Raw genomic sequence first — 115,343 nt, 5'->3', positions numbered from 1 at the left:
TTCTAATATCGTCTTGCCTGCATTAGCACCAAAACTAAATAATCTATATAATATCGATCTGCAATTTTTATTTTATCAATATTTCCAAACAGGACTTGTTTGCCTCATTCTCATTTTTGGAGGAGCACGTTTATTAATGGGAAAGAAAGAAAAAAATAAATAAATTATTACGAAATTTCAAGAAACGCTTGCTTTGTTTGATTCCGATTCTAAAAAGAAAAAAAGAACTAGAGGAACGTATTTTCATAAAGTAAACTTCCATCAGTGGGGGTTTTCCTTATCCCCCACTGATGGTTAGTTGCACTTATCGGACCTTTACGGGCAGTTATCCCCCGCCTATCTTCCTCGATTTCTCGGAATCTTGAGGCGGGGGTTTTACTGCCCGTTAAGAGTGGGATAAATGGCAAGCGTTTCGTTCTAACTAATAATTATCTAAATTTTAACATATTATAAAAGTTTTAATATAATATAATATAATACAGCTAAAGGAGGCAAAAAATGAGAACATGGCGTGTTGGTACTTTTTCAATGGGGCTGTCACTTCTTTTTCTTGGTATCTTTCTATTGTTATCGCAATTTTTAAATTGGGAATTGACTACTGTATTAAAAGTCTGGTGGCCATTCATTTTGGTTGTACTTGGAATCGAAATACTTCTATATTTGTTTACAGCTAAACAAGAGAAGCCATATTTGAATTTCGACTTATTCAGCATTATTATAGTCGGTTTAATCGGAACAGCTGGGATAGCAATGGTATTTCTGCAATCTACTGGCTTGATTACTGCTTTGGAAGAGGAATTTACAAAAGAAGAAATAACAATGGAATTGCCATCATTTGATTATAAATTAAAGAATGAGATAAAGAGAATTGTGGTGGATACGGAAGGGCAGAGAAGTCCTATTGCGATTGAGGGAACCAATGAAAATAAGATCTCCTTATTTGGTACATATCGTACAGTTAGTACAGATAATAAAGTAATATTAAAAAAACCGAAAGATTATGTCCTAGTAAATGAAAAAGGTGATACGGTTTATATCAATCTAAAAGATTTGCCAATTCGTTCAAGCGGGTTTTCATCTTCTTATTCTACCATCCAATCAACCATTCTAATTCCTACAGATGTAAAAGTTGAAATTATAGGCGAAAATGATGATTTATCCATTAATCCCCGAAATCTGCAAACGGATTGGAGTATATCGAATGCATCTTCCCTTGATTTAACCCTAGCAGATACAGACAATGTTCAAGTAATTGTCAAAAACACAGAAATTTTAGATGGTGAAAACGTTATTTGGAAGAATACCAATACAGTTAAGGAAGATTCAGATGAACTGGATGCCATAACAGAAGCAAGCTATGTAAAAGGCAAACAGAATGCTGTCATCAACATAGTTAACAGTGGGAGTTTAAACCTAATAAACCAATAAAATAGAGAAAGTTGGGCATCCAAAAAGTGATGCCCCCTTTCTTTGTCCAAAACAGCAGTGCAGCGCCTCTAAAGTGATTTAATCAAACGTTTGTTTAAAATTTTTGACAGGAAAAGTTCCTCCTAAATAGGCGGAAAAAATGGCTTGAAGGTGGTTTTTTTAGATGGACAGAAAAAATATGTTCTTTTTTATTTTCACAGTAAAGAGCCTTATTAAAAGAATAACCTTCATCTTCAAGCATTTGAGAGTATTTTCTAACGGTGACTGGTTCTATTGAAAGTCGCTTTGCAACATCTTTACTGGAATATGTTTTTATATCGTTTTTCAAATCTATTACCTCGTTAAAAAACATTTGATATGAATCTTAGAAATGCCTTTTTTAATCTTTAATTAACGGGTTCAATAAAAAAATAGGGAGGAAATGTAATGAGAGTTAATCCAAAAGAATTTTTTATTGAAAATTTCAGTTATATTGTAAGGTCTGTACTAGAAAAGGATGCGAAAAACTTGTCTAAAATAAGATTGCAGATAGATGGTGAAACAGAAAATTTAGATAGAGAAAAGGGCGAGGCATACATAGATGAATCAGATTTTAAACAAATAATAAGGGATGATACAGAAAGTAGTAGTAACTTATTTTTAGTTGTTGAAGTTAATAAGAGAATTGTAGGTTTTTCCAGATGTGAAGGGAACAAATTAAAAAGATTTTCTCATAAAGTAGAATTTGGTGTCTGTGTCTTAAAAGAATATTGGGGATATGGAATAGGAAAAAACCTTCTAAAAGAATCTATTCATTGGGCTGACTTAAATGGAATTAAAAAAGTAAATTTGAGTGTTCTCGAAACTAATGACAAAGCTATAAAGCTATATGAAAAATATGGGTTTGAAGTAGAAGGTATTTTAAAAAAGGACAAAGTTCTATCTGACGGGAATTACTATAACACCATTTTAATGGGAAGGTTTAATGAAAAGGGTTAGAGGACAAGGCTATAGTACTCGTAAAAGAAGTGCTGTCATATTTGGCGATTGTCAACCGAAAGCGGACCGAAGGGAGCATTAAGGAATTGACAACCTCTCTATGCCAATACCCTTTTGCATTCAAACAAACACGGTTGAGAAAAGAAAGAAAAGGGAATAATGGAGAAGAAAATAAATGTTTATTATGTTTATCCCACGCTTAACGGGCTGTAAGACCCCCACCTCGGGGATGCCGAGAAATCGAGGAAGATAGGTGGGGGATGACAGCCCGTAAAGGTCCGATAAGTGCAACTAACCACCCATCAGTGGGGATGAGGAAAAACCCTCACTGATGGAAGTTTACTTTTTAAAAAGAAGCATCACTGATTGCTTCTAAATATTGCCTAAAGATATAAGTATCGTATATGATGTAAATTGGTAGTATGGATCGAAATCTTGAAAAATAGGATGATGGATATGAAACGGGCTAGAATTATATATAATCCTACTTCAGGTCGTGAAGCTTTTAAGAAGCATTTAGCAGAAGTGTTAAAGAAATTAGAGAACGCAGGATATGAAACATCCTGTCATGCAACAACCGGACCTGAAGATGCTACAAAGGCTGCAAAGATCGCAGTAAAGAGGCGTTATGATCTAGTGGTTGCAGCTGGTGGAGATGGCACCATTAACGAAGTAGTAAACGGATTGGCAGAACAAAAATACCGACCAAAACTAGGAATTATTCCCGTAGGCACTACAAATGATTTTGCAAGAGCTTTACATATTCCAAGAGATATAGAAGCTGCTGCAGATATTATAGCAAAAGGCGATACCATTCCAATGGATATTGGCAGAATTAACGGCAAATATTTTATTAACATTGCTGGCGGCGGTCATTTAACAGAGTTGACATATGAAGTGCCAAGCAAACTAAAAACAATGTTGGGACAACTTGCCTATTATTTAAAAGGTATTGAAATGCTCCCTTTTTTAAAGGCGACAAATGTTAAGATAGAATACGATGGAAAACTGTTTGAAGGGGAAGTTATGCTCTTTTTAGTCGGGTTAACCAACTCTGTCGGCGGATTTGAGAAACTGGCTCCTGGTGCTTCTATTAATGATGGGCTGTTTTCCCTGCTTATCTTAAAAAAAGCAAATCTGGCAGATTTTATCCGTATTGCTACACTTGCTATCCGCGGAGAGCATGTTAATGATCCGAACGTTATTTATGCAAATGCCAATCATATAAAAATTACATCCAATGAAACGGTGCAATTAAATCTTGATGGCGAATTAGGAGGAATGCTTCCGGCAGAATTTGTTAATTTATATCGCCACTTTGAAGTGTTTGTTCCAATTGATCAGATTCGGGATGAAGATAATCCGGAAAAGATTACAATGATCGAGAAATAAACCCCTAGAATGAGCTGTAAGAAAAAATAGCTCATTCTTTTATAGTTAAAAGACAAGCCCCGGCTGTACATTCAACAAGCTCCTTCATAAAATACTTCCTAAAATAGAAGCCTTTTTAATAGAATTTATGTTACAATTTTCTTCGTTGTCTCTTATTATGGAAACCAATATGTAAAGGAAGAAGCATATGAGTCGAACATTACCTGTTCAAAAGAACGATATTATAGATATAATTTTTGAAGATTTAACGCATGATGGCTCCGGCGTGGCAAAGGTGGATGGCTATCCTTTGTTTATACCCAATGGGCTGCCAGGAGAAAAAGCTACAGTAAAAGTGGTGAAAACAAATAAAAATTATGGATTTGGCCGTTTGCTGGAACTGCAGAAAAAAAGTCCATACAGAGTAGAAGCGCCATGTCCTATTTATAAAGAATGCGGAGGCTGCCAGCTTCAGCATTTAAACTATGAAGGGCAGTTGCAAATCAAACATAAACAGGTGCAGGATGTATTAACGAGAATTGGCAAAATTAATACGACTGTACATCCAACGCTCGGAATGAAAGAACCTTGGCGCTACCGAAATAAGGTTCAGGTTCCTATTGGCGAGCAGGAAGACGGCCTGATCGGAGGTTTTTACCAACAGCGCTCCCATCAAATTATCAATATGGAAGAATGTCTTATTCAACAAGAAGAGAATGATTATGTAATTAAAAAAGTAAAAGAAATATGCAATAAATATGGTGTGAGTGCATACGATGAAGGCCGGCATAAAGGCGATTTGCGTCATATTATGGCAAGGCGCGGTTTAGTGACGGGAGAAATGATGGTTGTATTGATAACCCGAACAAATGAGCTTGTGAATAAAAATAAAATAGTGGATGAAATAGCAAAAAGCATCCCTGGATTAAAATCAATTATCCACAATGTGAATAACAAAAAAACGAATGTTATTATGGGCGATACAACAAAAGTGCTTTGGGGAGAAGAAACGATTACAGATTATATAGGCGACGTGAAATTTGCCATATCAGCTCGCTCTTTTTATCAAGTAAACCCAGAGCAGACAAAGGTTCTTTATGAAAAAGCGCTTGAGTATGCAGGATTACAAGGAGAAGAAAGCGTTATTGATGCTTATTGCGGCATTGGAACCATTTCTCTTTTCCTTGCCAAAAAAGCGAAAAAAGTATTTGGCGTCGAAATTGTTCCACAAGCAATAGACGATGCCCACAGAAATGCCAAACTAAATAATATCCACAATGTGGATTTTGCCGTTGGAGAAGCAGAAGTAGTTATTCCCAATTGGTATAAAGAAGGAAATGAAGCGGATGTATTAGTAGTAGATCCACCTCGGAAGGGCTGCGACGAAGCGTTGCTGCAGACAATTATAGAAATGAGACCGAAAAAAGTAGTGTATGTATCCTGTAACCCAGCGACATTAGCAAGAGATTTGCGTGTTTTGGAAGACGGAGGCTACAAAACACTTGAAGTGCAGCCTGTGGATATGTTTCCTCAGACGATGCATGTGGAGTGTGTGGCTCAATTAAAGTTGATTTAATCAGGTGAAAAATGAGAGCTAACTAATAAAGGCAGCATCATTTCTCGATATAGAGAGATGATGCTGCCTGTTTAATTCAAGAGAACCTTTTTGTATTTTCAAAATATAGGGGTTTCTTCCTATTAGGTCAATATGAGTATTTTTTACGTATTGATCTAATTGTACTTTCGTAACTCTTCTCTATTTTTGTAGATTTTTAGGGGAATAAACACCTGTAGCCTATTCAGGTTTTCATAAGATAAATTTAATTAATTAACCACTCTCTCCAAATCCTTCGTTTTTAAAGGCGGAACTCTTCCATATGTCCCGATTCTCCATAACCATTCAAGCGGACCAAATTGGTATTGAGATAGCCACCATTTACTGAAAAAGATTTGCAGCGTATAAAAAGCAAAACAATAAATAGCGGATTGCCATAGCGTAATTTCAGCCGTATTATCAAATAAAAGAGCGAATAAGGTTGTAGTTACAACGGTTTGACCTAAATAATTCGTTAAAGCCATTCGACCTACGTATCCAACAGGAGACAAGAACGCTTGCCATCTTTCTTTTTCAAGCAATAATAATAATGTAGCCACATAAAAGATCGATAATGTTTTCCCGCTTGTTATAACATAAACATAGCTTTCCATCGAGTTATAGCTTGTTGGAGTAGATTGGACAAAAAGCATGATCCAGCTTGGGATGGTTAAAAGGAACGCGATTATCTGAATTGTGCGGATGTTTTTTCTTAACTCACGCACACGCTGGATAAGTTCTATTTTTCCTACAAACAATCCTAGTAAAAATAAGCCTGAAATTTCTGGGAAAAGAACAATATTAGAAGGAACATGGTACTTCAAAAAAAAGAGTATTCTATTATATGCATGCTCAGACCAGCCATCAAATTGATTAAAGGCTGGAACGATGAAGCTGACGGATTCGGTTGTCTCTATGAATGAACCTAATATAGCAAGTAGCTCAGTTAGCATCAACAGCACAATGGACCAAATCAAAATCGTTTTGGGATTCCGTTTATAAAAAAGAAGCAGCCAAAATCCTGTAAAGGCATATGTATTCAAAATATCCCCATCCAAAAAAAGACAATATGTATGAAAGCAATTAAAAGTAAAAGGACTTTGAAAACTCTTTTCTAAATAGTTCTTAATGGAAGTGATATTTTAAATGGAAGCGTTCATTTTATCTTCGAGTCTCAGTAGCGTTATGGTCTGGGAAAGGCATTGTAGATTTAGAGATATATAGTATTTTAAGAGGAGATTATGGTAAATAAATAAGAAAAAAGTTTGTCTTTCATATGAAAATATGGTGGACTTACAGCATTCCTGCTAATAGATTCTTAACAAGAAAGTAAATTTGTTATTGAATCCTATGTTTTATCATGCTAGTATAAATGAAAATGAAATATTCCTTTAATTACGGTACAGAGAGACCGAAAAGGACCGCTGGATAATTTTGTTGTTTTTTATCTTAGTATACTTATGTCCTTTTGTCCTCTAAGACAAAAGGATTTTTTATTTTGTGCAAAAGAGAAGCGCTAATGGTTGGAGAAGTGATGGAAGTGGGAGTAAGGTTTTACTATATTCTTTAAGTTTTTCGCTTCTTTTAAACAAATTTATATTAAAGCTCTTTTAAATGAAGTCCAGTGAGGCTTGAAAAGAGAATGGGATATTTTATTATTATTCATGATATATCTTCATTCCTTCACAAGGTAAAGAGAATTTAGTACAGGAAGAATATACTGGAGGGTGGAAAAACGTGAATTATCGTAATAAAACAGTTACGGCATCAGTTGCAGGTTTAACATTAGAGGGCATGGATATTATGTTTATCTCTTTTGCCATGTCTATGATTATTGCAGAATTTAAGATTGATTTAACTACAGGTGGACTTATTTCTTCTATTACCAATATCGGTATGCTTATAGGCGGCGTTATTTTCGGTATCTTAGCTGATAAATTTGGGAGAGTGCGAGTTTTTACGTATACGATTATTTTGTTTGCAATCGGTACTGCATTAACGGGTATTGCAACAAATGTGGAACAAGTGTATTTATACAGATTTATAGCAGGTCTTGGTGCTGGTGGAGAGTATGGCATTGGAATGGCTCTTGTTGCAGAAGCATGGCCAAAGGACAAACAGGGGAGAGCCTCTTCTTATGTAAGCGTTGGTGCACAATATGGCGTTATACTTGCAGCACTTCTTAGTGCAGTCATTTTACCTTCATTGGGCTGGAGAGCGTTGTTTTTCGTAGGAGTGCTTCCTGTTATTTTTGCCTTTATTGTACGAAAAAATTTGGAAGAGTCACCACAATGGATTGCAAGCCAGCAGGAAAAAAATGCTGGTAAAAAACAATCGAAAGAAAAAGGGAAATTACTGCAGCTGTTTCATTCACCAAGAGTAGCCTTTACAACAATTGCATTGGCGCTCATGGCAACTGTTCAAATAGCCGGCTATAACGGTTTGATGATTTGGCTGCCTTCGATGCTTCAAAAATCACAAGGATTGTCTGTTTCTGGTTCTGCTTTATGGACAATCAGTACGGCAGTTGGAATGATTGTCGGAATGCTGACATTTGGCCGATTTATGGATAGGTTTGGGGCAAAGAGTGCCTACGGAATTTTCCTGCTTGCCTCTGCAGCAGCTGTGTTTTTATATTCCTATGCGGAAGGCAGTGCAGGTGTTTTAATTGGCGGTGCCATAGTCGGATTCTTTTCAAATGGTATGTTTGCTGGATATGGAGCATTAATAAGCAGCTATTATCCTGTTCAAATTCGAAGCACTGCTACAAATACTATTTTTAATTTTGGAAGGGCATTAGGCGGACTGTCGCCAATTCTTGTCGGATATATTTTGCAAAGCTATGATATGACTGTAGCAATGACTTATCTGGCACTTTTATATTGTTTGTCCTTTATCGTTATGCTTAGTCTAAAGGCTAAACAGTCCAATACTTCCGTAGAAAAAATTGCTTAGTCCACATTATTAAATAAGAATAATGTAAATTAAAAATAAAGGGAATCCAATATATCGTGATATTCGATGCAATGGATTCCCTTTATTCAATAGAAAGCTCGGTTTAATAGAGAGATTCGAAAGTGAATGTATAAATGTAAAAGGAAGGCTTCATGCGCTTTCTATTAAAAGTGATGAAAATGGATCCTCATCTGGCGTTTTAATTCATAGGGCTATGATAATGGATGATGCTATCTACAATTTCTAGCAAGTTGGTTTTCTGTATTAAAAGAAACTGGTAGAGGGCCTCGCTATCTTCTTTACTCAAATTCCACTCTTTAGGGATGGTTTGGATAACTTCGTAGATCGACTCGTTTGGCAAATCTACAATTTTTGCTATAAACGATGTAAGCTCATTAGGATCGAGAAGAGAAAATGCCCAGATATAAAATGGCCAATGGAAGTTGTATTCTGGCTTCTCGGTAAGCGTTTGAGCAGACCATTTGTATCGACCTGGAAAACATCTTCCATGATCAATCATATGGACATAGTAGCTGCTGTCACTTAAAGGTTCCAAAATTACATTCATTGTACCCCGATCCGTGTTATTGACCCATTGGTCGAATACAGTTATTCCTGCAAGCATATCTCGGTTTTGTATGTCTGCCCTAGTGGGAAGGTTTTGTGTTACATCCTCGAATACCAAACAGTTTTCAATAAAAACACAGCCATATTGGTATCCAGAAGAATAGTTGAATTTTTTGGAGTGTAATTCAGGAGTCTTTTTTATAAATTCTTGCGGTATATATACAAGTTCAAAGGGGATAACAGGAAGGGAAAGGAGCTCGGCTAATTTGCCGATCACATATTCATTGACCACTTCTTTTCCTCTATCTTTATTCGTACCGTTCCACTTTACGACATATTTTTTACCATCGCTGAAAAGGATAACATGAGCTGTTCCGCCTCTTAATGCTTGTACATATTTAACAGGATACAAATCCTGTTTCTCAAAGTCTACACTATTTTTCATATAACATTTATCTCCTTTACATGTGTTTGTCTTCATTATTCCTTGCTTTTTTCCTTTTTTATAATATAGATCACTAATGTATTAATCGATGACACGATGTAAGTGAATTTTGTATTCTTAAAAATGTTATGGCAGGGTATTCTATTTATCTGAACGGGATTTAAGTGAACATTTGAATGGAAGGAAGTATGGCTAATTCAACGACTACAGGTTCACATACTCTATTCTTTGTTTCTTCTTATGTCGGTTAGTTTTAATTAACGACATATATTTTACCAGAGCTAAAAGAATGGATAGCACCTAATAATCTTTCAACAATTGCTCTAATTTAACTTGATAGTTTGATTGTGCAATGAATTTCATGTTAATTTTTTTTGTTATTTTGTTCAATTAAGCCGTATAATTTTTGTTGTTCCATGATTTGCTTATTTAAATCGAATTTCTCATCAATAACCTGTCTTGCAAGCTGCGTATAATTTTTCCATAAAGATGGATGATCTAAGAAGTATTTTATCCCTTCTGCCAATTTTTTTTCATCTTTTTCCGGAGCTAGGAATCCTGTTTTTTTGTGCTCAATTAATTCCGGAATTCCTGCGTGAAAGGTGGAAATGACTGGTAAACCGCTTGCCATTGCTTCTTTTAATGAATTAGGAATGCCTTCTACATCGCCATCAGCCCCAGTTTCACTGGCAAGGCAAAAGAGATGAGCATCTCTTAACTCTTTCGAAATTTGCTTTGAATCCATTGCTCCTCTAAGAAAAACATGATTTTTTAATTGAAGTTTATCAATGAAATTTCTTATCTTTTCTTCATCTTTGCCTGCCCCAATAATATGAAGTGTAGTTCGCGGGTAATCAGCATGGATTTTTTGAAAAGCCTTCAAAAGTGTAGGAAATCCTTTTTTCTCAACAAGTCTGGCTACCGACAAGATTCTGATTTCCCCTTCCAAAGGGAGGGAACGTTCCATATATGGGTATAAATTTAAGTCCAGACCGCCATATAACACATGTATTTTGTCTTCAGGAAATCCTAATTTCTTCAATTCTTCAGCAAGAAAATGGCAAACCGCAAAATAACCAGATCCTTGTTTTACTAATGATGAATATCGCTTGCTATTTTCTTGGTATCTCTTTTCTGTTTGAGCAGAAGAATCGCGGCCTCGAAAATGGACAATCAAAGGAATATCATATTTTACAGCTGTGGGTAAAATATCGAGGGAATGCTTCCCTTGATGTGCATGAATCGCCACCACATTTTGCTCCTTAAAGAATGCTGATAAATCTTTCATTTCACTCAAATTATAATAATGTTTATACTGAAATAAATCATTGTTGCTATTTGGGAAAAATCCTATTATAATAGCCCGATACTTATTCAATCTATAGGTTTGGTTGTACATGAATCCTTGATTTATTTTAAAAGGTTCTCTAATATAAAAAGCAATTGTTTTCACTACTTTCAATCCCTTCTTCCCTCTAAAATCAAATTTTCAATAAAACTTTCTAATATTTTGCGATCTCGATAACTTAAATCTTTTGGAAAAATGGACCATTTAAAAAATTGAACCCTTTGCGTTTCGATATTATCAGGTTTTAAATCCCCACTGAGTATGTCATTTGTTACGTAAGCAATGGTAACAGGGTAGTATTCATCACCATTAGGGAGCTTCGTAAAATATTCATCACCTGAAAAAACGCCAATTAATTGAAGGCTGCCGATGTTTATTCCTGTTTCCTCCAATACCTCACGTCTTCCGGCCTCTTCTGCAGATTCTCCCATTTCTATAAAGCCGCCTGGCAATTTCCACATATTATCTGATTGTACCATCAGAAATCGGTGGTGCTGATCGATAACCAAAACGACGACTCCAGTAAGAATTAAAGGTCTAGTTCCGACGATCTCCCGTAATTTTTCAATGTATCCCATCTTATGACTCCTTTCGTGATAAAATGCCTCCTACTATTAAATTATTAAATGTAAATTATTTGTAAATTCTTCATTAATATTAGATTCAAACGGAAGTAGATTTGAAACGGACAAAGACATATATTTATACAATTTATTGAAAGAAGTTCTTTTCGTCTTAGGTTAAGAAACAGGGGAATACCCGTTTTTCTGTATAAAGATATTAATCTAGAGCAGTTAATCGAATATTTCATATTATAGAAATGGGGATTCTAAAAAGAAAAAGGTGATAGATTAGATGAATGATTTTACATTAATTAACGTTCAAAGAATAGAGAAGAACGGTAAAAAAGAACTTCTTATTGACAATCCGACCAAATTGAAACCAATTGGGGAAGGAAGCCAAGGTGCAGTTTTTCAGATTAGTGAAGATCGGTGCGTAAAAATTTATGTGAATCCAAATGCAGCAGAAAAAGAAGGGAGTGCACTAGAAGCAGCGAAGGATCTTGATATTGTTCCAAAGGTTTACGAGGTTGGCTCAAACTATGTCATTATGGAGTATTTAAAAGGCACCAATTTAAAAGATTATTTAAAGAAGGCAAAAAATATACCTGAATCGTTTACAGAACAAATCATAAGAATACGAAAGGAACTAAAGCGTGTTGGATTTATTAGGATTAAGACTTCAATTGGACATTTTATTGTTACAGAAGGAAATGTGCTGAAAGCGATTGATCATTCAGATGGCCTCACGATGAATGATCCGTATAATCCGAAGATGTTTCTTGATCTGAAAAAATTGGGTTTATTGGACAAATTCTTAGAACAAGCAAAAAAAATCGATCCAGAATCATATGAAGATTGGCAGAAAAATATTAATTTTAAGATGTTATAAAGAAAGAAGTGCATTCTTTCATTCATTTGAACCGATAAAAACTGGTTTTGGACAAGCGAGTATAACGGATTACAACAGAAATAATGAAAGGGATTGATTGCTATTACAATATTAATGGTGATAAAGAAAAGAGGGACAAAGTTAGATGACTTTCTCTAAAACAATATTAATTACGGGATGCGCAGGGTTTATTGGATTTCACTTATCAAACCGATTGCTACTAGATAATTACAATATTATTGGAATAGATAACATAAATAGTTATTATGATGTTGATTTAAAGCATGCTAGATTAAATTTATTAAAAAAGCATAAAAATTTCTCTTTTGTATTATCTTCCATTGAAGACAAAGAAGAGCTGGAAAAAATCTTCTCTCAAAATGATATAGACATTGTTATTAATTTAGCTGCGCAAGCAGGGGTTCGCTACAGTTTAGAAAATCCATATGCCTATATCCAATCAAATGTTATTGGCTTTATGAATATATTGGAATGTAGTCATCTTCATCAAATTGAGCACCTAATATACGCTTCATCAAGTTCTGTATACGGTGCTAATAAGAAAATACCATTTTCGACAAGTGATAATGTGGATTATCCGGTAAGTTTGTATGCAGCAACAAAAAAAGTGAATGAATTAATGGCCCACACATATAGTCACTTATACGATTTGCCAACTACAGGATTACGTTTCTTTACCGTATACGGTCCTTGGGGCAGACCGGATATGTCCTATTTTAAATTTACAAAGGCAATTATGAATGGGGAGAAAATTCAAGTATTTAATTCTGGCAATATGAAGAGAGATTTTACCTATATAGATGATATTGTGGAAGGAATTGTTCGTATACTTGAAAAAAAACCAGAACGAATCCAATTACCTTCTATTTCAAGCAATGCCCCATATAAGATTTACAATATTGGAAATAACAAACCGGTAGAACTTATGCAATTTATTTCTGTTATAGAAGAGAAAATAGGGGGAAAAGCGCTTAAAGAATTTCTCCCAATGCAGCCAGGTGATGTTCCCATCACATATGCAGATGTTCAGGATTTAGAAGAAGATATAGGATTTAAACCGAAAACTACCATTAATGAAGGAATTGGAAAATTCGTGGATTGGTATAAAGAGTTTTATGATTTAGATCGTGATGAAGAAAAAAACTGATTCAATTGTATAATAAGTTTTTTCAGATACAGATAATACCCGATTATGCAATTCCCCTTTTATTTTGAAAAATAATCTTCAATAGGCATTTTTCTTGCTAGCACCTCATTGTTAATAATCATTTTTCCATTATCGACAATCTTTTTCTAACTAAAAAAAGCGCAAGCGCCCTTGCTCATCGACGGAAAAAGCTGAGTTCCACAGGATGTGGATCACACAAACGAAGACATAAGGATGTGGCGTTCTTAATTTGTGTACCTTAAGTGAGATAAAGGAAACACAAAGAGCGCAAGCGTCGATGTTGACTACGCAAGCGAGCTGAGGGAAGCGTTGAAGTCGATAGGGCGCTGGAGCTAGACACTAGTCTAACTTCAAAAATTTTATACTTTCTTATCTTTCAAAAAAAAATCCAGCTTAACGCTGGATATGGGGAATGCTATATTTTCAAGGGGGAACTTGAAAAAGTTATTTGCTTACCATATGAATATCATACCCAATAATTATGACTAAACTATGACAAAATAAACACAAATTCTTTAAAACTTTATTTATGTTTTATGAATTCGATGTTTTTTGTTTAGTAGTCCCCCAAAAAGAAACCTTTTTGGGGGATACATAAAGGACTTGCTAGTTGTGTTTGAAATGTTATTTTTTTAATTTAGCCCAAGTTTTATCAAGAGCTTCCATTACTTCATCTTTTGATTTTTGGCCGCCGACATATGCCTGGATGCTTGCACCAAATTCTTGTCCAGCGCCATCAGGATATTTCATAAACTGCCAAGAATACGTTTTTCCATTTTTTGAGTATTCTTGAATAGCAGCACCTAAAGGACCAATATCTTCAGCACTTGCTTCAATTGTTTTATATGCTGGAATATATTTGAAGTCTTTTACTAATGCTGTTTTGCCAATGTCAGAAGTAACCATCCAATTTAAGAAATCCAACGCTGCTTTTTTGTCTGCAGCAGGTGCTCCTTTGTGAACAACCCAGTTTGTTGGTACATCAACCATTAATTTATCAGCTTTTGCTTTATCATCATTAAGCAGCATTGGGATATAGCCGACTTCCATGTTAGGAGAGATCTTATCTAACATAGGCTGAATCCAGTTGCCTTGTTGAATCATTGCTGCTTCACCGCTTGCAAACAATGTAACCTGTGTGTTGTAGTCTGTTGTTAAAGGATTCTTATTGCCGTATTTCAATGTTAAATCTAATAATTTAAAATAATCATTAAAATATTCATTTCCTGCAATTTTAGATTTTCCTTCATTTAATCCTTGTATAAAGGAAGGATCTGCATTATCCTGGTAGGCAAATGGAACATTTAAACCATGGTTCGCTAATACCCACCATTCAGCATAACCGTTGGAGAATGGGGTAATGCCCGCTGCTTTTAGTTTTTTTGCTGCAGCTTCTAATTCAGTGAAAGTAGTTGGCAGTTCTGTAATGCCAGCTTTTTCAAATAATGCTTTATTGTAGGCATAACCATAGCCTTCTAAATTGACAGGCTGGCCGTACAGTTTTCCATCCACTGTCATTGGTTTTAGAGCGCTTTCGTATGCATCTTTTACCCAAGGCTGATCTGATAAATCTTCTAGTTTATCCAACCAAGTTAACGCCTCTTGATAGCCTCCGTTGCCGAAAATATCCGGTGCTTGATTTGATGCAAATTTCGCTTTTAATGCGGCTGCACCATCTGCCCCGCCACCAACTGTTTCAATATTAAACGTAACGTCAGGATGCTCTTTTGTGTAGCTGTCTGTTAAAGATTTCAATTGATCGGCAATTTCCACTTTTCCGTTAAAGATATCTACTACTACTTTACCATCTTTACTGCCGCTGTTGTTTTTATTTCCTGATGTTTCATCTGAGCAAGCGCTTGCAAAAATTAGTGAAGCAGTTAGTACACCTGTTAGTAGAGAATATTTTTTAAGCTTTAAGAAACTCATTTGTTTCCCCTCCTGGTTTTAGGAAAAATTTTATATGTGGATCTCAGAGACCAAGCAAAATGAGCGTATGGCCTCTGAGTTTGATCCCGTTCGTATTATTTGATAGAACCGCTTGTGATTCCTTTAATAATATGTCTTTGCATCGTAAAGAAGAAGATTAATAAAGGAATAATTCCAATCATTAATGCGGCAAGTGCTAAATCCCATTGTTTTGTATACTGTCCAAAGAAAAAGAATGTTGCAAGCGGGATGGTTCTTAGTTCTGGATTTTGCAGGACAAGTGATGGCAATAGAAAATCATTCCATATCCATAAACTATTTAAAATAACAATTGTAACCGTAATTGGTTTTAATAAAGGGAAAACAATTCTCCAAAAAACGCCAAATCGTGAACAGCCATCAATGATAGCTGCTTCTTCCAGCTCCACAGGAATGCCTTTAATAAAGCCATGGTATAAGAAGATGGTCATTCCAGAACCAAATCCTAGGTACATAAAGACAAGTCCCCAAAGGCTGTTTAGCAAATGCAAGCTTCCAGCTGTTTTAATAAGAGGAATCATAATGGATTGAAACGGAATAATCATCGCTGCAACAAATGTCATAAAAATTACATTGCTGATTTTCTTTTTTGTTCGAACAAGCATATATGCTGCCATCGAACAAAAGACGACAAGAACAAGATTGCTTGCAATGGTTATAATAAGTGAATTCGAAAACACTTTTAGAAAATCTAGTTTTTCAAATGCATTTATATAATTTTCAAATTTTAAAACGCTTGGCAACGCAGAAGTATGTGTTAATATTTCTGCAAAAGGCTTCAACGAGTTGGATATGACATAATAAAATGGTACTAAAAATACAAGACCAAGCAAGACAGCGAATATTTCAAGTATAAATGTTTTGCCCTTATATTTATGTCCCATTAGGATTCAACCTCCCTCTTCTTCGAAATGGTTACTTGAATAATGGTAATGGCAGCAACCACAATAAAGAAGATTAGTGCTTTTGCTTCTCCGATGCCATAACGATTGTTTACAAAAGCTTCTGTATAAATATTAAGCGCTAACATTTCTGTGGACTTAAAGGGACCACCATTTGTAAGAGAAAGGTTGGCATCGAATATTTTAAAAGAAGAAGCAGTTGTTAAGAATAAACAGATGGTGACAGCTGGTGCAACAAGCGGCATCGTAATATGACGAAGTATCTGCCATCTGTTTGCTCCATCAATTTTTGCTGCTTCAATCAATTCTTGCGGTACGTTTTGTAATGCAGCGATATAAATAATCATAATATAACCGGCACCTTGCCAAACACTGACAATGACAATTCCCCAAAAAGCAGTCTTAGCATCACCTAACCATGCAAGTTGAAAAAGGGGAATGCCAGTTAATTCACCAATGGAAACAAAACCTTTAACAAAAATAAATTGCCAGATAAAACCTAATAACAAACCGCCCAGCAAGTTAGGCATAAAGAAAACGGTGCGAAGTATATTCCTTGTTTTTAACATTTGAGTTACCAATAATGCTAAGGAAAAACCTAATAAGTTGGTAAAAAGAATAGCAATAACTGTGTATTTTGTCGTTAACAGAAAGGATTGTTGAAATTGTTTATCATCTGTAAACAAGTAGATGAAATTATCTAAGCCCACCCATTTAATTTGCCCTGTAATTCCATTCCAGTCAGTAAAAGAATAAAAAATGCCTGAGAAAAAAGGAATAAGAACAACGACCATAAATGCCAAGAACACAGGTCCAACAAATAAGGTAAATAAACCAGCGTCCTTCCATTTCATTTTTTTATTAAAGGAAAGGGTTGTATTCTTCTTTCTTATTTTGTTGGTTATAAAGGCCGAACTTTCTACTTTCTCTAAGTTATTTTGATTATTCATTAACGCCACCTCCTATATATGTACTATAATAAATTGTGAATTGAATTGAAACCGTTTACATTGACAAGTAGGGTGGAAAATATTGAACAATCTGATAACAAAAAATAATATTTTAAAAGAAATGGGGGCCGAAATTGCGTGATTAAATGAAATAAACTTGTTATTAAAGCTCTATGTTTTGTTGTTTCTCCAAACAGAGGAGGCGGTAGAATCGCTCCGTTTCACCGTGAAAAATCTGCAGGCTATTCTTTTCACTCTCGTGGATTATAAAGGGAAACTGCTTCTTGCTGCATCCATGTTATACTGAGAAAAAGCAGAAAATGCGTATATTTTTCGCTGTTTAGGCTAGTTTAATGGAAGTTGATAAGGGTAAGAGGCAGCATGACTTAGAAAGGAAGGGACATTGGATGAAGTGGGGGATTCGAAAGAAACTTATCATATTTTTAATGTTGGCAGCGGTTCTGCCATTTGGTGCAGGAATCATAATCACTTATTATGAAACCACCAATTCCATTAATAAACGTTTTGTTTCTTCAAGTCATGATTCAATAGAAAAAGGAGAAGAAGAGCTTCGTAGTTATTTAGAAGATGTAGCGCAGATAGCAACGGTTCTTTATCGATATTCTCCATTTATGATGGTCTTAAAAAGTGGAATCTCAGACAACCTAAGCTCCAATCAAGCGGAGGTTACGAGAGCTCTTGCTTATTTATTTAATTCGAGGCAAGAGATAGAACAGATGCATTTGTATATAGATAAAGGCAGAAACTCTTATACGAATTATCATTCCCGAATAAGTGGACGAGGAGAATATAAGGATATATTTTCCCATCCATATTATGCCCTGTTTAAGCAAGGAAATAAAGATTATTCTATCATAGAGCCGCCTCATGAAATTTATAGCTATAATAATTTATCCGTTATTCCAGAATCAGAGAAAAAGATGGTTATCAGCTTTCATAATATTCTAAGAGAAATTCCATCAGAAAAATTTCTGGGGTTTTTATCCATTGATGTTAATTTATCGAAAATTAAAGATATTGCGGATCGATTGTATACAGATAAAGAAGAGGATTTTTATATAATGAATGAAAATAATGTGGTTATCTATTCCTCTGATAAAAGCGACATAGGCAAACAGAATAAAAACCAATGGTTTCAACAAATACAAAAGAAGAAGACTTCTAAAAAAAGCATGGATTGGGAAGATAAAGAGTTTTCCGGCGTCATCGTGTTTGAGGATTTTTATATTCAAGATAAGAAATGGTATATAGCAAAACGAATTCCATATAATGTTCTTTATCAAAGTGCACGTGAAACAGTAATTACAAATTGCTTAATTGGATTAGTTTCACTTGCCATCGTTTTAATAACTACCTTCTTTATTTCTATAAAAATAACCGCTCCAATTAAAGTGCTGATAGCAAATATGAAAAAGGTGGAAAAAGGAATATTTCAGGCAGATTTTGATTCATTGGGAAATGATGAGATTGGCATGCTGGGAAAACATTTTAAAAAAATGATCACTACAATCAATACATTAATTGAAAGAGAATATAAATTAGATATTGAAAACAAAGCTTCACAGCTTCGTGTTCTGCGCTCCCAAATTAATCCGCATTTTTTATATAATGCTTTGCAGTCCATTGGTACTTTGGCATTAAAAGCGAAGGAAGCGCAAGTGTATGCTTTATTAATGGCTTTATCCAACATTATGAGGTACAGCATGAATATGCGGGAGGATTTCGTGCCGTTTTTATTAGAGGTGAAACATGTTAAATCGTATTTAGTATTGCAAAAGCAGCGTTTTGAGGAGCAGGTTGAATTTCATATTCATGTAACGAAAGAAGCAGAAACAATACAAGTACCTAAAATGATCTTGCAGCCAATCGTAGAAAACAGTTTTAAACACGGGTTTATTCATCAGGACAAAAAGTTCCTTATTAAAATAGAAGCATGGGTAGAAGAAAATGATATTGTTTGTTCGATCACAGATAATGGAATCGGAGTAGAGGAACAACAGCTGAAGCGAATTGAGGAAATATTTTCGAAGAAGGAAAACAACAGAGGAGCCGCAGGGAGAGAATCGATTGGATTAAAAAACATTTATGACCGTCTGCAGATCTATTATAACAATAAGGCCAGAATGGAAGTTAAAAGCAAGTTAAATGCAGGCTTTTCCGTGTTGATTTATATTCCAAAGAGCTTACAAAGTGGGGTGAAGTATTTATGAAAGCTTTGATTATTGATGATGAAAAACATGTTCGTGAAGCAATTAAGCTGCTGGCTGATTGGGAACAGAATGGAATAGATCAAATATATGAAGCGAGTAATGGAGAAGAAGCAATCCATTATATAAAAAAATACAAACCAGAGATCATTTTCTCGGATATGAAAATGCCAAAAGTAGATGGCACCCAATTATTAAAATGGATTAAGGAAAATCAATCCAGCAGCAAGACGATTGTTGTAACAGGCTACGATGATTATCATTATATGCGTAAAGCGATCCATTTTGGAAGTGCAGATTATTTATTAAAGCCAATAGATCCAGAGATACTCAATCATGCATTAGAAAATGTGGTGCAAGAATGGATAAAAGAAGAGTCAGATAGAAAGCAGAAGATGAGCAATTACCAATTAATAAATCAAATGAAACCGATATATCGTGACAGAGTGCTTACCCAATTTTTGAATAGCAATGTGATAAAAGAAGATTTAGAAAATGAATTGGGAATCCCTTTAGCAGAAAATTATACGATTGCGTTAGTCCAAATTAACGGAAAAATATTGCAAGCTTTTCGAAATGACCGTGATTTAACGTATTTTTCTATTCTAAATGTAATAAATGAGCTGCTAACAAATAGGAATTTGGGAATTGCTTTTCGTTATTTATCCAATAAAGGGGAAATAGTCATTATCTATTGGGCAGACAGGGAAATGATTATTCAATCTCTGACACAAATTTACGATACATTATATCAGTTTCTTGAAGTTTCCTGCTCCATTTGCTCAGGGAATCCAGTAAAGGACAGCAGTATGTTAAGTAAGTCGTATGAAGAGGCAAAACAAATACTTTTAGGCAGTAATCTATTAGAAAAAAAGAAAATAAGGGTATATTGCAAAAAAGAAACGGATGTGCCAAGTTTAAAAAGCTTAATGGCTTATTCGGCTGATATAAAATTAGCCGTGCAATCTGGGGACCGGAAGCTGGTGTCAGAATTGGTGGAACAAATAATAAAGGATTATACAAGTGAACAGTACTTGTCCATACAACAGCTGAACCAATTGGAAAATGAATATTTGGTAATCAGCCAAAGATGGTACAAAGATTATCAAATCCCCCAAAAAACGTATACAGATATGGAACAAAGAATGGCATTATTTTTAAATAAAGATGGTACTTTTAATATAGAGGCATATAAGCAGAAAATAATGCGGGAAATGATGGTTTTTATTAAGCGAATTGCCGAAAAGAAAAAGACGAATATAATGAGTGAAATTGAAAAATATTTATTGGGGAATTTTCATCGTGATGTGAAGCTTCAGGAATTATCCGAGCATTTTTATATAAGCAGAGAGTATATTTCCCGTAAATTTAAACAGGAATTTCAAGTGAATATTAGTGATTATTTAGTAAATGTGCGAATAGAAAAAGCAAAAAATTTATTAAAAAACAGCAAGTTGAAAATTTATGATATTGCGAAGATGGTTGGCTACCAAGATGATAAATATTTTCGAAAAGTGTTTAAAAAAACAGCGGGGCTTACACCTAATGAATATCGGGATCACTTAAAAGAGATGCAAAAGTAAAAAAATGGAGGGATCATAGATGGATGACAAGTATTATGAGGGTTTGCTTCATATCCAGACACAAGAGGAACAAAGGGGCTTTAATAAATCTTTTCAGTACCATCGATATGAACCGACACCTTATCACTATTTAACCAGGCTTTTTGATCAATATGAAATAAAGAAGAATGATCGAATTGTAGACTTCGGATGTGGGAAAGGGAGGCTGAATTTTTTCCTTCACTACTTTTTTCAAGCAACGGTTATTGGTGTGGAATTTAATGTAGTTTTTTATTACGAAGCATTAAAAAATAGGGATAGCTATTGTAAAAAGAGGAAAAGCGGCAAAGAGAAAATCCATTTTCATCTTTGTAAAGCAGAGGACTATGCTATACATCCATTAGATAGTCACTTCTACTTTTTTAATCCTTTTTCTTTTCCGATTTTTGTAAAAGTAATCAATAATATCTTACACTCAATCGATGAAAACAAGCGACGTATAGAAGTAATTTTATATTATGCATCTACCGATTATCAGTATTATTTAGACAATCATGCTTCATTTAGAAAAAAAGCTGTCTATTTACTTGAGGAGCATCCACAAGATGAATATGAGAAATTTCTTATTTATGAAACAATCTAATTCTATGAAACGTTTAATCTGTTATCTCTACAAGTGTATATAATTGATGAAAATGTCTAATAAAATAATTGTGCTCCTTTTCATTAGGGGGTATATTCAAACTATAGGTAAAAATACTTAGTATGTTCATCCTAAATAACCAATTAATCGAGTTATACAAGATAAAAATACTACGTTTTCCGCCTGAGTATTTAAAAAGGAGAATGTAAATGTTTTCATTTCCAGATGTCAATCAAGTAATTTTTTTGGAAGGACACTACTCCATCCCAATTGTAATTTTATCCCTCCTCATTGCCTGCTTAGCCTCTTTTACTGCCTTATCTATGCATGAGCGAATGAAATCGAACAGCTTTTTCCCTCGTTATGTTTGGCTTACACTTGCTTCACTTTGCATGGGGTTCGGAATTTGGTCCATGCATTTTATTGGCATGTGTGCTTATATGCTTCCAATTAAAATGGAATATAATAAACTATTAACTATGCTGTCTGTGCTGCCGGCAATGATTGCTTCTTTTCTTGCATTCTATACTTCTAGTTTGCCCAAACAGTCTATGAAAACATATAGTATATCCGGGATTATGATGGGACTCGGCATTTCTTCAATGCATTATATCGGGATGAAAGCAATGATGATGGATGCAGAGTATGTGTATCATTTTGGTTATTTTATTTTATCCATTTTCATTGCCATTACGGTGTCTTTTGCATCTTTGTATATTTTTGGCAGGCTGCATGTCTATATGGTGAATTTTTTCTATAAATGCATGGCAGCAATATTAATGGGAAGTGCAATTGCCAGTATGCATTATACAGGAATGCATGCAGTCAAATATTATATTGCATCAACAGTAAATATAGACGAAAAGCATTTTCATCAAATGAACATGACTTTTTTTAGTACAGTAGTTGCAGCAGGAATAATAATGATGTTAATATCCGCTATTATTTCAAGTATTATGGATCGATATGTTGATTATCGATTGAATTATTTTGATGCGTTAACAAAGCTTCCAAATAGAAGGCAATTTGAAAAAACATTAAAAATAAACAGCTTTTCAAAAAGACTGGCAATTCTTCATCTTCATGAAATGGAAAAATGGAACAGTATGTATGGCTACTCTTTTGGCGATAAAGTAATCCAATATATTTCTTTATTATGTGAAAGATTAAAACCGATTGGCGTTGAGTTATATCGAATAGAAGGCAACCGAATTGTCTTTATTGGAAATAAGGAGTCATGGAAAGAACTACTTGTTGAATTAAGGAATATATCAACCATTCTTTCCAATCCAATCGCAATAAATGAGCAATTAGTAATAGTAAAGACTGCTATAGCGATCTCGGAATTCTGTGAAAAAAATAATGGCAAAACGATGTATGATCAGGCACTAGCCGTTCTATCTCACCCATCCACGGTGTATGAACATACTATTATTGCTTTTGATCCTGCCGTTCATTTTCAATCAGTGGAGTATCAAGTACTGCAAGATATAGATGCTGCAATGGCTGAAAATGATCTCTATATTGTTTATCAACCAAAAATTGCTGTTTGCAATGAGAAAATGGTCGGAGTTGAAGCTTTGTTAAGATGGAATCATCCTATTTACGGATTTTTGTCCCCGGGAATTTTTATCCCAGAACTAGAGAAAAATGGGAAAATGATGGACGTAACAGATTGGGTAGTTAATGAGGTCTGTAAACAAATAATTGCTTGGAAAGAAGCAGGAATGGAGATGCAGGTTTCAGTCAATATCCCAGGACCATATGTCACTTCCTCAAGATTGCTTTCTGTTTTGAAACAAAGTATCCAATATTACGGGATAAAGCCTGAATTATTAGAGCTGGAGATGACAGAAACAAGTGCTGTCTCTAATATAGAAGGAGCAATTCAATCTGTAGAAAAATTTAGAAGTTGTGGTTTTTCTGTGGCATTAGATGATTTCGGAACAGGTGTATCTTCCTTGTCTTACTTGAAAAGACTGCCTGTAACAACTTTAAAAATTGACAAGTCATTTGTAGATGGTGTTCCTGAATCCCAAAAAGATTCGGAGATAATGAAAGCAATAATTTCATTGGGACATTCCCTTGAATTAAATATAGTAATTGAAGGAGTAGAAAGCAAAGAACAGGTGGACTTTTTAACTTCTATCAGCGGCTGTGAAATGATTCAGGGATATTATTATGCAAAGCCAATGAAAGCGGAAGATTTAGAAGGATGGGTAAGATGCAAAGAAGTAGAAATGCAAAACGTCTAATGATAATAGACGTCATCTTAATCATAGGAGCTTCTTTGCAGATTGATAGCATTTAAATTTAGAGGTGTAAAGCCTTTATGTGAAGTACGGTGAGTATCCGAGGAAGAAAAGAAGAAAGGAAGCGTTTGGTCGACAGCCTGGTACTTATTTTTTTCCGGCTACGACAAATGATTTGTAAAAAATATAAAGAAACATAAGAACCACATCTGTTAAAAATAAACTATTAAGAAGCATATTCATTTGAATTCCTCCTATAGAAGGTGATTTTTTAATAACATGCAGTGTTTAAGCCATGGAATCTTTTCCTTTGATACAATTACAGTATAATGAAGCTGTATAAAGACAGGATTAATATAATATGAAGATATTGTAATGAAATGTTATATAGAAAGTAAACAAAGCTGAAAGAAAGGTGTAAAAGAATGTATCTTACCATTAAAGAAGCAGCGGAGTTATTATCCACTTCAGAAATGCAAGTGAAAAATCTTATTTTAGAGAATCGTATACGAGCGGTTCATGATGGAGAGCAATATTTGTTGAATAAAGAACAATTCAATACACATTTTGAACAAATGGAAAAATATAAGAAATATGTTGAGGAAATATTAAGTGAGCCTATTCCAGAAGATAAAGATATAAAAGATGAGGACTAGTCTATATTATTTAGAATGTAAACACCAACGTGTTTTCTGTTTTTAAGAGAAAAGAAAGTATAAGTTTTTTGAAGTCAGATAGCTGTCTAGCTCCAGCGCCTATTGCCTATCGAACTTCAGGTCATCTCCCTACGATAAGTCAACATCGATTCGCTAACGCTCATCGTGTTTCCTTTATCTCAGTCGAAGCCCTTCCAGTTCGTACGGCAATGAGCAAGGGCGCTTGCGCTTTTCTTATTTAGCAGAGTAAAACGCTGCCAAAAAGAGGTGGCGCATCCAAAATGTGTCTCTCTTTTTGGCATTTTTTAATCTATAGGCAGGATTATTTAACGTTCAGCCATTCTTGAGACCATTTTTCTATTTCTTTCATGAGAGGTTCAAGGGAACGTCCTTTTTCCGTTAACGAATATTCAATTCTAACCGGAGTTTCAGGAAACACTTCTCTAGATACAATTCCATGTTGTTCTAGATCTTTTAATCTTTCAGAAAGAAGTCTACCGCTGATACCGATAGATGATTCAATGGAACAAAAGCGCTGGGAGCCATTTAATAGTTGATAAATAATTAAACCAGTCCAACGCTGACTCAATATCCCCATAGCTTTTTCGAACTTTGGGCAAATTATAGATGGGTTCATCTGCATCACTCCTTCCTTATAGTATACAATAATTATTATTTTAAGTAAAAACATAATTATTTATAACTTTGTTACTTTACAAACATTAATTATAAAAATATAATTACTTACATAAAGTAAGTTATAACAGGAGGGATAGAGGATGAGATTTCATTCAAGTCCAAATATATATACAAGCAGTGTCGTATTAAAAGTAAAAAACTTAGAGCAATCTATTTTATTTTATAAAACAATGATCGGCTTTAAAATAAAGGAAAAATCGGATGATAAGGCTGTTTTAACGGCAGATGGAAAAAGTCCATTAGTATATTTGGAGCAGCTTCACAATGCTGAGCCGAAAAAGGCTCGAACGGCAGGATTATATCATTTTGCTTTATTAGTACCGACAAGGGAGGATTTAGGCATGATGCTGAAGCATTTATTACAAAGCGGATATCCCATACAAGGAGCATCTGATCATAATGTAAATGAAGCTATTTATTTGGCAGATCCAGATGGAAATGGCATCGAAATTTATCGGGATCTCTCACCGGAAAAATGGGAGTGGAACAATAACTTTGTAAAAATGGATACGCTTCCTTTGGATGCAGAAGGGGTGCTGGAAGCTGGAAACACAAAACAGTGGGATGGTTTGCCAGCAGAAACGATTCTCGGACATATACATCTTCATGTAGCTGAGTTAGAACAAACGGTGCGCTTTTATGTGGAAGGATTAGGGTTTAAGGTTGTTCAAAAATATGGAGAGCAAGCATATTTTATTTCAACAGGAAACTATCATCATCATTTAGGCTTAAATATTTGGAATGGCATTGGTGCATCAAAACCAAAAGAAAACAGCACAGGCTTGAAATATTTTGAGTTGAAGGTGCCAAGTCTGGAGGTTCTTCATCAAATAGAAACTAAATTAAAAGAAATGAATGTGGCCTATCAACTGTTGGATCATATTCTTTATACAGAAGATCCATCTGGAAATGCTATAAGAATGACCATTTAATGTAAAAAGACAACCACTTTTTTACTCTAGCAGCTGACAAACGCTTGATTTCTTCGTTGTTCGCTTTATTCGGATGTTCATTATTGGATAACAGTGGATGAACAACTAAGTACGAATGAAAGGAAAATCTACTACCAAACGCCACGGCCTTATGTCTTCGCCGATTGACTTGCATCCTTCAAGTCTCGATCAGCCTGTGGTTTGTGCAAATACTTCTTTGTCTACACTCTGTTTTTTTTACTATATTTTGGATGCTATGATTTGCGCATTCCTACTTTTATTATTAGAATTCTATATAGTGGATATAGTAATAAGCTTAAATAAGGATAAGCTATATGGATTAAAGAGGGTGAAAAGTGTTGCAAAGAAATAAGGAATTATATCATTTTTTTATTCGTAATGCTAAAAGGCTTACAGAAGAATGGTATGCTAATCTGGATAAAAGCGGTTCAAGAGGCGTGTATTCTTCTGAAGACCCGGAAGCAATTGAAATATTAAAATCTCAAAATAATGCCTTTCATTTATATTTAGCCAAAGTGTTTGTAGAAGAGGAGTCCAAGTTTTATGATGATTTTCAACGTTGGATTTTAGAGATAGCTTCAGATGAAAATCATTTAAATACACCTATACATTATATTATTCAAGAATTTATTCAAGTCAGGGAGCAATATTTTACGTTGGTAGAAAAGTTTGCAAATGAATATTCAGCTGGCATTGATAGAGTGAATTTATGGAACCGCATTATCGTCCGTGTATTTGATGCCATTATTTTAAGATTCACGGAAGAGTATCATCATTTTTCACAAAGGCAATTGGCTGCTCAACAAGAAATGATAAATGAATTGAGCTCACCCGTTATCTTATTAAGTAAAAATAGGGCGCTTTTGCCCTTGGTTGGTGATATTGATACCGTACGTGCTGCTGCTATTTTAGAAAATACTATTAAGCAGTGTGCAGAGAAAAAAATCTCCCAATTGTTTATTGATTTATCAGGTGTCATTATCATTGATACAATGGTCGCACATCAAATTTTTCAGTTAATAAATGGCTTAAGCTTAATAGGGGTTCAGACAACACTTTCAGGAATTCGGCCAGAAATAGCAGCAACGGCTATTCAGCTAGGATTATCATTTAATGATATTTCAGTTGCTTCCACTCTTTCAAAAGCAATAGCAGCAGATATAGAATTTCTCGATTCGAGAAACTAATTTCAGAAATATCAGGCTGATGCAAAATGATTGTTTATTTCAAGGAATGAAGCCTTGGAAGGAGCTAAAGCTAGTGTTTGAGTAATGAAAGAGGATGTTTAAATGGCATCCTCTTTCTGTCGTTCTTCTCTTTTCCCAAGGTTCTTCCGCAAGCTTATTAATGAGTTAGAACTGTTTCTAAAGCTGTTGCTACGGCTTCTTTTGCGTGCAGATACGTAGTGTTGAATAATGGAATATCTGTATCTTTTTCTGTTATTAATAATGGGATTTCTGTGCAACCTAATATGATTCCTTCTGCTCCTTGAGCAATTAGCTTATTAATAATGTCTTTGTATTTTTCTTTCGAATCGGAGTGAAACTTTCCTTTACACAATTCATTAAAGATAACATCATGAACAATTTGTCTATCTTTTTCTTCAGGGATAACAGTAGATATTCCGTTTTTGGATAAAATATCCTTATAAAAATCATGCTCCATCGTAAATTTAGTCCCTAATAGTCCAACCTTTTTAAGTCCTTTGCCATTTATGCTTTTTGCTGTTGCTTCCGCTATATGGATTAAAGGTACAGAAAGAGCTTCTTGAACCTCTGGAGCCATTTTATGCATTGTATTTGTGCAAATTAATACTAAGTCAGCCCCACTGTTTTCTAATGTTTTTGCAGCATTAACCATTAGTTCGGTAGCTTTTTCCCAATTCCCGCTCTTTTGCAAGGCAACAATTTCTTCAAAGTCAAAGGAGTACATTTGACATTTTGCAGAATGCAGCCCACCTAGTTTTTCTTTTATTAATGTATTGATAAGACGATAATAATCTACTGTTGATTCCCAGCTAAGTCCACCAATTAATCCGATTGTCTTCATCTTAAAATCCCCGCTTTCGTTCTATTTTTCAAAAGCATAACATGTTACACTGGTATATAATAGAACCACTAATTATATGATTTGATGGTACCAGATGAAATATGGAGGGGGTGAAAACGATGATTTTTACAACAGTAGACCGTACTAGTTCGAAGTCTTTAACTCAACAAGTTTATGAACAAATCCGCAAAGGAATTTTAGATAAAAAATTGCTGGAAGGGCAGAAATTATTTTCTACAAGAGAGTTAGCTTCAACAATCGGTGTATCACGGAATGTCGTATTAGAAGCCTACGAACGACTTATATCAGAAGGCTATTTGGAAGTTAAACCAAAATCTGGTACATTTGTTGCAAAAGGAACTTCCCTATCGAAGATTTCTGATTATCCTTATGAAAAAGATAAAAAAGAAACAAAAAAACTGGAGAATGCAGTAATCGATTTTAAAGGCGGCAATCCAGCTATAGATCATTTTCCAAGAAAAAAATGGGGGCAGCTGACAAAAGAAGTCTGCAGTGAATCGCAGCAGCATATTTTTGGCTATAGTGATTCATGCGGCATAGAAGAATTAAGGAATGTATTGGCTGTTTACTTGCAAAGAGCTAGAGGCGTGCAATGCCAGCCAGATCAGATCATTATAACTTCTGGTGCAACACAAGGATTAAGACTTATTACAGAGCTGCTTATTTCAGATCGTCAACAAGACTATATTGCGGTAGAAGATCCAGTAACAGATGAAATGAGAAATATATTTTCTTATGCTAATGCAAAAATACATCCAGTTTCGGTGGATGAAAATGGGATTATTCCCGAATTATTGCCTAAAGAAAGACCAAGCTTTGTATTCGTTATTCCTTCTCATCAGTTTCCTTTAGGCGGGATTTTGTCCATTCAAAGAAGGCTGCAGCTTATTGAGTATGCAAGAAAGATGGATTGTTATATAGTAGAGGATGATTATGATAGTGAGTTTACATATGAGGGAGCTCCTGTACCATCCATGCAAGGAATTGAGCAGGAACATGTATTATATGTTGGAACGTTTAGTAAGATATTGTCCCCAGCCTTAAGAATAGGATATGTTGTTTTGCCGCCGCATTTAGTAGAAGATTTTCAGCAGTTAAAATGGTTTACAGATCGACATACCTCTTCTATTGAGCAATTTGTATTAGCTCGCTTTATAGAGGATGGACACTTTGACAGGCATATTCGCAAAATGAAAAAAATATATCAAGAAAGAAGAGAAGTGTTAGTAAACAGCATTCTTCTGGCCTTTAAAAAAGCAAAGATAATTGGTAAAGCGGCTGGCATGCATTTAGTTGTAGAAATACCGAATGTTGATTTTACAAAAGAAATATGCGATAAAATAACATCATTTGGAGTTCGAATCTATCCTGTAGAGCAATATAGTATGAAAAAAGGGGAGCATAAAGATAAAATTGTAATGGGCTATGGAGGATTAACTGCAGAACAAATAAAAAAAGGCGTGAAATTATTAAAGAAAGCTTTAAATCAAATATAAATCTTCAGTCCTGTCAACAAACTCTCTCTTTTTTAGTTATTCGCCTTACTCGAGTGCTTATTAAGCTTCAAGCACCTCTTAAAAATTATGCCTTGAAATATAAAGTGAACCTTCCATCAGTGGGGGGTTTCTTCATCCCACACTGATGGAAAGCTTGCGGTCCACAGGAAGTGGAGACCTTAGTTTAGGTACTTCCCTCGGACCTTTACGGGCAAGTTTCCCCCAGCTAGCTTCCTTGATTTCTCAGCATCTTGAAATGGGGTCTTACTGCCCGTTAAGAGTGGGGGAAATATTTTCGATCATCCGATTTGTCTCTGTAGTTGAAAAAGATACGCAACGGAAATATGGTGAAGGCTGCTTTCCTGTATATTTAGCGTAATCCAATCTCTTTTTAATGTATTTTTTAAGATTAACGGTCATTATTAGGATCAATATAGTAAGAGAAATTGAAATAAGGGGTATAACGAAATATGAATAAGACAAGAAAGAACAAACATCTAAAAAAAATATATATAGCAATTATTGGAGTACTGATAATATTAGTATTTATTCCAACTCCTTATTATTTAAATCAGCCGGGATCTATTGAACCTTTGGCAGAAAAAGTAACTGTTGAAGATGGACATAAGACGGAAAAAGGCAGCTTGAATTTAACAACAATATATTCCATTAAAGCGAGCAATCCATATATTTGGCTTTATGGTTTAGTGGCACCCCATACGGAAGTAATGAAAGAGGAGGAAGTAAGAGGGGATCTTACAGATGAAGAATATAATGCATTGCTTCTTCATATGATGGATTCTTCCAAGCAAAGTGCCATTATTTCAAGTTTTCATGAAGCAAATAAAAAAGTGGATTTTGATTATAATGGCATATTTGTTTCTGGAGTACTTCCAAATTCAAAAGCTAAATCGATAATAAGTGTTGGCGATATTATACATCAAGTGGATGGAAAATCTTTCAATGAAGCAGAACAGCTTATTGCCTATTTAAAAGGAAAAAAAGCAGGAGAAAAAGTAAAGGTTCAGTATACGCATAATAAAAAAACAAAAACAGCTTCAGTTGAGACAATTGTTGTAAAGAAAAGCACTGGCCAGGTAGGCATAGGGATTGCACCAGAAGATAACATGTCCATTCAGCCTTCTTTAGATGTAAACATTAATAGTGCCAATATTGGCGGCCCATCTGCAGGGTTGATGTTTTCATTAGAAATATATAACCAAATAATAGAAGGAGATTTAACAAAAGGCTACAAAGTAGCCGGCACTGGAACAATGGATGCAAAAGGGAATGTTGGCCAAATTGGCGGAATTCGACATAAAATCGTTGCAGCACATAAAGCGGGTGTTGATATATTCTTTTATCCAGAAGATATAAATAAAGAGGATACAAATGAAAAAGAAATCAAAGATGAAGTGAAAAAAGAAGGATATGACATTAAAATAGTTCCTGTTCGGACATTAAGAGAAGCAATCGACTATTTAAATGCTCTGCCTAAAAAATAAAATAAACGGAAAAAGGGAAGTGAGAGTTTTCCAACAGTTTGAGTCGTAAAGCATCTTTACAGCTCAGAGTGTAGACAAAGTGTTAAAAGCACAAACTGCAGGCTGAGTCGTAATGGTATCTTTACGGCTTTTTTTGCGCAGTTAAACAACAATGGGGGGCATAAGTTTAAAATTACAGAAACAGGGAACAGTATAAATATCACTTACCAAGTACGTAAAGTATTATCATTTTTATGATAATACGAGGGAGGTTCACATGAACGAGTTTTTAAATGGTATTTTTAGTTTGTTTTACAGTTTTTTTGCAGTTCCGCTCTTGTTAATTTTTATTATCATTGCTATTTTTGCAGTTAACGAAATAAGAAAAAGACGCAGAAAAAACAGAGAAGAGTGGCACGGGGAATCGCCAGTAGAAAAAATAGAAAAAACCGATAAGAAGGAATAAAGAATCACAGTATTAACTGTTGGTTCTTTTTTTATGGAATTTCCTGTTAGATATCCTGACAAAAATACAGACGAAAACCGGAAAGATGGTAGAACGATAATAAGTGATATTTATGATGGAAGTTTACTTTATAGCATTCACTTTTTTAGTAATCTCATTTAATAGAGCTGGCCTAGGGTGACGGTAATAAACTAGGGTTAAACATTATTATGTGAGAAAACATGACGAAAAAAATCAACCGATCGCATTCGTAAAGGATTTATTTCTAAACAATATCTGGATGAGTTTTAGGAAATAATTGATAAAAAGAGAGGTGGGTTTAAAGTAAATGAATATTTTTTGTATGTAAATATTTAGGTTGATAATATAACCCATAAAAAACTAAAATTCAATTTGAATATATTTTATTCTGTTTTTATTCGAAATGAAGTTTATTTATTATAAATAAATACATTTTATTATATGAAAAACACTATTAATAACTTAATATTATTGGAAAGAAAATTGAAAATAATAAAATAATTAAAAAAGGAGAGAAGTTTATTACCACTGATTTTTCTTTGATCAATTCATGGGAAATAATGAAACTAGCAAATAAATGAGTAAATTTTATTGAAAATCGAGTCAGAAAACTTAACATTTATGTTTTAACGGGAGGAAAAATGTGTGAATTTTTTTCGAAAAAAGTCGATTAATTTATTATTGTCTCAAGCAAATAACAAAGGATCTCATTTAAAAAAAGATTTAGGTGCCTTTGATTTAACAATGCTTGGGATAGGAGCGATTATTGGAACAGGTATATTTGTGTTAACTGGAGTTGCTGCTTCTTTACATGCAGGACCCGCACTTGTTGTTTCTTTTGTATTATCTGGTCTTGCCTGCTTATTCGCAGCCCTTTGCTATTCTGAATTTGCTTCGATAGTACCTACATCTGGAAGTGCTTATACTTATAGCTATGCTACATTTGGCGAGTTGATTGCATGGATATTAGGTTGGGATCTTATCTTAGAATATGGATTGGCTTCTTCAGCTGTTGCAAGTGGATGGTCTGGTTATTTTCAAGGGCTTCTTTCAGGTTTTGGAATACATCTGCCAACAGCCTTAACGAGTGCATACAATCCTGAAAAAGGAACGTATATTGATTTGCCAGCTATTTTAATCGTTTTTCTTATTACCACGCTTCTCATAAGCGGTGTAAAAAAATCGTCTCGATTTAATGCCATTATGGTTCTTGTAAAGGTTAGCGTTATTCTTTTATTTATTTTTGTAGGTTTTAATTATGTCAAACCAGAAAATTGGACACCGTTTATGCCGTTTGGTTTTTCTGGAGTTGCGGTTGGCGCTGCTACAGTATTTTTTGCTTATTTAGGATTCGATGCTGTTGCTACAGCGGCTGAAGAAGTAAAGAATCCTCAGCGCAATATGCCAATTGGAATTATTGCTTCTCTTGCTGTTTGTACCGTTCTTTATATCATTGTCAGCTCGATTCTTACTGGAATTGTCCCATATACAGAATTAAATGTTAAAAACCCTGCTGCATTTGCCCTGCAATATATTCATCAAGATTGGGCTGCTGGATTTATCTCTCTCGGTGCGATTGTAGGGATCACAACAGTATTGCTTGTCATGCTGTATGCTCAAACAAGGTTGTTTTATTCAATGAGTCGTGATGGGCTATTACCCAAGGTTTTATCAAAAGTAAACACAAAAACGAAAACACCTATTTCCAATACACTTATTACAGGTGCTATTGTAGCTGTTTTTGCAGGGTGTGTTCCATTGAATAAATTAGCTGAGCTTGCAAATATTGGAACATTATTCGCCTTTATTGTTGTATCCATTGGAATTCTTGTATTAAGAAAAACACAGCCAGAATTAAAAAGACCATTTAAAGTACCGTTTGTACCAGTAGTTCCAATCTTATCGGTTCTATTTTGCGGCTTTTTAATTATTCAGCTTCCAGGTTATACATGGATAAGTTTTTGTATTTGGCTGGTAATTGGGCTAATCGTTTACTTTGTATATGGAAGAAAAAATAGTGAATTAGGGAAAGCAGAAAAGAAAAAGGAAGTAGCTTAACTGCTCCATAGGAAAAGCTATGAACAAATGACACAATCACGTCTAGATGAAGTATTAGATAAAGGGATTATTCGCGTCGGAACTATGGGAGACTATAAACCTTTTACTTAAATGAATCCGTCAACCAAACAATTTGAAGGATTTAATATAGACGCTGCAAATCTTTTGGCAAAAGACTTAGGGGCTAAAGTAGAATTTGTACAAACTTCTTGGCCGACCTTAATTAAGGACCTGCAGGATGATAAATTTGATATTGCTATGGGCGGGATTACAAGAAATTTTGAAAGACAGAAAGTTAGTAATTTGAGCCCAGCATATTTTACAGATGGAAAAATCCCCTTAATCCGAGATGAAGATAAAGATCGTTTTAAAAGTCTTAAAGACATTAATCAGTCTTCTGTACGAATTGGCGTAAATCCAGATGAAAATCTACTTCGTCAAAAGGTTTATCAAATGATTGCTGGATATGCAGAAGATGGTGCGGTCTGATCATTTAACGGAATATTTTGTATTTACTCAAATTCTGGGAACTTCTGCCCTAGCTTCCCAACCTAGTTTATCTCGTTTTTTTAAACGATTTGATGTCGAATCGATCGAACAATTAGGACATGTTAATCAGGAACTACTCGATAAAGTTCATTCGTTTAGAGAATCTAAAGCACTCATCTTTGATTTGGATTCCATACATGCCGATACTTATGGATGCCAAGAATCTTCGGCGTACAATGCTCATTATGGAACGGTTGGTTTTCATCCGTTAGTTGCCTTTGATGGACTAACAGGCGATTTTCAGAAAGCCAAATTACGTCCTGGAAATGTGTATACATCTAACGGAGTGGTTGAATTCATTCAACCACTTATCGAACATTACAATGAGATATTCCCTGAGACATCCCATTTTCTTCGTGGAGATAGTGGTTTTGCGGTCCCTGTTTTGTACGATTTGTGCGAAAAAGAATCGATTTATTACGTCATCCGTTTAAAATCAAACGCTACTCTACAAGGAATTGCTGAAGAATATCATCCATCTTCTACGCCTTCCGATTTGACAAAAGCAGAATGTTATTACGAAGAAACGATTTATCAAGCGAAATCATGGTCTAAGCCGCGAAAAGTGATTATTCAATCGACATGTCCTGCAGGGGAACTCTTCTTTATTTATTCCTTTTTTATCACTAATTTAGGGGATGCTTTTTCTCCTAAAGATATCGTTCTTTCTTATCAAAAAAGAGGAACGATGGAGAACTATATCAAGGAAGCTAAAAATGGATTCAGAATAGATAAAATGAACAGCCACTCCTTCCAAGTAAATGAAGTAAAAATGATGGTAAGTCTTTGAGCTTATAACTTAACGAATTGGCTGCGTACACTCTGTTTTCCAAAATAGAAACAAAAAATGCAGATAGATACGATTCGAACTCGAATCATTAAGGTGGCAAGTAAATTGGTGAAATCTGGACGATCCTTGTATTTCAAACTATCGTCTAGTTTTGTGTATCAAGCATTCTTTTGGAGCGTTCTTCAAAAGGTTCAACAATTAAAGATCTAAAGGCTGTTTTTAAAAAGATTGTTGTTTGAAAATAACGATAAATAAGAAGAACGGAGCAGACTGAATACACGAAGACTCCTGTGGGATTAGTGAGACAGGTGAGACCCCACAGGAGCTTGCGACGAGGAGGCTCACCGCTCGCCCCACGGAAAGCGAAGTGTATTCAGGCTGCGGTTAAATTAACAACAATCTTTAAAAAGAGAGTCTATAAAAAGTATCCAAAACGATCTTTTCCTATTTCAAAAAAAGGAAGTAGACCAAGGGAGAAGTCTGCCCAAAAACAGCTAGAAAAAGGAAAGTTTTATCTTCGGTTATCACTTTCTAGTTAAAGAGATCTTTTACGTTTAAAATTTTAAGAAATCGCAAAGAATTTTTGATGACTTTCTTCACTTTGAAACAGGTATGAATAATTCGGGTTGGAGTATATTTTTATTTTATATATGAAAACGGTAGTTTGGAGCAGACGCACTTTTATTCTGAAGGCATGGCGCCAGCATTAGCTGCAAAATTGGCTGAAACACTACGAGTTGAGAGAGAGCAAATTATTGTTGGGAATAGATCCGACGAAATTATTCGATTATTAACGATAACCTATATTGAGGTAAAGGAAGAAGTCTATAGCAAACTTTCAATATATGCCATCTTAGGATGTTCATTCCTAGTCTTTTGCATCGTATTTCAAAAGTTGATTTCAGACTGTTGACCTATATGAAACAGGCAAAAAGTATAGAGAACGGGTACATGGGCACTAGAGGAACACCTCTAAATTAAAGTACGCTAATTGAAAGGTGAAAGCTTCGTTTTCTTATTTTATAAAATCAGAAAGTATAAGTTTTTGGAAGTCTGAGAAGTGTCTAGCGCAAGCCCCCTATCGACTTCAACGCTTCCCTCACCTCGTCTATGATAAGTCAACATCGAATCGCTTGCGCTCTTCGTGTTTCCTTTATCTCACTGTAAGGTACACAATCTAAAACCGCCACGTCCTTATGTCTTCGATTGTGTGATCCACATCCTGTGGAACTCACCTTATTCTGTCGATGAGCAAGGGCGCTTGCGCCTTTCTTAGGAGATAGATAGTTTTTCCCATGAAATGAAGATGACTTTCTAACACTTAGTTTAGAATTATATTCTTGATGAGAAGTAAATAAACTGTAACAAAAATGAACTATTCCCGCAATAAAGAAGGAAATCACATTTGCTACAATGAAATTACATAAAAGGCTTAAAATTTGGATAAAAAAATGCACATGGCTCGCTAATGGCATATTCGTAAATAGCAAGAAATCAGAATCCGTTATTTTCCTTGTATAAAATGCATATAATCTCATTGATTGAAGGAAATAAAAATTCTAATAGAATAACAGGGGGAAGTTATGACTTTAGAAAAAAAGTTAATTGATAAAAAATATTACGAGGGATACATAAAGGATCGGACGGAACTTCCTATTGAAGTGCTGGGAAAATTATATATAACAGAACAAAGCAAAAATATACCGGATTTAACTTCTATTCGTTTTGCACAAGGCGAGCTTTATTTTCAGTATCAAGATTATGAAACAGCGATCTTTAAATGGGAAAATATCAACAATGAATTAGAGCCTTGGGCAAAGAAAAACCTGGCGGATGCATATATGGCCCTAGGAGAGTTATCGACTGCTGAAAGCATCTATAAAGCAATTGTTTCTGATTCTGATTTGTTGAACGTCGAGATTTCTTTACAATTATTTGCCCTCTATATAGAAAAAAGCAACCATGAAATGGCGCTTGAAACGATTAAACAGCTCATTTTAATACATCCTGACTATAATAATATGACAATGCTTGCACGGTCTTATTTCGAGGAACAAGCGTATTGGAATTATGCGATAGAGCTAGCTGTTAAGGAAGGGATAAGAACGGAGTCATTAAAATGGTATGACGCTTTAATCAAGTATGCAGATTTAGGAGTAACCGCCAAATATGAACCTGCATATTTTTTATCTAGTCTAAATAATGTACAGAAGCTGGATCAGCAAAAATGTGAACAGCTGGCAATTTCATTATGCAAAAACTATAAAAAGACGAATCACTATTTAACATGGCTAAAAGAATTTAATCAATTATTATCTAAATTTCCGTCGGATTCAGTGAGAATGTGGAGCGAACTTCCATCTGAATTAGGAAAAACCTATTTAGAATTAATTAGCGGAGCGTATCCTCTCAAAGATATTGAAGAAATTGCACCGCTTGTTTTGAGCAACTTCTTTATGATGGCAGAAGATGAACAAGGGATTATTGCAGCCTCCTATATACTGGCATGGAATGATATGTTTCCATTTACTATTGATAGCAATTATGTAGAAAAAGCAGAAAAAATGATTAATGAAACAGCTGGAACAAACGTAGATTTTGAACAATTTATAGAGTTGTTTAAAGAAATATTAAATTGGGCAGATAATCATGATATTCGCTTAGATAAGAAATTTGCTAAAAAATTTATGGAATATATTCCATCTGAGGCTGTTCATCTTTTAATTATTGGCTCCTCTGGAAATGGTGTGAATGATTACATTAATGAACTGATTGGCGAAACAATTTTATCAGAGGAAACAACAAGTCTGGTCACCATTAAAGACAATGATTATTTAGAAATTAAGGAAGTTACAGATGATAATGATGATACGATTGATAATTTATCCAATTTTTACGATGAATTACTGACATCAAATAATCATGCTCAAGAGGTAAGAGTATATGAGTTAAATACACCATCATCCTATTTGCATGATAATAATTGGGCCGTGTCCACCGCGCCTTTTTATCAAAATGATTCTTATGCAGAATATGTACTGTTAGCAGATAGTCTAGTCTATGTAATGAATGATAGATCGTTGTTTCAATATAATGAATATGAAAAATTATTAGAATGGCAGGAGAAGGTTCCACATCTTACCATTCAATTTTTAATTTATGTGGAAGAAGTGGAGAATGAAAAGGTTGCAACAAAAAGATTGCAAAAGGCCACTTCTACTATTCAGCATTATTTTCCAGCAAGCAAAATCTTCATTTATTCAAAACAGGAAGATAGAAACTATCAATTGACTAAAATCAGCAGCTATTACCAAAGGCATTTTGCAGAAAGAGGAATGGTGGAAGAACGAACAGCAAAAAGTATTTCTATTATTCAAGACCTCATTACAAATTTGCTTGATAAGCGTGTAGAAATGGAAGATAGTTTAAGAGCTACACTGACTATGTACGAAGAAATTGTTAGTAAATTGACTGGTGCAAGCAATCAATTAACGGATATGGAATTAGAAAAAGCAAAGACCATTTCAGCAGAATTTATGAAAGTGAAGGAAAACGTAACACAGCAAATGATGGAAGAGATACCTAAAATGCTGAAATCGTGCAAAGATATGGTGAAAGAAGACAGCGATTTTGGAAATATTCATGTTGTATTAAATGATGAGATGAATAAGCGGATTAACCAATATGTACAGCATACACTATTGCCGAGTCTTCATAATCAAATTACAGTATGGATTGAACGGTCAGAACAAGAGCTTAGAAGCAGTCAAAGTTATATGCAGGAGCTTTGTGAGGGTTTTAATGTACTTTATGAAAACAATCAAGTGGAACTTTCCTGCGATTTCTCTGTTCTTGATGATTGGAAAAGAGACGCCCGCAGGATGACAAGCGGCATTACGATTGATCATTTAAACATATTATTGCGTTTAAAGCCGTCACAGGTTTTATTAAAAAGTGCAGGTAAGCTTTTCGGAAGTATTCCGCAAAATAAAAAAATACTCTATGCAAAATATCAAAAATTGCTTGAAACAGAAGATTTTTCTGAAGTTGCATCTACTGTGGTGCAGACATTTACTGTTCCATTCGACTTTTTTGAAAAAGGGATTGATAGAGATGTCAGCATGTTCTTTAAAAACCCTCAAAATGTACTGAAACAAACAATTGGAGAAAAAGTAGAAGAAATAAAAGAATATAAGAGCTTATTGGAAAAACTGAAAAACAATCCAGAGATGTTCCATGATCCATTAAGACTTTTTGAACTTCAATTATTGCAGTATGATTGGTTAACCAATACACCCAAACTAGCAACTGCAGGAGTTTTTCAAGAAGAAAAGTAAGAAAAAGGCAGCCCTTATATCGGGCTGCTTTCACTATTTTAAGAAGGTTTACAGCTTAAATGAGCTTTTTAATGAAACAATGCGGTTAAATACAGGTTTTTCAGAAGTTGTATACTTTGGTTCTACACTGAAGTATCCATGTCTGAAAAATTGAAACTTGTCGTATGCTTGTACATCTTTCATATTTGGCTCAATAAATCCTTGTACAATCTCTAGAGAATGTTGGTTTACATAATCTAAAAATGTTTTGCCTTCTTCTTCCTCTTCTGTTTCATCATCTAAAATAAGCGGTTCATATAGACGGAACTCCACAGGGATAGCTTGTGTAGCTTCTACCCAATGAAGGGTTCCTTTTACTTTTCTACCTGTAAAGCCTGTTCCGCTTTTCGTTTCAATATCGTAAGTACAATGCAATTCAATCACATTGCCATCTTCATCTTTAATGACTTCATCACATTTAATAAAATACGCATGTTTTAAGCGAACTTCATTACCTGGAAATAATCGGAAATACTTTTTTGGAGGATTTTCCATAAAATCTTCTTGTTCGATATAGATTTCTCGAGAAAATGGTATTTGTCTTGTTCCCATTTCAGGATTTTCGGGATTAATTTCTGCATCAAGCATTTCCACTTGTCCTTCAGGATAGTTGGTAATTACAACTTTTAATGGATTCAAAACACCCATTGTTCTTGGCGCCTTTAATTTTAAATCTTCACGAACAAAGTGATCCAGCATCGCAGAATCAACCGCGCCAGAGCCTTTAGAAATACCTAGCTCTTTGCAAAAAGCTTGTATGGCTTCTGGTGTTACGCCTTTTCTTCTTAAGCCGGAAATAGTAGGCATTCGTGGGTCGTCCCATCCATCTACATACTTTTCATCGACTAATTGTTTTAATTTACGTTTACTCATAACCGTATTTGTAATGTTTAATCGGCCGAACTCAATTTGCTGTGGTGTGCTTTCCATTTCACATTCTTGAATAACCCAATCATATAGTGGACGTTGATCTTCGAATTCTGTTGTACAAAGAGAATGTGTAACTCCTTCAATAGCATCCTCTAATGGATGAGCAAAAGCGTACATCGGGTAAATACACCATTTATCACCTGTATTATGGTGGCTTGCATGTGAAATGCGATAAATAACTGGATCACGCAAATTTATATTTGGCGAAGCCATATCGATTTTAGCACGAAGCACTTTTTCGCCATTTTCAAATTCACCATTACGCATTGCTTTAAAAAGCTGAAGGTTTTCTTCCACATTTCTTGTCCGGTAAGGACTCTCTTTTCCAGGTTCAGTTAAAGTTCCCCGGTACTCGCGAATTTCATCGGCAGATAAATCATCTACATAAGCAAGTCCTTTTTCAATTAGCAATATTGCGCGATTGTACATTTCATCAAAATAATCTGAAGCAAAAAGCAAATTTTCCCACTTGTAGCCAAGCCACTCAACATCTTTTTTTATGGCGTTAACATATTCAATATCCTCTTTTAATGGATTGGTATCATCAAAGCGAAGATTTGTTTTCCCGTTAAACTCATCTGCTAATCCAAAATTGATAAAGATTGATTTTGCATGTCCGATATGTAAATAGCCATTTGGTTCTGGTGGGAATCGCGTAATCACAGAACGATGTTTCCCTGTTTCTAAATCTTCTTTAATAATATTCTTTATAAAATTGGAATTGTTTTCCACTTATATAGCCACCTTTCGTTATATATGGAGTTTTTAGTAAGTAATCAAGAATAAAATCCTTTTTTTTGAAGCAAATCTGCAAGTTGATGATGGAGAAATAAAAAAGTTCTTCTATATGATTATATCAATAATATAACCAAAATTTTATTATAAACTTCAAAGAAAGGAAACGAAAGTAGAATAAATTATCAGGCTGTCGACAAACGCTCGATTTTGTTCGTTATTCGTCTTGCTCATTACTAGGCAAAAGAGGATGAACGACTAAGTACTCAACCATGGAAAATCGCATATGCCACGGGTTTATGTCTTCGCCGATTTTCTCGCATCCTGCGAGCCTGCGTCAACGACGATTGACTTACATCCTTCAAGTCTAGATCAGCCTTGTAAGGTTTGGAAAATGCTACTTTGTCTACCCTGAAAAGTGTGGTGTTCTTGTGAGGTCTCACCTATCTCGCTAATCCCACAGGAGTCTTCGTGTATTCAGGCTGCTCTCCCTGCTTCAACTAAAACAATAAACTTAAAAAAACTGCTTCTTTTCATGTGCCTTGGTGCAAATTTTATTAGCATGGATGTCTACCCTCTGACTCATTCTCTTTATTTTTCTTTTGTTAATTTTGGCTGAATTTTAATAAAATTCTAAATTTAACTCAAAATGGGAAAGGATATTGCAAAAATCTGTCGAATAATTTGGATTATAAAGGCAGGTGCTGTTAATTGATTAATAAATATGAGATGAAAAAAAATTACTTTGATGAAATGTTTGAAAATTCAGAAAAACCACATAACCATTATAAGACGTTATGGAGCAACATGTCTTCTTTGGATGATGAGTCTATTAAGAGAAGGCATATGCTTGCCGAACAGGATTTTATGCGTCAAGGTATAACATTTACCGTTTATGATAATGAAGAAGGAACGGAAAGAACCATGCCGTTTGATCCCTTGCCCCGTATTATTTCTCAAAAGGAATGGCAAGTAATTGAAAAAGGTTTGCAGCAAAGAATCAAAGCGTTAAATTGTTTTCTCGAGGATATTTATACAGATCAGAATATTTTAAAGGATAAAATTGTTCCCCGCGAGTTGATCGTAACATCTCCACATTTTTATCATCAAGTCTACGGAGTGAAAGTGCCGAAAAAAAATCATATTTTTATTGCAGGCATCGATTTAATCCGTGATGAAAAAGGAAATTACCTTGTGCTGGAAGATAATATCCGGAATCCATCCGGGCTATCATATGTCTTTCAAAACCGGTATATTATGCGGAAGCTTTTCCCTGAATTATTCAAAGAATACGAATTGCAGTCATTGGATAATTGTTTATATGAAATGCTTGAAGCGTTAAAATATATTGCCCCGAAAAATATTGAAAAACCGACGATTGTTTTATTAACACCCGGCATGTATAATTCGGCCTATTATGATCACAGCTTTTTAGCAAGGCAAATGGGAATTGAGCTGGTGGAAAGCAGGGACTTGGTTGTTCAAGAACGGGTAGTATATATGAAAACAACTAGAGGATTGCAGCAAGTAGATGTTATTTATCGTCGAATAGATGATGATTATTTGGATCCATTAGAATTCAAGGAAGACTCGTTGATAGGAGTGCCAGGATTATTGGATGCGTACCGTGCAGGAAATGTCTCTATCGCTAACGCTATTGGCAATGGGGTTGCAGATGATAAAGCTACATATGCTTATGTTCCCGATATGATTCGCTACTATTTAAATGAAGAGCCCATTTTATCGAATGTGAAAACATATATTTTGTCTAAAAAAGAAGATTATGAGTATGCATTAAATCATTTAGATGAGCTTGTTATTAAAGAAAGAAACTCATCTGGCGGCTATAATATGCTAATCGGTCCTCATGCAACCGAAGAGCAGAAAAGCATTTTTCGAGCAAAAATAATCAACAATCCAGAAAACTTTATTGCACAGCCAACTATCTCGCTTTCTACCTTGCCAACTCATACTGCAGAGGGAATTCAAAGCAGACATGTCGATCTTCGTGCATTTGTTTTATTGAATGAAAAACCGCACATTATTCCAGGAGGATTAACGAGGGTTGCCTTAAAGAAAGGTTCGCTAGTAGTGAATTCATCCCAAGGCGGCGGAAGTAAAGATACATGGGTATTAGGCAATAGCACAGATAGCAAGGAGGCAGAATAAAATGTTAAGTCGTGTGGCAGACTCACTTTATTGGATAGCGCAGAATATGGAACGGGCAGATAGTGTGGCTAAATTATTATCTGCAAGGCTCGTAAGTATTTTAGAAAATCAAGATCCTTTGCTGGGAACAGAGAGTGATTGGAAAGAGGTAATTGAAATTGCAAGCGATAAGGAGGAGTTTAGAAAAATTTATGATTCTTATAATCGTGAATCTGTTATTCAATACCTTGCGTTTTCTAAACAAAACAGCAATTCCATTTTATCTTGTATAAAAGTTGCAAGAGAAAATGCTAAGATGGTAAGGGAGATTCTGCCCATTGAATTGTGGGAAGTAATCAATGATCTTTACTTAGAGATAAAAGAAGTTAGTTTTTTTGAAACAAATAATGAGGATTTGAACCGGTTCCTGCAAAGTATTCATGAAAAATATTTTTTATTTCAAGGGATAATTTCAGGTTTCATGTCTCGAAGAGAAGGATATTTATTTTTAGTATTCGGGAAATATTTGGAGGTTATTCGAAAGCTGGCAAGAACACTGGATGTATATTATCATAAAAAAAGAACAGAACGGTTTGAAAAGGAAGATATTCAATATCATTACTGGAGTTCCGTTTTAAGCAGTTTAAGCGGTTATCATTCGTATATCCAAAAATATCAGGCATCAATGGATCCGGTAAAGATAGTGAATTATCTGCTATTCGATGATTCGCAGCCGCGTTCTGCAAGCTACGGAGTTCAGCAGCTGGTAAATGCCTTTCAAGTACTGGAAAAGCAGCAAATAAATGATTATGCACAAAAGCTTTATGGTAAATTAGAAGAGCTTCATCAAGAATTACGCTATGATTCCGTGAAAAACCTGCCAGTTTCCCTTCATGAATACTGTCAAAAGCTACAGTCTCTTTGTGATTCGGTTGGAATTGCGATAATGGAGACATATTATTTAGGAGAGATGAGTCCAACATGAAATACGAAGTGCTTCAACGATCACATTATAAATATAGATTGCCAGTGAAGCAAAGCATTAATCAATGTATTTTTAAACCATTATCCACTACAAATCAGAAATTATTACAATATGAATTGAGGATTAAACCACACACATCCTACTATAATCATAATGATTATTGGGGAAATGAAGTCAGCAGCTTTTACCTATGGGAACCGCATGATGAATTATTGGTAGAATCTCGATCTGTATTGGAAATTGATTATCAAAAGCCAAAGGTTTTTATAAATGAACACATAAAAAATCAAATGAACTTGCCTTCCTTTCAAGCGGAGTTTGCAGAATTTCTTATGCCTACATCGTATACTATGCTGAAAAAAGAGATGCTGCAATCCATTACAGATACGCTTGGAGGAAGGGATTTGGACGTATATACCTTTTTGCATAGACTAAATGAATACATCTATACAAATTTTGCCTATGTGCCAGGAGCAACTCATGTAAAAACAGTTGCACATGAAGCTTTTGAGAAACTTTCAGGGGTTTGCCAAGACTTTTCTCATGTTATGTTAGGCATATGCAGAGATGCTGGTATTCCAGCACGTTATGTGAGCGGCTATATTTATGGTGGCGAAGATGCAGCAATGCGTGGGGATTCTCAAACACACGCATGGGTGGAAGTGTATATTCCAGAGCATGGATGGATTGGCTTTGACCCAACCAACAACATGATGGCATTAAATCAGCATATTTGTGTTGCTACAGGAAGGGATTATGCAGATATTACGCCATTAAAAGGGGTGTATATTGGCAGTGGTGCACAAGAGCTGAACGTATCGATAAGTGTAAGCAAGGTAAAAGATGACGATAAAGTTTATTGTTGAACAAAGAGCATTCCTGCTTGGATACTTTTAGAGGGCAGACAAAGTATTCTTTGTACAAACTACAGGCTGATCGAAAACGTTTGTATTTCGAGGCGTGAAGCCTTAGGAGGAGCGCAGTTACCGTGGTTGGGTAATGAGCATCCGAGTAAGGCGAACAACGAAGAAATCGAGCGTTTGTCGACAGCTTGAGAGCATTCCTGCTTTGACAAGGGATGCTCTTTTTCCATTAAAATAACAATCGAATGATTGCCATACAACCAACACCAGTTAATACAGTAGTCAGCAAGCTTTTTGTTTTAATTGCAATGATAAAGGCAGGAATTGCAGCAGCTAATACGGTCCAATTCAAATGGAGGCCGTCTTTATTGTCTATTAAGAAACTTTGTACAATTAATCCTGTGAAGATGCAGACAGGTATATAAGAAAGCCATTTTTCCACTGGTGCTGGGATGGAAAAATTACGAACCAGCAAAAAAGGGAAGACTCTCGGTATAATGGTTACAAGTGTACAGCCTAATAAAAGAAGAAGAAATTCATTTGTTATGCTCATTTATCTGTCATCACTCCTATAGAAGCTACAATGATAGTAGACAGGATTACAGCAAGACTGCTGGCAACAAAAGAAGAAAGAACAAGCATGCAAATGACCATCATCAGCATAAGGAATAAGTAATGCTTTAGTTTAGAAGGTGTAATGGTTTGCAACTGCAGAATAAGCAAGGCGATAAACATGCTGGTTAAAGCAAAATCAAATCCTAATATTTGCGGATCAGGAATCCATCCCCCTAAATAAGCACCCACAGTACAGGAAATAATCCAAACGATATATGCGGTCAAATTAAGTCCATTCATCCATCGGTCGCTTATAGGATGTTTTTTTGCCAGCTTGATGATAGCAACCCCAAAGGATTCATCTGTTACCAAGCTTCCTATCCCAAGATTTTTCCATAAAGAATAGGATGTAAACTTTGGAGCTAATACGGAGCTAAGCAATAAATGCCTTAGATTCACGATAAAGGTTGTTAGAATAATAGCGCTAATTGGGCTGGATGCGGCAATCATTGCACATATAATAAATTGTGAAGAACCAGCATATACAAATGTTGACAGTAAAAACACTTGGAAAATGGATAAACCACCTGATAGGCCAACAATGCCCATAGCAATACCAATGCTAATATAGCCTAATAAGGTTGGAATACAGTCTTTAACTCCCTCCAAAAAGGTAGGAGAAGATGTTTCTTGTTCTGGAAAAGCTTTATAAGTATCCACCATTTTACTCCTTTTTTTTGTATGATATATTATTCATATGTATGATATAATGAACATTATATAAAGGGATAGCAAATTAATCAACCATTATTTTAAGGAGATTACGATGCAGTCGATTACAAATATTATTGGAAAAAACTTAGAGGATTTACGTAAAAAAAGAGGGTTTAGTTTAGACAAAGTGGCAGAATTAACAGGTGTAAGCAAAGGAATGCTTGCACAAATTGAAAAAGGAAAGTCAAATCCAACGGTCTCCACTCTTTGGAAAATAGCAATGGGTCTCCAAGTTTCTTTTTCTTATTTTATGGCAGAATCAGCTACAACAATTAAAAAAGTAAGTATTAGCGATTTGGATCCATTTGAAGATGACAGCAGTCATTATCGAATCTTTTCCTTATTCCCTTTCCATCCTGGAAAAAAATTTGAGATCTATACGATACAGCTGGATGGAAATTCGCATCATATTTCTGAAAAACATGCAGGGGAAGAATATATTTTAGTAGGGGAGGGAGAAATCAGTTTAGAGATCGGAGAAAAGAACTATCGGCTAGCAACTGGAGATGGATTACAGTTTACACCAAATCAAACACATATGTATAAAAATGTACAGAATGAAACAGCAACTTTGTTTGTTGTCATCTATTACTCTGAATAAAGCACCTTACTTGGTTGGACATTTATTAACCGATTAAATAAAAAGAACCATTCTCTTTTATAGCGCTGGAATGATTCTTTCGGTGTTTTTTTTCTATTTGTGCTAATCGCTCTTGTTTTGTTTTCGTTCTTTTCGTAACAGGGTGGATGGATCCCCAGCTTCCTCGGCGAATAGTTGTGTCAAACCCATGTTCCCGCATATATTTTTCTCTTTTCTTTTTCGCTTGAGATTTTGCCATGTATTCAACTTCCTTTCGTATTTAAGATTAGTTGCATTAGATGGAGACATTCAGCATTTTGTATTCCTCGTAAAGACAATATGCTGATCTATTTATTTTACAGGATGGAAGGTATGCATTTCTACCATTATTAACAGGAAAGAATGGTAATTATTAAATTATTTAAAAAAAGGCTGCCAAGTATGCAGAGGCTAGGAATAGAGCAGTGGGATAAATTTGAGGAGAGCCTGGAAAAACATTAGGAAATATGAAAATATGAAGTAATAACGAGTTGCAAACTGAAAATGAAAAAGCAGCACTTTATTTTTTGAAGAACGCTGCTTTTTTAGTTTAACTGAGGCGCCAAGCAACAAAAAAGATCTCAAACCGGCTCTTGCGCTTTTCTTTTTGTCTAGCTCCAACGCCTATTGCCTATCGTACTTCACGACTTCTCCCTACGATAAGTCAAAGTTCTTCCAGTCCGTACGGCAATATACAAGACGCTTCTGCTTTTCTTTTTAAGCGGATTGTTGTCTTGTATATTTAGGGTGACGATGCATCATAGTGACTAGGAGTGAGCCGCTAATTAATAATAAAACACTAGTGGATATGAACACTGCAGAGAAGCCAAAGTTTCCGGCAATTAGTCCACCTAGCGCAGGACCGATCACATTTCCCAAGAAACGCAAACTCGTTTCGTATCCGAGTACCTCTCCTTGCATGGCAATCGGAGCCTCCTGGCGGATATAGGCTATTCTAACTGGAATAATGCCTCCTATTGAAATACCAAGGATAAAGCGGATAATGAGAAGCTGCCAGAAATGGTGAACAAAGCCGCCGGGTAAATAAATGATTCCTGCAATGAATAAAAGCAGAACAAGAATTTTTATATAGCCTGTTCGATCGCTGATTTCTCCCCATTTTTTGGCCATTAATAAGTTTCCTAAGCCTGCTGCAGAAAATGCGATGCCAGAGTAAAATGCTATATTATCAGGTCCATGAAGATCACTGACATAAAGAGAGAGGATCGGCTGAATGCTGAAATGAGCGATTTGCACTAATGCTGAAATGAACAGTACCGTAACAAAAATTGGATTTTTCAAAATATAGGATAACACTTCTTTGCTCGAATAATGAGTTTTTGATCCTTTGGCAACAGGCAGAATAAATTCTTTTGTTGCCAAAACTAATAGCACGGAGATAAAGATCGAAATGGAAGTAAATCGGAAGGTAGTGGAGAACCCTACCATATCAGCAAGTACCCCTCCGAGCATTGGACCAATTAAGGAACCTGTAATACTGCCTGTCTGCAAGGTGCCAAGAACCTGTCCAGCAATTTTTTTAGGAGTTTGAGTAGAAATAAATGCTTGTGACATAGGAATAAACCCTGTGAAGAAACCGGTGAAAAAACGAAGAATGAATATCTGCCATACAGATGTTGCGAAACTCATTAAAAAGATAGATGTACCTAAACCTAGTCCTAGTGTAAGCAGGATTTTTTTCCTTCCATATTTGTCACCAATTTTCCCCCAAAATGGTGAAAATAAAAAAGCAGATACAAATGTAATGGAAAAGCATAATCCTGACCAATGCTGTACATAATTTTTGGGGAAGTTTCCAAATGTTTCAATATATAACGATAGAAAAGGCAAAACCATTGTCATACTTCCGCTGATAAAAAAGTTTGCGAACCACATAATAATTAAATTCCGTTTTGAATAACGTTGATCATCCAACTATAAACACTTCTTTCTAAAAACAATTTCGTTTCTCTAAATATTATATTATCGCAAAACTGTATTTTTTTAAAGAACTTTTCTTTCCATTTTTGCTTGCATGTTTTATCAGAAATGAAGTCTATTATGTAAAAAATAACTTCTTGTCCTTTTGGAAAAAACATTTGTTTTCTACAGAAGGAAAAGTTCTTGATTCTTTTCCTAGAAAAAGTAATAATAAGAAAGAGCTAAAGAAAAAGAGTTATAAAGTTACAGCAGATACTAATTGAGTAATAGGAGTTGTAGAAATGAAGGTTGTAAAGTTTGGCGGAAGTTCATTGGCAACAGGGAAACAGTTAGAGAAAGTATTGGATATTGTCCAAAATGACAAGAAGCGGAGAATTGTCGTCGTTTCCGCTCCTGGAAAAAGATACGATGATGACATGAAAGTGACAGATCTATTAATTGCTTGTGGTGAAAAAATGATAGCTGATGAAGACGCAGTGGAAACGATTAATATAATTTTGGAAAGATATGCAAATATTGCAAAAGAATTGGATCTTTCCAATGAAATAATAACAACAATTAAAAAAGACTTATTAGAAGTTCTTCATGCAGATAAATCGGATGTACCTTCGTATATGGAAGCAGTGAAAGCATGTGGGGAAGATAATAATGCCAAGCTTGTTGCCCATTTCTTTAATCAAAGAGGGGTAAAAGCGCAATATATTAATCCAAAAGATGCCGGGCTGATTGTGAGTGATGATCCTGGCAATGCTCAAGTTCTTCCTGAATCCTATGACCGTCTGTATGCTTTAAGAGAATACGATTCTATTATTGTTTTCCCAGGCTTCTTTGGATACAGCGAAAAAGGAAATGTGGTGACCTTTTCAAGAAGTGGATCAGATATTACAGGTGCCATTTTGGCAAATGGAGTTAAAGCTGAACTTTACGAGAACTTTACAGATGTAGATGCAGTATTCTCTGTAAATCCTACCATTGTTTCTAATCCAAAAGGGATAAAAGAATTAACATATCGTGAAATGAGAGAATTATCTTATGCAGGTTTTTCTGTTTTTCATGCAGAAGCTTTAATACCAGCATATCGTGCAGGCATCCCAGTTAATGTAAAGAATACTAATAATCCGACCGTTCCTGGCACAAGAATAGTGGCAACAAGAAATAATACAAATGGGCCGGTTGTCGGGATTGCGAATGATAAAGGATTTTGCTCTATTTATATAAGCAAATATTTAATGAATAGAGAAGTTGGATTCGGACGTAGAATATTATCTATTTTAGAAGATTTTCATATTTCATATGAGCATATGCCTTCCGGAATAGATGATTTAACGATAATATTAAGACAAAGTCAACTTGCTGGGAAAAATGAAGATGAAATTATCCAACGCATTAAAGAAGAGCTTCAAGTAGAACAAATTGTCGTGGAGCATAATTTAGCACTTATTATGGTAGTGGGAGAAGGAATGCGTCATAATGTGGGCACAACTGCAAGAGCTGCTAAGGCATTAGCAGAGACGGGGGTAAACATTGAAATGATCAATCAAGGATCATCAGAAGTGAGCATGATGTTTGGAGTTAAGGAACCAATGGCAAAAAGTGCAGTAAAAGCACTATATAAAGAATTTTTTGAATAATAGCTGTGAAATTAAAAGGAGTTTGTTATGCAGATTAAAGCAATCGTTTTAGATATGGATGGAACAATGCTTAATGAAGAAAGCAAGGTAAGCAGCCAGTTAAGCGATTATCTGACTGCATTAAGAAGCACAGGAATGAAAGTTTTTATCGCTACAGGAAGAACTATTTTGGAAGTGAAGGATACGATGCCGGAAGGGTTGTTTGAAGTAGACGGCATTGTTACTTCAAATGGGATGTCTGCATTTGCAAGGGACAAACAATTGTTTCAGCATTCTTTAGATCCTTCTCTTGTTGAACTATTAATTCGAGAAGCCAAAGAACGAGAATTATATTATGAAATACATCCCGCTGTAGGAGAACGGTATGTGCTGCTTGATGATAAAGAAATGATTTTGGAAGCCATTAAAGGAGATCGCCCGCCTTCTGTTGAAGAAATGGAGTGGCGTTCGAGAAAGGCTGCAGTAGAGCAGCATATCGAGTGGAAGGAAAAGCTCAATTCAAATAATATTACTAAAATTTACTTTTTTCATAAACAGAAAAAAAATATGGATGCTTGGATTGAATATTTAAAAGAAATAAAGCGGGAAACAGGGTTTACGTATGCTTCCTCTACAGAGCACAATGTAGAGACAACCGCTGAGAATATAAACAAAGCCACGGGTGTTCAATATTTTTTAGATCAATATTCCTTGGATTTTAAGGAAGTGCTTGCAGTTGGCGATGGAGAAAATGATTTGCCGCTGCTAAAACGGGTGGGATATGCTGTTGCCATGGAAAATGCTCCAGATACAGTAAAAGCACATGTGGATGAAATAACGGAATACTCCTATAAAGAAGCGGGACTTTGCCGTTATTTATCCAAACAATTTAAAATATAACCTTAAAAACGACTTAGGACCAATAGTTATTAGAGTGTAAAAAATTCAAAGCACATTTACAATCTGCTAAACTATTGGACTGAACATAAAAGGAATAATGCAACCTTTATTCAATCATTAAAATGCCCCATGAAGGGTGGCATTTATCTACGAGGGACTATTCTAATGGAATAGTCCTATTGTATTTTTGTTCACTAAACAATTCCTTCTATTTTTTATAGAGGAAAAATTCCTATATTATGAAATGTTTTGAAAATATTCAAAAAAGTTTTCTTGTATAAAATTCGACATAAAGCTATAATAAATTCAGTATAAAAGCGGAATTAAACCTAGAAAATGAGTGGGAAAAAGACGATATTGTTTTTTTGATTACATATTTTAGAAAATTTCCTATAGTTTGAATATATAGTTTTTTCTATATTAATATAAAAAGATTAGGGGGACTAATTAATGAAAAAGAAAGGGACGTTATTTGCTCTTTTAATGACATTCGTTTTAATTTTAGCAGCTTGTGGGACAAGCAAAGATGAAGGATCAAATGGAAGTGATGGGAAAAAGAAACTTAGAGTAGTAACAGATGCAGCGTATGCTCCATTTGAATACATGGATAAAAATAAGATTGTAGGATTTGATGTAGAAATCTTTGAAGCAGTGGCAAAAGAAGCAAAGTATGATTATGAAATTGTTAATGCAGGATGGGATCCATTATTTGCAGAGCTTCAAAATAAAACAGCAGATGTTGGGTTATCAGCGATTACCATTAATGATGACCGCAAAAAAACATATGATTTCTCTGTTCCATATTTTAAAAGCACCAACAAAATTTTAGCGCCAAAAAATACAGATATTAAAAGCGCGCAAGATTTAAAAGGAAAAAGAGTGGCAGTACAAACAAGCACTACAGGTGCTGAAGCAGTGGATGCCCTTTTAGGAGCTAACAGCAAACAAGTAAAGAAATTTGAAAACAACAACCTTGCTATTCTTCAAATGAAAAGTGGCGGGGCAGATGCAGTAGTTGCAGATAATGCTGTAATTGAGGCTTATGCTAAAAATAATCCAAAAGATAACTTTATCGTTATTGAAGATAAAGAAGGATTTGAATCGGAATATTATGGATTAATGTTCCCGAAAGATAGCAAGCTAGTTGGAGATTTTGATAAAGCATTTAATGCGATATTGGATAATGGAACATACGCAGAAATTTATAAAAAATGGTTTGGGACAGATCCGGACATCGAAAATTTAAAAGCACAGCAATAGATGGCTGCAGCTTAAAAAGGGTACTCAAAAAAGAGGCATAACCCCACAATAACAAGCTAGGAAGGACTTGTTTAAACAAATCCTAGTTTTCGTCGGTGGGATTCCCCTTATGAGTACCTTTTTTTACATAAACGAGAATTTGTCTATACCGATGAAATTTCATTATTTATACATATGCATGATTGACACTAAAAGGTATTATAATTTTGAAATAAGAAGTAAGAAAACTTTTTAAATTTAGTTAAGTGTCTAGCTCCAGCGCCAATTGCCTAACGTACTTCAGGACTTTTCCCTACGATAAGTCAACATCGATTCGCTCCCGCTCATCGTGTTTCCTTTATCACGTATTAACGGGCAGTAAGAAAGTACTTGGAGAAATGGAGGGTGGATGAAAAACTGCCCGTAAAAACCTGATCGGCTTAACTAGCCATCAGGGGGAAGAACATCCCGATGGAAGGTTCGCCTTATCTCAGTCAAAGTCCTTCCAGTCCGTACGGCAATGAGCAAGGCGCTTGTGCTTTTCTTATTGGAGGAGGTAAAATATGGACTTTAATTTTACAATAATAGGGGAATATGCGGGCCTATTTTGGGAAGGTACGCTATTAACCATTGGTTTATCATTAATTTCTATTGCGATTGGGACGATTTTTGGTCTTTTAATTGGCTTAGGAAAAATGACAAAAAATAAACTAGTGGCATTACCATTTCAATGCTATATTGCATTTTTTCGAGGTACTCCTCTTTTCGTACAGATATTGATCATTCATTTTGGTTTAGTACCAATGCTAACTGGTGAAACAAATGGTATATTGGCTGCTATTATTGCATTGTCGTTAAATGCAGCTGCTTATATTGCGGAGATTTTTCGTGCAGGAATTCAGTCCATTGATAAAGGGCAAATGGAGGCAGCAAGATCGCTTGGCATGACACATGTACAAGCAATGAGATACATTATTCTTCCACAATCAGTAAAAAGAATGATTCCTCCCCTCGGGAATGAATTTGTTGTGTTGATAAAGGATTCTTCCCTTGCTTCCGTTATTGCAACACCTGAACTGATGTATTATGGAAGAATTATGATGGGACAGTATAACCGAGTTTGGGAGCCGTATTTAACGGTTGCTCTTATTTACCTTGTATTAACCTTAACATTAAGCTTCTTCTTAAATCGTTTGGAAAGAAGGTTGAAAACAGAATGATTATTGTTGATAAATTAAAAAAATCCTTTGGAACAAATGAAGTATTAAAAGATATCAATGTGAAGATTGATCCTCAAGAAGTAGTGGTGATTATTGGACCATCTGGATCAGGAAAATCTACTTTTTTAAGATGCTTAAATTTATTAGAAACAGTCACATCTGGGCAAATTAGCATTCAAGGAAAATATCTTACCGATAAAGGGACAGATATTAATAAAGTCCGTCGTGAAGTGGGGATGGTTTTTCAACAATTTAATTTGTTCCCGCATAAAACAGTATTACAAAATATTATTATTTCTCCAATGAAAGTAAAAAAGGTAGAAGCAGAAGCAGCAAAAAAGAAGGCTTTGGCATTATTAAAAAAAGTAGGATTAGAAGATAAGGCAAACGTTTATCCCGATTCGCTGTCAGGGGGACAGAAACAGCGTGTTGCAATAGCGAGGGCTTTAGCAATGGAACCAAAAATCATGTTGTTTGATGAACCGACCTCTGCACTTGATCCGGAAATGGTCGGAGAAGTACTGGAAGTCATGAAAGATCTGGCAAAAGAGGGGATGACCATGGTTGTCGTAACACACGAAATGGGATTCGCAAGAGAAGTAGGAGATAGAGTAATATTCATGGATGGAGGATATATAGTAGAAGAAAATATTCCATCCGAATTATTTTCTAATCCTAAAGAGGAACGAACAAAATCCTTTTTAAGCAAAGTATTATAATAAACGGATAAAAAGGCAAAGTGATTATAAGTCGCATTGTCTTTTTTTTGTTAAGAAAAGATAAAATTTTTAGTCTATAAAAAAAAAATTGTTGTTTTTTGTAAGATGTTATTACAAATCAAAAATGTATGGCTATTAATGAAAGCGTAATCAAGTCGATTAGATAAATAAAATTCATCATAGTGAATTTTTTATCGGTTTTTATCATTAAATCTGTTTATGATGATGATAAAAATAACTTAGTATACTATTGCATAAATTGGCGTTACTTTATAATAAATAGTTTAAATTATTTGATAAATCAGAAATTTAAACATTAAATCTACTTAATTACTTTTTAATAGAAACAGCTTCTTCCCATTCAGAAAAACATACATATAATTTATGAATGTAGTAGATAAGTGAATTATTTGTATGTTTTTCCCGCATTTTGAGAATTTTATATGGAATTTATCCCACTCTTAACGGGCAGTAAGACCCCCACTTTAAGATGCCGAGAAACCGAGGAAGCAAGGTGGGGATAACTGCCCGTAAAGGTCCGATAAGTTCAACTAACCATCAGTGGGGGATGAAGAAAACCCCCACTGATGGAAAGGTTCACTTTATTAAAAAGGTACAGGAGGGATAGCATGTTAGATAATTGGCATGAAGAATTAGAAGGAATGCATGAACAAATGGTTGAGTGGAGAAGGCATATGCATCAATATCCTGAACTGTCTTTTCAAGAAGTAGAAACACCTAAAATGATTGCAGATATATTGGAGAGTTATGGAATAGAGGTTAAAAGAAATGTAGGAGGAAGAGGTGTAGTTGGAAAAATATATGGAAGCAAGCCTGGGAAAACTATTGCGCTTCGGGCTGATTTTGATGCATTGCCAATACAAGATGAAAAGAATGTAGCGTATAAATCGAAAATTCCTGGTGTGATGCATGCATGTGGACATGATGGCCATACAGCTACATTATTAGCTGTTGCAAAAGTTTTACAAGATCAAAAAGATCAAATAGCAGGCACTATTGTATTATTGCATCAACACGCTGAGGAGTTGTCTCCAGGTGGAGCAAAGGCAATGATTGAAGATAATTGTTTAGAAGGCGTAGATGTTGTGTTTGGATCACATTTATCTTCTTTAAACGAGTTGGGAAAATATTTTTATACTCCTGGCTATTCGCAGGCAGCTGCAGATGCATTTGAGATTACCGTTAAAGGAAAGGGAGGGCATGGTTCTGCTCCACATGAAACGGTGGATGCCATTGCGGTTGGCACGGCATTAGTTAATCAGCTTCAATATATTGCAAGCAGAAGAGTAGATCCGCTGAACCCAGTTGTTTTGTCAGTTGGCTCCTTTCATGCGGGCAATGCTAAGAATGTAATAGCCGATTCAGCTACTTTAAAAGGCACGGTAAGAACTTTAGATGAATCATTACGTGTGTTTATGGAAGATGAAATTAAATTAATGGCAAAGCAAATCTGCCAAAGCATGCAGGCTGAATGCGAGATTGATTATATTAAAGGATATCCTGCTGTATATAATCATGCAGAGGAAATAAAAGTTTTCGAAGAGGTAGTAACCGATACATTAGCGAAAGAGAAGCTTGTTCCGTCTTCCCCAATTATGGGGGCAGAAGATTTCTCTTACTATTTGTTGGAAAAACCAGGCATGTTTTTTCATACAGGAGCAAAAGTTGCCGGCACAGCTTATCCTCATCACCATCCAATGTTTGATTTTGATGAAAAAGCAATGATTGAAGCAGGAAAAGCATTTTTGAGTATTGTGCATTATTACGCAGCATTAAAAGTAGAGAAAGATGTCGCAGAAACAGTTCGCTAAAGAAACAGTTTAAGCTGAATGCTAACTCTATTGATAACAATTTGAGGATAAAAATTAGATAGGAGTGCTGCTGCAATGATAAATAAAATGTTTGAACAGGTGGAAGCTATGTATGATCAGATGGTGGAATGGAGAAGACATCTTCATGAAAATCCTGAGCTATCCTTTCAAGAATTTAATACAAGTAAAATGATTGGAGATATTTTAGAAGGATACGGAATAGAAGTGAAAAGGAATGTAGGCGGAAATGGAGTGGTTGGAAAAATATACGGAAGCAAGCCTGGAAAAACCATTGCATTAAGAGCTGATTTTGACGCACTTCCAATACAAGATGAAAAAGAGGTGGAATATAAATCAAAAGTACTTGGTGTGATGCATGCATGTGGACATGATGGACATACAGCTACATTGCTTGCCGTTGCAAAAGTGTTGAACGATAACAGAGACAGTCTTGCAGGCAATATTGTGCTTCTCCATCAACACGCAGAAGAGCTTCCTCCGGGAGGGGCGATAGCAATGATTGAAGATGGCTGTTTAGAAGGAGTGGACGTAGTATATGGTGCACATCTAGCATCTCGAAGTCCTCTTGGAGAAATTCTTTATGGAGTTGGACCGACATCTGCTGCAAGCGATAGCTTTGAATTGAAAATTCAAGGAAAAGGGGGACATGGGGCATCGCCGCATCAAACCGTTGATGCGATTGCAATTGGAGCACAAATTGCGAATCAATTAAAGCATATTGTAAGCAGGATGGTAAATCCGCAAAAACCTGCTGTTCTTTCCATCGGTTCTTTCCATGCAGGAAATGCAGGCAATGTGATTGCAGATACAGCTGAATTAACAGGCACGGTTCGAACATTTGACGAAGATGTTCGTGAGTTAATAGAAAAAGAGATGGAGGAACTTGTAAGCGGTGTGTGTACTGCATTTCATGCCACCTATACATTTAAATATTCAAAGGGGTATCCTTCTACTATAAATACGGAAACGGAAACAAATATTCTTGTAGAAACGGTTAAAACAACAATGCCTGAAGCCAAATTAGTAGAAGTTCTAAAACCTGGAATGGGCGGGGAAGATTTTGCTTATTATTTGCAAAATAGACCTGGTTGTTTCTTTTCAGTTGGTGCTAGAAATGAAGAAATTGATGCAGTTTATCCACATCATCATCCTAAATTTACTTTTGATGAAAAAGCAATGCTTTATACTGCCAAGGTGTTTTTAAGTCTTGTCTATCAGTATACACATTCGAATAGGAAAGAAGGGTTAGTAGAATCGGCCATGTGATGGAAAGAGACCTATTTAGGAGGGAGAAGAAATGGGACATAATACGCTGGAAGTAGAAAATCTGCAAACTGCTTTTAAAACAGATAAGGGAGAGGTTATTTCTGTTGAAGAAGTTTCTTTCCGCCTAAAACCAGGCGAAACTATCGGCATTGTTGGTGAATCAGGTTGTGGAAAGAGCGTTACATCTCTATCGATTATGCGCTTGCTAGGCAAACATGGCTATATTAAAAAAGGGTCAGTGCTGTTAAACGGCAAAGATTTAACAAAGATAGCAGAAGCAGAGATGAGGCATATTCGTGGAAATGAAATATCCATGATCTTTCAGGAGCCGATGACTTCTTTGAATCCTGTTTTTACTATTGGAAATCAGATGGTGGAATTAATTCGTCTACATATGGATTATAAAGCAAAAGAAGCAAAAAGCTATGCGATCGAAATGCTGAAGAAAGTCGGGATTCCTAGAGCAGAAGTAATTATTGATGAGTATCCTCATGCCCTTTCAGGAGGCATGAGACAGAGGGTGATGATTGCGATGGCCCTTTCGTGCAAACCCAAATTATTAATTGCAGACGAGCCGACAACTGCACTTGATGTAACGATTCAAGCGCAAATACTAGAATTGATGAAAAGCTTAAAAAAGGAGTCCAATACTTCTATTATGATGATTACACATGATTTAGGAGTTATTGCAGAAATGGCGGATAAAGTGATTGTTATGTATGCAGGTCAAGTAGTAGAAGAAGCTGATGTTTTTACACTGTTTGATGAACCAAAGCATCCATATACAAAAGGGCTGATAGACTCCATTCCCCATTTAGAATATGAAGGGCACCAGCGATTATATTCTATTCCTGGATCTGTGCCGACATTACAGCAAATGCCAAAAGGGTGTCGTTTTCATTCGAGATGTCCGTTTGTAATGGAAAAGTGTGTGACAGAAAAACCTCCGCATTTCAAAATCGATAATAAAGAAGACCATAAAGCAAGGTGCTGGCTTTACGAAGGAAATCTTGATGCTGCCGAATGGAGCAATGGAAGAGAGGTAAATGTATGAGCATAGAAACATTGCCTAAAAAAGACAGAGTAATCGAAAAACAAATCGAACCTCTTGTTGAAATTCAAAACTTAAAAAAATATTATCCTATTAAAAAAGGTATTCTTTCTAAAACAGTTGGACATGTAAAAGCAGTAGACGGATTGAATTTTTCTATCTATCCAGGGGAAACCATCTCATTAGTTGGAGAATCAGGGTGCGGCAAATCAACAACAGGAAGAGCAATAGTGAAGCTGGATCCTCCAACGGATGGAAGGGTTTTATTCGAAGGACAAGATTTGGCGACTATTCAACAAGGAGATCTAAGGAAGATTAGAACTCAAATGCAAATTATTTTCCAGGATCCCTACTCATCCCTTAATCCTCGCAAAAGAATAGGAGACTTGTTAGCGGAGCCATTATTAGCACATAAATTGGCTTCTAAAGAAGAAGTGAATAAAAAAGTAGATAAAATGCTGGAAATAGTTGGTCTGACGAAGTTTCATAAAAGCAGATATCCGCACGAATTTTCAGGCGGGCAAAGACAAAGGGTTGGCATTGCTCGTGCGCTTATGTTAAATCCAAAATTAATTGTATGTGATGAACCAGTGTCCGCATTAGATGTCTCCATACAGGCACAGGTATTAAATCTATTAAAAGATCTGCAAAAAGAATTTAATTTAACGTACTTATTCATCGCGCATGGATTAGGTGCTGTTAAGTACATAAGCGATCGGATTGCCGTCATGTATTTAGGGAAAATTGTCGAGTTGGGAAAAACCGAAGAAATCTTTAAAAACCCAAAGCATCCCTATACACAGGTTCTATTAAGCGCCTATCCAATTCCAAATCCGCATATGCGTAATCGAGAAAGAATCGTAGTGGAGGGAGATGTTCCTAGTCCAGCCAATCCTCCTAAAGGCTGCAGGTTTCATACAAGATGTCCAATTGTCCAGGCAATATGCAAAGAAAGGGAACCGCTGCTTGAAGGAAAGGAACATTCTGCAGCTTGCCATTTTCCACTTTCATAATAGGCAAAATTTAAGGAGGGAGCTATCTTGTTTCAATATATTATCCGAAGAATTCTCATTGCGATACCCGTATTATTCGGGGTTACCATCTTTAATTTTTTTATCATTAATTTAGCGCCGGGAAATCCAGTTGATATGTATTTAAATCCAGATGCAACGGAAGCCGATATACAAGCAAAAAAAGAAGCACTTGGATTAAATGATCCCATTTATATTCAATATATTCGGTGGTTAAACAACATCCTTCATGGAGATTTTGGATTTTCCTATACTACTTATGAGCCAGTGCTTCATTTAGTAATAAGTCGGATTGTGCCAACCTTATTACTGATGGGAACAGCCTTGTTAATTGCTTATATCATTGCGATTCCAGTCGGCATCTTAAGCGCTACAAAACAATATTCATGGATCGACTATTTAACAACAACATTTTCCTTCTTAGGTGTATCTATTCCAAGCTTCTTTTTAGGATTAGGAGGAATTTATGTATTTGCATTAGTATGGAAGGTTCTGCCGACTGGTGGAATGTTTACTTTAGGCAGCGAAGGCAGCTTTGCAGATACGTTAATTCATTTAATTCTTCCAGCTGTAATACTTGGAACGTCGATTGCAGGAAGCACAGTTCGGTATGTAAGGAGCAGCATGCTGGAAGTGCTTGGGCAGGATTATCTTCGAACGGCAAGGGCAAAAGGATTAAAAGAATTTATTGTCACAAATAAACATGCTTTAAAAAATGCACTCATTCCTATTATTACTATTATTGGAATGGAAATCCCTGTATTAATTGGCGGGGCTGTAGTCACAGAACAAATTTTTCAGTGGCCGGGATTAGGGCAGTTGACCATTCAATCCATCAGTTCAAGGGATTACCCTACTTTAATGGCCATTAACTTTTTAGCAGCCTTTGCGGTATTATTTTCGAATTTGTTAACAGATGTTTTATATTCTGTTGTGGATCCACGTATTAAATATAGCTAGGAAGGAGGATGAAAATGAGTATACCGAATATGAAAATGGATACAAATATTTCAATTAATCGTAAAGTGGCAATCTCAGAGAAAGAGCAGCTAGGCTTAGAAGAAAGTTATCTGAAATTAATTACAAGGCGCTTTTTAAAACATAAATTGGCAGTAGTTGGTCTGGTGATATTTACACTGATTGCGTTAATTGCTATTTTTGCACCATTATTGGCACCTCATAGTCCCTACTCTGTTGATGGAGATTTTGCTGCAGCTCCTTCATCTGATCATATTCTTGGCACAGATGAAGTAGGAAGGGATTTATTTAGCCGATTATTGTATGCTGCAAGAGTCTCTCTATCTGTGGGAATCGGAGCAGTTGCAATCTATGTAGCGATAGGCACGATACTTGGAGCCCTTGCAGGCTATTTTGGAAAATGGGTGGATATGGTCATCATGCGTATTACCGATGTATTTATGTCCTTTCCATACTTAATGGTTATTCTTGTACTAGTAAGTATTATGGGTCCAAAGCTTATAAATGTCATTTTCGTTTTAGGCCTGTTAGGATGGCCGTCTATTGCAAGACTGGTAAGAGGAAGTGTTTTATCTATTAAACAAATGGATTATGTGAAGGCCGGAGTTGCATTAGGCTATTCAACTCCTAAAATTGTATTTCAGCATATCCTTCCAAACTGTATTGCTCCTATTCTTGTTAATGCTACATTTGGAATAGCGTCAGCGATTATTATGGAAGCATCCCTTAGCTTTCTTGGAATGGGAGTGCAGCCTCCAACTGCCAGCTGGGGAAATATGCTGACAGAGGCCCAGTCGATAACAGTATTAGCATCACAGCCTTGGCTATGGATTCCACCCGGCATCATGATTCTTTTGTCTGTTCTTTCCATTAACTTTATGGGCGACGGTTTAAGGGACGCAATGGATCCAAAAAGCTTGAAGTAAGCACTACTATGAATAATAGATTATAGATAAAATGGGGGAAATCAGATGAAGGCATTCAGAAAAGTATTCAGTTTACTTGCAATTGCATCCTTACTATTGTTAGCAGCATGTACAGGCGCTAGTACTACCTCAACCAGTGGGGGATCAAAAGATAATACCATGTATATTGGTTTAGTAAATGCACCAGTAAGCTTTAATCCAATTAACTCTTCGGATATCGCAGCAGCTTGGCTGGAAAAATTTATGTTTGATACTTTTTTAGAAATGACAAGTCCTCTGGAATTTAAGCCAAAGCTTGCCGAATCTTTTGAAACGCAAGATAACCAAACATTTACGATAAAAATTAATAAAAATGCGAATTGGTCGGATGGCAAGCCAGTTACAGCCAATGATGTGGCCTTTACGATGAATCTTGTAGCAAATCCTAAAACAGAAACAGCAGTTGGTGCTTATCTTACTGTTTTAGATGGTTTAACGGACAATGGGAAATTCCCAGATGGAGTCACGGAAATACCGTCATTAAAAATAGTGGATGATAAAACGATTCAATTTAAAACGAAAAAACCAGTAGATCCAAATATGGTAAAAGAACAATTAGGCTCTAAATTTATGATTCTGCCGGAGCATGTGTTAAAGGATGTGGCGCCGGAAAATTTACAAAAGGATCCATTTATGCAAAAGCCAACGGTTACAAACGGTCCATTTACATTTGTGAAATATGCGAAAGATCAATATATAGAATACGAAAAAAATAAGAACTATTATTTAGGAGATGTACAGTTAAATAAAATGTTTGTAAAAATCATGCCTGCAGCAAACCTTGTCGCACAGCTGCAAACAGGAGAAATTGATATGAATGCTGGTGCAGGAATTGGTAAAATTGCTGTACAGGATTTTGATACAGTAAAAGGCTTTAAAAATGTGGAAACAAAAACAGAAAAAACATATGGCTACCAAAATATGAGCTTTAATGTGGAAAAAATGAAAGATCCTAAAGTAAGACAAGCAATTGCCTATGCAATTGATCGTCAAAAAATTGTAGACAAGCTATTAAAAGGACAGGGAGAAATTGTTGACGGTCCATATACTTCCATTAGTCCATATTTAGATAAAGAGTTAAAGACATACACGTATGATCCGGAAAAATCAAAGCAGCTTTTAAAAGAAGCAGGCTGGGACTTTAACAAAACCATTGATTTTGTTGTACCGATTGGAAATAAAGTACGTGAGCAATCAGCAGATATTATCGCGGAAAATCTAAAAGCGGTTGGATTAAAAATTAATACTACTACGTATGATTTCCCAACGATTATGTCGAAGGCAAAAGCTGGGGATTATGATCTTATGTTAATCGGATTTTCAAATACTATTGATCCAGATCTTACAACTATTTATGGAACAGGTGGTTCAAGCAACTATACCAAATACAGCAATCCAAAAGTGGATAAGTTATTAACGGAAGGGAAGCAAGAACCGGATATGCAAAAGCGTAAAGAAATTTATAATCAGCTGCAAACAATCTGGAGTGAAGAGATGCCGATCTTTACTTTATATTCTGATTTTGATTTCTCCGCAGTTTCTAAAGATGTAGCAGTTGGTGGACCAAAAGTATTTGGATTCCATAATGAACTATATAAATGGTCATTAACTGGAGCGAAGTAAGTTATTTTTAGAGAATAAAATGATTGGCTGACGAAAAATCCAAGGGAATTTTTTTCCTTGGATTTTTTCATTTCACATTTTTCTTCTTTAATTCCTTTCCTAATATTTCTGGATGCAGCCTTTTTAGGAAAGAAGTTATTTTCTGCAAGAGAAAAAAAGGAGTATGATAAAATTAATGTTTAGTGTTGCTAAATATTTTGCAATTAAAAAATATAAACTGGCAAATCTTCAAGCTGATCAGGAGGAATAGGATGTCCCAAATTTTTGGAAGGCTGCGTACATATCGGACTGCTGTCATTATTGCATTAATACTTATGTTGACAGAACTGGCCGTTGAACTTGTTCAACCACTTATTATGGCAAAAATAATTGATGATGGATTAGCGTATCAAAACACACAAACTGTTTTGATTTGGGGTGGCATGTTGGTAGGAATATCCATGTTGGCATTTGCAGCAGGAATTATTAATACATTTTATGCGGCGCATGTTAGTCAAAACTTTGGCTATAGTCTTCGGAAAGAGCTGTATCATATTATTCAATATTTCACCTATACTACAAGCAATCAATTTTCAAACTCCTCTCTTATTACAAGATTAACTAATGATATTACCCAACTTCAAAATACTATTTTTATGGGCCTGCGCTTTATGCTTCGAGCACCACTCTTAATAATTGGCGGAATCGTTATGTCATTTGTTGTGAATATCAAGCTTGCTTTTATTCTAGCCGTTACCATTCCGCTTCTTATTGTGATGTTTGTTTTTGTTATTAATAAAGGAAGAAAGCTGTTTAAACAAGTTCAGGAAAAATTAGACAGTGTGAATAATGTCATGCTGGAAAACTTAACAGCGGTCCGCCTAATACGGGCATATATTCGAAATCAATTTGAAAAAACACGGTTTTTAACAGTAAGTGATGATTTGCGGAAAAATACCGAATCTGCTTTAAGGCTGATGGAAATTACCGTGCCGCTTGTGTTATTTGTGATGAATCTCTGTATTATTTTTATCCTTTGGCTAGGTTCGCTGCAAATAAACAGTGGAGCAATGCAAGTGGGAGAGGCAGTGGCTATTATCAATTATTCTTTAAGAATTACCTCCTCTTTATCTGTCGTCACCATGCTTATAATGGTTGCTTCTCGTATAAAAGCATCGTCAGGTCGCCTAAATGAAATATTAGAGATTGAGTTAAAGGATGCCGATCTGTCAACAAATGAAGTGAAGCTGCAGGAGATCAAAGGAAAAGTGGAGTTTAAAGGTGTCTTCTTTCGTTATCCAAGTGCAAAAGTGGATGCAATCCATAACGTGACATTTACGGTTCACCAAAAAGAAATGATTGCTGTATTAGGTGTCACTGGTTCTGGAAAAACTTCTCTGTTTCAATTGATTCCCAGACTTTTTGAACCCTCGAATGGAACCATTTATATAGATAATCAAAAAATAGAAGAAATTCCTTTAGAATTTTTGCGGAAACAAATTGGCTATGTTCCACAGCAGTCGTTATTGTTTTCTGGGACGATTAAGGAAAATATTATGTGGGGAAATCCATCTGCCACCTTCGATGAAGTAGTGAAGGCAGCAAAGGATGCGCAGATTCATGACACGATAATGCTGCTTTCTAATCAATATGATGCAAGAATCGGTCAAAAAGGCATTAATTTATCAGGGGGACAAAAACAAAGATTATCGATAGCACGGGCACTTGTCCGAAATCCAAAGATTCTGCTTCTTGACGACAGTACGAGTGCATTGGATTTAAAAACAGAAAAGCAGCTGCTTTAAGCATTATCAGCATATGATTGTACTATTTTTCTTATTACCCAAAAGATATCTACTGCTATGAAATCAAACAAAGTCCTGCTTTTAGAAAATGGAGAAATGCTTGCCTTTGATACACATGAAAAGGTTGCAAAAACTAATAGACTCTACCAAAACATTGTTGCATCACAGCTGGGAGAGGATGGTGGGAACTATGCTCAAGACAATAACCGATCCATTTCAATACCGTAAAATAAACATAAAGCCAAATAAAAAAACAGAGAAAAAAAGGGCAAAGCCTAAAAATGAAGGCAAAACGATTCGCCGTTTATGGTTCTATATTGCACAAAAAAGAATGCTGCTTTTTATCGTGCTTTTTCTAGTTGCTGCAAGCTGTGTACTTGGGCTGCTAGGTCCTTATTTACTTGGAAAAGCAATAGATGTTTACATTGTGAACAAGCAAACGGATCATTTTGTTAGTCTGCTTCTAGCTTTAGCTGTTATTTATTTGTTTTATTCCATCACCTTATTTTTACAAAATTATTGGATGATCGGGATAGCACAAACAACAGTTTATAAACTCCGTTCTGAGCTGTTTCAGCATTTTCATATGCTGCCGATTGCTTATTTTGATAAGCGGCAGCATGGAGAGTTGATGAGCCGGGTAACAAATGATATAGAAAACGTGAGTTCAACATTAAATAGTTCGATCATTCAAATCGTTTCTAGTATGTTGACGTTAATTGGGACCGTAGCCGTTATGCTTTGGATAAGTCCACTTCTAACTCTTTTAACTCTTACGATTATCCCTGCTATGTATATTGGAATGAAGTGGATAACAAAGAGAACAGGTGTATTATTTAAAGAACAACAAAAGCATTTAGGAGCATTAAACGGATTTATTGAAGAATCCATTTCAGGACAGCGGATAATAAAAACTTTTTCTTTAGAAGAGAAAATGATTTTAGACTTAGATGAAAAAAGCAATAATTTAAAAAACATTGGCTATTGGGCGCAAGTGTATTCTGGCTTTATTCCCAAATTAATGAATATGTTAAATAATGTGAGCTATGCATTAATAGTTGGCGTCGGCGGATTGATTATTTTGAGATCTGGAGATATTTCCATCGGGGTTATCGTAATATTTGTAGAATATGCTAGACAATTTACAAGACCATTAAACGATTTATCTAATCAATTCAATACCTTATTATCGGCGATTGCAGGAGCTGAGCGTGTTTTTGAAGTATTAGATGAACCGACTGAATCGAAAGATGAAACTTTTGCTCATGAGATACAGTCTATTAAAGGAGAAGTTTCATTTTCGAATGTATCATTTGCTTATGAAAAAGACAAAAGAATTTTAGAAAATATCCATTTTCAAATTAATCCTGGTGAAACACTTGCCCTTGTTGGACCGACTGGCGCAGGAAAAACAACCGTCATTAACTTGCTTTCAAGATTTTATGAAATAACCAGCGGTTCTATTGAAATAGATGGTCAAAATATTTTAAAAATGAAAAGAGAAAGCCTGCGTTCCCATATGGGGTTTGTCCTGCAAGATACGTATTTATTTGAAGGTACAATCAGAGAAAATATTCGCTATGGTAGGCTGACAGCTACAGATGATGAAGTAGAAGCAGCAGCAAAAATGGCAAATGCCCATAGTTTCATCAGCAAAATGCCTGAAGCTTACGATACGGTCTTATCTTCTGAGGGAAGCGGGATTAGTCAAGGGCAAAAGCAGCTGCTTTCAATTGCTAGGGCTATAATAGCAGATCCGACAATTTTAATTATGGATGAAGCAACAAGCAGCATTGATACCGTTACAGAAGTGAACATTCAGGAAGCACTAAAGCGTTTAATGAAGGGAAAAACATGCTTAGTTATTGCCCATCGTTTAAATACAATTAGACATGCAGATAAAATAGCTGTATTAGATAAAGGAAGAATAATAGAAATAGGCTCGCACACACATCTTCTAAATCAAAAAGGCTTTTATTATGAATTATATCAAAATCAATTGGTAAACAACGGACAAAAAACGCCTTCCTTGTTTTGAAAAGCTATCGACTAAACATGAAGTAGCGATGATCCCTACCTCATGTTTAGTCCATTATTTTAATAGGAGGTTAGGTAAAAAAAACATAATTTGACTGACCGGTCATATTTGTTTAAAATGTAGATATGTTCATTATTTCTACTCTAGAGGTGAAGGATAAGATGAAAACAATTGATCAAATAATCGAGTTCTTGAAAAATATGGGTGTAAACGCTGAAAAGGTGTGCAGAAAACCAAAGGAGACGTATTAATAAAATGAATATAAAGCAAATCCAATCATATGCATCCGAAAATAACTTTAATTTGGATGATCTATCCAATGAGTTAATAGAATGGAAAAATAATTTAATTATTTATCGATTTGCTTTAGAAGAAGTAAATACAAAATTAAAAATCTTAAATGAAGAATTTCAATTTATACACGATCACAATCCGATTGAACATATAAAGTCTAGAATTAAAGACCCAAAAGGCATTATGCTAAAGCTGCACCGAAAAGAATTGGATATCTCTGTTGATAATGCCAAAAAACATATTCATGATATTGCTGGAGTACGAATTACTTGTTCCTTTCTTTCGGATATTTATGATATTTACGAAATGCTAAAAAGACAAAATGATATAAAAATAGTGAATGTGAAAGATTATATTAAAAATCCAAAGCCAAATGGCTATAAAAGCTTGCATTTAATTATAAAGATTCCAGTTTATTTAAGTAATGGTGTGGAAGAAGTTTCGGTAGAAATACAAATTCGAACGATTGCAATGGATTTTTGGGCCAGCTTAGAGCACAAAATCTATTATAAATTTGATAAAGGAATCCCAGAACACTTGCTGATTGAATTAAAAGAAGCAGCGGACTCAGCACATGAACTGGATAATAAAATGAAAAAAATAAAAGACAGAGTGGATATTGTCCAATCAGTCGACAAGGAAGAACCATTAATTTAATTGAAGGAAATGCCAGTAGAAAAAAGAATTGCTTTTCTATGGGCATTTTCTTTTTTTATGGCTCTTTTCGTATAGATTGTTGTTGTTTAGCCCTCACCCTCAGCCTGAATACACTTCGCTTTCCGCGGGGCGAGCCTTAAGCCGCTTCGTCGTTTCACTCCTGCTTTCTTCTCGCCTGTCTCAAGACGGTCTGCGACTTCCATGAGCTTTCTCACTCGGAAAATCTGTAATGTATCGATATATACTCAGAGGATTTATCCCACTCTTAACGGGCAGTAAAACCCCCACTGATGGAAGTTTACTTTATGGCTTCGCCTATGCTATTCTTACGCTTTCGATTAAATTTAGTAGATTGCATATCAATTTTTTGGATAATAATTTATAATAAGTAGATATATTTTTATGCTTAAATGAAACTGAATTATTATCCTAGTTAGCATAAAACATAAAGGAGATCGAAATGAAAGATCAACAATTTTGGATGAAATTACCCCCTTTTATACAAGAAAATTGGGAAAAGGCAAAGTTTGAAAGAGCCACATCAATACAGGAAAAAACAATTCCACTTTTATTAGAAGGGAAGGACTTGATTGCAGAGTCCCCAACAGGAACAGGAAAAACATTAGCCTACGTTCTGCCCCTTTTAAATAAAATAAATTCTGACGAGAAAGGGATGCAGGCAATCATATTAGCTTCTTCCCAAGAACTTGTTATGCAAATTCTGGCTGAAATACAAAAGTGGGGAGAAGGCAGCGGCATTAGAGCAGCTTCATTTATAGGTGGAGCCAATGTTAAAAGGCAATTAGAAAAATTAAAAAAGCACCCTCATATTGCTATCTGTACACCTGGAAGAGCTTTAGAGTTAATTAAGCAGAAAAAACTGAAAATGCATGAAGTAAAAATGGTTGTGCTCGACGAGGCTGATCAGCTGTTAGTGGCGGAGCATATAGAATCCGTAAAACAAATTGTAAAAGCTACGCTTCTAGATCGGCAAGTAGTTCTGTTTTCTGCTACATTAACGGAGAATACGGAAAATCTGGCAAAAGAGCTGGTAAAGGATCCAGAAGTTATCCGTGTGAAAAAAGATGAAACTATAGAAGCGGCCGCGGTAGACCATGTTTATTTTCAAGAAGAATATAGAGATAAACTGAAAGTAATAGAACGTATTGCACGATTAACGGACAGCAAAGTGCTTGTATTTGTAAAAGATATAGGAAACTTAACGATATTGCATGAAAAACTTACCTACAAAAAACTCCAAACAAGCATGCTGCATAGTGATTTGAATAAGATGGAGCGCCAAAAAGCCATCAATAGCTTCCGAAAAGGCAAAACAAATATGTTGCTGGCAACAGATGTTGCAGCAAGAGGTTTGGATATTCAAAAAATTACGCATGTCGTGCATTATGATTTAGCAAGTGATACAACACAATATATTCATCGTTCAGGGCGTACTGGAAGATTTGGTGCAAAAGGGACTGTTATAAATATTGTGACTGAAAGAGAAGAAAGAGAGCTAAAACAATTTTTAAAGGAATTGTCGATTCATCTGTCACGAAAAGAGTTTTATGAAGGCAAGATAGTAGACTTTAAGCCCATGAAAAAGGCTTCAAGAAGAAAATAATAAAGTGAACCTTTCCATCAGTGGGGATCTTGCTGCCCGTTAAGAGTGGGATAAAGCGAAAGAGGGAGATGGGTTTCATCTCTCTTTTTCTTCTTTCTTTTTTCTTCAGTTAAACATGGTTATTATTGTTGCTTCTATTCTAGGACTATATGGTGTATTGCTTGTCTTAGTTTTTATGGTGGCGTGACCCATTTAAGTTCTTTACGTTCATTTGGTGTCCCTTATTTAGCGCAGTTGCACCTATTATTGTAGAAGATCAGAAGGATGTTTTTGTTCGTTTGCCATTATGGTCCTTAAAAACGGATACGTAAAAAGAAGCTGTTTGGAAATGAATTTTGATTTAATAATTGGTTAAAATGTGATAATTTCAAATATTTAGTTGAATTAATACTACTGTATGATAGAATATTAGTAACTTAATTAAATCATCACTAGGGGATCCCTTGATAAGGGCTGAGAATAAAGTAGCTACTTTTAAACCCTCAAAACCTGAACAGGTTCGTACCTGCGTAGGAAAGTGGATAATTGTATGGCGCTTATTATGTTCTATTAAGGCTCTTTTTCGTGCCGTTTTTAAACCACTTTCCTTTTGCAGGAGAGTGGTTTTTTGCGTTCTCGTATTAAAAAAACAGCCACTGAAAAAAGGAAGGGGAAATTCGAATGAAGCTAATGGCAGTTACAGATGACCAGCATTCTATTGATGAACTTTCAAATAAAATACTGAAAATTCACAACTTCCTCGACTATATTCAGATTAGGGAAAAGAAAAAATCAGCACAGGAAGTATATACACTTTGTATGAAGTTATTAGAAGAAGGTGTGGATAAAAAAAAGATAGTAATCAATGATCGTGTAGATGTTGCTTTGTTACTAAATATACCTACTATTCATCTTCCTGGTGCTGGGCTGCCTATTACGGAAGTGAAAAAGAAATTTCCGGAAAAGAAAATAGGAATACCGGTTCATAGCATGGCAGAAGCAAAAAGTGCAAATAGTGATGGAGCAGATTATGTGTTATACGGACATTGCTTTCAAACAAATAGTAAAAAGGGGAAGCCGCCGGTAGCTATTGAATCGATTACACAAATAAAAAAAGAAGTATCTATTCCATTGTTTGTGATTGGAGGCATTACGGAAGAGCGAGTAGGGGGATTACATCAATATGGCGTTGATGGAATTGCAGTTATGTCGGCTATTTTTTCCGCACCCAATCCTTTGGAAGCTGTGAAGAAACTTCATGAGAGGTGTATGAATATTGAATCGCAAATTTGAAGTAGTTGTAATAGGCGGCGGTATTATCGGATGCTCCATTGCTTATTATTTAGCAAAAGAAAAAATAGATGTTGCTGTCTTGGACAGTCAGAAAGTAGGGGGGAAATCTACTAGTGCGGCAGCTGGCATGCTTGGAGCCCATTCTGAATACAAGGAATTCGAACATTTATATCCTTTTGTGAGAAGCAGCCAGCTGCTGTATAAAGAGCTTGTACATGAGATAAAAGACAAGAGCGGGATAGACATAGAGCTCAAAGAAGGCGGAATCTTAAAATTAGTCTATTCAGAAGAAGAAAAGCGAGCGCTTCAACCGATTTTAGCTCATTCAACAGTTGAGTGGATGACCGCTTCTGATGTAATAGAAAAAGTGCCAGTAAATGCTTCGATTATAGGAGCGGCTTATTTAAAAGAGGATGTTCATGTGACGCCCACTTCTGCGTGTAATGGATTAAGCAAAACGGCTCAATTGAATGGGGCATCTATTTTTGAATATACAGAAGTCGCAGAAATAAAAAAGCAAGATGGCCACTATGTGATTCATACAGCAAAAGGAGAATTCGAAGCTTGTTATGTTGTTGTGGCTAGTGGTGTTTGGAGCAATCGTTTTTTTCAACAGCTTGGGCTAACCAATCAAATTATTCCAGTAAAAGGGGAATGTTTAGCTGTAATAAATGAAGGCAAGCCGTTGGACCATACGCTTTTTTATAATCAAAATTATATCGTACAGAGAAATAATAATAAGCTTGTTATTGGCGCCACACAAAAATGGAATGATTGGGATGAAAGGCCAACAATTGGCGGGATAGAAGAGATTATACAAAAAGCAAAAGAAATGATGCCAAGCATAACAGAAATGAAAATAGATTCCTATTGGGCAGGATTCAGACCAATGACTTTTGATGGATATCCTTTCATTGGCGCTCATCCACACGGCGATAATCTTTTTTTTGCAGCCGGTCATCAACGAAATGGAATTTTAATGGCCCCTGCCACAGGAAAGATGATAAAAGATATGATTGTCGGCAATCAAGTGGATAAGACGTGGGTGCAAGCTTTTCAAGTAGATAGAAGAAATAAAATCTCTCTATAAGGAGGTGGAAAAGTGGCAATCAAGTTAAATGGAAAAACAGTCGATCTGCCAGACGGAGTGGAAACACTCGCTGATTTACTCGCTTTATATGAATTGCAAAATAGAATTGTAGTAGTAGAGTTAAACAAAGAAATTATGATGAAAGACGAATATGCTTCATCCCAACTTTCCGAGGGCGATTCAGTTGAATTAATACATTTTGTAGGAGGCGGATAATTATGTTGAAAATTGCAGACAAAGCATTCAAATCAAGATTATTATTAGGAACAGGCAAATATCCATCATTTGAAATTCAGAAGAAGGCAGTTGATGTTTCAGGTGCTGAGATATTAACATTTGCCGTGCGGAGAATGAATATATTTGAAGAATCACAGCCTAACTTTTTAGAGCAGTTGGATCTATCCCGTTATACGTTGCTGCCCAATACTGCAGGTGCAAAAACTGCTGAAGAAGCAGTACGAATTGCTAAATTGGCAAAAGCTTCTGGTTTATGCGATATGATTAAAGTAGAAGTAATTGGCTGTGATAAATCCTTGCTTCCAGATCCAGTTGAAACATTAAAAGCATCAGAAATGCTGTTAGAAGAAGGGTTTATTGTGCTCCCATATACATCGGATGATGTGGTGCTGGCTAAACGATTAGAAGATCTAGGAGTACATGCTATAATGCCGGGGGCATCGCCCATTGGGTCTGGAAGAGGGATTATGAATCCTTTAAATTTACAATTTATTATTGATCAATCAGCTGTTCCAGTAATTGTCGACGCTGGAATTGGCTCCCCGAAAGATGCAGCCTATGCAATGGAGCTGGGAGCAGATGGAGTATTGTTGAATACCGCGGTGTCAGCTGCAAAGGATCCAATCAAAATGGCGCATGCGATGAAACTGGCAATCGAAGCCGGACAGCTTGGTTTTGAAGCAGGAAGAATAGAGGAGAAAAATTATGGGGTGGCAAGCAGCCCAACAATAGGAATGGTGACATCTTGAATAATCGCTATTTGAAGCAAAAACTTTTCTTTGGAGAAAAGGGACAACGCAAAATAGAAAACAGCCATGCCATTATCGTTGGAGCAGGAGCACTAGGGTCTTCGACTGCAGAGATGCTAGTTAGAGCAGGTATAGGCATTCTTACGATTATCGATAGAGATTATGTGGAATGGAGCAATCTGCAAAGGCAGCAATTGTATACAGAAGAAGATGCGGAAAAGAAGCTGCCGAAAGCAGTGGCCGCAAAGAAAAGGCTATCAGAAATAAACAGTGAGGTAACAGTCCATAGCGTTGTTGCTGATATGAATGCTTTCAATATCGAAGAATTAATCAAAGAAGCATCGATTATAATTGATGCTACAGATAATTTTGAGACAAGGTTAATCATTAATGATGCAGCAGTAAAGCATGCTATTCCATTTATATTTGGTGCATGTGTTGCAAGCTATGGTTTAACCTATTCCGTTCAGCCCCATGAAACACCTTGCTTGCACTGTTTAATGGATCATCTGCCGGCACAGAATATAACATGTGATACAGTTGGAGTAATCAGCCCAATTGTTCAATTAGTAGCTGCTTTTCAAGTAACACAGGCAATGCAGCTGCTTACAGGATATAAAGTAGATTCTGTTTTATATTCCTATGATATTTGGAAAATGGAAAAGTCCGAAATTAATGTCGCAAAATTGAAAAACGCAAACTGCCCTACTTGCGGAAATCATGCTGTTTACCCTTATTTGTCCATGGAAGGACGGACAAAAACAGATGTGCTGTGCGGCAGAGATGCCATTCATATTCGCCCTGGAGCTCCCCGTTCACTTGATTTACAGCATTTATCAGACGTATGGAAGGAATCCGTTCAAAATATGATCGTGAATCCCTATTTGCTTGCGTGCCAATATGAAGATCATCGAGTTGTACTTTTTCAAGACGGAAGGGCCATTATCCACGGGACCGATCAGCCTACAAGGGCTAGGATTATTTATAATAAATTGATAGGGTAAAGGGGGGACAGGCTGTTGAGAAACGTTCGCTCTGTTCTTCACAAGTATTCACTCTGAAAAGACCTTTAATAGGTCTTTTTTTTATGGAGAAAAAACAGCCTTTAAGGGAAGTAGAGAGCGCTAAGACTATAGTCGTAGAGGAAAATCAAGCTGGAGCAGGTTATGAAAAAGATGCAATCAAGTTAACATAGTAGATAAGAAAGGAGCGAAAAACAAAATGAAAAAATTTGGATTATTTATGGTAGGTGCTGTTGCAGCAATCATCTTGTTGTCACAGATTGGACCAATAATTGGATTAGTAGTAAGTGGAGCGATTCTATACCTTGTTTTTAAACAGTTTGTAAAAAGCAGTACAACTTGGGAAAAGGTGCTGTGGGGAATTGCAGGGATTGTTATGTTGGGCATTACAGCAAGCCATTTACCAGCGATCTTAGGCTTGGCAGCAGCTTATATTTTATATGTTGTCTTTAAAAAATGGAATAACCCTACATTGAAAAGCAAAAAGTCTAGTGACCCATTTCAGAATTTTGAAAAACAATGGTCAGAATTAAATAAAAATTAATCGAAAGAGGGAGAAGATTATGAGCAGTTTATTAAAAAGAATAAAGAATACCGTTTTAGCAGATATTAATGAGGTTTTAGATAAAAAAGAAAATAAAAATCCTATCGCTTTACTTAATCAATATTTAAGAGATTGCGAAAAAGAAACAGAAAAAGTAAAGAATCTAGTGGAACGCCAATATAAGTTAAAAGAAGAATTTGTGAAAGAGCTTCAGCAAGCAGATGAGCTGGCGGCTAAAAGGAAGCACCAAGCATCTGTTGCGGAAGAAGCAGGAGAAGCAGAATTATTGCAATTTGCATTATTGGAGAAAAACCATTACGAAGAACGCAGTGTACGTTTAAAAGAGTCAATAAAAATTACCGAAAAACAACTGACTGAATTAGAGACAAAGTACATGGAAATGATCCATAAATTAAAGGATATGAATATCCGCCGCTTAGAAATGATGGGAAAAGAAAATATTACGCATGCTCATTTTACAATGAATAAGGTAATAGATGAAAAAGGAATAAAGAAACATGGAAAATCCGATTTTCAAGAGATTGAAAAATATATTGATTCCTTGGAACAAAAAATCAATACCTCTTATTACGAACAAACAATTGATGCAAAAATTGCTATTTTAGAAAAAGGAATGCAGAAAGAGAAACAGGACTCAATTTCTTCATGAAAAAATGGTATTCTTAAAAGGCGTAAGTTTCTTGCGCCTTTTAGAATAGAAAAATATAATTCTAATGGAAACAAAAGATAATTGTTTTCAAATGCATGGAAGAACTAGAAGATTTCTAATTTTTCCATGCATTTGAAAACCTGGGAAGGGAGGAAATCCTTTGTTTCATCGATTAAAGGAAGATTACGCTAATTGGGTTATTGTCATCGGAGGATTTATACTGCTATTAGAAGTATTTGTATTTAATCCAGGATTAATTTTCTCCTTTTTAGTTTCAATTGGCATGATGTATTTTGCAAGACAAAGTATGAAAGGCAGAATAGGAAAGCTGGTTTTTGGGGTTGGATTCCTTATTATGCTAGTAAGTGTTTTACACATGGTGACCGTTAAATTTTTCCTATTAAGCATTGTTCTTTACTATTTCATACAACTGGTGCAAAAGAAAAAAGAAGTAGAAGTCATAAAACCGATTATCCAAGATAAAAAGGAAGTAGGTCGTAAAGAAGAGCTGTTTATAAAGAAACCAATGTTTCGAAACACTATCTTCAAACGAAATGATACTCCTGATCATGTGTATGAATGGAATGATGTTAATATTCAAGTAGGTGTAGCAGATACGGTTATTGATTTAAGCTATACCGTTTTGCCTAAGGGAGAAACCGTTATTTTTATTCGTAATATTATTGGTAATGTGAAAGTATTTGTTCCTTATGATATGGAGGTTAGCATTAATCATGCTGTACTGTTTGGTTCCTATGATTTATTCGGTGAACAGGAAACCAGTGTTTTGAATCAAAATATACAGATGCGGAACAAAGCATTTGATCTGGCTGAAACTCGTGTGAAAATTTTCACCAGCTGTATTGTAGGCAGTTTAGAGGTGAAAAGAATATGAGTATCATGCAAAGACAGATACTTTGGGGTGTTTGTGCAGCCATTGTTTTTTTTCTTTTTTTCTCGATAAGTTATCTTGTTGCGTTTCCTCCAAATGATTGGTTGGATATATGGGAAAAAGAGCTGATGGGCATCCCGTTTCTTTTATTTTTAACAAGTGTGGCTATCACAATAGGAACTTTTTTTGGGGTGTTATCTGGATACGGATGGCGAAAACAAATTTCCTTTTTAGAGGCGTTGGTGGAAAGCGAGAACCAAAAGGAAGGGAAGGTTCTATTTAATCAGCCCTACTATGTGGAAATAAATACAGTAGCCAAAAAAGTGGGAAGCTTGCAAAATCAACTGGTAGAGCAGACAAAATTGTCACAGAAGCTTGTGATTGAAAAAGCCGAGGATCAAGAGATAAGAGTACAGACCATAATTGCTAATGAGAGAAATCGATTAGCAAGAGAGCTGCATGATTCTGTCAGTCAGCAATTATTCGCTGCTTCCATGCTATTATCGGCAATAAATGAAAGAAGACCATTATCGGATGACCGAGAGACGAAGCAATTAAAATTAGTTGAAGAGACCATTCATCAATCCCAATTGGAAATGAGGGCCCTCTTATTGCATTTAAGACCTGCTGCGCTAAAAGGAAAAACGCTTAAAGAAGGCGTTATTGAGCTATTAACAGAATTGCTGCAAAAAGTTACAATGGAAATATCATGGAAATTAGAAGATATGATACTAGATAAAGGAATAGAAGATCATCTGTTTCGGATTTTACAAGAATCTGTTTCCAATACGCTGCGCCATGCAAAGGCAAATACGTTGGAAGTACAGCTGATGCAACGAGAAGGATTTATTATTCTAAGAGTGTTGGATGATGGGATCGGATTTGATGTGGAGTCAAGCAGAGCAGGATCATACGGCTTGCAAAATATGCAGGAACGAGCAGCAGAAATAGGCGGAAAAATAAAAATCATTAGCTTAAAGCAAAAAGGAACCCGCTTAGAAGTGAAATTGCCTTTGCTGCAAGTAAGGGGGGGATATAATTGATAAGAGTATTGTTTGTAGATGATCATGAAATGGTAAGAATAGGGGTCTCCTCCTATCTTTCCGCACAACCGGATATCGATGTGATAGCAGAAGCTGATAATGGAAAAACAGGTGTAGCTCTAGCGCTTGAGCTTCGGCCAGACATTGTTTTAATGGATTTGGTGATGAAGGAAATGGATGGAATTGAAGCTACAAAAGAAATAATAGGGAAATGGCCAGAAGCAAAAATAATTATTGTAACAAGCTTTTTAGATGATGAAAAAGTATATCCAGCGCTTGAAGCTGGGGCTACAAGCTATATGCTGAAAACATCAAAAGCAAGTGAAATTGCAAATGCTGTTCGCGAAACGTTTCATGGACGAATTGTGCTGGAACCCGAAGTAACAGATAAAATGATGATAAAAATGCGAGGTAAAACCAAGCAGCCCTTACACGAAGAGTTGACAGCAAGGGAGATGGAGATTTTATTATTAATGGCAGAGGGAAAAAGCAATCAGGAAATAGCAGACAAATTATTTATTGCCATTAAAACAGTAAAAACGCATGTAAGCAATATTTTAAGCAAGCTTCAAGTTCAAGATAGAACACAAGCAGTTATTTATGCTTTTAAGCATTCGCTTGTTGAATAAGCGATCATGCCTGTTGATAACGCTCGTCTTCTTGGGATGCTCCATTCCCAGTTAAGGTTAAAACACCTTCTCGAAATCAAACGTTTACGCTCAGCCTGAAAGATTGCAATATCAAAAAGCATCACAACACTGGCAATAAGTTCGTATACATACAAAGCCTCCTGATTAAGGGGGCTTTTTTATCGTCTAGGAAATTATAAACGAGATAGAGTTGTGGATAACTTAGCAGTTTGGTCCACGTCCAGTTCCAGCGCCTATCGCCTATCAAACTTCAGGTCATCTCCCTACGATAAGTCAACATCTACGCTTGCGCTCATCGTGTTTCCTTTATCCACTGTTAACGGACAGTAATTGTACTCTCTCGTTAGAATTAGCATCTAACGAAGACGGACGCCAAGACTTAGTAAAAGCAAACTGTCCGTAAACAGCCGATCGACTCAACTAACCCTTAGGGGAAAATGCATCCCCTAAGGGAAGTTTCTTCTTATCTCAGTCGAAGCCTTTCCGAAGTATAAGGATGTACAAGTGCCGATGTTGCCACAGGACGTGGCGTAGTTAATCGGCCAGTTTGTACGGCGATGATCAAGGCGCTTGCGCTTTTGTTCTTTTTTTTCTTAATCAAACGTTTGATTAAGAAAATTCTCTCCATGTCTCTCGGAAAATATAAAAATATTTTGGGAACTTGTCTCATATAAATGGTAAAAAGTGAATGAACAACTGTTTCTTTTTACTAAACGATACGTGATAAGGGACAGATTAAAGGAGAGCCGATGAGATCATTTTATAAAGGAACTTTTTTACTGATAATAACGGCGTTTTTTGGCGAGTGCATTGAATTTTTAATTAATATGGTAATGGCAAGAGAACTAGGTGAAAAAGGATTGGGATTATTTATGACCGTTTTGCCGACTATTTTTTTGATTGTATTATTGGCAAGCTTTGAACTACCAATATCTATTTCCAAATTTATAGCGGAAAAGGATGCAAAATATCATCAAAGCATGCTGCATCAAGTAATTAAATGGACCATTATTTTTACGATTGTTTTAACGGGGATTGCAGCGGTTGTTATTCCGTTAGTTCCAATCTTTCAGTCGTATCATCCTATCTTAAAGTGGCTCGTATTATTCATCCTACCCATTATTTCCTTTACAAGCATTGCAAGAGGGTTTTTTATGGGAAAACAGCAAATGGGAAAGATTGCTGTTTCCAATTTTTTGCGAAAAATAGTGCAGCTGGGAATGCTCGTATTTTTGTTTCAATGGTTTTCTTTTGATCTAGATACTTCTGTACTAATCGCTTTTTGTACAATCGTAGGCAGTGATATTGTGGTGTTTCTTTATTTAATGCATATGTTTTATATTCAATATCAACGAATTAAGAAGGGGAACAACGAAGCATTAAGCAGCAGACTTATTTGGAAGGACTTGCTTTCCGTTTCTGTGCCAACAACAGGCTTGAGAATATTTCATGCATTGACACACGCAATCCAGCCTTTTTTAATAAAAGGAGCGCTTGTTGCATCAGGAATATCCGCTGCCAATGCAACCGAACAGTTTGGCATGCTGGCAGGGATTGCATTAACAATAGGTTTTTTTCCTTCTTTTATTGCCCATTCTTTTATGACTATGCTTATTCCAACCGTTTCAAAAGCGTATGCAAATGGAGATTATCATAAACTGCAAAAGCTGCTGCAGCAAGTGATGGTGATAACAGTTATTTATGGGGTGGCAGCGGTAGGCATTTTTTATTTTTACGCTGAGCAGTTAACTTTTACTTTCTTTCATTCTTCCAAAGCAGCTGTTACGGTGCAGCTATTATGGCCATATTTTTTACTGAATTATTTTATTATACCGATGCAGGCTTATTTAATAGGTTTTGGGTTATTAAAAGATGCTGTTATTCATACTATTTGGTCTACTGTCATTTCCTATACAGCTATCTATTATCTCGGATCTTTAAGCCAGCTGCAAATGGGCGGAATAGCCATTGGCATGAATTTGGGGGCAATGATTCTAGCATTATTGCATTATATGACAATCTGCAAAAAAATTGGTTTTTCTGTATGGCTGACACCTGTTAATCGGATACAATGATTTTCTCGTTGATATTTATCCCACTCTTAAAGGGCAAGTAAGACCCCCACCTCAAGATGCTGAGAAATCGAGGAAGCTAGGTGTTGAAACTCGCCCGTAAAGGTCCGAGTAAGAGGTACACAAACTAAGGTCGCCACTTCCTTATGTCTTCGTTTGTGTGATTCACATCCTGTGGACCTTTCCATCAGTGGGGGATGAAGAAAACCCCCACTGATGGAAAGGTCCACTTTATAAAAAATTTTGAAAAAAGTGTAGGGGTTCTTGTTGGAGTATTCGTTTATTATATAAAGACTTGTAATCAAGGAGAAGGAGGAGAAGGATGGAGCCCCTAATGAAGAAAGCATCGATAAAGGAAGCGATGTATGAGGATGCCGTTAAAGAATATGGAAATTTGATTTTTAATTATATATTCTCCTTAGTAAAGCATAAAGAATTAACGGAGGATCTTTATCAGGAGGTTTTAATTTCTGCTTACATTGCCTTTCCTTCTTTTGAAGAATATGAAAAAGTAAAAAGCTGGTTATATAAAATTGCAATTAATAAATGCAGAGATTATTGGAGAAAAGAAAAAAAGGCAAAGAGATTTTGGGAAGAATCAGTATATATGTATATTCGCGATACTTCTGTTTCAATGCCCCCGGAAGAAACCATTTTGGACCAATGCTCAAAAAAAGAAATGCTGGATACACTAGATGAATTGCCAAAAATGTATTCTGAGCCGCTTATGCTTTTTTATTATCATCATCAAACATTGATAGAAATAAGCAATAAAACACAAGTTCCTTTATCCACAATCAAAACAAGGATGAAGAGAGCGAAGGATAAATTAAAGCCGAAGATGGAAAATAAATTTGTTTATCTAACCTAAAGCAATGATCTATTTAATTGCCGCTACTAGACCCTACCTGTTTGTTTTTTTGAAAGGTAGAGTCTATAGGACAATTTTTACTGTGTTCATCAAGCCTGAAGTTTGTAAAAATGACAAATTGTTTATACCCTGTCACTATTCTTCCTTCTTTTTATTATAATAAGAAACGGAATACATAGCCCCTTCACTTACCATATTATTATCTCCGATATCTGCAGGATCAGGATTGCCTGCTTTTTTTAACAAATCATGATTTGATGATGAAGATAATATGTTTTTTATCCCGTACATTAATTCTTTCCCTTTTTTGGAGAATAGAAATAAACTGCTTATCCCAGCTCCTACTAAAGCAAATGTGCGAACTGAATTTTTCCTCATTTGCATAACATTCCCTCCCTATATAGTGAATAGATGTTCTTTTATATGTACCCCAAAATAAATGAAGAGAAACTAGGCAAAACGAATGAGATATTCTATTGTTTTTATCTATACAAGAAAGGGAATACTATGCTAGAAAGAAAATGTTTTGAGGTGAAATAGGTGCAAAAATACTATATCAACGATTGGGAATGGTATTTATTAAAAGATAAAAGTGACATAGATTTAGTACACTCCACTTATTCTAAACAGATTAGAAACTGGCATCGAACCATAGAAGGCAAGAGAAAAAACTATCTGCAAATGAATACAGAGGTTGAAGGCAGGGAAACGTTAAGCGGCTCCCTTATATATCACCGAGATATAGATAGTAGAGAGGATAGTGAACTTTTTCATTTTTTTTTAACAAATGAATGTTTAATAACTTTGGACTATCATGATGATAGTCTTCATTTAAATAGGCATATGAATATTCATCGTGAGATAAAGAGGGCTGTTACACCGATTGAAGGATTTATGATTATTTTAGGTTCGATTATGACAGAAATTTTATATCGTATTGACGGTTATGAAGAAAGACTTGATGAATTAATATGGAATATTAAAGAGAATAATAGCATTAAAACATTGGAAAAAGTATATCAATCCCGCCATGAAATTTTAATATGGAAAAATGTTATGATGCCATTTTTAGAGCTTAAGATTGCCCTTGTAGAGGCATTCAGCGAAGATGTATTAAATGGAAAAGAGTTTAAAAGAATTGGAAAAAGAATTAAAAGAGGCTTAACCTTAGTGGATGAATACGAAAAAGAATTGAATAATTTAGTTCATTTTGAGGAAGTAGTATCCCAGCATCGAGGCAATGAGATAATGAAAACACTGACAGTACTAACAACATTATGTACACCAATTATGGCATGGGGCGCATTATGGGGGATGAATTTTAAATTTATGCCAGAGTTAGAGTGGAAATTAGGATATCCGCTTTCCTTAATCGTCATAGTTATTTCCACGATTAGTATGTTGTATTATTTAAAGACAAAAGGATGGATGGGAGATTTATTAAAATCCAAAAAACGAAATTCTTTTTTTCGTTAGTTCATATATAAATGATTACATGATAGACGCTTCTTCTATTCTTAACATATAATAATGGAGCAAAGTATGTACTGATTTATTCTTGGAATAATAAGGTTTAATGTACCATCAGTGAGGTTTTTTCACTGATGGTATATTAAACCAATCAGATCTTTAAGGGCAGCAGCCGTTGCAGAATTTGAGGTTGTTATTCTTGCTGCCAATTAAGATAGGATAAAAGGAATAAAACTCCATTATAAGAACAAAGGAGGAAATATGAAGGAGTCTAAATATTGTAGTGAATCATTGGTCGTTAAAACAAGTATTGTTTTTCCTACTGATACCAACACGTATGGCACTTTATTTGGCGGGAAATTGATGTCCTATATTGATGATACTGCAGCAATTGCAGCAATGCGGCATGCAAGAAAAAACATTGTTACCGCTTCTACGGATTCTGTCGATTTTTTGCATCCAATTTATGAAGGAAATTCCGTTTGCTTAGAAGCATTTGTTACTTATACAGGCACTTCTTCCATGGAAGTTTTTGTGAAGGTTACAGCTGAAGACTTATTAAAGGGAGAAGTTAATTTATGTGCCTTATCCTTTTTAACAATGGTCGCCATAGATGAAAGCGGCAAGCCGACAAAAGTTCCTAAAGTTATTCCCGAAACAGAGGAAGAAATCAGATTGTACAAATCTGCAGTAAATCGCGCTGAAATGCGAAAAAGAAGAAAAAAAGAAACAGAAGAACTAGCAAGTAAATATAGAATACCTAAAGAATAAATAAAAAGAGGATTCTCTCACAAAAGAAGCATGTTTAGGCTGTCGAAAAAGACTCCATTCTCTAGTTGTTTGATTTTCATTAACTTATCCAGATTAACTTTTTAGTCAGCCAAAAGCCATGTCAGCAACGTCTGGACAGCTATTCTGCATGTTGTCGTTTTTAGAGGAATCCTTTTTTTATGGTCTAATTAATTCCTTTATTAGACAAATAGATTTTACGGGAAAATAAAAGAAGGAAAGAGTATTTTGGCTAGATAGAAAATATCCTGCTATTAGACGGTGTCGAAAAATTAATTATTTTCCAGGAAATGATAAGATTTTTAATTTCCTAGAAAATAATTGTCTTAATTTGAAAAAGCTCAACGAAATCACAAGAAATAGTGTTCTATTTCACTGACACGATTTTCTTTTGTGTAACGTAATCAGCAACCTTCGTAAAATTGATAAGAATTAAACTAGCGATAATAAAGAAAGCACCAATTAGCATAATCGGATGAAAATACTCATGATAATAAAAACGGCCAATGGTTAAAGCGATAATTGGTGATACATAAAGCCAAGTGGAAGGCAAAAATGCATTTGTTTTTGCTACTAGATAATAATATATGGTATGGCCAATCATGGAGCCGGCAACAGTTAAATAGATAATGGCAAGGAGCCCCTCTTTTGAAGAAGCTGGAATGTTTTCCTTTGCAATAAAAGCGATAATAAGTAGAAAAACCCCTCCATATATCATCTGAATGGCATTTAACACGATAGGAGACTGTGACGGTAAGGATGAGATTAGTTTGCTGGAATAGATGGTTCCGGCAGCATAGCCTATTTCCCCAATAAGAATGATGCCGCAGCCTATAATCCATTGTCCATTAACCTCAATCGTTAATCCTGGCGAAAACAAAAGCATCACACCGATAAATCCAATTAAAATACCAGCTAAACTAATTTTTGAAATGCCTTTTTTCAGAAAAACGCTTTGAAGAATGATTATTAACATAGGTCCTGTAGCAGAAAGAATAGCTGCAATTCCTGATGTTACATATTGCTCTGCCCAATAAAGGCAAGCAAAAGTAATAAAGGTTAAAGAAAAACCTGCTGCTACTAATTCTTTGCGAAAAAGCAAAGACAATACGGACCGGTTTTTAGAATAAAAATAAATAAAAATAAGAAGGCCGGCTAATAAAAAACGTATGCCAGCAGATAAAAATGGTGGAAAACCAGCGTCAATGCCTACTTTTATTGCTAAAAAAGTAGTTCCAAAAATAAAACACATTAAACTATACAAAAAAATAATCATATTACCCCTCCTATTTGTTATATAGTACGGTAGAATAAATAGACCAGATGATGAGTAATAGACCAGATTTGGTCTGAAAAAGAGATAATTAAATTGGGAGGTGGGGAAATGACAAAATCAGTGAAAACAGCCCTGTATAATCAAGTTTTTGATTATGTATTACTTCGAATCCAGAATGGAGAATGGCAAGCAGGAAGCAAGGTCCCTTCTATTCGAATAATGGCAGAATCGTTGGGTGTCCATCGTTTAACTGTTTTAAAAGCATTTCAGCTATTAAAGGATAAGGGGTATGTACACGTAAAAGATAAATCGGGATATTTTGTCAATAAAACCGAATTAAAAAAAGAAGAGGAAATTTCTTCATTTAACCAGCCAAAAGTATACTCTTATGTTCAAAACAGCCATTTATCAGAAATACATAGCGAAGATGTAAAGTATATGTTCTCTACGTCGTTAATTGATCCCACATTATTGCCAAATAGATACTTGTCGCAGCATGTAAAAGAAATATTTGACCGGTATCCCCACTTGTTAGGAACGTATGCTCCAGTTAAAGGGGATGCCGAATTAGTAAACGGTATGTCCGCTTATTTTTATCGTCATTTTGGTTTTGATATTCAGAAAGAGTCTATTATGATCACAACGGGTGCACAGCAGGGAATTGACATCATTGCAAAAGTATTTGTACAATCACATGATTATGTATTAATAGACAGTCCCACATATAGTGCAGCTGTAGATATATTGCGAAATAGAGGGGCAAAAGTTTTGCCGGTGGAAATAACCAAGGATGGTTTTTCGATTGAAAATATGGAAATGTTGATGAAAAAATATAAACCGAAATTATTCTATTGCAATCCAACCTTTCATAATCCGACGGGTTATACTATTCCTATCGAACAAAGGAAACAGTTGGCAGAACTTGCTGAAAAATATCAATGTATGATTGTGGAAGATGATTCGTTTCATGAAATTTATTTTAATCAAGCACCTCCAAAGCCTATTTTTACTTATGATACAGGTGGATATGTTATTTATTTAAGAAGCTTCAGTAAATATATTGCTCCAGGATTAAGAATCTGTGCATTATTAGCACATCCTATCATCATTAAATGGCTGGTAAAGGGGAAAGCATTAGCTGATAATGGAACTCCTTTATTGAATCAAAAAGCATTTCTGTATTATTTAACATCAGAAAGAGTACAGCTCCACATGGAAAAACTGCGCATTGCTTTGCAGATCAGAAAAGAAACGATGGAGAAAGAGCTGTCAGCACAAAGCTTTAGCTGGGACAGCCCAGAAGGCGGCTTAAATTTGTGGGTGAAACTGCCGGAACACATAGATATGGAAAGGTTGAAACAGAAAGCATTAGAAAAGTCTATTTCTTTTGTTCCCGGAAAAATCTGTAATCCATTAGAAGTGAACATTCCATATCTGCGATTAAGTTATTCTTTTTTAAAGGAACAGGATATTAAAGAGGGGATGCGTTTGTTTAAGGGCGTTTTCCAAGCATTATAGGGAGAGTAAGAGATCTTTGGAAGGTAGAGTTCTAACTAACTATTCTTAAAAGGACAGTTAGTTAGAACTACCCTGAAAAGTTTGATGTTCTTATGATTAGTCCGCAGCCGGCGTACACTTCGCTTTCCATCGGGAGGGCGTTTAGCCTCCTCGTCGCTAGCGCTTCTGTGGGGTCTCGTCTGTCCCGCTAATCTCATAGGAGTCTTCGTGTATGACGGCTTCTCCGTGCTAAAAAATAGGGATACTGCTTCTTTTCATGCGCCATGGTGTGAATCTAGAAAAAAGCTGCTTTTTCGCCAAAATGGACGGAAAAACAGCTTTTTTCATTTTAGTCTTTGCTTGATAAAATCCCAAAAATGCGAAGGATGTTAATAAATAGGTTCAGAAAATCTAAATACAGATTTAATGCCATCAAAGGCACTTGTTCGGGTGAAACACCATGTTGCTTCATGCGGTTGAAATCGAATATTACATAGCCGCTGAATACTAAAACGCCTATAAAGGAATAAGCGAGCATTGCTGTAGAGCTTAATGGCCAGAAGATATTAAAAATGGAAATGGCAACTAATGCAAGCAGTGCTGCCATAAGCATTCCGCCTAAAAAGGAGAAGTCTCGTTTTGTCGTAGTTGCATACACTGCTAATCCGGCAAAAACGACGGTGGTTGTTCCTAATGCTGTAAGAACGATATTTGCACCAATGGTCGAAATATAATGAGCGACAATTGGATAGGTTGTAATACCCGAAATAAAAGTGAATGCATACAAAAATGTATACGATAATGATTTTCCTTTTCTTACAAAGAAAGCAATAATCAGCATCACAAGCTCTAAAATAGCTAAAGGTAAAAACAACGATGCGGGAATATAATTACCAATCATTGTTCCGACAAAAGCGATGCTTAATGAAATGGCAAAAGCTCTTAATACAGAAGGCATCTGTTCATTTCTTGTACTATATGCGTACATGTTAATTCCTCCATTTTGGTTACTTTCTATTATTTACGCTCGTAAATATGAAAAGTTTCATTATTTTTCTCGGACAGTCTCACCTTTTAATAAATCACGAATTTCCATTAGCAGCTCTTCTTTTGCATCTGCTTTTTTCTCTTCTTCTTTTTTGACTTCTTCTTTTTTCTTAAAACTGCTTATCACTTTAATCACCATAAAGATAGAAAAGGCAATAATAAAGAAATCGAAAATAGACTGGATAAATTGTCCATACATGATATGTGCTTTTTTATAAGTGAATGATAAGTTAGAGAAATCTAATCCCCCAATAAGAATGCCTATTAGTGGTGTAATAACATCTTTTACTAAGGAACTGACAATTTTGCCGAAGGCGCTGCCGATAATAACCCCAACCGCTAAATCTACTACATTTCCTTTCATGGCAAATTGTTTAAATTCTTTCCACATACTAATTTCCTCCCTATTGAAAAATTGTACATACAGAATGGAATCTGATGTTATTCCATTCCTGGTAAAAAGAAAGGAGCATGATTCTTAGCCCGCTTTATTTCTTTTTAAAATGGCTCTGTTCAACTTGCCTGTTGATTGCAGCGAGAGGCGTTCGCTTTCCCGCAGGAGTCTCACGCCTTCCGCTCCAATCAACAAAGTGTTCATATCAACAATTAGCTTTAACACAGCCTTTAAAATAATAATATATTGATTTATATAGTATCAATAGTAAAAAAAATAGTAAACCCATGAACATAAAACAAAAAAGTTTCATAAGGAAAGGGGATGACTCTGCTTACCCAAATTTGTTTCTTTAAAGGGAATTTCAAGGGCATTTGGAAAAAGCTAGATTTGTAGAACAAGGATCCTTTTGTTAATATTATTAGATACTCTAACAAACAAATAACAGCAGAGTATTAAAGCGTGAAATAATCAGGAGAATAGAATGAAAAAGTATCTATATATATTATTGTCATTAATCTGTCTTGCTGCAATTATTGCAACGACGGTAAATATAAACGAAAAGAAAAAAAAGATAGAAAACCTTAGTGAAAGCAAACAAACAGGGGAAAAAAGAGAATTAAACTGGGTGAAAGAAAATGCTCTTTATGAATGGAATATAAAAGAAGGAAATAAAGAGTATGAAATCTACTTAGTTGGCGAAGAAACAAAAAGATACGCATTAAAGGAAAATAACGCAATTGGTAAAGTAGATGACCCAATTTTAGAAGGAGAGTTTTCTTTCTATACATCAAATGAAAAGGATGAACAATATTCCTATAAACAAGTAATAGATAGAAACTCATCCTTTGTGTTTAATTTATTAAATAAAAATAAAAGTACTTTATATGTGAGTAGGCATACAATCGGATCCCTTTACCAGCAAGCAGAAAAAGGGGAAATGACAGCCTTGCTATTCACCATAAAAAATGGGGGATTAACTTTTTTAACAGACAACTCACTTCCTATTTACGACAATGAGATAAAAAATATTCAACAAAATTATTTGCAGACTGTCTCGAAAAGAGAAGAAAAAGCATTTGAGTTTACTACTTGGGAGCTTGATGCAAAAAAGCTGCAATTAAAGAAGCTTGACACTACAAGCGTACAAGAGGTAGGAATAGTCCGCAGATGGCTCGCGGACGAACATTATTATTTCCCGTTTAAAAATTTATCCGTAACACAGTCTATTATCACGAGAGCTAGTGAGGGGATGTTGATAGGCAGTCAATACCCAATTGGCACCAATGGCAATGAAATCAAGCACTCGAACCGGAACTATCTTAATGAAGTAAAAGAAAAGGATGCTATTAAGCTGTCTTTTCCTGAAGTGACCTACCAGTACAGCAGGCAAAATGAACAAGTAACCGTTATTTCTATTCCAGGGCTTCGCGTAAAAGAAAAATTGGAAAAAGTAGAGCAAATGATTGGGAACCCGGACGAATTTCTTGTTGATGAGAAGAAAAATGGGACAGTTGCCATTTATCATGCAGGAAACTATCAGCTGCGATTCTTGATAGATAATAATCAAATAATTGAATCATTGGAATTAAGAAAAATATAAAGTGAACCTTTCCATCAGTGGGGGTTTTGTTCATCCCCCACTGATGGTTAGTTGAACTTATCGGATCTTTACGGGCAGTTATCCCCCACCTAGCTTCCTCGATTTCTCAGTATCCCCGAGGTGGGGGTTTTACTGCCCGTTAAGTGTGGGATAATTTAAAGGGTAAAGGCAGTCTCACAGAAAATGAGACTACCTTAAAGTGAAGTGTTATTTGTAAAAATGCAATAAAAGTTTATTCTATAACAATTTTAGAAAGCCCAGTCGCCATTTTTAAAGATAGGTTCAACTGTGCCATCTGCCGAAATGCCGTCAATATCCATTTTGTTGGAACCGATCATAAAGTCAACATGGGTAATGCTCTCATTTAAACCATGTTCCGCTAATTCTTCACTGGACATTTTTTTTCCGCCTTCAATACAAAAAGCATATGCACTGCCAATTGCTAAATGATTGGAAGCATTTTCGTCAAATAATGTATTGTAATACAGGATATTTGATTGAGAAATTGGCGAGCGATGTGGAACAAGGGCCACTTCCCCTAAATAATGAGAACCTTCATCTGTTTCTACTAATTGACGAAGAATTTCTTCTCCTTCCTCTGCTTTTACGTCTACAATGCGTCCATCTTTAAAGGTAATAGAGAAATTGTCAATGATATTTCCACCGTAGCTTAATGGTTTTGTGCTGGATACAGTACCATTTACCCCCGTTTTATGAGGAACAGTAAATACTTCTTCTGTTGGCATATTTGCCATAAATTCTAAGCCCTTTTCATTCACACTTCCTGCGCCGCACCATATATGTTTTTCTGGGAGTTCAATCGTTAAATCAGTTCCGGGTGCATGGTAGTGAAGTTTCTTATATGCTTTTTTATTCAAGTAATCTACTTTTTCATGCAATGTTTTATCATGTTCTAACCATGCGTCGACTGGATTTTCACTATCTATACGTGAAGCTTTAAAAATAGCATCCCACAGCAATTCTACGCGGTTTTCAGCTGGTGCATCAGGGAATACTTTATCTGCCCAGGATGAAGAAGCGGCTCCGATGACAGTCCAGCTGACTTTGTCTGATTGAATATATCTGCGGAATGTAGTCAATGCTTTGCCGGACGCTTTTTGAAAGTTGCTGATTTTTTCAGAAGAGATGCCTTTTAATAAATCTGGACTTGAAGAAAGTACAGACATAAATGCCGCACCATTTTCCGCTAATTCTTCTGTTTCTTTTGCTCTCCATTTCGGATATTCTAAAAAGGACTCTGCTGGAGCAAGTTCATATTTTGTTCTGGTAACGATATCATCTGCCCAGTTTACAACAACATTATCTGCACCTGCTTCATATGCTTTTTTTACAATAATTCGTACAAATTCTGCTGCATCGATCGTTGTGTTAATAACAAGAGTTTGCCCTTTTTGAATATTGACGCCGACTTGTACAGCCAATTCCGCATACTTTTCTAAATTTTGTTGGAATGTACTCATTTTTACTCTCCTTTGTTTAAGAGGATTGAAATATCCCTCTATGTATAATTTTATCCCACTCTTAACGGGCAGTAACCCCTACCTCAAGATGCCGAGAAATCGAGGAAGCTAGGTGTTGAAACTTGCCCGTAAAGGTCCGATAAGTGCAACTAACCATCAGTGGGGGATGAGGAAAAACCCCCACTGATGGAAGTTTACTTTATTATTTCAGACTAATGTTTATCTCTTCTTTATTGTAGCTAATTTAAAGGGAGAAATAAACTAATAGGCTATATCATTTCATTACATTTCATTTGTTATAATAGAAAGAACATTTCGTTCATAGGAGGACACAATGACAAGAGAATTAGAAGCAGTTATTTTTGATTTTGATGGTGTGATTGCAGACACTGTTTCTTATTATTATGAATCAACAAAAAGAATTGCAGAGGAATTAAATGTCCCTTTTTCCAAAGAAGATAATTTGCGCTTTCAAGGAATTCCCAGGGCAGTATTAATGGATGAACTTGTATCAAGAAGTAATTTATCTTTGTCAGAAGAAGAAAAATGTGAATTGGGAAATAGAAAAGGCGATTATTATAAAGAGTTGATTGCAGATCTTAATGAAGAGCATATGCTGCCAGGAGTAAAAGCTTTTCTTAAGGAATTAAATGCTGCAGGAATAAAGATGGCTATTGCATCATCGAGCTCCAATGCTCCTTTTTTATTAGAAAGATTTGGAGTAAGAGATTTGTTTACATGTGTGGTCGATCCACATGGATTAAAAAAAGGAAAGCCTGACCCGGAAATATTTTTAACAGCGGCTGATTCGCTTGGTGTTCCTTATCAAAACTGTGCAGCAGTAGAAGATGGGGAGGCGGGATTATGCGGAATCATGCAGACACCGATGTTTTCTATTGGCGTCGGGGAAGAAGCGTATTTGCAAAAAGCAGATTGGCATATAAAAAGCACCAGTGAATTGCAATTAAATGCTTTATATAAAAAATTTAAGAACAAATAAAATAGAGTAAGCTTGCAAGCTAATTTTCCGCTTGCAAGTTTACTCTGTTTTTTTAGAAAAATGGAGACTTAGTCTTTGTCACCGAATGTTTTCAGGGCGGCTTCTGCACGTTCTTTTAAGGAGAGCAATTCTTTTTCTACTTTTATAATACTTTGTTTTTTTTGATCTATTAGTTTTAACTGCTCCAGCGTTGTTGCCAAAACTTTTTCCAATTTTTCTTTTTGAAGATTTGTTCCCTTTACTTTTCGATAGTCAGATTTTTGCATCTCTAAAGCATCCTCTAAAGCAATATACTCTTGCAGTTCCTGTAAAGAAAATCCCATTACTTCTTTTGCATTTGTTAATTTTTCTAAAAATGCAACATGTTCCTCCGAATAGAGGCGGATGCCGCCATCACTTCTTGGCGGAGATGGAAGCAAACCTAGTTGTTCATAGTATCGAATTGTCCGCTTTGTAAGCCCGCACCTTTTTGCTACGTCATCAATTTTTAATTCCTTCATTCCTAAATCATGCTCCTTATCTTACGTAAAGTATAAAAAATAATGGAAGCAGTTCAAACAAATCCCTTAATTATTAATAGTTTATGTATTTTATACTATAACTCTGTCATAACAAGCTGAAAAGAGCAAGAGGGAAGGAATACGAGGAACTATGCGTAATAAAGGGGAAAATTCTAGATTTATAAAGATGCAGGGAGAATTGAACTATATTAAAGCTATTATCGTTATAAAAAATACTTAACGTTGACGTTAACGTTAATTATATATATAATTATTCATGGATAATATTGTTTCTATGAATCGAATGAAAGGTAGGAGACTTTTTCATTATGTCTAAAAATGCAATTCAGCATAAAGATAAATCAGCAAAACAGCCTCTTGTTGTTTGGGTTATATTTTTTGCAGCAATTATCTCCTTTATGGGATTAGGGCTGGTAGATCCTATTTTGCCAGCAATAGCTGTACAGCTTCATGCTACCCCAAGTCAGGTTTCTTTATTATTTTCCAGCTATAATTTAATTACTGGTCTTGCAATGCTGATAACAGGTGTAGTTTCCAGTAGAATTGGGATAAAATGGACCTTGTTGACAGGTGTTTTATGTACCATTGTTTTTTCTGCTTTTGCTGGTTCCTCTAATGGGATTTGGCAAATAGTTGGATTTCGAGGTGGATGGGGATTAGGAAATGCCTTGTTTATCGCAACTGCTTTATCTGCTATCGTCGGTTTAACGATAGGAGGAACAGCAAAAGCGATTATTTTATATGAAGCAGCGATTGGGTTGGGAATTTCTGTTGGACCGCTTCTTGGAGGTGAATTGGGTTCTATCTCTTGGAGAGGACCATTTTTTGGTGTAAGTATTCTAATGTTGGTTGCCTTTTTTGCTTTATTGGTGAAAATGCCGAAACTACCAAAGTCAAAAGTGAAAAGCTCGCTTTTGGATCCCATTAAAGCTTTAAGATATCCTGGATTATTGCGATTAGGGATTACAGCATTTTTATATAATATTGGTTTTTTCACATTAATGGCTTATTCGCCATTTGTAATGGGGTTAGATGAGCACGGACTAGGATATGTATTTTTAGGCTGGGGATTATGTCTAGCAATAACCTCTGTTTATATTGCACCAAGACTTCAAGACAGCTTAGGCACGATTAAATCGATGTGCATCATGCTAATACTATTTGCTCTGACTTTATTGGCAATGGGAATATGGACGGAAAGCAAAGGAGTAATTATTATTTGTGTTGTGGCTGCTGGTTTATTTTTAGGCACAAACAATACGTTGATTACAACGGCAGTTATGGAAGTGGCGCCTGTTGAAAGATCCATTGCATCTGCTTCCTATAGCTTTGTTCGCTTTTTTGGAGGAGCAATAGGACCATGGCTGGCAAATAAATTAGCTGAAACATATTCCCCGCATGTTCCATTTATAACAGGTGCCATATTTGTTTTATTGGCAATGTTAATCGTTGCTACTGGGAAAAAACATTTAGCTCATGTCGACCGAATAGCTCATTGATTAAAAAAAGAGCAGGAGAGCTTCTAAAAAAGAAGTGCTCCTGCTTTAACATTTTATTCACTTTAGCAATTCATTGAAATTTTTTCACCTCAATGGGAATAAAAATTAATCAATCAAATTTTAACCCTTTCAATGCCTCCGCTAATGCATTATTAACAGGTTCTTCTGCTTTTTGCTGTTTCATGTATTTCTGCACAGTACGTTTATCAACCTTCCCACCCGATTCTTTCTTACGGCGTTCTTGGAAAGTAGAAAGCTTTTCACGATAACCGCATTTACATGCAAATATTTGACCTTTTCCTTCCCCACGAAGTTCTAGTTTCTTCTTACATTGTGGGCAGCGTGCATTTGTTACACGAGCTACGTTTTTCCGATGACCACATTCACGATCTTGGCAGACTAGCATTTTGCCTTTTTTCCCGTTTACCTCAAGCATTGGTTTTCCGCAGTCAGGGCAAGATTTAGTTGAGATATTGTCGTGTTTATATTTTTTATCGCTGCCCTTTATTTCAGATACTATTTCCTTTGTATATGATTTTATTTCTGAAATAAAATCTTGCTTGTTTAATTTACCACTTGCGATTCTTTCCAGTTTATTTTCCCATTCAGCTGTTAAAGCAGGAGATTTTAAATCTTCTGGTACTAAATCTAAAAGTTGACGACCTTTAGAAGTAATATAGATTTCTTTGCCTCCTCGTTTTTCGATTAGGAATGAATTAAACAGCTTTTCAATAATATCTGCACGAGTTGCAACGGTGCCTAATCCTCCTGTAGATTTTAACGTGTTTACAAGCTGTTTGTTGCTGGAATCCATGTAATTTGATGGATTTTCCATTGCAGATAGCAGAGTCGCCTCATTAAATCGTGCAGGTGGTTTCGTTTGTCCCGAAGTTTGAGCGATTAGGTTTGTATTTAAGATATATCCTTTTTCAATACGAGGTAAGATTTGCTCCTTTATGTCATCAGTTGACTCTTCATCATCAAAGCGATTCTCGTATACTTCTTTCCAACCCGAATTAATAATCGTTTTTCCACGAGCGAAAAATTTTTCGTCCCCGATTGTTGCGTTTAAGGTTATTTGCTCATATTCATATGCAGGGAATAGCACTGCAAGGAAACGTTTTACAACTAAATCATAAATTTTACGTTCTCTATCATTAAATGCTGAAAAGTTTACATATCCTTCCGTTGGAATAATTGCATGATGATCGCTTACTTTACTATCATCAACAAATGATTTTGACACTTTTATAGGTTTCTTTAAAACTTTATTAGCCAACGTACGATATTCGCCTATACTGCAAGCGTTTAAACGTTCTGGAATCGTGCTGACAATATCTGTGGATAAATAACGTGAATCTGTACGTGGATACGTTAATACCTTATGCTGCTCATACAATTTTTGCAAAATATTAAGAGTTTCTTTTGCTGAAAATCCGAATATTTTATTCGAATCGCGCTGTAGTTCCGTTAAATCATAAAGTCCTGGAGAATATGTTCTCTTAGGTTTGCGATCAATCTCTGTTACAATAGCATTTTTATTGCCCAGTTTCTTCGTAATGGCATCGGTTTTCTCTTTGTCAAAATTACGACTATTGCCGTCTTTATTTTGCCAGGTTAATGTTAATTTTTCATTTGTCTTTGCTTCGATGCCATAGTAAGTTTGTGGTTTAAAAAGCTTAATTTCCTCTTCACGCTTTGCAATGATTGCTACAACAGGAGTCTGAACACGTCCACAATTTAGCTGAGCATTGAATTTTGTGGATAGTGCACGACTGGCATTTAATCCAATATACCAATCTGCCTCTGAACGAGCTACTGCAGAATAGTATAGATTTACGTATGCTTTGCCGGGCTTTAAGTTACTGAAGCCATCTTTAATTGCCTTATCTGTTACAGATGAAATCCACAAACGCTTAATAGGCTTATTCACTTTTGATTTATCAATAATCCAACGAGCTACAAGTTCACCTTCGCGGCCTGCATCTGTTGCAATAATTACTTCAGTAACATCCTTACGTGTCAGCTGTGACTTTACAGCACTGAATTGTTTCCCAGACTGTTTAATAACAGTTAGTTTTAGATGCTCTGGCAGCATAGGCAAATCTTCAAGATTCCACGTTTTATATTTTATATCGTAGATTTCTGGATCTGCTAATGTGACAAGATGACCTAATGCCCAAGTAACGATGTATTTAGTACCTTCAAGGTAGCCATTTCCTTTTTTATCACATTTTAGTACCCGTGCTATATCACGAGCTACTGATGGTTTTTCAGCTAATACCAAGCTTTTTGCCATTTGTTAAACTTCCTTTCAATGTACAGTTTCCATAAATAATAACATAAAAAACATTTAATTATTATCTTCTGCTAACCCGAGTGATAATTATAACCTGTTATAAAATTTTTGATATTTAAGTGATCATATTTTTTGAGCGGAGTTACCGTAGTTGGATAATGAGCATCGGAGAAAGGGGAAGAGATGAAGAAAGCAATCGCTTGTCACAAGTTGGAGAGAGGGAAGAAGGAAAAAGAAAAGAGCAGAAAAAGAGGGAAAGAAGCAATCGCTTGTCACAAGTCTGGAAGAGGAAAAGTTATTCCTCCTCCCCAACCCGATTCTTAAAAGCCTCCTGCGTAACAATAAATTCCTCATCCTCCGGAGCATCCTCAGCATGTGTATGCAAACGAGAATCTTCAGGAAGAGGACCTGGATGATGTTTTTTCTTATGTTCAAAATGTTTTCCGCGTGCCATAGTTTCCCCTCCTTTCTTTTATTTTTATATTGTCTGAAAAAAGATGCGTTCCTATACCTTAATTAGAAAACAGAAAATAAGCAGGCTGTCGACAAACGCTAGATTTCTTCGTTGTTCGCTATACTCGGATGCTCATTACTAGGGAAAAGAGGATGAACGACTAAGTACTCAGCCATGGAGAATCGATTAACTTCGCCACCGCCTTTTGTTTTCGTCGATTGACTTGCATCCTTCAAATCTCGATCAGCCTGCAGTTAGTGCAAATGCCAGTTTGTCTACATTCGTATAAGTACGCTGTATGTACTAGCAAAAATTTGTTAAGATAAGAGAAAAGGCAGGAAGTGGGGATAGAATGGATTTTTCATCGCTGATTTCGGAAGAAAAAATAAAAAAAGCGTATAAAAATGGGGAATTCAAAAATCTTCCTGGGTTTGGAAAACCTTTGCCTAAAGATGATTTAGCTGCAGTTCCGGAAGAACTTCGCATGGCTTATAGGGTTTTAAAAAATGCTGGATTTAATCCAGAAGAAAATCAGTTGAGACAGGAATTATTAACAATTGAAGATTTAATAAAAACTTGCTGTGATAAAAAGAAAGAAGAGGAACTTCAAAAAAAGTACAACGAAAAGTTATTGCGATTTAATAAAATGATGAAAGAAAAAAAGGGAAGTTCCCATTCCGCTTCTTTTCAAAAATATCAGCATAAAATAGAAAATAAATTATGGAAAAGGTAAATTTATGTATTCCAAAGAGGATGTATGTAAAAGACATCTTCTTTTTTAATTGTTATAAATTAGAAAAAAATCAGTATTTGGCAACTTTAAAGACAAAATAGAAAATAATTATCTTTCAATAAAAATTTAAAAACAATTTTCCTAAAAAAATGACAAGAAATGTCGAAGTAAAGAGTAGTGAGTGAACAGAAGGATTTTTATAGGATGCATGTTAATTATTTAAAGGAAACGAATAAGAAATTATGAAGTAAGATAGGTGAATTTAATGGATAAAACATCTCTTATTGGAGTGATACTTGCATTTATTGCAATTGGAGTTGGAATGGTTTTTAAAGGGGTCAGCCCAGCGGTATTGGTCAATCCTGCAGCCATTTTAATTATTTTATTAGGAACTGCCTCTGCTGTTGTCATAGCATTTCCAACAAGTGAAATTAAAAGGGTTCCAAAATTGTTTGCAATTCTGTTTAAAGAACAGAAAACACAAAATACTACTGAACTTATCCGCATGTTTTCTGAATGGGCGCAGCTTGCACGGAAAGAAGGTTTATTAGCATTAGAAACGAAAACAAATGAAATTGATGATCCTTTTCTAAAAAACGGCTTATCTTTATCCGTTGATGGACAAAGTGCCGAGTATATTCGAGATGTTTTATCAGAAGAGATAGAAGCGATGGAAGATAGACACCGAGCAGGAGCACTAATCTTTTCCCAGGCAGGAACGTATGCACCAACATTAGGAGTACTTGGAGCCGTTATCGGGTTAATAGCAGCATTGGGACACATGGACGATGCAGAAGGCCTGGGGCATGCAATTAGTGCAGCATTTGTAGCGACATTGCTGGGGATTTTTACTGGTTATGTTTTATGGCATCCGTTTGCAAATAAGCTAAAGAGAAAATCCCAATTAGAAGCAAGAGAAAAGTACTTAATGATTGAAGGAATTTTATCGATATTAGAAGGAGAAGCGCCAAGGGTAATAGAACAAAAGCTAGCATCTTATCTGCCAATTTCTGAAAGAAAGAAATTTCTAGAGGAAGCGGAAAGTGGTGTGATTAATGAGTAAAAGAAGAAAAAAAAAGGAACATCACGATGAACATATGGATGAATCCTGGCTTGTTCCCTATTCTGATTTATTAACCTTATTATTAGCTTTATTTATCGTGCTATATGCCATGAGTTCAGTTGATGCAAAAAAATTCGCAGCACTTGCAAATGTTTTTAATAAAGAGTTTCAAAGTGGTACAGGTATATTTGAATATCCGAGTCCGGCTCCATCCCCTGTAGAACAAAACGTGGACATAGATAATCTTAATAAAAAACAGGAGAAAACAGTTTCCTCTTCCATTACCGAAGAGGAATTAAGGAATATACAGAAGCAGCAGGAACAGAATGAGTTGAAAAATATTCAAGAAAAGGTAAATTCCTATATTAATGAAAAGAAGCTGACAGACAAGCTGGAAACGTCTCTTACCGATGAAGGTTTACTTGTCTCTATAAGAGATAATGTCCTGTTTGCATCTGGAAGTGCGGAAATACGGAATCACGACAAAAATGTAGTCGCTGAAATTTCTAAATTACTTGTAATGGATCCACCAAGAAGTATAATTATAAGCGGTCATACCGATAATGTACCGATACATAATTCCAAGTATGAATCGAACTGGGAACTTAGTGTTTCAAGGGCTATCAATTTTATGAAATTGTTGTTGAAAAATGATCAATTGGATCCAAGTGCATTTAGTGCAAAAGGGTATGGAGAGTTTAAACCCATTGCAAGCAACAAAACAGAAAAAGGAAGAGAAAAAAATCGCAGGGTAGAAATTTTAATTCAACCTCGCAGTCCAAAAAATTAAGAAAATTGCTTTCAATGGTTATTATTCACGACTATTGAAGGCAATTTTTTTCTTTCATCAAATGAAAAAGTGTTTATCTTAGTATGTGGAAGAAACGCTGCTTATTTAATATATAAGTTATCTACTTTATAATGCTTGTTAACTAACAAACAAAAGTTTATAATTATAACAAAAGTTTAAAGTGGTGAAAAGTGTATATTTGGAGGTGGTAGATATGAATGAGAAAGAATTTGTAATTCTTCAATTAATCCAAGAAAATCCCTTTTTAACACAAAATGAGATAGCAGATAAAATGGGGTTATCCAGGTCAGCAGTTGCTGGATATATTTCAGCATTAACAAGGGAAGGGAAACTGTTGGGCAGGGCATATGTTTTACCAAATAAAAAAGAAATACTTTGTATTGGCGGAGCAAATTTGGATAGGAAAATACAGGCACACGCTGATATTAAATTAGGAATTTCAAATTTGGCAGACAGCAGTCAATCCTGTGGAGGGGAGGCTCGGAATATTGCAGAAAACCTCGGAAGGCTAGGCTGTGAAAGTTCGCTCTTAACGATTGTTGGAGCAGATCATGCTGGAGAGTGGATTTTAGAATATACAAAACCTTATGTTGATTTTAATCCATCACTCATCTCCAATGATCAATCAACAGGCACGTATACCGCAGTATTTGATAAGACCGGAGATTTTGTGATAGGGCTGGCTGATATGTCGATATACGATTCTATTCAGGAAGATTTGATTGAAAAAAAATGGGGGTATATTGCTTCATCTGAACTCGTTATTTTAGACACTAATTTTCCTGCAGAAGTGTTAAAAAAGGTTATTACAAAGTGCTGGAAGGGAAACATTCCGCTTTGTGTAACTGCGGTATCTTCTTCAAAAGTAAAAAAGTTGCCAGATGATTTATTTGGAGTAACTTGGTTGATAGCAAATAAGGAAGAAGCAGAGGAACTCTCTAATATTGTTATTAAAGAAGACGGAGATTTTTTTAAGGCGGCTGAATTAATCATGAATAAAGGGGTTGAAAGGGTCGTTATAACAAGAGGAGATAAAGGGTTGATTTATTTTACACAAGCAGGAGAAGCAGGTGCTGTTCTTCCGCCGCTTGTAAAAATAGCAGATGAAACAGGAGCAGGGGAAGCTCTAGTTGCGGGAATAATATATTCACATTTAAAAGGACTTCAAGCTGAAGATGCCTGCAAAATTGGCAGTGCATGTTCCCTTTTAACAATACAGTCTTATGAAACGGTCAATCACGAGTTGAATCAGAAAAAATTACAAGAAGCATTTAAAAGATACTTCTACTAGAGGCATCAATGAAAGTGGCTAGGCTGTTTGAAGAAGCAAGTAAAATCATAGCATAAGTAGAGATACTGACTTCAATTTTTAAAAATGTAAACGTTTGATTATATAATAGACAAGTTTGACGAAGAGTTGTAGTTTGTCTTACTAAAGAGGGAGAGTCGATCACAAGACTCTCCCTCTTTTCATAAACATTTTACTATTTGCTTCCGTTTTAATCATTATTTATCCCACTCTTAACTGGCAGTAAGACCCCAACTCAAGATGCTGAGGAATCGAGGAAGCAATAACTGCCCGTAAAGGTCCGAGGGAGGTACACAAACTAAGGTCGCCACTTCCTTATGTCTTCATTTGTGTGATCCACATCCTGTGGACCGCAAGCTTTCCATTTGTGGGGATGAAGAAAACCCCCACTGATGGAAAGGTTCACTTTATCATTTTTTTAAACTTAAGAAAATCTAAACAATAAGAAAACTCTTCTTTCGTAACGCCTTCCCTTATTGCATCTTCCAATAATTTAATCCACTCTTCGTCTACTATTTCTGAAACATTAGCATCCTCTGTTTCCAAGAGTTCTTCCAAATTGGTATCAAGTGTTTTAGCTAGTTTTGATAATATCTGCAAGGATGGATTTTTTTGGATTCCCCGTTCAATATAGCTTAAATAGGATTTTGAAACACCTGCACGTTCTGATAATTCGTTAATAGAATATCCTCTTTTTAACCTTAAAGACTTAATGCGAGTTCCTACCATTTAGAAAATTCTCCTTAGCTAATGTACAAAAATATATTTTCATTATAACGAACGAAACGTTCAATAAAAAATACGAAAAAACTAGTTATTAGGAGATAATTCGAGAAAAAGAACGAAAATCGTTCGTTTAAAAGAAAAAACAGGCAATTTTGGAATTTTCCAAAATAAGAGATTTGAACTATACTATTTATAATCGTTCTGTAAAAAGAACATAAAATCATTTAAAAAGAACTAGTAAAGGAATAGGATCAAAAGGCTGATCTTTTACTTCACTGCTATTAGTGAAATGAATCGTTATTCCTTCAGAAAAAATTAAAATTAAATGCAAAAGAAGGTGGGAATTATATATAGGAAGAATTGTGATAAATGTAATAGACCATCCTACAGCAGCAGCGAGATTGGTTCATGGAAATGTCCGATTTGTCATAATGATTTAACAAACTATCCCTTTTTTGATGCCATAACCTTTGAACAAATTCATATTCATTATGTATTAAAAAAAGCATTAAAAGGATATCAAAATGTGTATTATCCGAATGATCATTCTACTAATCAAAATAAAAAGTTTAATGCTTAACGGAGGGGAGAGGAAAAACGACATATTTTGTGAGAAATCAAATAAATTGTTGAAAATAATAGAAAAATATATCTTAAAATCCCTATCGATCTGACAAAAAATGCCACATAAGAAAAAAAAAGAATTATATAATATAGCTAAGTATGTAAAGTCCTTGATACAAAAGGAGAAATTAATAGCTTAAGCAATATTTAATATTTCCAAGATGAAGATGCGAAGTCACAGGTCTACTGTTGAAATACAATAATAGCCGGACTGCAAAAATACAAAGGTATTTTTGGGAGGAGAAGAATTAAGGAATGGAAGAAAAATTATTGAAGGACGAATTGGATACAGATTGGGTTCAACTAATGCTGGAAGCAAAAAAAATAGGTCTTGATATACAAGACGTACGCAATTTTATTCGTAGTAATTTAAATGGTTACTTAATTCAGAACGGCTGAAGATAAAAATGTTCGCATCTTGCTAGTTATTCATTACAACCAAAATAAAAGACACAAAATTTGTGCCTTCAAGGTTGCAGAACTTTACCATTAAACATGGAAGTTCTATTTTTTTTGTTCAATTCTCCATTTATTAAATTCTAAAAACTCTCGAAATTCACTTTTGGAGACTCCAGAATCCATCGCTTCCTTTACTATCTTAAGCCATTCAGTATCTAATTCTTCTTTATTTTGCTGTTCATTAATAAGATGATCAACTGGAATAGTAAAAACGGCAGCTATTTTTTCTAAAAACTGTATGGATGGATTGGATTGTAAATTTCTCTCTAATGAACTTAAATAGGATTTGGCAACTCCAGCCTGCTCAGCCAACTCTGATAATGACATTCTTTTTTCTTGACGTATCTTTTTTACGCGATCTCCGATCATACAGTCTCACTCACCTTATCACTATATGTACTATTATCATATCAAATAAAATAGAGAAGTTCCATATAAAGAACAAATTGTTCGATGCTTTTCTTCATCATTCATAAAAAAGACAAATGTATATTTGAATATTTTAGTAAAGAAATATTGCTGTTATAAAAGTCGATTTAGTTTATTTACCCTATAAAAAAAGAACTAAACCTTTTTTTTGTATATCTAATTTTCTTTGTTTTAAGCATACCATTTATCGAATGGATTTTATCACTTTCAGCGAGAAGACTCATTACTCAAGAAACGAAGGGAGTATAGGTGGGAGATGAATCTCCTTCTTTTTTTGTTGTAAAAGAAGATATATATGGAACATTTATTATTTTTGGTAAAATATTCAAAAAAATCTTTAGGATTTTAGGTGGGGGTGGATGTCAACAAAAGAATTATACTATCATCCATTAACATGTTTTATCGGATAAATTTAGGGAAACTTATCCATGAAACTAAAATAAGAAATGGAGATGCTGAATATGAGTAAAAAAATTGCAACTGTCATTACCAATATGTTTGAAGATGTTGAATTCACAGAACCAGCAAAAGCATTTCAAGAAGATGGTCATGAGGTAGTTACGATCGAGTTAGAAGCTGGAAAAACGGTAGAAGGAAAACAAAAAGAAGCAAAAGTTAAAATCGATAAAGGCATAAGCGAAGTATCTGCAGATGAATTTGACGCATTATTTATTCCAGGAGGATTTTCACCAGACCTACTACGCAGCGATGATCGAATTGTTGCATTTACAAAAGCTTTTATGGATACGGATAAACCAGTATTCGCTATTTGTCATGGCCCGCAGCTGCTCATTACGGCAAAAACGTTAGAAGGCAGAAGTGCAACAGGATATAAATCGATTAAAGTGGATATGGAATATGCAGGTGCCACTTATAAAGATCAAGAAGTAGTTGTTTGTAAGAATCAATTAGTAACAAGCAGAACACCTGAAGATATTCCTGCATTTATTAAAGAGTCTTTAGAATTATTAAAATAAAAATAATAGTGTGGGAAAAAGAAGGAGGGGACCACTTCCTTCTTTTTGTTTTAAAATCGTTTCAGAAAGAATCTGACTTTATTTGCTTATTTACTTATGGTTGTGCTTTTTTACTGTATTATTGTATATACATAACATAACGGTGTTTGTGGCTAGCAGTGGAAAGGAAGACAGAAAATGATTGTGTTAAAATCTAAAAGAGAAATAGAAGGAATGAGACTAGCAGGGGGAATTTTGGCTAGTTGCCATAAAGAAATTTCCAAGATAATAAAACCGGGAATTACAACAATGGAGATTAATTCTTTTGTGGAAGAGTTTTTAAAAGAAAAAGGAGCAACACCAGAACAGAAGGGCTACCGGGATTATCCTTATGCAACATGTGCAAGTATTAATGATGAAATTTGTCATGGTTTTCCAAGAGAGGAACAACTTCGTACAGGGGATATTGTGACGATTGATATGGTAGTCAATTATAATGGAGCTTTAGCCGATTCGGCATGGACGTATGCTATTGGCCAAATACCTAATGAAATAGAGAATTTATTAAAAATAACAGAAGAAGCTCTGTATATTGGAATAAATCAGTCGCATATCGGCAATAGAATTGGGGACATTGGTTATGCTATTCAGCAGTATGCAGAAGAAAAAGGCTTTTCTGTTGTAAGAGAATTTGTAGGGCATGGAATAGGATCGGCAATACATGAAAAGCCGAATGTGCCTCATTTCGGGTTGCAAGGAAAAGGACCACGAATAAAGGAAGGCATGGTATTTACGATTGAACCGATGATAAATTTAGGAGGAAATGGAATAAGAATGGATGGAAATGGCTGGACTGCCCGTACGATAGACGGAAAATATTCTGCTCAATATGAGCATACTATCGCTATTACAAAGGATGGTCCCATCATTTTAACTGCACAAAATCGCTAGAAATTAATTACAAGAGGGAAAGATAGAAAGAGTATTCCCTCTTTGATATGGTAAGCAAGTATACTTAGAAACGTACAGAATATACTAGTACCGACGTCCATAGGAGTGGCGTAATTAGTGTATTTTTCCTTTAATTCGCAATTAGCTGGGTCAGATCCCTATCTGTTTTAAAGCTTCTCTCACCTTGTTTCGCCATAAACAAGGGCGCTTCCGTTTTGCTAAATTATTTACGAAGTGATCCTAATTCTTCTGCAATTGCTTGCATTTCGTTCGGACTAAATGAATCTTTTTTCATCACATGTTCATAAATTTCTTTTAATTCCTCATACATTTCTCCATCAAAATGTGAAGGCTTTATCGCTCCAAAGTTTAAAACCTTCAATTTCTCTTTTATTTGTTCAATCATATACTCTACATTTTCAGGTGATTTTGTATTTAAATTCATGTTTGCAAGTCTCCTTTCCAAAATAAATATCGGTATAGAAGTTTCTATTTAATACATCTTTTCATGGGTTTAAAAAAAAGTCAATGGTATTTGTGTTTTCATTTATATGTAGGCGTATACTTAGGGAAGATTCAGCATAAGAGATAGAAGAAATGCTGCCATCTATTAGAAAGCAAATGTTTATTATATAATATTAAAGTTAGGGCAGCGTCTAGCTTCAACATAAGTATACTAGTGCTGATGAAAACATAAGGACGTGTGGATACTTTATCTGCCAGTCCGTACGTTGATGAGCCAGGGAGCTTTCGCTAGATTAATGCATGTAATTAATAAATTGGAGGAAACTATTATGGAAGTGAACGTTTTATTTATTTGTTTAGGTAATATATGCCGTTCGCCGATGGCAGAAGCAATATTTCGCGATCTTGTGAAAAAAGAAGGACTAGATAATAAAGTTAGTTGTGACTCAGCAGGTACAGGAGGATGGCATGTAGGGAATCCACCGCATAAAGGAACGAGAGATATTTTAAAAATAAACAATATTAGTGATGAAGGAATAATGGCCAGGCAGTTTATAAAGGAAGATATAGAGCAATTTGAGTATTTAATTGCAATGGATCCAAGCAATATTAAAAATATCCAAAAACTATCTGGAGATTCCGCAGTCAAAACTCGCTTGTTATTAGATTATACAGATCAAAAAAAGGGAAAAGAAGTACCAGATCCTTATTATACAGGCAATTTCGATGAAGTGTATGGTTTAGTCAGAGAGGGCTGTGAAGCATTATTAAAAGAGATTAAAACAACGTATCACTTTTGATAAGAGAAAGGATGAAGAATAGTTGATGAAGCAAATGACACTCTTTAAAGGAATAATGCTTGGAAGTTTAATCGGTGGTGCATTAAGTTTATTCAATAAACAAACAAGAAACAGCTCCTTGCAAAGTATACAAAAGTTTAAACAATCTGTAACGGATTTGGATAGTATAACAGAAACCATTACAAATACATCTGAAAAATTAAGAGCAACAGCAGAAAAGGTCACGGATGATATTTCATTTGTACTAGAAAAGGTAGAAGAATTAAAACAAGTAACGCCAGCTATTGCAAGTATCGTCAAGGAAACAAAGGATGCATTTTATCATGGAGGCACTAAGCAAAAGAATAATACGCAAATTAACAGTACTCAGTATCTTCCTTAAACGCATGCAACATGTATGTTTTATGCAAAATCCCCGGCTTAAGATGTGTCATCCACTCCTACTCTTTCATCAACTATTTTCTTTTTTTATGTTTTTAAGTCCTATATTAAGGGAAGTACATAACATCAATGTAAAAGTTACTTAGGAAGGTGAACATGAATGGGAGAGGTAATAACTGTAACAAAAAAAATAGCGCAGAAAATAAAGCAGGATGATGTATTTGATTTAGCCGCGCAATTGGCTTATTATTTTTTATTGTCCATTTTCCCTCTTATCATTTTTATGATGACATTGCTTCCTTATTTACCAATAACAAAAGAAGATTTGCTTGGTATCATTGAAACATTTGCACCAGGCGACAGCATGAATATTATTGAATCTAATTTAGATCAAATTTTAAGCAAAAATGGAACCTTATTATCATTTGGTATTATTGCTACGATTTGGTCCGCATCAAATGGATTAAACGCCATTGTAAAAGCATTTAATAAAGCATACAATGTAGAAGAAACTCGTTCGTTTATTGTAGCAAGAGCAATGTCCGTTGTATTAACTTTGGCTATGATTGCTGTTGTGGTAATCGCTTTATTATTGCCTGTTTTTGGAGAGCAGATTGGGGTCTTTCTTTTTTCTCAATTCAATTTATCTGATGAATTTATGGCTGTGTGGAGAGCGATTCGCTTTCTAGTAACTCCTGTCATTTTATTTATTGTTTTTTTAGCTTTATATTGGTTTGCTCCAAATAAAAAAATGAAATGCGTCAGCGCCATTCCTGGAGCTGTTTTCGCAACGATCGGATGGGTGGCCGCTTCATTTGGTTTTTCCTATTATGTTGGGAATTTTGGGAATTATTCAGCCACATACGGAAGTATAGGAGCTATTATTATTACCATGATTTGGTTCTATTTAACAGGAATTATCATTATGATTGGCGGGGAAATCAACGCTTATTATACCGAAAAAAATAAAAATTGCTAAACATTATAGGCTATCCGTTATTTACCTTTATAAAAACAATTAGATGGTACAAACTATTGTAGGGGAATATTCTTATAATAGGGGGCTTTCTTTTATGACTAAACATACAAAAAAAGACGGCGGAACGAAACAAAAAGGAAAAAGCAAACCAAAACATAAAACTTCAGGATCTGCTAATGGACAAAACGGCTATCACTAAATAATCACCTGCAAAAAGAAGGATGAGCGATTTCGCTCATCCTTTTTTCTTTAGTAAGAGTGGAAAAAGTTTAGAAGTTAGAGTAATGTCTAGCTCCAACTCCCAGCGACGCATGTACTTCGCTCTCCTCCTTACGATAAGTCAAGCACGAATGCGCTTTGCTCATCGTGTTTCCTATATCTCGATCGAAGAGCTCCAGTCCATTCGTCGCTAAACGGTCGTTTCCGCTTTTCTTTTTAATTACGTAAAAGGCGCAGGCTGTTTAAAATAACTAAAATGGTGCTGCCTTCGTGACCTATTACTCCAAATGGAAGGTCAAGCACTTGTAAAAAGTTTGAAATGATAAGAAGCATAATAATGGTGATAGAAAAAATAATATTTTGTTTAATGATACGGTTCATTCTTCTCGATAGTTTGATTGCTTCAGCAATTCGAGGCAAGTCATTTTTCATTAAGACAACATCTGCTGTTTCTAAAGCTACATCTGTACCTTCGCCCATTGCAATGCCTACATTGGCAGTAGCTAGTGCGGGAGCATCATTAATGCCGTCGCCAACCATTGCAACATTTTGATATTTGTCTTTCAGCTGTTTAATATGCGCTACTTTATTTTCGGGCAGACATTCAGCTATATATGCATGAACATGACTTTCTTTTGATATCGCTTTTGCTGTTTTTTCACTGTCGCCTGTCAGCATAACGGTATATATATCCTGATGTTTTAATGTTTCAACCGCTTTTTTTGTTTCTTCACGTACAATATCTTTTAAGCTGATTAATGCAACAATTTCAGCGGATTTTTTGACAAAGACAACTGTTTTTCCTTCTTCTGATAAACGTTCATAAGCATGGCTGCAAAAGACTTGAGCTTCTTCTTTACCAACAAACTCAGCTTTCCCAATCTTCCATTCTTCCTCATTTACTACAGCAGTTACCCCCCAGCCAGAGGTATCTTGAATACTTTTCGGTTGAAGAAGATCTGCATCATAAGTAGCTTTTGCATATTGAACAATTGCTTTTGCCAAGGGATGGTTAGAGTGGCTTTCAATGCTTGCAGTAGTTAGCAAAATATCTTTTTCTGATAATCCCTCTTTAACAAGAACCTCTGTAACAACTGGCTTTCCTTTTGTCAGTGTACCTGTTTTGTCAAAGGCAATGGCCGTAATATGTGCTAAATTTTCTAAATGGACGCCCCCTTTAAACAGAATTCCATGTCGGGCTCCATTAGAAATAGCAGATAATGTGGCAGGCATAATGCTTGCCACAAGGGCACAGGGCGATGCTACTACTAATAAAATCATTGCACGATAAAAAGTTTCATTCCATGACCAGCCGAATAAAAAATGGGGAACAAACATCATTAGAAATACAAAAGATAAAATTACTTTTACATAAGTTCCTTCAAATTTTTCGATAAATGCCTGAGATGGAGATTTTTCACTCTGTGCTGATTGAACAAGTGTAATAATTTTTTGGAAAAGAGATTCGTCTGTATGTTTTGTAATTTCAATTGTTATCGAACCACTGATATTGACTGTTCCAGCAAAAACTTCATCAGTTAGCCCTTTTGTTACTGGTACGGATTCACCAGTTATTGCTGCTTCATCGATCGAGCTGTCTCCGACTATGATTGTTCCATCTGCTGGGATTCTTTCCCCTGGTTTAATAAGAATTTGATCTGAAATGGATAGTGAAGCAACAGGCACTACTGCTTCTCTGCCATCAGGAAGCAGTTTAACCGCTTCTTCTGGCTGCAAACTCATTAGAGAGGATATTTCTTTACTGCTTTTATTCATTGTATATGTTTCAAGAGCACCGCTTACAGCAAAAATAAAGATTAAGATGGCCCCTTCTGTCCAATAGCCAATGATTGCTGAACCAATGGCAGCAAAAACCATGAGCATTTCTACATTCAATTCTTTATTCTCAATCGTTTCTTCAATGCCTTCTTTTGCTTTAGCAAAACCGCCGATAATAAATGCAAGAATATAAGCACTGATTGATAAGTTTTCTTGTGGTGCAAGCCAGCCAATTAAAATTAAAACACCGCTGACTACAGCAGCAATTAATTCTAAATGAGGGAGTAATTTTTCTTGGAAAATATTTTCCTCCATTTTTTCATGGGAAAGGATTTTTGTATCTGTTGTCATGTTTGTTCCTCCTGTTTCTTTGTAAAATATTTAGCATTTTCAGCAAAGATGACTATTCTTATTGAGAGAGAGAATCACATTCAATACCTTAAAAAAACACGAAAGCTGCCACCTATTTAGGTGACAGCGTATTTCTATCGAATAATTGTTTATATAATTGGGTTTTTAAGCAGCTTTTACATAATAGGAGCACAGTTGCTTATATTCTATATTCATCCTATCATATTTTATATGCATTTCCTATTAAATTGTTCTAAAAATTTAAAAAGGAAGCGACTCTTGGTTTTAGACTTTAAAAAATGTGAATGGAGATCTTTTTCTATTCACTTATAAAAGATAATTCTTCTGCTTCTGCACCTGCATTGGCAAAATATCGAATTTTAGTTGGAATGAATTTAATAAGCAAATAATTTGGATCACCTGGTCCATCTAACCAGCTGCTTAATTGTTCGTTCCAGATGGTTTCTTTTTTCGTTGGAGACTCTTCTAAAGTTACATCAGCTTCTATTTCGCAATAAGCCCCATTAATTCCACCTTCTTCTAAACCAAGTAAAATGTGGCTTTTGGGATTTTGTTCTAGATCATCTACTTTATGCGTTTTTTTGTTTGTTGCACTATACAATGTTAATTCTTCTGGAAAGAACAGCATAAAACGACTATAAGGTTTATTTTCTTGAATTGTGGCTAATGTCCCAATTTTATGGTTTTTGAATAGATGAACGATTTTCTCTTTTAATGCTTCTTTCAAAATAGAAACACTCCTTTTTCCGGATTCACTCCTATAATTTGTACTTCTATCTTTTTTTATTCCACTCTAGCTTGCAGGTAAACCATTTATTTTTAGATACTATGGAAAAGTATATCAGTTTGTTGGAATATATTTGTAATACTGCACTTAAAGAGACTGAAAAAAAACACGGATGGAAGTTTTCGCTTAATTCCATTTTTATATTCAAAATATGGTAATATTGTTGGTGTTAATGGAAAAATGTCTTATTGCATTCATGTAGTTTATCTTTTGCAGCATAAGGGAAAGTTAACATTTAATGAAGAAACAAGAGAAAGGAAGAGGATAGTATGGTGAATAAAATTTTTATGTTGGCTGCCTTTATAGGGGTGCCATTTTCCATAATCGGCTCGGTATTACACTTGCCGAGTATTTTAATGTTCATTATTTATTGTTTAACCATTATTGCCCTTTCCAGTTTTATGGGGAGAGCAACTGAAAGTTTGGCCATTGTAGCGGGGCCAAGAATTGGAGGCCTATTAAATGCAACTTTCGGCAATGCGGTGGAGTTGATTATTGCGATTTTTGCATTAAGAGAGGGGCTAACGGAAGTAGTATTGGCATCACTTACGGGTTCCGTGCTTGGCAACTTATTATTAGTGGCAGGATTGTCCTTTTTTATTGGGGGAATTAAGTTCAAGAGACAGCATTATAATGTGTTTGATGCTCGTCATAATTCTGGATTGTTAATGTTTGCAGTAATTGTGGCTTTTGTTGTCCCAGAGGTGTTTTCCATGTCAATGGATAAATTAGAAACACAATCACTAAGTGTAGGTATTTCGGTTATATTAATCGTATTATATTTAGCTGCATTACTCTTTAAGCTTGTAACACATAGGGGTGTTTACCAATCTGAGTCATCAGGTACAAACAAAGAAGCTCATGAAGAAGAGCCGGAATGGTCTGTGAAAAAGAGCATATCTATTTTAGCGATTGCGACATTAGCTGTTGCATATGTATCAGAGAATTTAGTACATACATTTGAAGTGGTAGCTGAATCGTTTGGCTGGACGGAGTTGTTTATCGGGATTATTATTGTAGCCATTGTTGGTAATGCAGCAGAACATGCCTCTGCCGTTTTAATGGCTTATAAAAATAAAATGGATATTGCGGTCGAGATTGCGATAGGTTCCACTTTGCAAATTGCCATGTTTGTGGCACCAGTGCTTGTATTAATTTCCTTGTTTTTCCCTACATCGCTGTCTTTAGTTTTTTCATTGCCTGAGCTGGTTGCGATGGCGTCGTCCGTATTGTTGATGATCATTATTTCCAATGATGGAGAAACCAACTGGTTTGAAGGAGCAACCTTGCTTGCGGCTTATTTCATTATGGGGATTGGATTTTATCTATTGTAAAGACGCTGTTAAACAATCATGTGGTTTTTGGGAAGGGAATTTGCGATACTCCTGCTTAAAAAACGGGCTGACAAGACCTCAGTTCAGACGGGTGCGAGCGAGGAGGCTTGCTGGTTCGTCCCCGGAAAGCGAGCAATAAGCTTCGGGAAACCTATTTACATTCATTTTTTTAACAGTGCTTATTTTCAGGGTAGACATCTATGCAAAAAAAATTTGCACCCTGAAGGATGAAAAGAAGCAGATTCTAATTTTTGAAGCGCGGAGCAGTCAGAATACACGAAGACTCCTACGGGATTAGCGAGACAGGTGAGACCCCGCAGGAGCCATGCTCCGAGAAGGCTCACCGCTCGCCCCGTGGAAAGCGAAGTGTATTCTGACTGCGGTCTTTATTTTCAGGGTAGCCATTGTAAAAGGATGAAGATATGCATATTCCTTTAAAGCAAAAAACACTGGGAGAAAATAATTTCCTAGTGTTTTTGGTTTCTATCCATTTAAGCCAAAACAAAAGCCAACCTGCTTTCTTTACAGCAGGTTGGCTTTTTTGTTTCGGATCATCCTTTCCTTATTAAGTTATGTTTTTAACTAAGTATACATTTGAATGAATATATTCTTTTTAGGGAAGTAAATCAAGTCGCTTCCATCGAATCACCAACCTTTTTCCATTTTAGTTTGCGATAAAATAAATCTTGATTGATGAATGCTCAAGAGTATGTTTCGTCCTCCTTTTATATGAGTTTTAAAAAAAGCGATCTGACTAGCTGCCCTCCTTTTATTTGATAAATTAATCATACTATATTTTTTGATTGTTGTAAATATTCTGTTTATTTATTTTTAAAAAAATTGTACAAGTTTTTTAAAGGATGCGCATATGTTTTAAGGACATGATGGATGCGTATCATCGTTTAAAGAGAAGAAGGGGAGATAAGATGTCTTTATTTTATCGTAGTCTTTTTTATCTGCTTGGCCTATTAATCCTATCTTTTGGAGCTACTCTTACAATAAAAGCAAATCTTGGAGCAGGACCATGGGATGCATTAAATGTTGGTCTTTCCCATTTAATCGGCCTGACAATAGGTAGCTGGATTGTTATTATTGGAATTGTCCTGATTATCATAAATGCTTTATTGTTAAAAAAGAGACCAGAGCTCCTATCTTTATTTACCGTTTTTATTTTAGGTTTTTTCGTTGATTTTTGGATGTCCTATTTATTGAACAGCTTTAATTATTTTTATTTTAAAAATCAATTGATCCTGTTGGTTGTTGGATTAATTATTATCGGTTTAGGAATCGCGATGTATTTGCAGGCGAGCTTTCCATTAAATCCAATTGATCATTTTATGGTAAGCATCCAAAAAAAATTCGGCATGAATATTATGGCAGCTAAACTTATAGGTGAAATATTAGCATTGTTGTTTGCTGTACTTGTAAATGGGCCGATTGGTGTGGGAACGGTCATTATTGCATTTGGCATTGGCCCTGCTATACAGTTTTTTCATCCATACTGCAGCAGCATCATGAACCGTTTATCCCACTCTTAACGCCACCTCAAGATGCTGAGAAAACGAGGAAGCTAGGTGGGGGGATAACTTGCCCGTAAAGGTCCGAGGGAGGTATACAGACTAAGGTCGCCACTTCCTGTGGCAACGTTTGTGTGATCCACATCCTGTGGACCGCAAGCTTTCCATCAGTGGGGGAAGAACCCTCCGCTGATGGAAGGTTCAATTTATCGATAAAATAATTGGACTTTTATTTTCCAAAATGCTTGGACTGACTTTGCTGAAAAAATTTGTTTGAAAAATAATGGATAAGAAAGGCGAACTCCGAAAAAAATAACGATAAAGAATAGTTATTGTTATAGAAGGGAGTTCTAACCTTGAGTAAAAAAATTTCGTTTGTCTTATTAACTCTTATTTTGATGCTTTCCATTTTAACACCTGTATATGCAAAAAATGATAAGAATAAGCAAGAGGAATTGCCTAAATCAAAATTGGTGGTGGTTCCAAATTCTGTAATGAATATAACGAAAGAAAACACATACCCAAATCCAGCACAGGATATGCCGAGGCTGCAGCCAAGTGACTTAACACAGCAGCTCATTGATTCATCAAAAGTAAAAATTGAAAATCCCGATTTAATCCGCATGCTTAATGAATCGACGGTGAACAGTTCTCCATTTGCATTAGGTTATAAAGCAATTGTGTATTTAGGACAGTGGCCATTAAATTATGAATCCACTGAAACTGCACCAAATTGGGAGTATCAAAAAATAAATACGAATTTTTTTGACAATAGAGGCGGTAAGGCACCTTATCAAATTCATTATGTACAAGAAGCGCAAAAGCTTGTTAGAGGCGGTTTAACTGCAAAAATTCCAAGTGCTGAAGATGTGAAAAAAATGATGCTTGTGAAAGCAACCCAAAATTCCGGTTTGCCTCTTGCATTTGAGACTGTTATTGGAACAGGAACAAAAAAAGACCAAGTATATAATATTCCGTCCAAAAAACTAGGCTATCTTTACGGATATGCACCTGCAGTTAATGAAAAGGGAAAAGTGACGTATGGAGAAGTTTATTTAATGCTAAAAGGCAGAAAAAAGACGATTATCGTGAAGAATGTGACATCACAAGGCATCGGAGCATGGATTCCGGTACAAGATCATGTGTCCTTTGGATTTCTCGCAAGTGATAAACCAAGATAAAGTATAGCTTCAGCACAACAGTCGGGGAAGTTTTCATGTACCACTTGTTGCTGAGATAAAAGTATTGTAGGTATATAAGCATTAACAAAAAGGATGCAGAAATAGGGCTCTGCATCCTTTTTGTTGAACTTATTTTGTTATAAGTGCTTTTCTTGTAAGAAAATCAACACCTTGGTAATAGCTGTTTTTAACTAAAACATTTGGACCTAAACAGCGGACACTCGGACAATGGCAATTAAGAGAATGAGCCAAGTCTGTCTGCAGCCATTTTTGAAAGATGGCTTCCAGATTATCTTGCTGGATATTTCCTAAAGCAGGAGTATCCCCAAAATCGGTTACAATAACGTCACCAGTAAAAATATTAATATTTAAACGAGATCGTCCGTCCGGATCGTTCCGTACGGTTACATTTTTACTGTTGTACAAACGATTTAAAAGCTGTAAATCTTCTTCTTTAGAGTTGCACGGATAAAAGGGTAGAGTGCCAAATAGCATCCAGACCTTTTCATCGCGAATATCTAAAAGATGGTGTATGCTTTCCCGAATTTCTTCAAGGGATAATGTTTCTAAGGTGGATGCAAAGTCAGATGGATACATAGGGTGCACTTCATGGCGTTGACACTTCATTTCATCGACAATTTGACGATGGATATGCTCTAAATAAGGAAGTGTGCGCTTATTTAACATCGTTTCTGCAGAAACTACGACACCGGCTTCTACTAATGCCCTGCTGTTTGTAATAATCGTTTGAAACAGCTTGCTTCTTTGCTCATAGGATGGTTTTCTTGCCATCATGGCAAATCCTCTTTCCGCAAATTCTTCCTCTGTTCCCCAGTTATGCGAAATATGGAGAACATCTAAAAACGGAATAACTGGTCCATATCGATCAAGGCTTAATGTTAAATTAGAATTTAATTGTGTTTTAACGCCTCGGCTGTGCGCATACTTAAATAAAGGCACCACATAATTTTCAACCGATTTTCTGCTCATCATCGGCTCTCCTCCTGTGATGCTGATGGAACGAAGATGAGGAATTTCCTCTAATCGCTTTATTAATAAGTCAATTGGAAGTGCATTCGGGTCTTTTGGCTGAAGGGTATAACCTACCGCACAATGTTCACAACGCATATTGCATAAAGTAGTGGTTGTAAATTCAATATTTGATAGCGTCAGC

General features: G+C 35.5%; 101 protein-coding genes, 2 pseudogenes and 1 riboswitch (2 of these 104 running past the window's edge). Of the genes and pseudogenes, 74 read left to right on the top strand and 29 right to left on the bottom strand.

The features are described 5' to 3' along the window. Nucleotides 1-163 carry the end of a hypothetical protein gene (locus tag ACTYBU_RS12060; protein ID WP_445490008.1) on the top strand. It extends 926 nt beyond the left edge of the window, so only the last 163 of its 1,089 coding nucleotides appear in the window; its start codon lies off the left edge, out of view; the stop codon is at nucleotides 161-163. A 335-nt stretch (nucleotides 164-498) separates the two neighbouring features. After that, the gene (locus tag ACTYBU_RS12055; RefSeq protein ID WP_445490007.1) at nucleotides 499-1,428 is read left to right on the top strand and encodes a hypothetical protein; all 930 of its coding nucleotides are present in this window, start codon (nucleotides 499-501) and stop codon (nucleotides 1,426-1,428) included. 94 nt (nucleotides 1,429-1,522) lie between these two features. On the opposite strand, the gene ACTYBU_RS12050 is transcribed toward ACTYBU_RS12055, so the two are convergent. Then, on the bottom strand, nucleotides 1,523-1,780 hold the full coding sequence (locus tag ACTYBU_RS12050) for a hypothetical protein (RefSeq protein WP_445490006.1): 258 nt from the start codon (nucleotides 1,778-1,780) through the stop codon (nucleotides 1,523-1,525). A gap of 74 nt (nucleotides 1,781-1,854) precedes the next feature. Here ACTYBU_RS12050 and ACTYBU_RS12045 point away from each other — a divergent pair, with 74 nt between their 5' ends. The 3 genes from ACTYBU_RS12045 (at nucleotide 1,855) to rlmD (ending at nucleotide 5,353) form a co-directional block, all read left to right on the top strand. Beyond that, nucleotides 1,855-2,406 (top strand): GNAT family N-acetyltransferase, encoded by a 552-nt coding sequence (locus ACTYBU_RS12045; protein ID WP_445490004.1) that lies wholly within the window; start codon nucleotides 1,855-1,857, stop codon nucleotides 2,404-2,406. A gap of 456 nt (nucleotides 2,407-2,862) precedes the next feature. Beyond that, nucleotides 2,863-3,798: a diacylglycerol kinase gene (locus ACTYBU_RS12040; protein ID WP_445490003.1), complete on the top strand. Its 936-nt coding sequence runs from the start codon at nucleotides 2,863-2,865 to the stop codon at nucleotides 3,796-3,798. 187 nt (nucleotides 3,799-3,985) lie between these two features. Further along, on the top strand, nucleotides 3,986-5,353 hold the full coding sequence (gene rlmD / locus ACTYBU_RS12035; protein ID WP_445490001.1) for a 23S rRNA (uracil(1939)-C(5))-methyltransferase RlmD: 1,368 nt from the start codon (nucleotides 3,986-3,988) through the stop codon (nucleotides 5,351-5,353). 248 nt (nucleotides 5,354-5,601) lie between these two features. On the opposite strand, the gene ACTYBU_RS12030 is transcribed toward rlmD, so the two are convergent. Beyond that, the gene (locus tag ACTYBU_RS12030) at nucleotides 5,602-6,414 is read right to left on the bottom strand and encodes a DUF418 domain-containing protein (protein WP_445489999.1); all 813 of its coding nucleotides are present in this window, start codon (nucleotides 6,412-6,414) and stop codon (nucleotides 5,602-5,604) included. Between the two features lie 694 nt (nucleotides 6,415-7,108). On the opposite strand from ACTYBU_RS12030, the gene ACTYBU_RS12025 reads away from it, so the two are divergent. After that, nucleotides 7,109-8,326 (top strand): MFS transporter, encoded by a 1,218-nt coding sequence (locus ACTYBU_RS12025; RefSeq protein ID WP_445489997.1) that lies wholly within the window; start codon nucleotides 7,109-7,111, stop codon nucleotides 8,324-8,326. A gap of 199 nt (nucleotides 8,327-8,525) precedes the next feature. Here the strand turns inward: ACTYBU_RS12025 and ACTYBU_RS12020 are convergent, their stop codons facing one another. From ACTYBU_RS12020 to ACTYBU_RS12010, 3 genes are all read right to left on the bottom strand, one after another. Continuing rightward, the gene (locus tag ACTYBU_RS12020) at nucleotides 8,526-9,338 is read right to left on the bottom strand and encodes a HipA family kinase (RefSeq protein ID WP_445489996.1); all 813 of its coding nucleotides are present in this window, start codon (nucleotides 9,336-9,338) and stop codon (nucleotides 8,526-8,528) included. A 364-nt stretch (nucleotides 9,339-9,702) separates the two neighbouring features. Beyond that, entirely contained in the window at nucleotides 9,703-10,791 is a 1,089-nt protein-coding gene (locus ACTYBU_RS12015; protein WP_445490088.1) for a glycosyltransferase, read from the bottom strand. Nucleotides 10,792-10,796: 5 nt separating this feature from the next. Then, a complete protein-coding gene (locus ACTYBU_RS12010) occupies nucleotides 10,797-11,264 on the bottom strand; it encodes an NUDIX hydrolase (protein WP_445489994.1) in 468 nt (155 codons plus the stop codon). 277 nt (nucleotides 11,265-11,541) lie between these two features. Between ACTYBU_RS12010 and ACTYBU_RS12005 the strand changes: the two genes are divergently transcribed. Both ACTYBU_RS12005 and ACTYBU_RS12000 read left to right on the top strand, forming a co-directional pair. After that, nucleotides 11,542-12,138: an RIO1 family regulatory kinase/ATPase domain-containing protein gene (locus ACTYBU_RS12005; RefSeq protein ID WP_445489993.1), complete on the top strand. Its 597-nt coding sequence runs from the start codon at nucleotides 11,542-11,544 to the stop codon at nucleotides 12,136-12,138. A 145-nt stretch (nucleotides 12,139-12,283) separates the two neighbouring features. Next, on the top strand, nucleotides 12,284-13,306 hold the full coding sequence (locus tag ACTYBU_RS12000; RefSeq protein ID WP_445489992.1) for an NAD-dependent epimerase: 1,023 nt from the start codon (nucleotides 12,284-12,286) through the stop codon (nucleotides 13,304-13,306). A 645-nt stretch (nucleotides 13,307-13,951) separates the two neighbouring features. Here ACTYBU_RS12000 and ACTYBU_RS11995 read toward each other — a convergent pair. From ACTYBU_RS11995 to ACTYBU_RS11985, 3 genes are all read right to left on the bottom strand, one after another. After that, nucleotides 13,952-15,256 carry an ABC transporter substrate-binding protein gene (locus ACTYBU_RS11995; RefSeq protein ID WP_445489990.1) on the bottom strand — a complete coding sequence of 435 codons (1,305 nt, stop codon included), beginning with the start codon at nucleotides 15,254-15,256 and terminating at the stop codon, nucleotides 13,952-13,954. A gap of 95 nt (nucleotides 15,257-15,351) precedes the next feature. Next, nucleotides 15,352-16,179, bottom strand: a complete 828-nt coding sequence (locus tag ACTYBU_RS11990) for a carbohydrate ABC transporter permease (protein ID WP_445489989.1) — start codon at nucleotides 16,177-16,179, stop codon at nucleotides 15,352-15,354. Beyond that, nucleotides 16,179-17,051, bottom strand: coding sequence for a carbohydrate ABC transporter permease (locus ACTYBU_RS11985; protein ID WP_445490086.1), 873 nt, complete (start codon nucleotides 17,049-17,051; stop codon nucleotides 16,179-16,181). The genes ACTYBU_RS11990 and ACTYBU_RS11985 overlap by 1 nt, the downstream gene beginning before the upstream one ends. A gap of 503 nt (nucleotides 17,052-17,554) precedes the next feature. Here ACTYBU_RS11985 and ACTYBU_RS11980 point away from each other — a divergent pair. The 5 genes from ACTYBU_RS11980 to ACTYBU_RS11960 all read left to right on the top strand — a co-directional run bounded on the left by ACTYBU_RS11980 (nucleotide 17,555) and on the right by ACTYBU_RS11960 (nucleotide 24,488). Further along, nucleotides 17,555-19,378 (top strand): sensor histidine kinase, encoded by a 1,824-nt coding sequence (locus tag ACTYBU_RS11980; protein ID WP_445489988.1) that lies wholly within the window; start codon nucleotides 17,555-17,557, stop codon nucleotides 19,376-19,378. Next, nucleotides 19,375-20,958 carry a response regulator gene (locus ACTYBU_RS11975; RefSeq protein ID WP_445489987.1) on the top strand — a complete coding sequence of 528 codons (1,584 nt, stop codon included), beginning with the start codon at nucleotides 19,375-19,377 and terminating at the stop codon, nucleotides 20,956-20,958. Before ACTYBU_RS11980 ends, ACTYBU_RS11975 begins: the two co-directional genes overlap by 4 nt. A 19-nt stretch (nucleotides 20,959-20,977) precedes the next feature. After that, complete coding sequence (locus ACTYBU_RS11970; RefSeq protein ID WP_445489985.1) at nucleotides 20,978-21,580, top strand: methyltransferase domain-containing protein; 603 nt, start codon at nucleotides 20,978-20,980, stop codon at nucleotides 21,578-21,580. Nucleotides 21,581-21,789: 209 nt separating this feature from the next. Then, the gene (locus ACTYBU_RS11965) at nucleotides 21,790-23,835 is read left to right on the top strand and encodes a bifunctional diguanylate cyclase/phosphodiesterase (RefSeq protein WP_445489983.1); all 2,046 of its coding nucleotides are present in this window, start codon (nucleotides 21,790-21,792) and stop codon (nucleotides 23,833-23,835) included. 422 nt (nucleotides 23,836-24,257) lie between these two features. Then, the gene (locus tag ACTYBU_RS11960) at nucleotides 24,258-24,488 is read left to right on the top strand and encodes an excisionase family DNA-binding protein (protein ID WP_445489981.1); all 231 of its coding nucleotides are present in this window, start codon (nucleotides 24,258-24,260) and stop codon (nucleotides 24,486-24,488) included. Between the two features lie 322 nt (nucleotides 24,489-24,810). Here the strand turns inward: ACTYBU_RS11960 and ACTYBU_RS11955 are convergent, their stop codons facing one another. After that, on the bottom strand, nucleotides 24,811-25,125 hold the full coding sequence (locus ACTYBU_RS11955) for a winged helix-turn-helix transcriptional regulator (protein WP_445489980.1): 315 nt from the start codon (nucleotides 25,123-25,125) through the stop codon (nucleotides 24,811-24,813). Between the two features lie 142 nt (nucleotides 25,126-25,267). On the opposite strand from ACTYBU_RS11955, the gene ACTYBU_RS11950 reads away from it, so the two are divergent. Together ACTYBU_RS11950 and ACTYBU_RS11945 are read left to right on the top strand one after the other, a co-directional pair. After that, nucleotides 25,268-26,119, top strand: a complete 852-nt coding sequence (locus ACTYBU_RS11950) for a VOC family protein (protein WP_445489979.1) — start codon at nucleotides 25,268-25,270, stop codon at nucleotides 26,117-26,119. A gap of 359 nt (nucleotides 26,120-26,478) precedes the next feature. Further along, nucleotides 26,479-27,327 (top strand): STAS domain-containing protein, encoded by an 849-nt coding sequence (locus ACTYBU_RS11945; RefSeq protein ID WP_445490085.1) that lies wholly within the window; start codon nucleotides 26,479-26,481, stop codon nucleotides 27,325-27,327. Nucleotides 27,328-27,484: 157 nt separating this feature from the next. On the opposite strand, the gene ACTYBU_RS11940 is transcribed toward ACTYBU_RS11945, so the two are convergent. Beyond that, the gene (locus ACTYBU_RS11940) at nucleotides 27,485-28,189 is read right to left on the bottom strand and encodes an aspartate/glutamate racemase family protein (RefSeq protein WP_445489977.1); all 705 of its coding nucleotides are present in this window, start codon (nucleotides 28,187-28,189) and stop codon (nucleotides 27,485-27,487) included. Between the two features lie 119 nt (nucleotides 28,190-28,308). Between ACTYBU_RS11940 and pdxR the strand changes: the two genes are divergently transcribed. The 7 genes and pseudogenes from pdxR (at nucleotide 28,309) to ACTYBU_RS11905 (ending at nucleotide 39,411) form a co-directional block, all read left to right on the top strand. Beyond that, the gene (gene pdxR, locus ACTYBU_RS11935) at nucleotides 28,309-29,706 is read left to right on the top strand and encodes a MocR-like pyridoxine biosynthesis transcription factor PdxR (protein ID WP_445489975.1); all 1,398 of its coding nucleotides are present in this window, start codon (nucleotides 28,309-28,311) and stop codon (nucleotides 29,704-29,706) included. A 470-nt stretch (nucleotides 29,707-30,176) separates the two neighbouring features. Next, nucleotides 30,177-31,211: a SepM family pheromone-processing serine protease gene (locus ACTYBU_RS11930; protein WP_445489974.1), complete on the top strand. Its 1,035-nt coding sequence runs from the start codon at nucleotides 30,177-30,179 to the stop codon at nucleotides 31,209-31,211. A 256-nt stretch (nucleotides 31,212-31,467) separates the two neighbouring features. Further along, nucleotides 31,468-31,656, top strand: a complete 189-nt coding sequence (locus ACTYBU_RS11925) for a hypothetical protein (RefSeq protein WP_445489972.1) — start codon at nucleotides 31,468-31,470, stop codon at nucleotides 31,654-31,656. 666 nt (nucleotides 31,657-32,322) lie between these two features. Next, nucleotides 32,323-33,735: an amino acid permease gene (locus ACTYBU_RS11920; protein WP_445489971.1), complete on the top strand. Its 1,413-nt coding sequence runs from the start codon at nucleotides 32,323-32,325 to the stop codon at nucleotides 33,733-33,735. Nucleotides 33,736-33,846: 111 nt separating this feature from the next. After that, nucleotides 33,847-35,284 (top strand): annotated as a pseudogene (locus tag ACTYBU_RS11915) (IS1380 family transposase). Nucleotides 35,285-35,738: 454 nt separating this feature from the next. After that, nucleotides 35,739-35,987, top strand: a complete 249-nt coding sequence (locus ACTYBU_RS11910; RefSeq protein ID WP_445489970.1) for a hypothetical protein — start codon at nucleotides 35,739-35,741, stop codon at nucleotides 35,985-35,987. 670 nt (nucleotides 35,988-36,657) lie between these two features. Next, nucleotides 36,658-39,411 (top strand): tetratricopeptide repeat protein, encoded by a 2,754-nt coding sequence (locus ACTYBU_RS11905; RefSeq protein WP_445489968.1) that lies wholly within the window; start codon nucleotides 36,658-36,660, stop codon nucleotides 39,409-39,411. 48 nt (nucleotides 39,412-39,459) lie between these two features. On the opposite strand, the gene ACTYBU_RS11900 is transcribed toward ACTYBU_RS11905, so the two are convergent. Next, nucleotides 39,460-41,112 carry a glutamine--tRNA ligase/YqeY domain fusion protein gene (locus ACTYBU_RS11900; protein WP_445489967.1) on the bottom strand — a complete coding sequence of 551 codons (1,653 nt, stop codon included), beginning with the start codon at nucleotides 41,110-41,112 and terminating at the stop codon, nucleotides 39,460-39,462. 732 nt (nucleotides 41,113-41,844) lie between these two features. Here ACTYBU_RS11900 and ACTYBU_RS11895 point away from each other — a divergent pair. The 3 genes from ACTYBU_RS11895 to ACTYBU_RS11885 are packed head-to-tail and all read left to right on the top strand — an operon-like array spanning nucleotide 41,845 to nucleotide 45,114. Next, nucleotides 41,845-43,284 (top strand): circularly permuted type 2 ATP-grasp protein, encoded by a 1,440-nt coding sequence (locus tag ACTYBU_RS11895; RefSeq protein ID WP_445489965.1) that lies wholly within the window; start codon nucleotides 41,845-41,847, stop codon nucleotides 43,282-43,284. 1 nt (nucleotide 43,285) lies between these two features. Beyond that, the gene (locus tag ACTYBU_RS11890) at nucleotides 43,286-44,248 is read left to right on the top strand and encodes an alpha-E domain-containing protein (protein ID WP_445489964.1); all 963 of its coding nucleotides are present in this window, start codon (nucleotides 43,286-43,288) and stop codon (nucleotides 44,246-44,248) included. Then, on the top strand, nucleotides 44,245-45,114 hold the full coding sequence (locus ACTYBU_RS11885) for a transglutaminase family protein (protein WP_445489962.1): 870 nt from the start codon (nucleotides 44,245-44,247) through the stop codon (nucleotides 45,112-45,114). Before ACTYBU_RS11890 ends, ACTYBU_RS11885 begins: the two co-directional genes overlap by 4 nt. Nucleotides 45,115-45,340: 226 nt before the next feature. On the opposite strand, the gene ACTYBU_RS11880 is transcribed toward ACTYBU_RS11885, so the two are convergent. Both ACTYBU_RS11880 and ACTYBU_RS11875 read right to left on the bottom strand, forming a co-directional pair. Further along, nucleotides 45,341-45,664: an AzlD domain-containing protein gene (locus ACTYBU_RS11880; protein ID WP_445489961.1), complete on the bottom strand. Its 324-nt coding sequence runs from the start codon at nucleotides 45,662-45,664 to the stop codon at nucleotides 45,341-45,343. Next, nucleotides 45,661-46,389 carry an AzlC family ABC transporter permease gene (locus ACTYBU_RS11875; protein ID WP_445489959.1) on the bottom strand — a complete coding sequence of 243 codons (729 nt, stop codon included), beginning with the start codon at nucleotides 46,387-46,389 and terminating at the stop codon, nucleotides 45,661-45,663. The genes ACTYBU_RS11880 and ACTYBU_RS11875 overlap by 4 nt, the downstream gene beginning before the upstream one ends. Before the next feature lie 103 nt (nucleotides 46,390-46,492). Between ACTYBU_RS11875 and ACTYBU_RS11870 the strand changes: the two genes are divergently transcribed. After that, complete coding sequence (locus ACTYBU_RS11870) at nucleotides 46,493-47,041, top strand: helix-turn-helix domain-containing protein (protein ID WP_445489958.1); 549 nt, start codon at nucleotides 46,493-46,495, stop codon at nucleotides 47,039-47,041. 25 nt (nucleotides 47,042-47,066) lie between these two features. Here ACTYBU_RS11870 and ACTYBU_RS11865 read toward each other — a convergent pair whose 3' ends face one another. Together ACTYBU_RS11865 and ACTYBU_RS11860 are read right to left on the bottom strand one after the other, a co-directional pair. Next, entirely contained in the window at nucleotides 47,067-47,279 is a 213-nt protein-coding gene (locus ACTYBU_RS11865) for a hypothetical protein (RefSeq protein ID WP_445489956.1), read from the bottom strand. 497 nt (nucleotides 47,280-47,776) lie between these two features. Then, complete coding sequence (locus ACTYBU_RS11860; RefSeq protein ID WP_445489954.1) at nucleotides 47,777-48,994, bottom strand: MFS transporter; 1,218 nt, start codon at nucleotides 48,992-48,994, stop codon at nucleotides 47,777-47,779. 287 nt (nucleotides 48,995-49,281) lie between these two features. Between ACTYBU_RS11860 and ACTYBU_RS11855 the strand changes: the two genes are divergently transcribed. The 28 genes and pseudogenes from ACTYBU_RS11855 (at nucleotide 49,282) to ACTYBU_RS11720 (ending at nucleotide 80,964) form a co-directional block, all read left to right on the top strand. Next, the gene (locus ACTYBU_RS11855; RefSeq protein WP_445489953.1) at nucleotides 49,282-50,631 is read left to right on the top strand and encodes an aspartate kinase; all 1,350 of its coding nucleotides are present in this window, start codon (nucleotides 49,282-49,284) and stop codon (nucleotides 50,629-50,631) included. Between the two features lie 27 nt (nucleotides 50,632-50,658). After that, nucleotides 50,659-51,510: an HAD family hydrolase gene (locus ACTYBU_RS11850; RefSeq protein ID WP_445489952.1), complete on the top strand. Its 852-nt coding sequence runs from the start codon at nucleotides 50,659-50,661 to the stop codon at nucleotides 51,508-51,510. A gap of 450 nt (nucleotides 51,511-51,960) precedes the next feature. Next, entirely contained in the window at nucleotides 51,961-52,770 is an 810-nt protein-coding gene (locus ACTYBU_RS11845; RefSeq protein WP_445489950.1) for a basic amino acid ABC transporter substrate-binding protein, read from the top strand. A gap of 542 nt (nucleotides 52,771-53,312) precedes the next feature. After that, the gene (locus ACTYBU_RS11840) at nucleotides 53,313-53,969 is read left to right on the top strand and encodes an amino acid ABC transporter permease (RefSeq protein WP_445489949.1); all 657 of its coding nucleotides are present in this window, start codon (nucleotides 53,313-53,315) and stop codon (nucleotides 53,967-53,969) included. After that, nucleotides 53,966-54,688, top strand: a complete 723-nt coding sequence (locus ACTYBU_RS11835; protein WP_445489947.1) for an amino acid ABC transporter ATP-binding protein — start codon at nucleotides 53,966-53,968, stop codon at nucleotides 54,686-54,688. The genes ACTYBU_RS11840 and ACTYBU_RS11835 overlap by 4 nt, the downstream gene beginning before the upstream one ends. A 629-nt stretch (nucleotides 54,689-55,317) precedes the next feature. Beyond that, nucleotides 55,318-56,520 carry a M20 metallopeptidase family protein gene (locus tag ACTYBU_RS11830; RefSeq protein ID WP_445489945.1) on the top strand — a complete coding sequence of 401 codons (1,203 nt, stop codon included), beginning with the start codon at nucleotides 55,318-55,320 and terminating at the stop codon, nucleotides 56,518-56,520. 75 nt (nucleotides 56,521-56,595) lie between these two features. After that, nucleotides 56,596-57,807 carry a M20 family metallopeptidase gene (locus tag ACTYBU_RS11825; protein WP_445489944.1) on the top strand — a complete coding sequence of 404 codons (1,212 nt, stop codon included), beginning with the start codon at nucleotides 56,596-56,598 and terminating at the stop codon, nucleotides 57,805-57,807. Between the two features lie 31 nt (nucleotides 57,808-57,838). Beyond that, nucleotides 57,839-58,861 (top strand): ABC transporter ATP-binding protein, encoded by a 1,023-nt coding sequence (locus ACTYBU_RS11820; protein ID WP_445489943.1) that lies wholly within the window; start codon nucleotides 57,839-57,841, stop codon nucleotides 58,859-58,861. Next, entirely contained in the window at nucleotides 58,858-59,871 is a 1,014-nt protein-coding gene (locus tag ACTYBU_RS11815) for an ABC transporter ATP-binding protein (RefSeq protein ID WP_445489942.1), read from the top strand. Before ACTYBU_RS11820 ends, ACTYBU_RS11815 begins: the two co-directional genes overlap by 4 nt. A gap of 27 nt (nucleotides 59,872-59,898) precedes the next feature. After that, nucleotides 59,899-60,849 carry an ABC transporter permease gene (locus ACTYBU_RS11810; protein WP_445489940.1) on the top strand — a complete coding sequence of 317 codons (951 nt, stop codon included), beginning with the start codon at nucleotides 59,899-59,901 and terminating at the stop codon, nucleotides 60,847-60,849. Between the two features lie 14 nt (nucleotides 60,850-60,863). Then, nucleotides 60,864-61,793 carry an oligopeptide ABC transporter permease gene (gene opp4C / locus ACTYBU_RS11805; protein ID WP_445489938.1) on the top strand — a complete coding sequence of 310 codons (930 nt, stop codon included), beginning with the start codon at nucleotides 60,864-60,866 and terminating at the stop codon, nucleotides 61,791-61,793. Nucleotides 61,794-61,838: 45 nt separating this feature from the next. Beyond that, the gene (locus tag ACTYBU_RS11800; protein WP_445489936.1) at nucleotides 61,839-63,455 is read left to right on the top strand and encodes an ABC transporter substrate-binding protein; all 1,617 of its coding nucleotides are present in this window, start codon (nucleotides 61,839-61,841) and stop codon (nucleotides 63,453-63,455) included. A gap of 251 nt (nucleotides 63,456-63,706) precedes the next feature. Then, nucleotides 63,707-65,467 (top strand): annotated as a pseudogene (locus ACTYBU_RS11795) (ABC transporter ATP-binding protein). Further along, the gene (locus ACTYBU_RS11790) at nucleotides 65,430-67,277 is read left to right on the top strand and encodes an ABC transporter ATP-binding protein (protein ID WP_445489934.1); all 1,848 of its coding nucleotides are present in this window, start codon (nucleotides 65,430-65,432) and stop codon (nucleotides 67,275-67,277) included. Before ACTYBU_RS11795 ends, ACTYBU_RS11790 begins: the two are co-directional and overlap by 38 nt. A gap of 255 nt (nucleotides 67,278-67,532) precedes the next feature. Continuing rightward, nucleotides 67,533-68,228 (top strand): GTP pyrophosphokinase, encoded by a 696-nt coding sequence (locus tag ACTYBU_RS11785; RefSeq protein ID WP_445489933.1) that lies wholly within the window; start codon nucleotides 67,533-67,535, stop codon nucleotides 68,226-68,228. Between the two features lie 460 nt (nucleotides 68,229-68,688). Further along, a complete protein-coding gene (locus ACTYBU_RS11780; RefSeq protein WP_445489931.1) occupies nucleotides 68,689-69,852 on the top strand; it encodes a DEAD/DEAH box helicase in 1,164 nt (387 codons plus the stop codon). Nucleotides 69,853-70,275: 423 nt separating this feature from the next. After that, nucleotides 70,276-70,385, top strand: a riboswitch (TPP riboswitch). 127 nt (nucleotides 70,386-70,512) lie between these two features. Continuing rightward, complete coding sequence (locus ACTYBU_RS11775) at nucleotides 70,513-71,124, top strand: thiamine phosphate synthase (RefSeq protein ID WP_445489929.1); 612 nt, start codon at nucleotides 70,513-70,515, stop codon at nucleotides 71,122-71,124. Further along, nucleotides 71,108-72,214: a glycine oxidase ThiO gene (gene thiO, locus ACTYBU_RS11770; RefSeq protein ID WP_445489928.1), complete on the top strand. Its 1,107-nt coding sequence runs from the start codon at nucleotides 71,108-71,110 to the stop codon at nucleotides 72,212-72,214. The genes ACTYBU_RS11775 and thiO overlap by 17 nt, the downstream gene beginning before the upstream one ends. Nucleotides 72,215-72,226: 12 nt before the next feature. After that, nucleotides 72,227-72,430, top strand: a complete 204-nt coding sequence (gene thiS, locus ACTYBU_RS11765) for a sulfur carrier protein ThiS (RefSeq protein ID WP_445489926.1) — start codon at nucleotides 72,227-72,229, stop codon at nucleotides 72,428-72,430. 2 nt (nucleotides 72,431-72,432) lie between these two features. Continuing rightward, nucleotides 72,433-73,200 carry a thiazole synthase gene (locus tag ACTYBU_RS11760; RefSeq protein WP_445489924.1) on the top strand — a complete coding sequence of 256 codons (768 nt, stop codon included), beginning with the start codon at nucleotides 72,433-72,435 and terminating at the stop codon, nucleotides 73,198-73,200. Continuing rightward, nucleotides 73,197-74,204: a ThiF family adenylyltransferase gene (locus ACTYBU_RS11755; protein ID WP_445489923.1), complete on the top strand. Its 1,008-nt coding sequence runs from the start codon at nucleotides 73,197-73,199 to the stop codon at nucleotides 74,202-74,204. The genes ACTYBU_RS11760 and ACTYBU_RS11755 overlap by 4 nt, the downstream gene beginning before the upstream one ends. 217 nt (nucleotides 74,205-74,421) lie before the next feature. Then, nucleotides 74,422-74,766 (top strand): lmo0954 family membrane protein, encoded by a 345-nt coding sequence (locus tag ACTYBU_RS11750; RefSeq protein ID WP_445489921.1) that lies wholly within the window; start codon nucleotides 74,422-74,424, stop codon nucleotides 74,764-74,766. 19 nt (nucleotides 74,767-74,785) lie between these two features. Further along, nucleotides 74,786-75,436, top strand: a complete 651-nt coding sequence (locus ACTYBU_RS11745) for a PspA/IM30 family protein (RefSeq protein ID WP_445489919.1) — start codon at nucleotides 74,786-74,788, stop codon at nucleotides 75,434-75,436. A gap of 160 nt (nucleotides 75,437-75,596) precedes the next feature. Then, entirely contained in the window at nucleotides 75,597-76,331 is a 735-nt protein-coding gene (gene liaF / locus ACTYBU_RS11740; protein WP_445489917.1) for a cell wall-active antibiotics response protein LiaF, read from the top strand. After that, on the top strand, nucleotides 76,328-77,371 hold the full coding sequence (locus ACTYBU_RS11735) for a sensor histidine kinase (protein WP_445489915.1): 1,044 nt from the start codon (nucleotides 76,328-76,330) through the stop codon (nucleotides 77,369-77,371). The genes liaF and ACTYBU_RS11735 overlap by 4 nt, the downstream gene beginning before the upstream one ends. Beyond that, nucleotides 77,368-78,000, top strand: a complete 633-nt coding sequence (locus ACTYBU_RS11730) for a response regulator transcription factor (protein WP_445489913.1) — start codon at nucleotides 77,368-77,370, stop codon at nucleotides 77,998-78,000. Before ACTYBU_RS11735 ends, ACTYBU_RS11730 begins: the two co-directional genes overlap by 4 nt. A 770-nt stretch (nucleotides 78,001-78,770) precedes the next feature. After that, entirely contained in the window at nucleotides 78,771-80,096 is a 1,326-nt protein-coding gene (locus tag ACTYBU_RS11725) for a polysaccharide biosynthesis protein (RefSeq protein WP_445489911.1), read from the top strand. A 331-nt stretch (nucleotides 80,097-80,427) separates the two neighbouring features. Then, entirely contained in the window at nucleotides 80,428-80,964 is a 537-nt protein-coding gene (locus ACTYBU_RS11720) for an RNA polymerase sigma factor (protein ID WP_445489910.1), read from the top strand. Between the two features lie 135 nt (nucleotides 80,965-81,099). On the opposite strand, the gene ACTYBU_RS11715 is transcribed toward ACTYBU_RS11720, so the two are convergent. Further along, entirely contained in the window at nucleotides 81,100-81,348 is a 249-nt protein-coding gene (locus tag ACTYBU_RS11715) for a hypothetical protein (RefSeq protein WP_445489908.1), read from the bottom strand. Between the two features lie 156 nt (nucleotides 81,349-81,504). Between ACTYBU_RS11715 and ACTYBU_RS11710 the strand changes: the two genes are divergently transcribed. Together ACTYBU_RS11710 and ACTYBU_RS11705 are read left to right on the top strand one after the other, a co-directional pair. Next, nucleotides 81,505-82,440, top strand: coding sequence for a magnesium transporter CorA family protein (locus ACTYBU_RS11710; protein WP_445489906.1), 936 nt, complete (start codon nucleotides 81,505-81,507; stop codon nucleotides 82,438-82,440). 255 nt (nucleotides 82,441-82,695) lie between these two features. Further along, on the top strand, nucleotides 82,696-83,205 hold the full coding sequence (locus ACTYBU_RS11705; protein WP_445489905.1) for an acyl-CoA thioesterase: 510 nt from the start codon (nucleotides 82,696-82,698) through the stop codon (nucleotides 83,203-83,205). Nucleotides 83,206-83,590: 385 nt separating this feature from the next. On the opposite strand, the gene ACTYBU_RS11700 is transcribed toward ACTYBU_RS11705, so the two are convergent. Beyond that, nucleotides 83,591-84,499: a DMT family transporter gene (locus ACTYBU_RS11700; protein WP_445489903.1), complete on the bottom strand. Its 909-nt coding sequence runs from the start codon at nucleotides 84,497-84,499 to the stop codon at nucleotides 83,591-83,593. 108 nt (nucleotides 84,500-84,607) lie between these two features. Between ACTYBU_RS11700 and ACTYBU_RS11695 the strand changes: the two genes are divergently transcribed. After that, nucleotides 84,608-86,017, top strand: coding sequence for an aminotransferase-like domain-containing protein (locus ACTYBU_RS11695; RefSeq protein WP_445489901.1), 1,410 nt, complete (start codon nucleotides 84,608-84,610; stop codon nucleotides 86,015-86,017). Nucleotides 86,018-86,345: 328 nt separating this feature from the next. Here the strand turns inward: ACTYBU_RS11695 and ACTYBU_RS11690 are convergent, their stop codons facing one another. Together ACTYBU_RS11690 and mscL are read right to left on the bottom strand one after the other, a co-directional pair. Further along, nucleotides 86,346-86,984: a Bax inhibitor-1/YccA family protein gene (locus ACTYBU_RS11690; RefSeq protein WP_445489899.1), complete on the bottom strand. Its 639-nt coding sequence runs from the start codon at nucleotides 86,982-86,984 to the stop codon at nucleotides 86,346-86,348. Between the two features lie 60 nt (nucleotides 86,985-87,044). Continuing rightward, a complete protein-coding gene (mscL, locus tag ACTYBU_RS11685) occupies nucleotides 87,045-87,434 on the bottom strand; it encodes a large conductance mechanosensitive channel protein MscL (RefSeq protein WP_445489898.1) in 390 nt (129 codons plus the stop codon). 487 nt (nucleotides 87,435-87,921) lie between these two features. Here mscL and ACTYBU_RS11680 point away from each other — a divergent pair, with 487 nt between their 5' ends. Continuing rightward, on the top strand, nucleotides 87,922-89,040 hold the full coding sequence (locus tag ACTYBU_RS11680) for a hypothetical protein (protein WP_445489896.1): 1,119 nt from the start codon (nucleotides 87,922-87,924) through the stop codon (nucleotides 89,038-89,040). 248 nt (nucleotides 89,041-89,288) lie between these two features. Here the strand turns inward: ACTYBU_RS11680 and ACTYBU_RS11675 are convergent, their stop codons facing one another. Further along, nucleotides 89,289-90,521 carry an aminopeptidase gene (locus ACTYBU_RS11675; protein ID WP_445489895.1) on the bottom strand — a complete coding sequence of 411 codons (1,233 nt, stop codon included), beginning with the start codon at nucleotides 90,519-90,521 and terminating at the stop codon, nucleotides 89,289-89,291. A 334-nt stretch (nucleotides 90,522-90,855) separates the two neighbouring features. Here ACTYBU_RS11675 and pgmB point away from each other — a divergent pair, with 334 nt between their 5' ends. After that, nucleotides 90,856-91,521, top strand: coding sequence for a beta-phosphoglucomutase (pgmB, locus tag ACTYBU_RS11670; RefSeq protein WP_445489893.1), 666 nt, complete (start codon nucleotides 90,856-90,858; stop codon nucleotides 91,519-91,521). Between the two features lie 68 nt (nucleotides 91,522-91,589). On the opposite strand, the gene ACTYBU_RS11665 is transcribed toward pgmB, so the two are convergent. Continuing rightward, complete coding sequence (locus ACTYBU_RS11665) at nucleotides 91,590-92,021, bottom strand: MerR family transcriptional regulator (RefSeq protein WP_445489891.1); 432 nt, start codon at nucleotides 92,019-92,021, stop codon at nucleotides 91,590-91,592. Between the two features lie 329 nt (nucleotides 92,022-92,350). On the opposite strand from ACTYBU_RS11665, the gene ACTYBU_RS11660 reads away from it, so the two are divergent. Next, on the top strand, nucleotides 92,351-93,541 hold the full coding sequence (locus ACTYBU_RS11660; RefSeq protein ID WP_445489889.1) for an MFS transporter: 1,191 nt from the start codon (nucleotides 92,351-92,353) through the stop codon (nucleotides 93,539-93,541). 109 nt (nucleotides 93,542-93,650) lie between these two features. Here the strand turns inward: ACTYBU_RS11660 and ACTYBU_RS11655 are convergent, their stop codons facing one another. After that, nucleotides 93,651-95,840: a DNA topoisomerase III gene (locus ACTYBU_RS11655; RefSeq protein ID WP_445489888.1), complete on the bottom strand. Its 2,190-nt coding sequence runs from the start codon at nucleotides 95,838-95,840 to the stop codon at nucleotides 93,651-93,653. A 295-nt stretch (nucleotides 95,841-96,135) separates the two neighbouring features. After that, nucleotides 96,136-96,294 carry a hypothetical protein gene (locus ACTYBU_RS11650; protein ID WP_445489887.1) on the bottom strand — a complete coding sequence of 53 codons (159 nt, stop codon included), beginning with the start codon at nucleotides 96,292-96,294 and terminating at the stop codon, nucleotides 96,136-96,138. Nucleotides 96,295-96,646: 352 nt separating this feature from the next. On the opposite strand from ACTYBU_RS11650, the gene ACTYBU_RS11645 reads away from it, so the two are divergent. The 4 genes from ACTYBU_RS11645 (at nucleotide 96,647) to ACTYBU_RS11630 (ending at nucleotide 100,192) form a co-directional block, all read left to right on the top strand. Next, a complete protein-coding gene (locus ACTYBU_RS11645) occupies nucleotides 96,647-97,027 on the top strand; it encodes a DnaJ family domain-containing protein (RefSeq protein WP_445489885.1) in 381 nt (126 codons plus the stop codon). 265 nt (nucleotides 97,028-97,292) lie between these two features. Continuing rightward, complete coding sequence (gene motA / locus ACTYBU_RS11640) at nucleotides 97,293-98,090, top strand: flagellar motor stator protein MotA (RefSeq protein ID WP_445489884.1); 798 nt, start codon at nucleotides 97,293-97,295, stop codon at nucleotides 98,088-98,090. Continuing rightward, nucleotides 98,083-98,880 (top strand): flagellar motor protein MotB, encoded by a 798-nt coding sequence (gene motB / locus ACTYBU_RS11635; RefSeq protein ID WP_445489882.1) that lies wholly within the window; start codon nucleotides 98,083-98,085, stop codon nucleotides 98,878-98,880. The genes motA and motB overlap by 8 nt, the downstream gene beginning before the upstream one ends. A gap of 214 nt (nucleotides 98,881-99,094) precedes the next feature. Then, the gene (locus ACTYBU_RS11630) at nucleotides 99,095-100,192 is read left to right on the top strand and encodes a carbohydrate kinase (protein WP_445489881.1); all 1,098 of its coding nucleotides are present in this window, start codon (nucleotides 99,095-99,097) and stop codon (nucleotides 100,190-100,192) included. Between the two features lie 420 nt (nucleotides 100,193-100,612). Here ACTYBU_RS11630 and ACTYBU_RS11625 read toward each other — a convergent pair whose 3' ends face one another. Beyond that, nucleotides 100,613-100,939 (bottom strand): helix-turn-helix domain-containing protein, encoded by a 327-nt coding sequence (locus tag ACTYBU_RS11625; protein ID WP_445489879.1) that lies wholly within the window; start codon nucleotides 100,937-100,939, stop codon nucleotides 100,613-100,615. Nucleotides 100,940-101,261: 322 nt separating this feature from the next. Between ACTYBU_RS11625 and ACTYBU_RS11620 the strand changes: the two genes are divergently transcribed. Both ACTYBU_RS11620 and ACTYBU_RS11615 read left to right on the top strand, forming a co-directional pair. Then, complete coding sequence (locus ACTYBU_RS11620; protein WP_445489877.1) at nucleotides 101,262-101,516, top strand: hypothetical protein; 255 nt, start codon at nucleotides 101,262-101,264, stop codon at nucleotides 101,514-101,516. A gap of 299 nt (nucleotides 101,517-101,815) precedes the next feature. Beyond that, nucleotides 101,816-101,959, top strand: a complete 144-nt coding sequence (locus ACTYBU_RS11615; RefSeq protein WP_445489876.1) for an anti-repressor SinI family protein — start codon at nucleotides 101,816-101,818, stop codon at nucleotides 101,957-101,959. 105 nt (nucleotides 101,960-102,064) lie between these two features. On the opposite strand, the gene ACTYBU_RS11610 is transcribed toward ACTYBU_RS11615, so the two are convergent. Continuing rightward, complete coding sequence (locus tag ACTYBU_RS11610) at nucleotides 102,065-102,388, bottom strand: helix-turn-helix domain-containing protein (RefSeq protein ID WP_445489874.1); 324 nt, start codon at nucleotides 102,386-102,388, stop codon at nucleotides 102,065-102,067. A gap of 521 nt (nucleotides 102,389-102,909) precedes the next feature. Here ACTYBU_RS11610 and ACTYBU_RS11605 point away from each other — a divergent pair. Next, nucleotides 102,910-103,425 carry a type 1 glutamine amidotransferase domain-containing protein gene (locus tag ACTYBU_RS11605; RefSeq protein WP_445489873.1) on the top strand — a complete coding sequence of 172 codons (516 nt, stop codon included), beginning with the start codon at nucleotides 102,910-102,912 and terminating at the stop codon, nucleotides 103,423-103,425. Between the two features lie 177 nt (nucleotides 103,426-103,602). Continuing rightward, the gene (gene map / locus ACTYBU_RS11600; RefSeq protein ID WP_445489872.1) at nucleotides 103,603-104,355 is read left to right on the top strand and encodes a type I methionyl aminopeptidase; all 753 of its coding nucleotides are present in this window, start codon (nucleotides 103,603-103,605) and stop codon (nucleotides 104,353-104,355) included. Between the two features lie 223 nt (nucleotides 104,356-104,578). Here the strand turns inward: map and ACTYBU_RS11595 are convergent, their stop codons facing one another. Then, the gene (locus ACTYBU_RS11595; RefSeq protein WP_445489870.1) at nucleotides 104,579-104,800 is read right to left on the bottom strand and encodes a DUF1128 domain-containing protein; all 222 of its coding nucleotides are present in this window, start codon (nucleotides 104,798-104,800) and stop codon (nucleotides 104,579-104,581) included. A 349-nt stretch (nucleotides 104,801-105,149) separates the two neighbouring features. Between ACTYBU_RS11595 and ACTYBU_RS11590 the strand changes: the two genes are divergently transcribed. From ACTYBU_RS11590 to ACTYBU_RS11580, 3 genes are all read left to right on the top strand, one after another. Further along, a complete protein-coding gene (locus ACTYBU_RS11590; protein WP_445489869.1) occupies nucleotides 105,150-105,620 on the top strand; it encodes a low molecular weight protein-tyrosine-phosphatase in 471 nt (156 codons plus the stop codon). 25 nt (nucleotides 105,621-105,645) lie between these two features. Further along, nucleotides 105,646-106,002 carry a YtxH domain-containing protein gene (locus ACTYBU_RS11585; RefSeq protein ID WP_445489867.1) on the top strand — a complete coding sequence of 119 codons (357 nt, stop codon included), beginning with the start codon at nucleotides 105,646-105,648 and terminating at the stop codon, nucleotides 106,000-106,002. Between the two features lie 159 nt (nucleotides 106,003-106,161). Next, entirely contained in the window at nucleotides 106,162-106,980 is an 819-nt protein-coding gene (locus tag ACTYBU_RS11580; protein ID WP_445489866.1) for a YihY/virulence factor BrkB family protein, read from the top strand. A gap of 435 nt (nucleotides 106,981-107,415) precedes the next feature. Here the strand turns inward: ACTYBU_RS11580 and ACTYBU_RS11575 are convergent, their stop codons facing one another. Together ACTYBU_RS11575 and ACTYBU_RS11570 are read right to left on the bottom strand one after the other, a co-directional pair. Continuing rightward, a complete protein-coding gene (locus ACTYBU_RS11575; protein ID WP_445489865.1) occupies nucleotides 107,416-109,329 on the bottom strand; it encodes a heavy metal translocating P-type ATPase in 1,914 nt (637 codons plus the stop codon). Nucleotides 109,330-109,648: 319 nt separating this feature from the next. Then, nucleotides 109,649-110,077: a pyridoxamine 5'-phosphate oxidase family protein gene (locus ACTYBU_RS11570; RefSeq protein WP_445489864.1), complete on the bottom strand. Its 429-nt coding sequence runs from the start codon at nucleotides 110,075-110,077 to the stop codon at nucleotides 109,649-109,651. Nucleotides 110,078-110,406: 329 nt separating this feature from the next. Between ACTYBU_RS11570 and cax the strand changes: the two genes are divergently transcribed. From cax to ACTYBU_RS11555, 3 genes are all read left to right on the top strand, one after another. Further along, nucleotides 110,407-111,471: a calcium/proton exchanger gene (cax, locus tag ACTYBU_RS11565; RefSeq protein ID WP_445489862.1), complete on the top strand. Its 1,065-nt coding sequence runs from the start codon at nucleotides 110,407-110,409 to the stop codon at nucleotides 111,469-111,471. Between the two features lie 926 nt (nucleotides 111,472-112,397). After that, complete coding sequence (locus ACTYBU_RS11560; protein ID WP_445489860.1) at nucleotides 112,398-113,009, top strand: YczE/YyaS/YitT family protein; 612 nt, start codon at nucleotides 112,398-112,400, stop codon at nucleotides 113,007-113,009. A gap of 377 nt (nucleotides 113,010-113,386) precedes the next feature. Then, a complete protein-coding gene (locus ACTYBU_RS11555; protein WP_445490083.1) occupies nucleotides 113,387-114,169 on the top strand; it encodes a YfkD family protein in 783 nt (260 codons plus the stop codon). A 129-nt stretch (nucleotides 114,170-114,298) separates the two neighbouring features. Here the strand turns inward: ACTYBU_RS11555 and yfkAB are convergent, their stop codons facing one another. After that, nucleotides 114,299-115,343: the 3' portion of a radical SAM/CxCxxxxC motif protein YfkAB gene (gene yfkAB, locus ACTYBU_RS11550; RefSeq protein ID WP_445489859.1), read on the bottom strand. Its footprint extends 77 nt past the window's final position; the window shows 1,045 of its 1,122 coding nt (coding positions 78-1,122); its start codon lies off the right edge, out of view; it ends in the stop codon at nucleotides 114,299-114,301.

The organism is Niallia sp. 03133 (genome assembly GCF_052663225.1).
Note: the sequence above shows the minus strand (reverse complement) of the source record. Positions and strands in the feature narration are given on the sequence as shown.

What these genes read in the sequence shown, in the direction of transcription:
- ACTYBU_RS11885 (WP_445489962.1), top strand. Translation starts at nt 44,245, where the DNA reads ATGAAATACGAAGTGCTTCAACGATCACATTATAAATATAGATTGCCA.
- cax (WP_445489862.1), top strand. Translation starts at nt 110,407, where the DNA reads ATGGTGAATAAAATTTTTATGTTGGCTGCCTTTATAGGGGTGCCATTT.
- ACTYBU_RS11895 (WP_445489965.1), top strand. Translation starts at nt 41,845, where the DNA reads ATGAAAAAAAATTACTTTGATGAAATGTTTGAAAATTCAGAAAAACCA.
- map (WP_445489872.1), top strand. Translation starts at nt 103,603, where the DNA reads ATGATTGTGTTAAAATCTAAAAGAGAAATAGAAGGAATGAGACTAGCA.
- ACTYBU_RS12000 (WP_445489992.1), top strand. Translation starts at nt 12,284, where the DNA reads ATGACTTTCTCTAAAACAATATTAATTACGGGATGCGCAGGGTTTATT.
- ACTYBU_RS11840 (WP_445489949.1), top strand. Translation starts at nt 53,313, where the DNA reads ATGGACTTTAATTTTACAATAATAGGGGAATATGCGGGCCTATTTTGG.
- ACTYBU_RS12005 (WP_445489993.1), top strand. Translation starts at nt 11,542, where the DNA reads ATGAATGATTTTACATTAATTAACGTTCAAAGAATAGAGAAGAACGGT.
- pdxR (WP_445489975.1), top strand. Translation starts at nt 28,309, where the DNA reads ATGATTTTTACAACAGTAGACCGTACTAGTTCGAAGTCTTTAACTCAA.
- ACTYBU_RS11610 (WP_445489874.1), bottom strand. Translation starts at nt 102,388, where the DNA reads ATGATCGGAGATCGCGTAAAAAAGATACGTCAAGAAAAAAGAATGTCA.
- mscL (WP_445489898.1), bottom strand. Translation starts at nt 87,434, where the DNA reads ATGTGGAAAGAATTTAAACAATTTGCCATGAAAGGAAATGTAGTAGAT.
- ACTYBU_RS11725 (WP_445489911.1), top strand. Translation starts at nt 78,771, where the DNA reads ATGAGATCATTTTATAAAGGAACTTTTTTACTGATAATAACGGCGTTT.
- ACTYBU_RS11820 (WP_445489943.1), top strand. Translation starts at nt 57,839, where the DNA reads ATGGGACATAATACGCTGGAAGTAGAAAATCTGCAAACTGCTTTTAAA.
- ACTYBU_RS11785 (WP_445489933.1), top strand. Translation starts at nt 67,533, where the DNA reads ATGAATATAAAGCAAATCCAATCATATGCATCCGAAAATAACTTTAAT.
- ACTYBU_RS11720 (WP_445489910.1), top strand. Translation starts at nt 80,428, where the DNA reads ATGAAGAAAGCATCGATAAAGGAAGCGATGTATGAGGATGCCGTTAAA.
- ACTYBU_RS11925 (WP_445489972.1), top strand. Translation starts at nt 31,468, where the DNA reads ATGAACGAGTTTTTAAATGGTATTTTTAGTTTGTTTTACAGTTTTTTT.
- ACTYBU_RS11930 (WP_445489974.1), top strand. Translation starts at nt 30,177, where the DNA reads ATGAATAAGACAAGAAAGAACAAACATCTAAAAAAAATATATATAGCA.
- ACTYBU_RS11960 (WP_445489981.1), top strand. Translation starts at nt 24,258, where the DNA reads ATGTATCTTACCATTAAAGAAGCAGCGGAGTTATTATCCACTTCAGAA.
- ACTYBU_RS11645 (WP_445489885.1), top strand. Translation starts at nt 96,647, where the DNA reads ATGGATTTTTCATCGCTGATTTCGGAAGAAAAAATAAAAAAAGCGTAT.
- ACTYBU_RS11560 (WP_445489860.1), top strand. Translation starts at nt 112,398, where the DNA reads ATGTCTTTATTTTATCGTAGTCTTTTTTATCTGCTTGGCCTATTAATC.
- ACTYBU_RS12020 (WP_445489996.1), bottom strand. Translation starts at nt 9,338, where the DNA reads ATGAAAAATAGTGTAGACTTTGAGAAACAGGATTTGTATCCTGTTAAA.
- ACTYBU_RS11745 (WP_445489919.1), top strand. Translation starts at nt 74,786, where the DNA reads ATGAGCAGTTTATTAAAAAGAATAAAGAATACCGTTTTAGCAGATATT.
- ACTYBU_RS12010 (WP_445489994.1), bottom strand. Translation starts at nt 11,264, where the DNA reads ATGGGATACATTGAAAAATTACGGGAGATCGTCGGAACTAGACCTTTA.
- ACTYBU_RS11985 (WP_445490086.1), bottom strand. Translation starts at nt 17,051, where the DNA reads ATGAAATGGAAGGACGCTGGTTTATTTACCTTATTTGTTGGACCTGTG.
- ACTYBU_RS11940 (WP_445489977.1), bottom strand. Translation starts at nt 28,189, where the DNA reads ATGAAGACAATCGGATTAATTGGTGGACTTAGCTGGGAATCAACAGTA.
- ACTYBU_RS11555 (WP_445490083.1), top strand. Translation starts at nt 113,387, where the DNA reads ATGCTTTCCATTTTAACACCTGTATATGCAAAAAATGATAAGAATAAG.
- ACTYBU_RS11790 (WP_445489934.1), top strand. Translation starts at nt 65,430, where the DNA reads ATGCTCAAGACAATAACCGATCCATTTCAATACCGTAAAATAAACATA.
- ACTYBU_RS11705 (WP_445489905.1), top strand. Translation starts at nt 82,696, where the DNA reads ATGAAGGAGTCTAAATATTGTAGTGAATCATTGGTCGTTAAAACAAGT.
- ACTYBU_RS11675 (WP_445489895.1), bottom strand. Translation starts at nt 90,521, where the DNA reads ATGAGTACATTCCAACAAAATTTAGAAAAGTATGCGGAATTGGCTGTA.
- ACTYBU_RS11980 (WP_445489988.1), top strand. Translation starts at nt 17,555, where the DNA reads ATGAAGTGGGGGATTCGAAAGAAACTTATCATATTTTTAATGTTGGCA.
- motB (WP_445489882.1), top strand. Translation starts at nt 98,083, where the DNA reads ATGAGTAAAAGAAGAAAAAAAAAGGAACATCACGATGAACATATGGAT.
- ACTYBU_RS11815 (WP_445489942.1), top strand. Translation starts at nt 58,858, where the DNA reads ATGAGCATAGAAACATTGCCTAAAAAAGACAGAGTAATCGAAAAACAA.
- ACTYBU_RS11680 (WP_445489896.1), top strand. Translation starts at nt 87,922, where the DNA reads ATGAAAAAGTATCTATATATATTATTGTCATTAATCTGTCTTGCTGCA.
- ACTYBU_RS11905 (WP_445489968.1), top strand. Translation starts at nt 36,658, where the DNA reads ATGACTTTAGAAAAAAAGTTAATTGATAAAAAATATTACGAGGGATAC.
- ACTYBU_RS11975 (WP_445489987.1), top strand. Translation starts at nt 19,375, where the DNA reads ATGAAAGCTTTGATTATTGATGATGAAAAACATGTTCGTGAAGCAATT.
- ACTYBU_RS11995 (WP_445489990.1), bottom strand. Translation starts at nt 15,256, where the DNA reads ATGAGTTTCTTAAAGCTTAAAAAATATTCTCTACTAACAGGTGTACTA.
- ACTYBU_RS11735 (WP_445489915.1), top strand. Translation starts at nt 76,328, where the DNA reads ATGAGTATCATGCAAAGACAGATACTTTGGGGTGTTTGTGCAGCCATT.
- ACTYBU_RS11700 (WP_445489903.1), bottom strand. Translation starts at nt 84,499, where the DNA reads ATGATTATTTTTTTGTATAGTTTAATGTGTTTTATTTTTGGAACTACT.
- ACTYBU_RS11830 (WP_445489945.1), top strand. Translation starts at nt 55,318, where the DNA reads ATGTTAGATAATTGGCATGAAGAATTAGAAGGAATGCATGAACAAATG.
- ACTYBU_RS11590 (WP_445489869.1), top strand. Translation starts at nt 105,150, where the DNA reads ATGGAAGTGAACGTTTTATTTATTTGTTTAGGTAATATATGCCGTTCG.
- ACTYBU_RS11660 (WP_445489889.1), top strand. Translation starts at nt 92,351, where the DNA reads ATGTCTAAAAATGCAATTCAGCATAAAGATAAATCAGCAAAACAGCCT.
- ACTYBU_RS11835 (WP_445489947.1), top strand. Translation starts at nt 53,966, where the DNA reads ATGATTATTGTTGATAAATTAAAAAAATCCTTTGGAACAAATGAAGTA.
- ACTYBU_RS11630 (WP_445489881.1), top strand. Translation starts at nt 99,095, where the DNA reads ATGAATGAGAAAGAATTTGTAATTCTTCAATTAATCCAAGAAAATCCC.
- ACTYBU_RS11845 (WP_445489950.1), top strand. Translation starts at nt 51,961, where the DNA reads ATGAAAAAGAAAGGGACGTTATTTGCTCTTTTAATGACATTCGTTTTA.
- ACTYBU_RS11970 (WP_445489985.1), top strand. Translation starts at nt 20,978, where the DNA reads ATGGATGACAAGTATTATGAGGGTTTGCTTCATATCCAGACACAAGAG.
- opp4C (WP_445489938.1), top strand. Translation starts at nt 60,864, where the DNA reads ATGAGTATACCGAATATGAAAATGGATACAAATATTTCAATTAATCGT.
- ACTYBU_RS11780 (WP_445489931.1), top strand. Translation starts at nt 68,689, where the DNA reads ATGAAAGATCAACAATTTTGGATGAAATTACCCCCTTTTATACAAGAA.
- ACTYBU_RS11615 (WP_445489876.1), top strand. Translation starts at nt 101,816, where the DNA reads ATGGAAGAAAAATTATTGAAGGACGAATTGGATACAGATTGGGTTCAA.
- rlmD (WP_445490001.1), top strand. Translation starts at nt 3,986, where the DNA reads ATGAGTCGAACATTACCTGTTCAAAAGAACGATATTATAGATATAATT.
- ACTYBU_RS11825 (WP_445489944.1), top strand. Translation starts at nt 56,596, where the DNA reads ATGATAAATAAAATGTTTGAACAGGTGGAAGCTATGTATGATCAGATG.
- ACTYBU_RS11775 (WP_445489929.1), top strand. Translation starts at nt 70,513, where the DNA reads ATGAAGCTAATGGCAGTTACAGATGACCAGCATTCTATTGATGAACTT.
- motA (WP_445489884.1), top strand. Translation starts at nt 97,293, where the DNA reads ATGGATAAAACATCTCTTATTGGAGTGATACTTGCATTTATTGCAATT.
- ACTYBU_RS11665 (WP_445489891.1), bottom strand. Translation starts at nt 92,021, where the DNA reads ATGAAGGAATTAAAAATTGATGACGTAGCAAAAAGGTGCGGGCTTACA.
- ACTYBU_RS11655 (WP_445489888.1), bottom strand. Translation starts at nt 95,840, where the DNA reads ATGGCAAAAAGCTTGGTATTAGCTGAAAAACCATCAGTAGCTCGTGAT.
- ACTYBU_RS11880 (WP_445489961.1), bottom strand. Translation starts at nt 45,664, where the DNA reads ATGAGCATAACAAATGAATTTCTTCTTCTTTTATTAGGCTGTACACTT.
- ACTYBU_RS11585 (WP_445489867.1), top strand. Translation starts at nt 105,646, where the DNA reads ATGAAGCAAATGACACTCTTTAAAGGAATAATGCTTGGAAGTTTAATC.
- ACTYBU_RS11750 (WP_445489921.1), top strand. Translation starts at nt 74,422, where the DNA reads ATGAAAAAATTTGGATTATTTATGGTAGGTGCTGTTGCAGCAATCATC.
- ACTYBU_RS11890 (WP_445489964.1), top strand. Translation starts at nt 43,286, where the DNA reads ATGTTAAGTCGTGTGGCAGACTCACTTTATTGGATAGCGCAGAATATG.
- ACTYBU_RS11695 (WP_445489901.1), top strand. Translation starts at nt 84,608, where the DNA reads ATGACAAAATCAGTGAAAACAGCCCTGTATAATCAAGTTTTTGATTAT.
- ACTYBU_RS12050 (WP_445490006.1), bottom strand. Translation starts at nt 1,780, where the DNA reads ATGTTTTTTAACGAGGTAATAGATTTGAAAAACGATATAAAAACATAT.
- ACTYBU_RS11855 (WP_445489953.1), top strand. Translation starts at nt 49,282, where the DNA reads ATGAAGGTTGTAAAGTTTGGCGGAAGTTCATTGGCAACAGGGAAACAG.
- ACTYBU_RS11575 (WP_445489865.1), bottom strand. Translation starts at nt 109,329, where the DNA reads ATGACAACAGATACAAAAATCCTTTCCCATGAAAAAATGGAGGAAAAT.
- ACTYBU_RS11715 (WP_445489908.1), bottom strand. Translation starts at nt 81,348, where the DNA reads ATGCAAATGAGGAAAAATTCAGTTCGCACATTTGCTTTAGTAGGAGCT.
- ACTYBU_RS11850 (WP_445489952.1), top strand. Translation starts at nt 50,659, where the DNA reads ATGCAGATTAAAGCAATCGTTTTAGATATGGATGGAACAATGCTTAAT.
- ACTYBU_RS11990 (WP_445489989.1), bottom strand. Translation starts at nt 16,179, where the DNA reads ATGGGACATAAATATAAGGGCAAAACATTTATACTTGAAATATTCGCT.
- ACTYBU_RS11605 (WP_445489873.1), top strand. Translation starts at nt 102,910, where the DNA reads ATGAGTAAAAAAATTGCAACTGTCATTACCAATATGTTTGAAGATGTT.
- ACTYBU_RS12055 (WP_445490007.1), top strand. Translation starts at nt 499, where the DNA reads ATGAGAACATGGCGTGTTGGTACTTTTTCAATGGGGCTGTCACTTCTT.
- ACTYBU_RS11950 (WP_445489979.1), top strand. Translation starts at nt 25,268, where the DNA reads ATGAGATTTCATTCAAGTCCAAATATATATACAAGCAGTGTCGTATTA.
- ACTYBU_RS12045 (WP_445490004.1), top strand. Translation starts at nt 1,855, where the DNA reads ATGAGAGTTAATCCAAAAGAATTTTTTATTGAAAATTTCAGTTATATT.
- ACTYBU_RS11625 (WP_445489879.1), bottom strand. Translation starts at nt 100,939, where the DNA reads ATGGTAGGAACTCGCATTAAGTCTTTAAGGTTAAAAAGAGGATATTCT.
- ACTYBU_RS11965 (WP_445489983.1), top strand. Translation starts at nt 21,790, where the DNA reads ATGTTTTCATTTCCAGATGTCAATCAAGTAATTTTTTTGGAAGGACAC.
- ACTYBU_RS11650 (WP_445489887.1), bottom strand. Translation starts at nt 96,294, where the DNA reads ATGGCACGCGGAAAACATTTTGAACATAAGAAAAAACATCATCCAGGT.
- ACTYBU_RS11870 (WP_445489958.1), top strand. Translation starts at nt 46,493, where the DNA reads ATGCAGTCGATTACAAATATTATTGGAAAAAACTTAGAGGATTTACGT.
- pgmB (WP_445489893.1), top strand. Translation starts at nt 90,856, where the DNA reads ATGACAAGAGAATTAGAAGCAGTTATTTTTGATTTTGATGGTGTGATT.
- ACTYBU_RS11580 (WP_445489866.1), top strand. Translation starts at nt 106,162, where the DNA reads ATGGGAGAGGTAATAACTGTAACAAAAAAAATAGCGCAGAAAATAAAG.
- ACTYBU_RS11595 (WP_445489870.1), bottom strand. Translation starts at nt 104,800, where the DNA reads ATGAATTTAAATACAAAATCACCTGAAAATGTAGAGTATATGATTGAA.
- ACTYBU_RS12040 (WP_445490003.1), top strand. Translation starts at nt 2,863, where the DNA reads ATGAAACGGGCTAGAATTATATATAATCCTACTTCAGGTCGTGAAGCT.
- ACTYBU_RS11865 (WP_445489956.1), bottom strand. Translation starts at nt 47,279, where the DNA reads ATGGCAAAATCTCAAGCGAAAAAGAAAAGAGAAAAATATATGCGGGAA.
- ACTYBU_RS11955 (WP_445489980.1), bottom strand. Translation starts at nt 25,125, where the DNA reads ATGAACCCATCTATAATTTGCCCAAAGTTCGAAAAAGCTATGGGGATA.
- ACTYBU_RS11760 (WP_445489924.1), top strand. Translation starts at nt 72,433, where the DNA reads ATGTTGAAAATTGCAGACAAAGCATTCAAATCAAGATTATTATTAGGA.
- ACTYBU_RS11800 (WP_445489936.1), top strand. Translation starts at nt 61,839, where the DNA reads ATGAAGGCATTCAGAAAAGTATTCAGTTTACTTGCAATTGCATCCTTA.
- ACTYBU_RS11875 (WP_445489959.1), bottom strand. Translation starts at nt 46,389, where the DNA reads ATGGTGGATACTTATAAAGCTTTTCCAGAACAAGAAACATCTTCTCCT.
- ACTYBU_RS11620 (WP_445489877.1), top strand. Translation starts at nt 101,262, where the DNA reads ATGCAAAAGAAGGTGGGAATTATATATAGGAAGAATTGTGATAAATGT.
- ACTYBU_RS11690 (WP_445489899.1), bottom strand. Translation starts at nt 86,984, where the DNA reads ATGTACGCATATAGTACAAGAAATGAACAGATGCCTTCTGTATTAAGA.